The sequence below is a fragment of the Jiella sonneratiae genome (genome assembly GCF_017353515.1).
GTDB lineage: Bacteria > Pseudomonadota > Alphaproteobacteria > Rhizobiales > Rhizobiaceae > Jiella > Jiella sonneratiae.
Window position 1 is genome coordinate 55,912 of the sequence record NZ_JAFMPY010000010.1, and the last position, 114,501, is coordinate 170,412.

Genomic DNA, 114,501 nt, shown 5'->3' on the forward strand with positions numbered 1-114,501 from the left:
CGTGGTGGTTTTTTCGGAGCTCGTCCTCCACGGACCGTCCACGAGTATTATGGTCTCCCAGGGTTTCGGGGAGCAGCGAGTGGCTTGGTTGTTGGTCGGGGTTGTCACTGACGGCGTCTTTCACATCTGGGACGAGTTTCGACCAGCAGACTGACAGCCTCTCACGTCGCTATCCCTCGCCAATCGTCTGATATCCGGCACCCCCGACCGGCAGGAACGCCCCGGCGAGGTCGGCGGCGGCTCGCACCAGCCGTTCCGACAGGGCTGTGCCATCGACCTTCAGCGGCAGCGGCGCCTCGGGCCAGTGGCGGCCATGGGCGGCGATGTGGTCCATCGCCCGGTTGGCGTTGGAAAAGGCGTTCGCGCCGCCCTCGTCCTTCGCCGCGGCGAAGATCGCGGCGACGGCCTGCGAGAGGTCCGCGGAGAGCGCGTCGGCTTCCTCCCCGCGCCCTTCGGCCTTGAGGGCGAGCAGCCGGCGCAGCGGGTCGGCGAGCGCGTTGCCGGTCGAAAGCAGCCAGCCGTCATAGGGCCCCGCCGGCTTCAGCGCCTCGACATAGCCGCCCTCGGCGCCGCGCACGAGGGCCACCTCGGCGAAGCCGAGCCCACTCTTTGCCACCAAGTCCTCGCCGGAGGAATCCTTGAACAGCGGCACCCGCGGCGACTGCGAAAGACGCGCCATCGTCTCCGGCTCGATGCGGCAGAGCGTGACCTGGGGCAGCTGGTAGACGGCGATCGGCAGGCGGCAGGCCGCGAATACCGCGTCGTAATGGGAGAGGATCGCCGCCTGGCTCGCCTCCCTGTCGACCGGCGGGCAGACCACGGCGCCGGCGACGCGCCGCGCCAGCGCCGGATCCTGCCCGAGCCGCTGCTCCAGCCGTTCGAGCCTTGCGATCACCGCGTCGGTGGTCGGCCGCAGCGCGCCGAAGAGCAGCGAGAGATCCAGCGCCGCGATTTCGGGCGAGGCCGCGAGGTCGATGAGCGCGTCGAAGGCCGCGTCGTCGAGCTCCCAGCCGTCGCCGGTCGAGCCGGCGAGCATCACCTGCCGCACCTGCGGCCGGATGTGGCGGATATGGGCGAGCATCCGCGCGAGATCGACGGTGCCCGCCGCGCCGGGCGCGTAATGGGTGAGCACCGGAACGAAGAGGGCGTCGGCGAGGCGGCTTGTCGATGGCTCGGGGTTCATCCTGGGTCGGCTCCTTCCGGCGTGAGCGCAAACGGGGCGCGGGCCAGCGGAGAACTGGCACGCGGGACGCCCCGATCCAGAGGCACCGTCCGGCGCACCGCGGCAATCGGCAAAAACCCAGGCGCTCGGTCGCGGCAGGGCGCGCACCGCGCGACGATGGCCGGCCGTCTGCCGCTCCGTGAAGAAGGAGGGAAGACGCCCCCAAAACCGGCCCCGAGGCCCGTTGGCGCGGGATGAAACGAGCGTCGCTCATCCTCCCGCTCCATCTTCCTGTCTCCGCATGATCTCTTCCGAAAACCGGTTCCCACCGTTCGGGATCATGCTTCAGCGAAATCGCCCGACGAAAAAAGCCGGACCTCGCGGGCCCGGCTCGTCTCGGTTCGGCGATCTTGCCGCGGCGGTCAGTTGAGCCGCTTGCGGACCTCGGCGATCGAATTGTCGACGAAGATGCCGTTCCGGCCGCCGGCATTGCGGTCGGCGATGATCTTGGCGGAGGCCTCGACGGCGAGGTTCACCGCCGATGTTCGAACTTCGGCGACGGCGTCCTTTTCGGCCTGGGCGATCTTCGCCTCGGCCATCGCGGTGCGCCGCTCGACATATTCCTCGTTGCGGCGCTTGGCGTCCTTCAGCATCGCTTCGGCCTCGCGCTTGGCGGCGGCGACGATGTCCTTCGCCTCCTGCTCGGCCTCGCGCCGGCGGCGCTGGAATTCGGCCAGCTGCTGCTTGGCCTCCTCCTTCAGTTCGCGCGCCTCCTCGATCTCCTTGCGGATGCGGGCCGCCCGGTCATCGAGGTTCTTGGTCATCATCGTCGGGGCCTTCACGTAGAAGACCACGACGAAGAAGAGGATCAGGCCGATCAGGGCCCAGAACGTATTGTCCATCGTCGTTCCTCCCTCAGCGGCCGGCTTCGGCGACGGCGCCGGCGATCTCGTCCTGGCTGGCCTCGATGCTCGCGACCTCGCGCAGGATGGTGTCGGTGACGTCGCGGGCGATGCCGTCGACCTCGGAAAGCGCCGAGCGCTTCACCTCGGCGATGCGCGCCTGCGCGGCGTCGAGCTTCTCGTCGAGCTCGCCGTCGAGGCGCTTGCGCTCCGCCTCGGCGTCCTCCCGGGCCGATTCCTTCGCCTCGTGGGCGATGGAATGGGCGCGGCTGCGGGCCTCGGCGAGCTCCTGCTCGTAGGCGGCCTTGGCCTCGTCGGCGTCGGAGCGCATGCGCTCGGCCGCCTCGAGATCGAGGGCGATCCGGTCCCGCCGGTTTTCGAGGATGCCGCCGATGCGCGGCATGATCACCGTCTTCAGCAGCCAGTAGAAGACGCCGAAGGTGATCGCCAGCCACAACAGCTGCGAGGGGTAGAATTCGGGATTGAAGGGGGGAAAGCCGGGCTCGTGGGCACGATCGGCGTGGATCGTCTCACCATGGGCCGAGGCGGCGGCGTCGGCGGGCTGGTGAGCCGTCGTTTCCCCGTCCTGGGCAAAGGCTTCGGTGACGAACATCGCGGGTCTCCGGCAGGAACGACCGGCAGCCCTCGGGGCCGCCGGTCTTCAATGGTCGCTTCGGCTTCTGCGGAAAGTCTCAGACCGCGAAGAGCAGAAGCAGCGCGATGAGCAGCGAGAAGATGCCGAGCGCTTCCGTCACGGCGAAGCCGAAGATCAGGCGGCCGAACTGGCCGTCGGCGGCCGAGGGGTTGCGCAGCGCGCCGGCCAGATACTGGCCGAAGATCGTGCCGAGGCCGATTCCGGCGCCGCCCATGCCGAGGCAGGCGATACCGGCACCGATGAACTTTGCTGCATCCGCTTCCATGTCGATACTCCTTTGAATGGGTTTGATGAGCGGCGGTTGACGGGCGCTGGCGCGCCCTGCGGAGGGTGTTCCGGACCCCGTCCCCGAAGACCGGGGATCAGTGGCCCGGATGGATGGCGTCGTTGAGATACATGCAGGTCAGCACGGCGAAGACGTAGGCCTGCAGCGCCGCCACCAGGAATTCCAGCGCCGTCAGGGCGACGACCATCAGGAGCGGCAGGATGGCGCCGAGGATCCCGAGCGCGCCAAGCGTACCGAGCGAGAAGACGAAACCCGCGAAGACCTTCAGCGTGATGTGCCCCGCCAGCATGTTGGCGAAGAGACGAACCGAGAGCGACACCGGCCGGGAAATGAAGGAGACGATCTCGATCAGGACGACGAGCGGCAACAGCATGGCCGGAACGTCCGGCGGCACGAACAGCTTGAACCAGTGCAGGCCGTGCTTCATCAGCCCGTAGACGATGACGACGCCGATCACCAGCATGGCCAGGGCGAAGGTGACGATCAGGTGGCTGGTCACCGTGAAGAAATACGGGAACATGCCGAGCAGGTTCGCGACGAGCACGAACATGAAGATCGAGAACACGAAGGGGAAGAACCGCATTCCCGCCGGGCCCGCCGCATCGCGCAGCATGTTGGCGGTGAACTCGTAGGTCAGCTCGGTGACCGACTGGCCGCGCGAGGGAACGAGCCCCCGGCCCCTTGTCGTGTAGTAGAGAAAGGCGGCGGTGATGGCGACCGTCAGCACCATGAAGAGGGCGGAATTCGTAAAGGAGAAGTCCCAGTCACCGATGCGGATCGGCACGATACGGTTGATCTGGAACTGGTGTATCGGATCTGTCGGGTCGTGTTCCAAACGGCCTGGTCCTTCGTCGAATAAAGACGCCCAAAGAGAGACGGATTGCCCATAGCGTTCCCGCGGGCTCGAAGCAACACCCCCGAAGACGCAATCGCTCCGTTTCGTTCAGCTTTCCCGATCTTCGCGGGGTCGGGGCGGCGGCGCATCTGCGGAAGGTGCCGGCTTCGGGGCGACGGATCTCAGGACGTTCCGCACGCCCGCGGCAAAGCCGATCATCAGGAAGAAGACCAGAAACAGCGGCATCGTGCCGGCCAGCCTGTCGATGCCGTAGCCGATCGCCGCGCCGACGACGATGCCCGCGACGAATTCGCTCGCAAGCTTCAGCCCCTCGGCCATGCCCTGCGCATTGGCCGAGCGGTGCCTGGTGCCTTCCTCGGCGGCGCGCCGCGCCTGGTGGGCGGCGAGCCGGCGGTCGAGCTCGCCGCGCCGCGCGTCCCAGGCCGCCGTGTCGCCGGCGCCCTGGGGACCGGCGCCGTGGGGACTGGCGCCCTGGGGGTCGGCGCTCGTGCGGCGGCCCGTCTCGCCGCTGCCGCTCTGGTCATCGCCCGTCGTCATCGCCCGTCGCCATCAACTGCCGCCGTCTGATCCCGTTGCTTTGCGGCCTTCCGGCTCGCCTGCCGCCGGTGTGCCGGTTCGAGGGCCGCCGCGCAAGCGGTATCCGGTGCAGGCGGAGCGCGCGGCCGAGGGCGACCTCGGGGAAGCCGCCGCAGCGGGCGCGTTCAGCCGCCGAAGGCGACGTAGAGCAGGCAGGCGATGGCGAAGCCGACGAAGCCGATCAGCGTCTCCATCACCGTCCAGGTCTTCAGCGTCGTCTTGACGTCCATGTCCATGAAGCGCCCGACCAGCCAGAAGCCGGAATCGTTGACATGGCTGAGCGCCAGCGAGCCGGACGCCAGCGCGACGACGATCGCCGCCAGCGGAAAGCCGCTGATTCCCTCGCTCTGGATCGCCGGCTGGATCAGCCCCGCGGCGGTGATCAGCGCGACGGTGGCGGAGCCTTGTGCGATTCGCAGCGCCAGCGCGATGACGAAGCCGGAAACGATCAGCGGCAGGCCGATCCCCGTCAGCGTCTCGGCCAGCGCGTCGCCGATCCCGGTCGCCTTCAGGACGCCGCCGAACATGCCGCCGGCGCCGGTGATGAGGATGATGGCGCAGACCGGGGCGAGGGCCGAATCGAGCAGCGTCTCGACCCGCAGCTTGTCGAGGCCGCGGCGGATGCCGAGGACCCAGCTCGCGACGAGGACGGCGACGAGGAGGGCGATCGGCGTCGCGCAGACGGCCCGCAGGAAGCCGAACCAGCCGGCATTCCCGTCGACCCATCCCGCCGCGCGGGCCGCGTCGAGCCCGGTGTTGACGAAGATGATCGCCAAAGGCAGCAACAGGAGGAGGATCACCGTCGCGGGCCGCGGCGGATCGGCCATGTCCTCCTCGCGCTCGCCGCCGGAGAGGAAGTCCGGCACCTTCAGGACGAAGCGGCTGCCGGCGAAGACCCCGTAGAGATAGCCGGCGACGAACCAGGTCGGGATCGCGACGATCAGCCCGACGATGGTCAGGATGCCGATGTCGGCGCCGAGCAGTTCGGCGCTTGCGACGGGGCCGGGATGCGGCGGCACGAAGGCGTGCATGCAGGAAAAGGCGGCCGCGACCGGCAGGCCGTAGCGCAGCACCCCGCCGCCGAGGCGCCGGGCGACGGAGAAGACGATCGGCAGCATGACGACGAGGCCGGCATCGAAGAAGATCGGGAAGCCGAAGATCAGCGAGGCGACGCCGAGGGCGAGGGGCGCGCGCTTTTCGCCGAAGCGGGCGATCAGCGCGTCGGAAAGCGTCTGCGCGCCACCCGAAACTTCGACCAGCCGGCCCAGCATCGCCCCGAAGCCGACGAGCAGCGCCACCGAGGCGAGCGTCGAGCCGAAACCCTTGGTCAGGACGTCGAGCACGGCGCTGGACGGCAGGCCCGCGGCGAAGGCGGTGACCAGGCTGACCATCACCAGCGCGATGAAGGCGTGGATCCGGAACTGGATGATGAGGACGAGGAGGAGCGCGATGGCCCCGGCGGCGATGGCGAGGAGCGTTCCGGCTCCGAGCGTCTGGTGAAATCCCTCCGGCACGCGGCTGGCTCCGTCTGGTTGGATGATGCGATCGAAGGCGTCGGCGTCCAGGGTGGCCGGCGGGCGGCCCGGAGCGTCAGGCGATCGACGGTTCGAGCCCGAGCTTCGTCAGGATCTCGTGGACGACCTCCTCGGGCGGCACCGCGACGGAGACGGTGATTCCGTCCTCGTCGGCGGTGAGCGGCTGCAGGTCGGCAAATTGCGAGGCGAGCAGCGAGGGCGGCATGAAATGGCCCTTGCGGTGGGACATGCGAGCCGCGACGAGCTCGACGTCGGCCTCGAGCGCGACGAAGCAGACCCTGGCGTCCGCCTCGCGCAAGAGGTCGCGGTAGCTGTGCTTCAGGGCCGAACAGGTGAGCACCGTCGAGACGCCGCGCGCCGCCTCGCGGCTGATCCAGTCGCGGATGGCGGCGAGCCAGGGGGCGCGGTCGGCGTCGTCGAGGGCGATGCCGCTGGTCATCTTGTCGATGTTGGCCCGGGGGTGGAATTCGTCGGCCTCGGCGAAGGGCCAGCCGAGCCGTGCTGCGATCAGTTCGGCCGTCGTCGACTTGCCGACACCGGATGGCCCCATGATCACGAGGGCCGTCGGTCCCGCGGCTTCGCCCATCACCATACTCCGTCACCAGGGTCGCCGGCCTTCGGCCGGTCGAATCATCGGGTGACTATAAGAGCGTCGTGGCGAATGGAAATGCCGACGGGCGCCGCAATGCGTGGAAGCCGCCGGCTGCCGGACCGGCCGAGCCGGCCGTGGCGGGACGAGCGGAAGGCGGCGTGCGCGGAGCGACGCCGCCTTCACGGGACCGGACGGTCAAGGACGTCGGCCCGGTCCCGGTGCTTCTCAGCCGTGGCGCAGGCCGGGGATCATCCGCTTGAGGGCCGGCGAGCGGAACCAGAAATGCTGGGCGAGGGCGCCGAGGACGTGCAGCCCGACGAGCGCGAGCAGCGGGTTCCACAGGAAGGCGTGATAGCCGGCGAGGGCGTCGTTGCCGGTGAACCAGGCGGCGAGGCCGAGGAGCGGCATCGCCAGGAGGACCGCATAGAGGAGGAAATGCGTGACCTTCGCCAAGCCAAGCGCCCAGGTCGGATCCGCGGCATCGTGCGGCGGACGGCCGGAGACGAAGCGGTCGACCAGCCTGAGGGCCGCCGCGACGAGAACGAGGGTGCCGATGACGATGTGGCCGTAGCCGAGGACCGTCGTCGTCTGGTCGACCCCCCGGCCCTCGAGCGTCGCGTCCCAGAAGTCGCTCATGAACTCGCCCTCGATCCACTGGCAGACGAGGAGGACGACGATCGTCCAGTGCAGGAAGACGTTGAGGCTGCTCCAGTGCGAGGGTCGTGGCGTTGCCGGCATGGCGGGCTCCTGAAGGGTGGGGTGAATGGTTCCGGCCCTTCATGCCGTGCCGCCGATGCCGGCGGATTTCCGCAACTATACGCTTCGGTAATCGGCGCAATCTCCGGCGGAGCGCGAACGCCCGCCCGCCCCGCGCCGCCCCCCTTTCCGCCGGTCTCGATCGCTTCCGGACGCGAAGGCGCCCCTGCCGCGGAGGGCAGGGGCGCCAGTATTTCGGATCGGTGCGGCGGCGATCGTCAGTCGCCGTCTTCCATCTCGTCCCCGTCCTGCGACTTGGCGGCCGTCTCGCCCTCCGCTTCGTCCGAGGCGTTGCGGGCGATGTTGCCGGTGGAGGCGTCGACCATCACGGTCTCGCGCGAGCCGTCGGCCTTGGCGAGCTCGATCTCCCAGGCATTGTCGCCGGCCTCGTCGGAGATCGCGGCGTCGAGCGCTTTGGCTCCGGTCGCCTGTTCGGCCTTGGCGAGGGCCTGCGACAGCGGGATCGTCGCGGTGAGCGCCTTCCGGACTTCCGCCCCGTCGGCCTGGCCCTCGCCCTTTTCGGCGGCGAGGCTCGCGCCGCAGGCGGCAAAAAGAAGCACTCCGCCGGCGGCTGCGGTCGCGATGCGGGTCGTGATCGTTCGGGTCTTCATCGTTCGTGCCTTTCGTTGGCGAGCCATCGTGCTGGCCCGGCCGAACCATGGCGGCACGAGATGACGCGGACGATTCCGGGCCTATACGGATGATTATAGACGGGGCGCGCCTGCCGGGCGATCAGCCCAGCGTGACGAGCCAGGCGCCGAGGGCGATGAGCGCGACGCCGGCCCAGTTGGCGGGTGCGAGCCGCTCGCCGAGGAAGACGGCGCCGAACACCGCGACGAGGACCACCGACAGCTTGTCGACGGGGGCGACGCGGGCCGCGTCGCCGAGCTTCAGCGCCCGGAAATAGCACAGCCACGAGGCGCCGGTGGCAAGGCCGGACAGCGCCAGGAAGACAAGCGCGCGCGATGGCAGCGACGCCGGCGAACGCCACTGTCCGGTGGCGCTGACGATGAGGAAGAGCAGCGCCGCGACGACGAGCGTGCGGATGAAGGTCGCGAGGTCGGAGGGGATCTCGGCGACGCCGACCTTGGCGAGAACCGCCGTCAGCGCGGCGAAGACCGCGGCAAGAAGCGCCCAGAATTGCCAGGCGCCCGTCAGGCTGGTCATGGCGATCTCCATGGTTCGACAGGGTGCGGTCCGGCCCTGATACATCAAAGGGTGGCCGCCGGGGCCACCCCTTAATCACGGCGGGTTCGAGCCCTCGGGCTGCCGCGCTCAGCCTTCGGCCGGGGCCTCCCGAAGCGGCCGGTCGGTCGCCGGGGTCAGCCGCGGTCGGCGGCGAGCGGCAGGGTGACGCGCACCCTCAGCCCCGGCGCCGCGTCGAGGGCCTCGGCGCTTCCGCCATGCAGTTCGGCGATCGCCGCGACGAGGGCGAGCCCGAGGCCGCTGCCGGGAGTCGTGCGGCTCTGGTCGAGCCGGTAGAGGCGCTGGAAGATCTTCGCGCGCTCGCCATCCGGCACGCCCGGCCCGTCGTCGGCGACGTCGAGCCGCGCGACCCCGTCAGAGGCATGCAGCGAGATCGCGATGCGGCCGGGCGGCGGGACGTGGTTGATGGCGTTTTCGATGAGATTGGCGAGAAGCTGGGTCAGAAGTTCCTCGTCGCCCTCGACATGCGCCGCGCCGAGCTCGGCGATGTCGAGGCGGTGGCCCGCATCCGCCGCCACCTCCTCGTAGACCTCGGCGGTGCGCCGCACGACGGCCCGAAGATCGAGGGGGCGAAAGCGCGAGCGCCGCGTGCCGGCCTCGATCTGGGCGATCCTCAGAAGCGCGTGGAAGGTCTCGATCGCCGCGTCGCTCTCCTCGATCGCCGCGTCGATCGCCACCTCGTATTCCTCCGGCGTGCGGGCCCGGCGCCGGACCGAATCGAGCCGCTGGCGCAGCCGCGCAAGCGGCGTCCTCAGATCGTGGGCGATGTCGGTCGAGACCTGCTTCAGGCTGGCGAGCAGCGTCTCGATCCGCGCCAGCATGGCGTTGATGTCGGCGGCAAGACGGTCGAGCTCGTCGCCGCGCCCGGAGACCGGCAGGCGCAGATCGAGCCGGCCGTCGACGATCTGCCGGGTGGTGAGGGCGATCTCGTCGACGCGGCGGGTCGGCCCGCGCGAGACGAGAAAGCCGCCGAGCAGCGCCAGCACCGAGCTGACGACGCCGCCGATCAGCATCGCCGAGAGGATGATCTCCTGGGTCTCGTCGACGATGTGGGAGTTGCGGCCGACCAAAACGTCATAGGGGCCGATGCGTTCGCCGAGCGCGAGGAACAGCATCTCGTGGTCGTGATTGTGCCCGGCGGCGGCGACGAGCGACGGCGAGGAGGCGACGATATCCGGCGCGACGCTTCCCGACTGCCAGCCGGCCCGCCACAGCTCCTTCGGCACGTTGCCGGCGATGCGCCGGCCGCCGGCGTCAAGGACCAGGAAGAAGCGGTCCTCCGAGGCGGCTTCGCCGAGATCGTCGAAATCGTCCTTGAGCGCAGCTTCGCCGCCTGAGGCGAAGCCGGCGCGCAGCCGCGCGACGTCGTCGCCGATCTCGGCCCTGAGGGTCTCGGAGAGTTCCGACGAGGCGACGACGTAGGTGGTGCCGAGAATCGCCAGCACCGAGGCGACGAAGAAGCCGGTGTAGATCAGCGCGACGCGGAAGGAGATCGACCGGAATTCGTCAGGCCGGAACATTCAGGACGTATCCCGAGCCGCGGATGGTCCGGATCATCTCGCCGGCGAATGGCCGGTCGACCTTCGAGCGCAGCCGGCTGACATGGGTCTCGACGACGTTGGTCTTCGGATCGAAGTGGAAGTCCCATACCCGCTCGAGCAGCATGGTGCGGGTCAGCACCCGGCCGCGGTTGCGCATCATGTATTCGAGCAGCCGGAACTCGCGGGGCTGCAGGTCGATCTCGCGGCCTTCGCGCTTCACCGTGCGGGCGATCAGGTTCATCTCGAGCTCGCCGACCCGCAGCACGGTCTCCTCGCGCCTGAGCGGCGAGCGGCGGGCGAGGGCGTTCAGCCGCGCCATCAGCTCGGAAAAGGCGAAGGGCTTGACGAGATAGTCGTCGGCTCCGGCCTCGAGGCCTTCCACCCGGTCGTCGAGGCCGGAGACGGAGGTGAGGAAGATCACCGGCGCGTCGCGGCCGGAGGAGCGCAGCGCCCGGACGATCGACAGCCCGTCGAGCCCGGGCAGCATGCGGTCGACGACGAGGGCGTCGTATTCGCGGGTGCAGGCGAGTTCGAGCCCGATCGGCCCCGATGCGGCGTGGTCGGGATCGTGGCCCTCCTCCTTCAGCCCGCCGACGACGTAGTCGGCGGTGGAGCGGTCATCCTCGATGACGAGCACCTTCATGGCTGACTGTCTCCCGCGGCGAAGGCGCGCGATGCCTCGCGCCGCTGCACGAAATCGACGAAGGCCTCGTCCATAGCCCCGGTGCGGCTGATCAGCCAGGGAAAATGCCCGTAGAAGAACGAAAGCTGGCCGTCCGCCACCGCGGCCGGGCGACCGGCGACGGCATATTCGTAGATGGCGCTGGCGAGGCCGCTGCGGTCGGCGCCGGACTTGCAGTGGATGAGGAGCGGCTTCGGGGCGTCGCGGACGGCCGCCTCGATCCGGGCGAGGGTCTCGGGCGAGGGTTCCTCGTCGGCCGAGATCCCGATGGCGATCTCCTCGACCCCGGACCCTGCGGCGACGAGCGTCTCGTCGCGGTACCATGCGGCGTCGCGATGGGTGCCCCGGAGATTGAGGATCGAGCGGATGTGGTGCGCGTCGATCAGCTTCTGCAGCGCGGCTGGACCGAGTTGGGCGGAGCGGTAGACGAGGTCGGGCTCGACGGTGTGGACGTTGCCGACGATTTGCAGACAGCCGGCATAGGCCGCCGGCAAGGCGCAGAGGAGGAGGACGGCGACGATGCCGTTGCGGACGGATTTCGGCAGCTTGGTCATGGGCGAGGCTCGGGACGTGCCTCTCCCGCCTAGCCCGCCTCGCCTTCCATCAGATGGCCGGCGCTATACGGATCGGTATAGTCCGGCGATCCCGGCGATCCCGGCGATCCCGGCGGTCCCGGCACCGGTCCGCGATCGTGCCCGACCGCGCAAACCGCCGGCCGCTCCCCGCCGGCCTGCAGCCTGCCGGCGAAATATCCGGCGTCTTCGTCGTCCTGTCACATTAGCATTGTCGATTCCGTGGAGAAGGACCTGGCCCACGCCGGTGAGCGGGGCGGATGCGACAACGCAGAGGGTTTCGACATGGAAAAGTTCGCCGCGACGGGCCTTGCGGCCCTTTTGACGACATCGATGCTGGCGGGGCTGGGCGGCCTGGCGCAGGCCCAGGAGGCGAAGACGCCCGAGACGCTGCTTGTGCGCGGCGCGGCCGGCGACCTGACGCAGGCGGCCGGCGCGCGCCGGATGGGCGGCGACGCCACCGCCGACCTGCGCAAGGCGATCATCGACGGCCCGGCCAGAAACGTCATTCTCCTGATCGGCGACGGCATGGGCGATTCGGAGATCACCATCGCCCGCAACTACGCCGAGGGCGCCGGCGGTTACTTCAAGGGCATCGACGCGCTGCCGCTGACCGGGCAGTACACCCACTATTCGCTCGACGAGAAGACCGGCAAGCCGGACTACGTCACCGATTCCGCCGCGTCCGGCACCGGCTGGGCGTCGGGCGTCAAGACCTATAACGGCGCCATCGGCGTCGACATCAAGGGCGAGCCGCACGCGACGCTGCTCGAGCTCGCCAAGGCCGCGGGCCTTGCCACCGGCGACGTCTCGACCGCCGAGCTGCAGGACGCGACGCCGGCGGTGCTCGTCGCGCATGTCACCGGCCGCAAGTGCTACGGCCCGAAGGCGACGAGCGAGAAGTGCCCGTCGAACGCGCTGGAGAACGGCGGCAAGGGCTCGATCACCGAGCAGATGCTTCAGACCCGGCCGGACGTCCTGCTCGGCGGCGGCGCCGAGAGCTTCGAGGAGACGGCGAAGGCCGGCGAGTGGAAGGACAAGACGCTGCGCCAGCAGGCCGAGGCCCGCGGCTTCACCGTCGTCGGCGACGCCGAGGCGCTCCAGAAGGTCGATGCGGCAAACCAGGACAAGCCGCTCATCGGTCTCTTCGCGCCGGGCAACATGCCGGTGCGCTGGAGCGGGCCGAAGGCCTCCTATCACGGCAATGTCGACAAGGAGCCGGTGACCTGCCAGCCGAACGCCGAGCGCGCCGAGAGCGTGCCGACGCTCGCCGCGATGACGCAGAAGGCGATCGACCTTCTGAAGACCAACGACAAGGGCTTCTTCCTGCAGGTCGAGGGCGCCTCGATCGACAAGCAGGACCATGCCGCCAATCCCTGCGCCCAGATCGGCGAGACCGTCGATCTCGACGAGGCGGTGCAGAAGGCGCTGGACTTCGCCAGGAAGGATGGCAACACGCTGGTGATCGTCACCGCAGACCACGCCCATTCCAGCCAGATCATCCCGGTCGACGACAAGGCGCCCGGCCTCACCGAGGCGCTGACGACCAAGGACGGCGCGGTGATGGCGGTCAGCTACGGCAATTCGGAGGGCGACTCGCAGGAGCATACCGGCGCGCAGCTGCGCATCGCGGCCTACGGCCCGGGCGCTGCCAACGTCGTCGGCCTCACCGACCAGACGGATCTCTTCTACACGATCCGCGACGCCCTACAGCTCAAGCAGGCGAACGACGCCGCCTCGGCGGCAAAGCCCGCCGGCACCTCCGGCTGAGGTTTCGGAGCGCGGCCAGTCGCGGAAGCGCGGCGGCACCGCCTGAACGACGAAGGGCCGCCCGGTTCCGCCGGACGGCCCTTCCTGCATCGGATGCGGCGACGAAAAGTCAGTCGACCTGCCGCACGGCGCCCCTCGCGGCGCTGGTGGTCAGCGCGGCATAGGCCTTGAGCGCCTGGGTCACCTTGCGCCTGCGCGGCTCGGCCGGCTTCCAGCCCTTCTCCGCCTGCGCCTCGCGGCGGCGGGCGATTTCGGCGTCGTCGACGCAGAGGTGGATCTTCCGGTTCGGGATGTCGATCTCGATCCTGTCGCCCTCGCGCACGAGGCCGATCGTGCCGCCTTCGGCCGCTTCCGGCGAGACGTGGCCGATGGAAAGGCCCGAGGAGCCGCCGGAAAAGCGCCCGTCGGTGACGAGCGCGCAGGCCTTGCCGAGGCCCTTCGACTTCAGATAGCTCGTCGGATAGAGCATCTCCTGCATGCCGGGGCCGCCGCGCGGCCCCTCGTAGCGGATCAGCACGATGTCGCCGGGCTTGACCTCGTTCGACAGGATCGCCTTCACCGAGGCGTCCTGGCTCTCGAAGATGCGCGCCGGGCCGGAGAAGGTGAGGATCGAGGCGTCGACGCCGGCGGTCTTCACGATGCAGCCTTCCTCGGCGAGGTTGCCGTAGAGCACGGCAAGTCCGCCGTCCCTGGAGAAGGCGTGCTCCGCGTCGCGGATCGCGCCGGTCTCCCGGTCGGTGTCGAGATCGTCCCAGCGCCGCTCCTGACTGAAGGCGACCTGCGTCGGCACGCCGCCGGGCGCTGCACGGTAGAAGTCGTGGACGGTGGTGCTCGAGGTGCGGATCACGTCCCAGCGGTCGAGGGCGTCGGCGAGGGATTCCGCGTGCACCGAGCCGACCGAGGTGTCGATCAGCCCGGCGCGGTCGAGTTCGCCGAGGATCGCCATGATGCCGCCGGCCCGGTGGACGTCCTCCATATGGACGTTGCCGACGGCCGGCGCGACCTTGCAGAGCACCGGAACCCGCCGGGAAAGCCGGTCGATGTCGCTCATCGTGAAGGCCACCTCGCCCTCGTGGGCGGCGGCAAGGAGATGCAGCACCGTGTTGGTCGAGCCGCCCATGGCGATGTCGAGCGTCATGGCGTTCTCGAAGGCGGCAAAGCTCGCGATCGAACGCGGCAGCACGCTTTCGTCGTCCTGTTCGTAATAGCGGCGGGCGAGATCGACGATGAGATGGCCCGCCTCGACGAAGAGGCGGCGCCGGTCGGCATGGGTCGCGAGCGTCGAGCCGTTGCCGGGGAGCGACAGGCCGAGCGCCTCGGTGAGGCAGTTCATCGAATTCGCCGTGAACATGCCGGAGCACGACCCGCAGGTCGGGCAGGCCGAGCGCTCGATCACCTGGACGTCCTCGTCCGACACCCGGTCGTCGGCGGCCGCGACCATGGCGTCGACGAGGTCCAGCGCCTTCTTCTCGCCGGTGGACAGGATCACCTTGCCGGCCTCCATCGGGCCGCCGGAGACGAAGACCACGGGAATGTTGAGCCGCAGCGCCGCCATCAGCATGCCGGGCGTGATCTTGTCGCAGTTGGAGATGCAGACCATGGCGTCGGCGCAGTGCGCGTTGACCATGTATTCGACCGAGTCGGCGATGAGTTCGCGGGACGGCAGCGAATAGAGCATGCCGTCGTGGCCCATGGCGATGCCGTCGTCGACGGCAATGGTGTTGAACTCCTTGGCGACCCCGCCGGCCTGTTCGATCTCGCGGGCGACCAGCTGGCCGAGATCCTTCAGATGGACGTGGCCCGGCACGAACTGGGTGAAGGAGTTGACGACGGCGATGATCGGCTTGCCGAAGTCGCCGTCCTTCATGCCGGTGGCGCGCCAGAGGCCACGCGCGCCGGCCATGTTGCGGCCATGGGTGGTGGTGCGTGAGCGATAGGCGGGCATGGCGGGTCTCTCCGGTCTTCTCAAGGTCTTCGGTCGGTCGGCGCCCGGCATCAGGGGATCGCGGCCCCATCAGAGCCCGCGACGTCAGAGCGCCGTCACGGATGGCCGGGCTCACCCCGAGGCGGCGCCGCGGCGGGCGGCCCCGCGGTAAAACGGCGGGGGACGCTGCGGCGCGGCCGGTCGGGCCGCCGCGGCATCTCATCGCCTGAGCGTCAGACGAAGGCGCCGTGGCAGTGCTTGAACTTCTTGCCCGAGCCGCAGGGGCAGGGCTCGTTTCGACCGACCCGGCCCCAGGTCTCCGGTGCGTTCGGGTCGAGCGTCGAGCGGTCGGCCGGCTCGCCGAGGGCGCTGGTCGGGTAATAGCCGCCGGCCATCTCGTCATAGCCGGTATCCGGGTCGAGATGGTGCCCTTCGACCGGCGGCGGTTCCGGCATGTCCTGGGCGTCCGGCTGCACCAGCTCGACGCGCATCAGCTGGCGGGTGGTGCGTTCGCGCAGGTTTCCGAGCATCGCCTGGAAGAGCTCGAAGGCTTCCGACTTGTACTCGTTCAGCGGGTCGCGCTGGGCATAGCCGCGGAAGCCGATGACCGAGCGCAGATGGTCGAGATTGACGAGATGCTCGCGCCACAGCCCGTCGAGCGTCTGCAGGACGATGGAGCGCTGGACGTAGGTGGTGACCTCCGGTCCGAAACGCTCGCCCTTTTCCTTCGCCGCCGCCTCGGCCGCGGCATTGATGCGCTCGCGCACGTCGCTCTCGTCGATGCCCTCTTCGGCCGCCCATTCGGGGATCGGCAGGTCGAGATTGAGGACCTCCGCGACGTCGGCCTTGAGTTCGCCGGTCGACCACTGCTCCGGATAGGCCTTTTCCGGGATGTGGCGGGCGACCAGCGCCTCGATCGTCTCCTCGCGCATGTCGGCGACGGTCTCGTCCAGCTCCTCGGCGTCCATCAGTTCGAGCCGCTGCTCGAAGATGACGCGGCGCTGGTCGTTCATGACGTCGTCGTATTTCAAAAGGTTCTTGCGGATGTCGAAGTTGCGCGCCTCGACCTTCTTCTGGGCCCGTTCCAGCGCCTTGTTGATCCAGGGGTGGACGATCGCCTCGTCCTCCTTGAGGCCGAGCTTGGTCAGCATGGAATCCATGCGCTCCGACCCGAAGATGCGCATCAGATCGTCCTGGAGCGACAGGTAGAACTTCGAGCGCCCCGGATCGCCCTGGCGGCCGGAGCGGCCGCGCAGCTGGTTGTCGATGCGCCGCGACTCGTGGCGCTCGGTGGCCAGCACGTAGAGGCCGCCGGCCTGAAGCGCCTCGGCCTTCAGCCGCTTGATGTCGGCGCGGATCGCGTCTTCCTTGGCCTTGCGCTCCGGGCCCTCCGGCATGTCGCCGACCTCGCGGGCGATGCGCATGTCGGCATTGCCGCCGAGCTGGATGTCGGTGCCGCGGCCGGCCATGTTGGTGGCGATGGTGACGGCGCCCGGCACGCCGGCCTGGGCGACGATGTAGGCTTCCTGCTCGTGGTAGCGGGCGTTCAGCACCTGGAAGTCCTTGACGCCGTCCTGGCGCAGCCGCTCGGCGAGGAGCTCGGACTTCTCGATCGACGTGGTGCCGACGAGGATCGGCTGGCCGCGGGTCGCCGCGTCCTTGATCTCCTTGACGATCGCCCGGAACTTCTCGTCGAAGGTGCGGTAGACCTCGTCGTCCTCGTCGAGGCGCTGGATCGGCAGGTTGGTCGGGATCTCGACGACGTCGAGGCCGTAGATGTCGCCGAACTCGGCGGCTTCCGTCTGCGCCGTGCCGGTCATGCCGGACAGCTTCTTGTACATGCGGAAGTAGTTCTGGAAGGTGATCGAGGCGAAGGTCTGGTTCTCGGGCTGGACGGTGACGTGCTCCTTGGCCTCCAGCGCCTGGTGCAGGCCCTCCGAATAGCGCCGGCCGGGCATCATGCGGCCGGTGAACTCGTCGATCAGCACGATCTCGTCGCCGCGCACGATGTAGTCCTTGTCGCGCTGGAAGAGCGTGTGGGCCTTCAGCGCGTTGTTGACGTGGTGGACGATCGCCACGTTCTCGATGTCGTAGAGCGAAGAGCCGTGCAGGTGCCCGGCGGCCTCGAGCATGCGTTCGAGCTTCTCGGTGCCGTCCTCGGTGAAGGTGACGGTGCGCTGCTTCTCGTCGAGCTCGTAGTCGCTCTCGGAAAGCTGCGGGATGAAGCCGTCGATGGTCTTGTAGAGGTCGGAGCGGTCGTCGAGCGGGCCGGAGATGATCAGCGGCGTGCGCGCCTCGTCGATGAGGATCGAATCGACCTCGTCGACGATGGCGTAGTGATGGCCGCGCTGCACCATCTGCTCGCGCTCGTACTTCATGTTGTCGCGCAGATAGTCGAAGCCGAGCTCGTTGTTGGTCGCGTAGGTGACGTCGCACCGATAGGCGGCGCGGCGCTGCTCGTCGGACAGGCCGTGGACGATGACGCCGACCGACAGGCCGAGGAAGCGGTAGACCCGGCCCATCCACTCGGCGTCGCGCGAGGCGAGGTAGTCGTTGACGGTGACGACGTGGACGCCCTTGCCCTCGAGGGCATTGAGATAGACGGCGAGGGTGGCGACCAGCGTCTTGCCCTCGCCGGTCTTCATCTCGGCGATGGAGCCCTGGTTCAAGACCATGCCGCCGATCAGCTGCACGTCGAAGTGTCGCATGCCGAGGACGCGCTTGGCGGCCTCGCGGGTGACGGCGAAGGCGGGCACCAGGAGGTCGGCGAGCTTCTTGCCGTCGGCGAGTTCGGCCCGGAAGGCGGCCGTCTTGGCGCTGAGCTCGGCGTCGCTGAGCGCCGCCATCTCGTCCTCGAGTGCGGCGATCGCCTGGATGCGGGGCTGGAACCGCTTGACCACGCGGTCGTTCGCCGAACCCAGCAACTTCCGGGCTAGCCCGCCAAAACTGACCATGAATGGGTCCTTCCGAATATTTCTTTAGAGAGGCGACGCCATCGTTCGAACGCCGGCCGCGGCCGCCGTCCCGGTCGCTCATGACGATGTCGGGAGCCTGTACAATCTCAGCGGAAGGCGGCTGGACTTTCGGTTGGCGCGAGAGATAAGAGGGGGAAAATCCGATGTCAACGTCGGCTTCGCGCCGGCGTTGCGGGCGGCGGCCGGTGCGGCGTCGAAGGGAGCGGCATGCCGGGCGTCGGGAACATCGGTGACATCGTTCGTCCCTGGAAGGAACCCATCTCGATGGTCAGACAACTCGCCGTCCTGCTTTCGGCAGGCGTGTTCATGGCGTTCGCCGCTTCGGGCGCCGCCATTGCCGCCGATGGCGACGTCATCGCCAGGATCGGCAAGGAGAAGGTGACCGAGGCGGAACTGAAGGCGGCGGAGGCCGAGCTCGGCCCGCAGTTCAAGTCGATGCCGGAGGATCGCCGCCGCTTCGCCGTGCTCTCGGCGCTGATCGACATCAAGGCGCTGGCCACCGAGGCCGAGAAGGCCAAGCTGCAGAACGATCCGAAGGTCGCCGCGCAGCTGCAGTTCGAGCACGACCGCACCCTGCACAACGCCTATTTCGCCAAGAACGGCGTCGCCGACGTCAGCGACGCCGAGCTGAAGGCCCGCTACGACAAGGAGATCGCGGCGATGCCGCCGCGCAAGGAGGTGCATGCGCGGCACATCCTCCTGAAGACCAAGGAAGAGGCCGAGGCCGTCATCAAGCAGCTCGAGGGCGGCGCCGACTTCGAGACCGTCGCCAAGGAGAAGTCGACCGGGCCGTCCGGTCCCGACGGCGGCGATCTCGGCTTCTTCGGCCCTGGCCAGATGGTTCCGCCCTTCGAAAAGGCGGCCTTCGCGCTGAAGCCCGGCGAATTCACCAAGGAGCCGGTCCAGACGCAGTTCGGCTGGCACGTGATCAAGGTCGAGGAGACCCGCGACGCGCCGCCGCCGCCCTACGACCAGGTGAAGGACCAGCTGCGCCAGCTCGTCCTGCGCGAAAAATACATGGCGATGGTCGGCAAGGCCCGGCAGCAGCTCGGCATCGAATATGTCGACCCGGCGATGAAGGCGCAGGTCGAGGCGATCGAGAAGGAAGTCGAGAGCGGCCAGCCGGACGCCGGCGGCAAGGCCTCCGGCGCCGCCAAGTGACGCGAGGGCGGGAGCCGGCCCCGCCGGCATCCCGCCGCCCCTCGCCACCACCCGGCGCAAGGGCCGGCCGGCGGCATCCGCCCGGCCGGGCCGTGAAGGCGAGTTCCTGACCGCCAGCCCCGTTCAAGATCCCTCCGGGAGTGAAATGTGATGTCCCATCCGGTCTCCCCGCTCGCGCCGGCCGCCTTCGCGACGCTTCCCGCCATCGCCGGACTGCGAATCGCGACGGCCGAGGCGGGCATCAAGTACAAGAACCGCACCGACCTCTTGGTGATGCTGTTTGACGCTGGGACGGCGGTCGCCGGCGTCTTCACCCGGTCGAAATGCCCCTCGGCCCCGGTCGACTTCTGCCGGTCGAACCTTCCCGGCGGCCGGGCGCGCGTCCTCGTCGTCAATTCCGGCAACGCCAACGCCTTCACCGGCCGGCGCGGGCGCGAGGCGACCGCGGCGACCGCCGAGGCCGCGGCGAAGGCCGCGGGCTGCGCCGCCTCCGAGGTGTTCCTCGCCTCGACCGGGGTGATCGGCGAGCCGCTCGATGCCGGCCGCTTCGCCCATCTCCTCGAGGGCCTCGCGGGGTCCGCCGGGGAGGACCGCTGGCGCGCCGCCGCCGAGGCGATCATGACCACCGACACCTATCCCAAGGTCGCGACGAAGACCGCCCGGATCGACGGTGTCGACGTCACCATCAACGGCATCGCCAAGGGCGCCGGGATGATCGCGCCGGACATGGCGACGATGCTCTCCTTCGTCGCCACCGACGCGCCGATCGAAGCGCCCGCACTGCAGGCGCTGTTGCGGCAGGCGGTCGAGCCAAGCTTCAATTCGGTCACCGTCGACAGCGACACCTCGACCTCCGACACGCTGCTGATGTTCGCGACGGGAGCTGCCGCGGCGCGCGGCTGCCCGCCGGTCGCCGAGGCGGGCGACGCCCGGCTCGCCGCGTTCCGCACCGCGCTCGGCGAACTCCTCCTCGACCTCGCGCGGCAGGTCGCGCGGGACGGAGAGGGCGCGCGCAAGGAGATCGTCGTCACCGTCGAAGGCGCGGCGAGCGACGCCGCGGCCAAGAAGATCGCGCTGTCGATCGCCAATTCGCCGCTGGTCAAGACCGCCGTCGCCGGGGAGGACGCCAATTGGGGGCGGGTGGTGATGGCCGTCGGCAAGGCCGGCGAGGAGGCCGACCGCGATCGTCTCGCCATCCATTTCGGCGAGGTGCGCGTCGCGGTGGACGGCGAGCGGGACCCGGACTATTCGGAAGCTGCCGCCTCGGCGGTGATGCGCCGGGCCGAGATCCCGATCCGGGTGGAACTCGGCCTCGGCGCCGGGCGCTGGACGGTCTATGGCTGCGACCTCACCAAGGAATACGTGGCGATCAATGGCGACTACCGAAGCTGAGAAGATGCGCCAGTTCGCGGTGGTGCGGCGGCTCGAGGCCGCCGGCTTCCGCGCCTGGCCGGCGACGCGCACCGCCTTCGACGGCACCTGGGCGGTGCGGCTGACGCGCTCGTTTCCGGCCAAGCGCCTCAATTCGATCAATCCGCTGGACCCGTCCGACACCAAGGACATCCCGGCGCGCCTCGCCAGGGCCCGCAAGACCTTCGCCGAGGCGGGACGCACGGTGATCGTGCGCCAGTCGCCGCTCGCCGCGCCCGAACTCGTCGCCCATCTCGACGGCGAAGGCTGGTCGCGCTTCGGCGAATCGATCGTCATGACCGCCGATCTCCTCGCCGTCGATCTCGACGGCTCGGTGGAGCGGATCCCGATCCGCGATCCCGGCCGCTATCTCGAGGCGAGCCTTGCCGTGCACGGCCGTCCGGCCTCGATGCGCACCGGCCTTGCCGAGGTCCTCGCCGCGATCCGCCCGCCCTCGGCGATGTTCGTGCGCGAGAGCGAGGCCGGGCGGCCGGTCGCCGTCGCCCTCGCCATCCAGGACAACGACCTCTGCGGCCTGCTCGACGTCGCCGTCGCGCCGGAGTGCCACCGCCGCGGCATCGGCAGCGATCTCGTGCGCACCGCCCTTCGCTACACCATGCACAAGGGCGCCAGGACCGGCTGGGTGCAGGTCGAGGCCGACAATGCCGCCGGGCGGGCGCTCTACGGCAGGCTCGGCTTCAGAGAGGCCTATCGCTACGTCTACCGGGCGCCGCCGGGGGAACGGCCGTGATGACGCCGGCGGGCGGCGAGCGCCGGCTGCTCCTCGTCGTCGCCTGCGCGCTGCTCGACGCCGACGGCCGCGTCCTCCTGGCGCAGCGGCCGGAAGGCAAGTCGCTCGCCGGCCTCTGGGAGTTTCCCGGCGGCAAGGTCGAGCCGGGGGAAGCGCCGGAGGAAGCGCTGATCCGCGAGCTGTCGGAGGAGCTCGGCGTCGTCACGAAGGCGGCCTGCCTCGCGCCGTTGACCTTCGCGAGCCATGCCTATGACGACTTCCACCTCCTGATGCCGCTCTTCGTCTGCCGCCGCTACGACGGAATTCCGCAGTCGCGCGAGGGTCAGGCGTTGAAATGGGTGCGGGCGCGGGCGCTGCGCGACTACCCGATGCCGCCGGCCGATGCGCCGCTGATCGCCCATCTCGTCGAGCTTCTCGGCTCAGAGTCTGACTCAAAATGAGGTGAGCGATTTTTGCGGTTGTGCCCACGACTTGTCGCTAAAGTCAATGGTTTCATCGATGGCCCGGACTGAAGTCGCTTTGCGCAAGTACGCGCCCGCAAAAACCTCAAAAAATCGATCTCAATCGCTTAGCAAGGGACTATTATGTTTCGCGGATGTTAGAGCCAGATACTCGCGAAGCGCACCGGAGTTACCGCGGTTCCTTACTCGGACGAGTCCCAAAATCCAGATTGCTTTTGGAGAATGGCATTAAGAAGCAAAGCGATAGCCACGAGCTCGTCTAGTGAGCGCCGCCGCTAAACGGAAAATGCGAATTTCAATTTTGGGTGGAGAGGGTTTAGATTAAGGTATTACGTAGGGGTGGCACTGGCGGAGGATCGACGTTGGAACCAATGTTTGTGATGCTGCTTACAGGTTTCTGTGCACTATTTGGCGCGATACTTATGTCCTTGCCTGCGCGGCGATACTATATCAATATCAGAAATACGGCATTTGGTGTCGCTTTGTTATTTTCTGGTGTAATCCTTAGTACGACGTTCAAATGGACGGACGTGGCTATGAAGATAGGTCAATGGGAGGTGAAAATTGCGCAGCAAGAGAGAGCGCTATCAACAGTAGGAGATTTAGTCAGAAGTGCAGAATTGGATTTGATAAAATACCGCTCTGAAATATCTGATCGAATTGAACTTGCAAAAATAGAATTGAGCCGATCCGGACAGATCAACGACGAGACAATTCCAGGAACATCGTTATCAAATCAAGAAAATATTAACAGAAATAGCGTTAAAGCAGGAATCAACGGTAAAAGCACTGTAAAATCGATTATTAAGGACGGACAGGTGGCTGATGGTGCGACGACTAAAATTTTCGGCGTTAAAATAGCAGGTGTGGTACCTATTGAACTCAGAACATCGAGTCCGGATATGAAATTTGACACTGCGTTAGTAGAGGAAAATATTTCTAATAAGAGAGAATTAGTTGAGCAAAATGTCTCTCATTTGATTATGATAAACAAAAAATTGGGATATATGCTCGACGAAATCCAAAGGGCTAAGCGCGTCGCGGCACAAAATATGCTACGTCGGTGACTGATTTGAGTTTCGCATCGAATGCAGGCCGGCTCATTTCGGAAGATCAAGCGGAAATTCTATCATTGAACGGTGGCGTGAACATGGGGAAGAAGCCGCGACGCTTGATTTCGCGAAATCCGAGGGCGCCCGCTCTCAAAATGCCCGCCTGAGACTGCAGCGGCGCCGCGCCGACATACGGCGGCGGGCGGAGGGCGCGTAGCGAAGTGCCGCGGCGACTTCGCGACGCCGTGCATCCGCCGGCGGTGGCTGAGCATCGCGGCGGTGTTTGCTCGGGCGGCGGCGAAGAGACTTCTGCGGCGCCGCAAGGGAATCGACGGTTTTTCCTTCCCGCGCGTTAAAAACGCCGCACCGCGTTAGGCAGTTCTTCAGGCTTTGCCGGCAAGATCCTCTCGATCGCATGGTCGGAGGTGACGAATGAGCGAGGGCGAGGACCTTCGAGCCGCAGAGGTTTACGACGGGCGCCTGCCGCGTCGCCTCGCTGCTCCCGCCGGTGCCTCGCTCCTGCGCGGCACCGCCCTCGTCGCGGCGGCGCTGGTGGCGCTGGCGCTCGTCGTCGTTCCGATGGTCGACCGCGGCACCAGCGAGCGCTTCGCCGACGGCGGCCAGGGCCTCGACATGATGGCGACCGGCTCGATCGGCAGCGGCACCACCGCCTACACGATCCGGCGCAGCGTCCTGCAGGCGCCGGGCAGCGCGCCCTGCATCACCTTTGCCGACGGCAGCCGCCGGGGGAGCTGTTGATGGGCGCGGACGTCCGCCCGGCCGGCGGGGCGCCCGCCCTGTGGCTGCGGCGCTTCGGCCGCTGCGAGAACGGCGCGACGGCGATCGAATACGCCCTGGTCGGCGTCGTCATGGCGGTGGGCATCCTTGCCGCCTATCCGCTCCTCAAGGAGCCGCTGACCTCGCTCTTCAGCTATATCGGCGACCAGATGAAGGTTTCCTGATGGCCTTCGCCCGTCAGGAAAAGTCGCCCGAGCGGTCGTTGAGCGCCGCTGCGAGGCTCGAACGCGCGCTTCCCGGCCGCAGCGGCTTCTGCTGGCTCTCGTGCGGCGCCCAGCCCGACAGATAGACGACGTCGAAGCTGGCGCGGATCCGCCCGTCGGGATCGCAGAAGCGTTCGGCATAGATCTCCGCCGCCCGCAGGAACAGGCGGCGCGTCGCCGGCCGGCGAGAGCGCTCGGCAAGGACGTTCGCCGCGCCCATCGCCCGAAGATCGGCGCAGAGCGCGAAGAGGTCGTCGTAGCGCACCGTCAGCCGTTCGACGTCGGCGACCGGAAGGGCGAAGCCCGCCCGCTGCAGCAGCGCGCCCGCCTCCCGCACTGCCGTGAAGGGCATGACCCGCGGCGAAACGCCGCCGGAGGTCTCGGCCTCGGCGTTCAGCAGCGAAGCCCGCAGCTCGCCGAGGGTCTCGCCGCCGAGGAAGGCGGCGAGGAACAGCCCGTCCGGCCGCAGCGCCCGGCGCAGCTGCGCCAGCATGCCCGGAAGGTCGTTGACGAACTGCATCGACAGGCAGGACGTGACGAGGTCGACGCTCTGAGGGGCGAGCGGCAGCAGCTCCTCGTCGCCGACCGCCGCCAGCGGGTCGCCGCCGAGCAGGAAGGCCAGCCGCTCCAGCCGCAGCACGGTGTCGCAGCGCCCGCCGGCGCGCAGCCTTTCGGCCATCTGGCCGAAATGTCCGCCGAGGTCGGCCGCGACGGTAAAGCGCCGGTCGACCACGGCGAGGCGGTCCGACAGTTCGTCCGCCGCGGCCGCGACGAGGAAATCGATGCCCGGTTTGGGGTTTCCGCCGAGCCAGCGGCGGCGCTGCCGGTCGAGCAGCGCGCGATCGAAGGGTTCCGGGCGGTCGGTGGCGGACATCGTGTCGGATCTGCTCGTCACTAAGGTCTCTTGACGCGGGTAGCTGTCTGCAGGTGGAATGTCGTCAAGGCAAGGCCGAAGGGACGCGTGGCGACAGGTGGCCACGCCGGGCGGGTCGAAAGCCGCCGTGGCGCCAGCGGATCGAAACAGCGATGCACCTCTTCAAGCGTGGAAGGGCGGCGATCACCAATTCCCTCGGGCGGCTGCTGTTTCCGGCGGTCTGCGCCGGCTGCCAGAGCGCCGTGACGCGCGCCGGCAGCGTCTGCCCCGACTGCTGGGGCAAGCTGCGCTTCATCGAGCGGCCCTATTGCGAGGTGCTCGGCCTGCCGTTTTCCTACGATCTCGGCCGCGGCTTCCTCTCGGCCGAGGCGATCGCCGAGCCGCCGCCCTTCGCAAGGCTGAGGGCGGCAGTGCTCTACCAGGACCTCGCGGCCCATCTCGTCGCCGCGCTCAAATACGGCGACCGCACCGATCTCGTGCCGCTGATGGGCGGCTGGATGCGCCGGGCGGGGGCCGAGCTCATCGCCGATGCCGACGTCGTCGTGCCGGTGCCGCTGCATGCCGGGCGGCTGTGGCGGCGGCGCTTCAACCAGTCGGCCGAGCTGGGGCGCCACATCGCGCGGCACTCCGGCGTCGCCTTCGCGCCACTCGCCCTGAAGCGGGTCAAGGCGACGCGCAGCCAGGTCGGCCTCGGCCAGAAGCAGCGCCAGGAAAACGTCCGCGGCGCGTTCCGCATCGCCGATCAGCGCCGCTTCGAGATCGAGGGGCGGCGGGTGCTTCTCGTCGACGACGTCTTTACGACGGGCGCCACGGCGGCGAGCGCGACGCGCGCGCTGAAGCGCGGCGGCGCCCGCGATGTCGACGTGCTGGTCTTCGCCCGGGTCGGAGCCGGCAGCCTCGGGACACTTGCGGGCGGCTCCGCCTGAGGCCATATCGGTCCGACGACTTTTTCATGACGGGAACGGACCGATGGCCGAGGTGACGATCTACACGCGGCAGTTCTGCGGCTATTGCGCACGGGCAAAGCAGCTGCTCGAGAAGAAGGGCGTCGCCTTCAAGGAGAAGGACGCGACCGCCTCGCCGGAGCTTCGGGCCGAGATGCGCGAACGGGCGAATGGCGGGGCGACCTTCCCGCAGATCTTCGTCGGAGAGACCCATGTCGGCGGCTGCGACGAGCTCTACGCCCTCGACCGGGCCGGCAAGCTCGACGAGCTCCTGGCCGTCTGATCCGGCCGGTGCATACGGAGACACGCTCTTGACCACCTTTCGCGCCGCCGTCCTGCAGATGCGTTCCGGCACCGAGCCGGAGGCGAACGTCGCCGCTTTCGGCGCGCTGGTCGAGGAGGCGGTCGCCGCCGGTGCGGCCTATGTCCAGTCGCCGGAGATGACCGGCATGGTGCAGCGCGACCGGGCGAGCCTCATGGCGCGGCTGAGGCCGGAGGCCGAGGATCCGCTGCTCGCCGAGGCCGCGCGGCTTTCGGCCCGCCACCGCATCTTCGTCCATGTCGGCTCGACCGCCGTGCCGCTCGCCGACGGACGCGTCGCCAACCGCGCCTTCCTGTTCGGACCGGACGGGACCCAAATTTCCAGCTACGACAAGATCCACATGTTTGACGTCGATCTCGACAACGGCGAGAGCTGGCGGGAATCGCGTACCTACCGGCCGGGCGAGCGGGCGGTGCTCGCCGACCTCGATTTCGAAAGCGGCAAGGCAAGGTTCGGCTTCGCCATCTGCTACGACATGCGCTTTCCGCATCTCTTCCGCGAAGAGGCGCTCGCCGGGGCCGAGGTGCTGACGGCGCCGGCGGCCTTCACCCGCCAGACCGGCGAGGCGCACTGGCACGTCCTCTTGCGCGCCCGGGCGATCGAGAACGGCGCCTTCGTGATTGCCGCGGCGCAGGGCGGCACGCATGAGGACGGCCGCGAGACCTTCGGCCATTCGCTGATCCTCGATCCCTGGGGCCGGGTCCTCGCCGAGGTGGAGGGGGACGAGCCCGGCATCGCCGTCGCCGAGATCGACACCGCCGCGGTGGCGGTGGCCCGCGGCAAGATCCCCAATCTGAAGAACGCCCGGCCGTTCCTCGTCGGCGCCGGTGAGGGCGAGCCGGTCACCGTCACCGGCGCTGTGGCGGCGGAGCGATGATCCACTTTTCGCTGCGTTGCCTGCCCGACGGCCACGGCTTCGACGGCTGGTTCCGGTCGAACGGCGACTTCGACCGGCAGGCCGGGGCCGGCCTCGTCGAGTGCCCGGTCTGCGGCGCGACGGCGGTGGAAAAGGCGCTGATGCACCCGGCGATCGCCAGAGGCGGGCCGGCGCGTATGAATGCCGAGCCCGAGGCTTCAGGCGCCGCGGCGCCGGAACCGGCGGGTGCTTCTGGTTCGCCGCCGGCCGCCCCCGCGGGCGCGGCTGCCGCCGGAGAGGGCGCCGTCGCGCCGGTTCCGGCGCAGACGCTGGCGAACCTTCCGGCGCCGCATCCGGAGGTGGCGCGGGCCTTCGCCGTGTTGCAGGAGATCTCCCGCAAGGTCCGGGCGGAGGCCGATTATGTCGGGGGTCGCTTCGCCGAGGAGGCGCGGCGCATCCATTACGGCGAGAGCGAGGCGCGGCAGATCTACGGCGAGGCTTCGCCGAAGGACGTCGAGGGCCTGAAAGAAGAGGGCATCACCGCCCTGCCGCTCCTGCCGCTGCCCGAAGACAAGCAGTAGCGCCGAACGCGTCGCACGGCATCGGCGCTGTCGTGGCTCCTCAAGCCGGCCGCAGCCGCGGTTCAAGGATCATCCCCCGTCCCGCGCCGGGCGGCGGGAGGAGAATTTCATCCCCGGCGCGGCAAGGCGCTCCGGCGCGCCGGTCCAGGCATAGGCGAGGAGGCACGGATCCTGCTCGCCGGTGGTGATGCGGTGCTCGACGCCCGAGCGGTTGAGGATCAGCGAGCCGGGCGCATAGACGGCGCCGTCGTTTTCCGACCAGGCGCCGGCGACCGAAACGTAGCTCTCCTCGATGTCCTGATGCGCATGCTGGGGATAGGTCGTGCCGGGGGCGAAGAGCACGAAGCCGAGGATCAGGTCGGGCGCCTCCACCGGCCCGCCCGGACCGAGGATCTCGGCATAGGCGTATTTCCGGGTCAGCGCTTTCGGCACGGTCGGATAGCCGTAGGACCATTCGAGCGAGCCGGCGACATGCGCGAGCGCCCGGGCGATGCCGCCGACGGCGGTGCGCGCGCCGAGGTCGAGCGCCCGGGGAAGATGCTCGACCACCGGCTTGAGCTGCGGCTCTCTCCCGACGATCCGGGGATTGCGCTCGACGATCGCCGACAGGGTGTCGCGCACGCGCTTGCGGTGGCTGCGGATCGCCTTGCTGCCGCCGGCCGAACCGTGCCGGTAGAGCATGTCGAACTCCTGCAGGAGGTATTTCCAGTTGGCGCTCTCGGCGAGGGACGTCGTCATCGGCAAGGATCTATCGCGGCCGACCGCAGCGGCCAGACGGTACGTGGTGATCAATCAGGCGATCGGCCGGAGGATCGGAACGTCGGCGCCGCGGCCGCGGGAGGAGGGCTTGTCTTCCCCACGGTTCCCGCTTAACACGGCGGCCCATCCATCACTTTTGCCGAGACGGTGGCGCGGCGGCTCATGCGGGGCCGACCGCAGGCGGCCGACGCTCTACATTTTTCATCCCGGTGCCGGCGATCCCGGCGCCATGCATCGAAGAGGGTTCGAATGGCCCGCTCATCATCCTCCGCGCCGTCGCAGCGCATGCTCTCGGTCGGCGAGAAGGTCCGCCACGCGCTGACCGAGATCTTCCAGCGCGGCGAGGTCCGCGACCCGCTGATCGAGAAGGCGGTGGTGTCGGTCTCGGAAGTGCGCATGTCGCCGGACCTGAAGATCGCGACGGCCTACGTCACCGTGCTCGGCCAGGACGACACCGAGCCTTTCGTCGCGGCGCTGAACCGCAACGCGAAATACATCCGCGGCCGGCTGACCCCGGCGCTCAGGCAGATGAAATACATGCCGGAGGTGCGGTTCCGCACCGACACCTCCTTCGACAACTTCGCCCGCATCGACGCCATCCTGAAGTCGCCCGAGGTCCAGCGCGACCTCGATCACGACGACGACGGGCAGGAGGCGCGCGGCCGGGACGACACCGACGGAGAGACGAACTGATGGCGCGGCGCGGCAAGAAGCCGAAGGGACGCCCGGTCAACGGCTGGGTGATCCTCGACAAGCCGAAGGGCATGGGCTCGACCGATGCGGTCGCCAAGATCAAGTGGCTCTATTTCGCCCAGAAGGCGGGACATGCCGGCACGCTCGATCCGCTCGCCTCGGGCATGCTGCCCATCGCGCTCGGCGACGCCACCAAGACGGTCCCCTTCGTCATGGACGGGAGGAAGGTCTACCGCTTCTCGGTGCGCTGGGGCGCCGAGACGACGACCGACGACACCGAGGGCCCGGTGACGCAGACCTCCGAGGAACGCCCGAGCCGTGCGGCGATCGAGGCGCTCCTGCCGGACTATACCGGCGAGATCACCCAGGTGCCGCCGGCCTTTTCGGCGATCAAGATCGACGGGGAGCGGGCCTACGACCTCGCCCGCGAGGGCGAGACGGTGGAGATTGCGGCGCGCACCGTCGAGGTGCTGCGGCTCGAGATCGTCGATCAGCCGGATGCCGAGACGACGGTCTTCGAGGCCGAATGCGGCAAGGGCACCTATGTCAGGGCGATCGCCCGGGATCTCGGCCGCGACCTCGGCTGCTACGGCCACGTGGTGGAACTGCGCCGCACATCCGTCGGCGCCTTCACCGAAGACGACCTGGTGCCGCTCGAGGCGCTCATGGAAGCGGCCGAGGAAGGCCGCGAACGGCTCGACGCCGAAGCGGTCGAGGCCGGCGCCAAGGCGCGGGTCGTCGATTTCGCGCCGCTCGACGATTATGTCGTCGCGCCGGAGACCGCGCTTGCCGAGCTTTACGAGGTGATGCTGACCGACGAGCAGGCGGCGCGGGTGCTGTCGGGCAATCCGGTGATCCTGCGCGGCCGCGACGCGCCGGTGTTCTGCGAGGAGGCCTTCGCCACCGGCCACGGGCGCATGATCGCCCTCGGCGCAATCGAGGAGGGCGCGTTCAAGCCGAAGCGGGTGTTCGGCGGCCGCGGCTGAACGCCGCCGCGGGCGCCTGCCGGGAACGTCCGCGCGCCGTCGCGCCTTAACCCGCGGGTCGAGGCGCCGCGGCGTGTTGGCGGCGACGGCGAAGGGACAGGCATGATCGATCTGACGGAGCGGAAGAAGCGGCGCAAGCAGCGCGAGGCGACCAAGCGCGGGCCGATCGGCGCGCCTCCCGGCCAGCTCGTCGCCGATCCCCGGGCGGTCGCCTCGCGGCTGACGGCGATCGGCATCGGCGGCGGCGCGACCCGGCGGCTTGCGGACTGCTCGCTGGAGGAGGCGCTCGCCCTGCGGGAAAGCTGCGGCAAGCTCTGGCTCGATTGTACGGGTCTTGCCGACGTGGAACTGGTGCGCCGGATCGGCGAGGCCTTCGGCCTGCATCCGCTGACGCTGGAGGACGTCGTCAACACCGACCAGCGGCCGAAATGCGAGGCCTATCAGGACTACGCCTTCGTCGTCCTGCGGATGCTTTCCGGCGGCGAGGAAAGCGAGCAGCTGTCGCTGTTCTTCGGGGACGGCTTCGTCGTCACCTTCCAGGAGCGGCCGGGCGACGCCTTCGGGCCGGTGCGCACGCGCATCGACAAGGGCGCGCCGCGGCTTCACGAGGGCGGCGCCGACTATCTCGCCTATGCGCTGATCGACGCCGTCGTCGATGCCTACTTCCCGCCGGTCGACGGCCAGGGCCAGCGGCTCGACGCCGTCGAGGACGAAATCCTCGCCGATGCCGGCGCCGTCGACATCGCCGATCTGCACGGCATGCGGCGGGAGATGTTCGTCATGCGCCGCTATCTGCGGCCGACCCGCGATGCGCTCGGCGTGCTGCTGCGCCTCGACCGGCCGTTCCTCGCCGACGAGACCAAGGTCTATTTCGGCGACGTCCAGGATCATTGCGACCAGCTCGTCGACCTCAACGACACCTATCGCGAGACGGCGAGCGGCCTCATCGAGCTGCAGATGACGCTATCGGCCGCCCGCACCAACGAGGTGATCAACCTCCTGACCATCGTCTCGGCGATCTTCATCCCCTTGAGCTTCCTCGCCGGAATCTGGGGTATGAACTTCAACCCCGAGATCTCGGCCTGGAACATGCCGCTGACCCAGTCGCCCTACGGCTATCCCGTCGCGCTCGCCATCATGGCAGCGGTCGCCGGCGGCCTCCTCCTGTTCTTCCGCCGCAAACGCTGGATCTGAGGGACGGACTTCGACGCCGCGCGGCATCGCCGGAACGAGCCGGCGGGCCGGCGAGTTGAGGGTGCTGGTCGCCGGCCCTGTCGGCCGCCCGGCCGGCCGCGCCGGCTGACCGGCCCTGGAACGCTCCGTTCGATGCAAAGAGGTTTCGATGCTGTCGCCGCAAGCAAGAGCCGTGCTCGACGATCTCGCCCGCAGGAAGGCAGCGCAGCTTGAGGCGCGCGACGAAGCCGAGAAGCTCGCCCAGGCGCGGGAAATGACCGCATCGCTGGCAGACTATTCCGGCGAGCCGCCGGCCGCGGTCGGCTCCGAGGACATCCGGGTAAATGGGCCGGACAGGGCGCCGGGCGGGCCGGCCGATCCCCTCACGGTGCGTCTCTACCGCCCCGATGCCGGCGTCCGGGGCCTGCTCCTGTGGTATCACGGCGGCGGGGCGATGGCGGGTTCGCTCGAGAGCCACGACGTCGCGCTGCGCCAGCTCTGCCAGGCGACCGGCCGGCTGGTCGCCTCGGTCGACTACCGCCTCGCGCCGGAACATCCCTCGCCGGCGCCGCAGCGCGACTGCATCGCCGCAACCGGGGCCCTGATGGAGCGGGCCGGGGCGCTCGGCTGCGATCCCGGCACGATCGCCATCGGCGGCGATTCGATCGGGGGGCTGTTCGCGGCCGTCACCGCGATCGCGCTGCGCGACGCCGGGGCGCCGATGCCGGCAAAGCTGGTGATGCTCTATCCGAACACCGACCTGCGGCCGGACAGGCCCTTCGCGTCGCTCAAATCGCAGTCCGGCAACGTCATGACGAAGGAGTCGCTCGCCTACGAGAACGGCCTCTTCGTCCCCGATCCGGCGGATCGCGCCAATCCTTTCGTCTCGCCGCTGCTTGCGGCGGATCTCTCGCGCCTGCCCGAAACCCTCGTCGTCACCTGCGAACACGATCCGCTGCGCGACGAGGCGGACGCCTTCGCCGCCCGGCTGGAGCAGGCCGGGGTGGCCGTCGAGCGGCGGTACTTTACGGGGATGATCCACGGCTTCCTGCAGATGGACGGCCGGATCGACGCGGCGGCCGAGCTCCGCGACGGCGTGGCGGCGTTTCTCCGTTGAAGGGCGGGGCCGGGCATCGTCAGCCCGCCGGCCCTGAACGAGCACAGCGTTCGCTCGGATCGTATGGCTCGTTCCGCCCACGAAGCAGGCATTATGACCATTCGATAAGCACATCACGGCACCGGCCGGCGCCCTCCGGCAACAAGGCAGACCGTGCGGGCCGATCAAATTCCCGTTCCGGGCGACCACTTCGGGCCGAACCCGGCGTTTGGCACATTCCTTGAATCCAGGCATGGCGTTACCCTGTGGACGTTCGTCCCGTGCGGGCAACGGTTCAACACGGCGTCAGAGGCGATGCCGCCCAAGGTTCGAGGTGAACATGAAAATCGTGATGGCGATCATCAAGCCATTCAAGCTGGACGAAGTGCGGGAGGCGCTGACCGGCGTCGGAATTCAGGGTCTGACTGTCACCGAGGTCAAGGGCTACGGCCGCCAGAAGGGCCACACCGAAATCTATCGCGGCACCGAATATGCCGTGAGTTTCCTGCCGAAGCTGAAGATCGAGGTGGCGGTGCCGGTCGACATGGTCGACCGCGCCGTGGACGCGATCCAGCAGGCCGCCAAGACCGGCCAGATCGGCGACGGCAAGATCTTCGTCTTCGGGATCGACCAGGCGGTGCGCATCCGCACCGGCGAGACCGACGCCGACGCGCTCTGAGGCGCTTCTGGACGATCCGGGCAGGGCGGCCGTCCATGGCGCCGCCGGCCTCGGGCCGTCTCTCCACAAGGCGCGGGAGCGGGACGAAATGAGCTTCGCTCGTCGTCCCGCTCTCTCTTCTCGTGTCTCGTGCGCGCCTGATCCTTGCCGACACGGGTTCTCCCTTTCGGGATCGTGCTCCAGCTTCTCGCGGACACCTTCCGCACGCCCGCCGCCCGCCCTGCGGGTTCCGCCGGTGGTGTGCCGCGGCCCGTCAGCCACCTTCCGTTGCGAAAGGCCGAGCATTGGGCAGCCCTCCGGCAATCTTTTACAGAATCTTTCGTTCGGATAGGTTTCGTTAACCATACATTGAGGTTTTGCGGTCGATAACAAGCGTGGACAGCCGGGGTGCCGGTGCGTTTCACGGGAGTTGTCGAATGAGCCTCGCGCGTGTCGCTGTGATCGGTGTGGCGACGGTTGCCGCCCTCGGCGCCGGCCTGCTGGCGATGCAGCTTTCGAAATCGAAGCCGCAGGAGCCGGTGATCATTTCCGCCGCTCCCGCGCAGCCGCCGATCCGCCTGGTGGACGTGCTCGTCACCAAGAACGAGGTGCCGATGGGCTCTCCCGTCACCGGCGACCTCGGCTGGCAGAAGTGGCCGGAAGACGGCATCGGCCCCGATCTCATCCTGAAATCCGCCAAGCCGAACGCCGCCGAGGAACTGAACGGCGCCATCGCCCGCCAGTCCTTCTTCGCCGGCGAGCCGGTGCGCGAATCCAAGCTGATCCGGCCGGACCACGGCTTCCTCTCCGCCATCCTCGACGAGGGCAAGCGCGCCGTCGCCGTGCGCATCTCGGCCGAAACCGCCGCCGGCGGCTTCATCCTGCCCAACGACCACGTCGACGTCATCATGACCCGGCGCACCGACAGCGACGACGGCAAGGGCCAGCGGGTTTCCACCGAGACGGTGCTGCGCAACCTGCGCGTCCTCGCCATCGACCAGGCGGTCCAGGAAAAGGACGGCCAGAAGGTCGTCGTCGGCCAGACCGCGACGCTCGAGGTCGACGCCTCGCAGGCCGAGGCGCTGACCGCCGCCCAGCAGATCGCCGACCGGCTGGTCCTGTCGCTGCGCTCGCTCGCCGACTCGGTTCCCGGCTCCCCCGGCTATGCCCGCTTCCTGCTCGAGCAGGAGAAGGCCCAACGCAACAAGATCCGCGTCGTGCGCTACGGCCGCATCGACGACGTCACCACGACGCAGTGAGGGTGTGTGAGATGCCGACCCGTTTCAGATCGCCTGCCATCGGGAGTGCCCTGCGCCGCGCCGTCGTCGCGCTCGCCGCGGCTTCCACCGCCCTCGCGCCGGTCCTTTCCGTCACCCCCGCCGCCGCCGAGGACGCCGTCGTCCATGTCCGGCAGGCCCAGCAGATCGTCAAGCTCGGCCTCAACAAGTCTAAGGTCATCGTGCTTTCGGCCGACGCCCACGACATCCTGGTCGCCAATCCGGCGGTGGCCGACGCCGTGACCCGGGACGCCCGGCGGATCTACATCTTCGGCAAGCAGATCGGCCAGACCAACGTCGTCGTCTTCGACGCCGCCGGCCGCCAGATCGCCGCGATCGACCTCGAGATCGAGCGCGACATCACCGGCCTCGAGGCTTCGATCCGCAAATACGTGCCGGACTCCAACGTCAGCGTCGAGATGCTCAACGACAACGTCGTCCTGACCGGCTCCGTGCAGACGCCGCAGGACGCCGCCAAGGTCGAGCGCCTCGCCAACCTCTTCGTCACCGGCGGCGAGGGAACGACGGGCAAGTACATCCAGTCGGCCTCGGCGACGGGGTCGGGCGAGGGCAGCGGCGCAGACGTCGCCTTCGCCCAGGAGAACCGCCGCTCGAGCCAGATCGTCAACCTCCTGCAGATCGCCGGCGAGGACCAGGTGACGCTGAAGGTCACGGTCGCCGAGGTGCAGCGTTCCGTCGTCAAGCAACTCGGCCTCAACGGCGCGGTCTCCGACGGCATCAGCTATGCCAGCATCGACAATCCCTTCGGCCTCGGCAAGGCGATCGCCGACAGCTATCTCGGCGTCACCAAGGCGATCGGCGACTACACCGTCAATGCCGAGATCGACGCCATGCAGCAGGCCGGCGTCATGCGCACCCTCGCCGAGCCGAGCCTGACCGCGATTTCCGGCGAGAAGGCGAGCTTCAAGGTGGGCGGCGAATTCACCGTGCCGAGCGGCCGCACCTTCACGCCGCCGACGCTGGACGCCAACGGCAACGTCACCAGCGAAGGCTACGCGACGATCGACACCAAGCAGATCGACTACGGCATCGGCCTCGACTTCACCCCCGTCGTGCTGTCGGCCGGCCGCATCAACCTGAAGATCCGCACCAGCGTCTCCGAGCCGACCTTCGAGCAGCCCTTCAACGTCTCGGGCGACAAATACGGGCCCGGCGTCGGCCTCATCGGCCTCAGGAAGCGCCTCGCCGACACCACCGTCGAACTGCCCTCCGGCGGCTCGCTGGTGATCGCCGGCCTGATGCGCGACGAGGCGCGGCAGGTGATCTCGGGCTTCCCGGGCCTGTCGAAGATCCCGGTGCTCGGCTCGCTGTTCCGCAGCCGCGACTTCCAGCGCTACGAGACCGAACTCGTGGTGATCGTCACGCCCTATCTGGTGCGGCCCGTGGCGCGGCAGGCGCTCGCCCGCCCCGACGACAATCTCGCCCTTTCCAGCGACGGCTCCGCGACCTTCCTCGGCCGGCTGAACCGTGTCTACGGGCACATGGACACCAAGCTTCCGCCCGGCCGCTATTACGGCGTCGTCGGCTTCATCTACAAGTGATCGCTCGAGGGATCGTACGACCGTGACCAGGCATTCTCTCGCTCTCAGCCACCGGCCGGTGCCGCGACGCCCGGCCTCCGCCCCCGGCCGCCGCCTCGGCCTGGCGCTCGCGACCCTGACGCTCCTCGCCGGCTGCGCCAACGTCCACAACGTCGAGGTCGGTGCCGTTCCCGACGACTACCGCACCCGCCATCCGATCGTCGTCGCCGAAAACGAGACCGCGATCGACGTGCCGGTGAGCGCCTCCGAATCCCGGCTGACGCTCTCCAGCCGCGGCCGCGTCGAGGAATTCGCCGACCGCTTCCGAGCCGACCGGGTCGACACCATCCGCGTCCTTGTTCCCTACGGCTCGGCCAACGAACACGCTGCCGAGCAGGTCTCGCGGGACGTCGTGAGGACGCTGAAGCGCCACCACGTGGAAAGCCGCCAGATCCTCGTCAGCCCCTATTCGGCCGTCGGCGACACCGGCCCGACACCGATCCGCATCGCCTATTCGACGCTCGTCGCCAAGGCCGGACCCTGCGGGCTGTGGCCGGAGGACCTGTCGGAGACGACCGAGAACAAGAACTACTACAATTTCGGCTGCGCCACCCAGAACAACCTCGCCGCCCAGATTGCCGATCCGCGCGACCTGCTCGGCCCGCGCGGCATGGATCCGTCCGATGCCCAGCGCCGGACGATCGTGATCGACAACTACCGCAACGGCAAGTCCACCGCCGCCGAAGCGATGGATGCCGAATCCGACTACGATTGGTGAGGGGACCGACGTCGATGGACAACACGCTCACCGCCGAGACCGGCGCGCTCGGGCCGGAGGATCGCCAGCAGATCGACAAGGTCCGCCCGATCCCGCGGATCTCGATCCAGGCCTTCTGCGAGACCGAAGCCGTCGCCAGCCCGATCCGCCGGGCCGGCTCCGACCGCCGCATGGCCAAGGCCCATCTGAAGGTCCAGATGGGCGGGATCAAGGCCGCCACCGAGCATTTCCAGACGGCGCCGACGCCCAATCTGGTGATCCTCGAATCGAAGCTTTCGCCGCTCGACCTCATCGCCGAGCTCGACGTCCTCGCCGATTTCTGCGACCCCGGCTCGAAGGTCGTGATCATCGGCCATCACAACGACGTCGCGCTCTATCGCGACCTGATCAATCGCGGCATCTCCGAATATCTCGTGGCGCCGGTCTCGGTCGGCGACGTGATGACGGTGATCGGCGGGCTGTTCGTCGCCGAGGGCGCCGAGCCGCTCGGCCGTTCGATCGCCTTCGTCGGCGCCAAGGGCGGCGTCGGCTCCTCGACCATCGCCCACAACGTCGCCTGGTCGATCTCGAAGCTGTTTTCGACCGACGTCGTCCTCGCCGATCTCGATCTCGCCTTCGGCACCGCCAACATCAATTTCGACCAGGATCCGACCCAGGGGATCGCCGAGGCGCTGCAGTCGGCCGACCGCATCGACGACGTCTATCTCGACCGCCTGCTCGCCCAGTGCGCCGAGCATCTGTCGCTGCTCGCCGCCCCCTCGGTGCTCGACCGCACCTACGACTTCGAGGGCGACGCCTTCAACGCCCTGATCGAGACGGCGCAGCGCGGCGCCCCCGCCGTCCTCCTCGACGTGCCGCATGTCTGGAACGAGTGGACGCGCACCGTGCTTTCGCGCGCCGACCACGTGGTGATCACCGCCGTCCCGGATCTCGCCAATCTGCGCAACGCCAAGAACCTCGTCGACACGCTGACGAAGATCCGGCCGAACGACGTCCGGCCCTTCCTGATCCTCAATCAGCTGACGATGCCGAAGCGTCCGGAGATCTCGGCCGCCGAATTCACCGAACCGCTCGGCCTCGAGCCGCTCGGCGAGATTCCCTTCGATCCGGCCGTCTTCGGCAACGCCGCCAACAGCGGCCGGATGATCGCCGAGACCGACGTGAAGCACGCCTCCGTCGCGGTGTTCCACCACGTCGCCCACGTCCTGACCGGGCGCGGCGAGGCCAAGAAGGCGAAGAAGCCGGGGCTGCTCGAGCGATTCCGGATCAAGTCGTAACGCGCTCGAGAATCGGGAGCTCGCATCATGTTCGGCAAGCGCGGAAACGAGAAGTCGCCCGCACGCGACGTGGCGACGATGCCGCGGCCTTCGGCCCAGGCTCAGACGGCCGGCGCCGCGCCGCGGCAGGTGACGCCGGCCCCCATGCCGGCGCCGACGCCGGTCCCTGTGGCGGCGCCGGCGAGTGCGCGGGTGACCGACCGCTCGCCGGAATATTACGACCGCAAGAGCCAGGTCTTCGCCGCGCTGATCGACACGATCGACCTGTCGCAGCTCGCCGGCATGGACCAGGAATCGGCGCGCGAGGAAATCCGCGACATCGTCAACGACATCATCGCGATCAAGAACTTCGCGATGTCGATCGCCGAGCAGGAGGAACTGCTCTCCGACATCTGCAACGACGTGCTCGGCTACGGGCCGCTGGAGCCGCTGCTCGCCCGCGACGACATCGCCGACATCATGGTCAACGGCGCCCGCCAGACCTTCATCGAAGTCGCCGGCAAGGTGCAGGAGACCTCGATCCGTTTCCGCGACAACCAGCAGCTCCTCAACATCTGCCAGCGCATCGTCAGCCAGGTCGGCCGCCGCGTCGACGAGACCTCGCCGATCTGCGACGCGCGGCTTCCCGACGGCTCGCGCGTCAATGTCATCGCGCCGCCGCTGGCGATCGACGGCACCGCGCTGACCATCCGAAAGTTCAAGAAGGACAAGCTCACCCTCGACCAGCTCGTCCATTTCGGCTCAATCACCCCTGCTGGCGCCGAGATCCTGCAGATCATCGGCCGGGTGCGCTGCAACGTGGTCATCTCGGGCGGCACCGGTTCGGGCAAGACGACGCTCCTCAACTGTCTCACCCGCTACATCGACATGGACGAGCGGATCATCACCTGCGAGGACTCCGCCGAGCTGCAGTTGCAGCAGCCGCACGTCGTCCGGCTGGAGACGCGGCCGCCCAACATCGAGGGCGAGGGCGAGATCACCATGCGCGACCTCGTCAAGAACTGCCTGCGCATGCGTCCCGAGCGGATCATCGTCGGCGAGGTGCGCGGACCGGAGGTGTTCGACCTCCTGCAGGCGATGAACACCGGCCACGACGGCTCGATGGGCACGATCCACTCCAACTCGCCGCGCGAATGCCTGAACCGCATGGAATCGATGATCGCCATGGGCGGTTACTCGCTGCCCTCGCGCACGGTGAAGGAGATCATCACCGGCTCCGTCGACATCATCGTCCAGGCGGCGCGCCTGCGCGACGGCTCGCGTCGCATCACCCACATCACCGAGGTGATCGGCATGGAGGGCGACGTCATCACCACGCAGGACCTCTTCGTCTACGAGATCCTCGGCGAGGACGCCAACGGCCGGCTGGTCGGCCGCCACCGCTCGACCGGCATCGGCCGCCCGGCCTTCTGGGACAGGGCCCGCTACTTCAACGAGGAACAGCGGCTCGCCCGGGCGCTCGATGCGAGCTCGGTCGACAACTTGGACCAGGAAAGCTGAGCCAGATGGCGACCGGAGCCCTCATCCTCTTCGTCCTGCTCTCGACCATCGCCGCCGGCGGCATCGCCTTCGCGGTGCTGCAGCCGACGCTCGCCCGCGAGAAGAAGATCGAGCAGCGGCGCAGCGTCGTCGCGCGCAGCGAGACCGACCGGCTGGCCCACAAGGCGAGCCGCGACCGGCTGCAGGAACAGGTCAAGCGGCGCAAGACCATCCAGAGCTCGCTGAAGGATCTCGAGACGCGGCAGCGGGAGCGCGACAAGCACGTCTCCAAGGTGCCGCTGAAGCGCCGGCTGGAACAGGCCGGCTGGTCGATCGGCGTCCCGCAGTTCTGGATGATGGGCGCCGGGCTCGGCTTCGTCGCGGCGCTGGTCTGCCTGGTGCTGGGAACCGGGCTGCTGATCACCGTCGGCGTCGCGCTGATCGCCGGCCTCGGCCTGCCGCGCTTCCTCCTCGCCCGGGCCCGCAAGAAGCGCTTCGCCGCCTTCACCCAGGAATTTCCCAACGCCATCGACCTGATCGTGCGCGGCGTGAAATCCGGCCTGCCGCTGAACGACACTTTGAAGATGGTCGCCGCCGAGATCTCCGAGCCGGTCCGCTCGGAGTTCCGCCGGATCGTCGAGAGCCAGCAGATGGGCATGTCGATCGGCGACGCCGTCGAGCGGCTCTACCGCAACATCCCCACTTCGGAGGCGAATTTCTTCGCCATCGTCATCGGCATCCAGGCGCAGGCCGGCGGCAACCTCTCCGAAGCGCTCGGCAACCTCTCCAAGGTGCTGCGCGAACGCAAGAAGATGCGCGACAAGATTCAGGCGGTCTCGATGGAGGCCAAGGCCTCGGCCGCGATCATCGGCGCCCTGCCGGTCGTCGTCTTCATCCTCGTGACGCTGACCAACCCGGAATATATCAGCCTGCTCTACACCAACGTCTACGGCAAGATCCTGATGGCGGCGAGCGGCGTCTGGATGCTCATCGGCGTTTTCGTCATGCGCAAGATGATCAATTTCGACTTCTGAGGCGCGGTCCGGGAAGACCGGACCCGCCCCTGGTCGAGACCTGCAGCATCGGCCCGCGGATCGGCAGCGACCGCCCCGGGGCCCGATGCGGAGAACCAAAGTGCCGGAGCGTGTCGCGAGACACCTCGCGGCCGCCCGATCCGAACGCCGGTTGTGAAGGCCGCCCGCCATGGAAGACATCCTCGAGACCTTCGGCCTTTCCAGCCAGATCGTGCTTTCCGCGATCGTCGCGATCGGCGTGTTCACGACGCTGCTCGCCGTCGCGCTGCCGGCGCTCGGCGGCAACAAGCTGAAGACCCGCATGAAGGCGGTGGCGCTGGAGCGCGACCAGATCCGGGCCCGCGAGCGCGCGCGCCTCGCCTCCGAGAAGGAGCGCAGCCGCGGCCTGCGTCAGGCCGACAACCGCGGCATCGCCGGCCTCGTCGTCGAGCAGCTCAACCTGCGCAAGGCGCTCGTCGACGACAAGACGGTGGCCAACCTGCGGGCTGCCGGCTATCGCGGCCAGCGGCCGCTGACGATGTTCCTGTTCGCGCGGGTGACGATCCCGCTGGTGCTTCTCGCCGTCGCCTCGTTCTACATCTTCGGCTTCGGCCTGCTCGCCACCTGGCCGGCGGCAGCGCGCATCCTCGTCCTCCTGCTCGTCGCCTATTTCGGCTTCTACGTCCCGGTGATCCTCGTCAACAACACCGCCTCGAAGCGGCGGCAGTCGATCATGCGGGCCTGGCCGGACGCCCTCGACCTTCTTCTGATCTGCGTCGAATCCGGCAGTTCCATCGAGGCGGCATTCCGCCGGGTGGCCGAGGAGATCGGCATCCAGTCGATCCCGCTCGCCGAGGAACTCATCCTCCTGACGGCCGAGCTGTCGTTCCTGCCGGACCGCAAGACCGCATACGAGAACCTCGTGGCGCGCACCGGCCTCGACGGCGTCAAGTCGGTCGCGACCGCGCTGATCCAGGCCGAGCGCTACGGTACGCCGCTCGGCCAGGCGCTGCGCGTCATGGCCCAGGAAAACCGCGACATGCGCATGAATGCGGCGGAAAAGAAGGCCGCCGGCCTGCCGCCGAAGCTCACCGTGCCGATGATCATGTTCTTCCTGCCGGTGCTCTTCGCCGTCATCCTCGGCCCGGCGGTGATCCGCGTCCTCGGCCTCGCCTGAGGGGCGCCCCGGCTGCGATCCGTCGGGATCGGCGCCGCGAAGCGTCCGGCGATGCCGGGATTACGCCTCCTTCGCTCCCTCGCCGCCTTTCCGGCGTCAGTCGGCAAGGTCCACCGCCGAGAAGTCGTGGAAGCCGAGCGGGCTCGCGACGTAGTTCTCGACCGTTCCGCGCATCGCCGTCAGCTGTTCGGGGCTGGCGATCGGGACGAAGGGCGCCTGTTGCCGGAAGATCTGCTGCGCCTCGCGATAGAGCGCCGCGCGCACGCTCCGGTCGGTCTCCTGCCGGGCCTTTTCGATCAGGCGGTCGTAGCCCGCGTCGCACCAGCGGGCGATGTTGGTGCCGCCGGGCTTTGCCGCCGAACAGCTGAGGAGCGTCGCCGCAAAATCGTCCGGGTCGCCGGTGTCGCCCATCCAGCCGGCGAAGGCGAGGGTGGTCTCGCCGTCCATGAGCCTGCGCCAGTATTCCTCCCAGGGCGCCGATTTCTGCTCGACCTTGATGCCGAGCGGTTCGAGGTCGGCGGCGACCATCAGCGCCATGCGCTTGGCGTCGGGATTGTAGGCCCGGTTCTCGGCCGGATACCACAGGTCGACCTTGAGGCCGGAGGTGACCCCCGCCTCGAGCAGCAGGCGCCGCGCCTCCGCCGGGTCGTAGCCATCCTCCGCCGCCGCGCCGTCGCTCGCCCAGGAGGCCTGCGGCAGCGGGCCGGTGGCGAGGGTGCCGGTTCCCGGATAGATCGCCGCGAGGATCGATTCGCGATCGATCGCCATCGTCAGGGCGCGGCGGACGCGCACGTCGTCGAAGGGCTTGCGGGTGGTATTGACGGCGAGATAGCCGAGGGTCAGCCCCGGCGTCGACAAGAGCCGCAGCGCGCCGTCGGCGGCGATCGCCTCGGCGTCCGCCGGGGCCGGTGCGGCCGCGACGTGGCACTCGCCGCTCCTCAGCTTCTGGAGCCGCGCGGCGGCGGACGGGGTGATCGAGAAGACCAGCGTGTCGAGGGGCGGGCGGCCGTCCCAATGGCCTTCGAAGGCCTGGTAGCGGATGGCGATGCCGGGACGATAGTCGGCGAGGCGGAACGGCCCGGTGCCGATCGGCCGGTCCACGAAGCGCTCCGGCGTTCCCTGCTGGCGCATGCTGTGGGCGTATTCGGCCGACTGGATTGCGTTCAACGGCATGGCGAGGCTGGCGAGGAAGGGCGCCGACGGCGCCTTCAGCCGGAAGCGGACGGTGCGATCGTCCACCGCCTCGACGGATTCGACGTTCTTCCAGATCCCGTCGCCGCGGAACTCGGCGAATTCCCCGGCTTCCGCCGTCCTGTCCGGACGCTGCAGGTCGAAGCTGAAGACGACGTCTGCGGCGTTCATCGGCCGCGTCGGCTTGAACGCCTCGCTCGACTGGAAGCTGACGTCGCCTTGCAGGCGGAACGTGTAGGTCCTGCGGTCGTCGGAGATCGACCAGCTCTCGGCGAGCGAGGGGACGATCTCGGTCGATCCCGGCGCCACCGCGACGAGCGTGTCGAACATCTGCCGGATTGCGTCCATGGCGACGCTCGATGCCGCACGGGACGGCGACAGGGTCTCGGGGCTCGCCTCCGAACAGAAGACCAGCGTCTTCGCGTCCGCCCCCTGTGCCAGGAACGACACGGCGGCGAGAAGGGCGGCGGCGAGACAGCTCTTGCCGGACGTCACGACGACAATGCCTCCTCGCTCGGGCGTGCTTCCCGGGTGGGCCCGGCGGGCTTCGGCCCGCCCTCCGTCGCCTCTGCCGCCTCCGCCGCGGCAGGCGCCTGACGCACCCGCGGAACGTCGATGACGAAGCGCGTGCCGCCGCCGAGCTCGCTCGAGGCGACGATGACGCCGCCGAGGGTCACGGTGACGAGGTTGTAGACGATGTGCAGGCCGAGGCCGGTGGAGCCGGAGCCCCGGCCGGTGGTGAAGAACGGGTCGAAGATGCGGGCGAGATTCTCGCCGGCGATGCCGCGGCCGTCGTCGGCGAAGGTGATGCGCACCCGGTCGTCTCCGTGGCGCCGGATGCCGACGTCGATCCGGCCGCTTTCGCCCGGCCCGAAGGCATGGGCATAGCTGTTGGTCAACAGGTTTGTGAGGACCTGGGAGAGCGCGCCGGGATAGGTCGACATCGCGATGTCCTCCTCGCAGTCGACCGCGACCTCGTGGGGATAGCGCTTGCGCAGCGGGCCGAGGCTGCGGAACAGGTCGGTGACGAACTCGTCCATGCGGAACGACCGCCGCTCGCCGCTCGCCTGGTCGGCGGCGACCTTCTTGAAGCTGCTGACCAGCCCGGCCGCCCGCTCCAGATTGGCGTCGACGAGATCGGCGCCCTCGCCGGTGCGCCGGATGAAGTCGTCGAAGGCCTGTCGGGTCACCTTGCCTTCGGCGGTCGCCTTGCGGAACCGCTCGGTCTCCTCGCGCATCACGGTCGCGGTGGTCACCGCGACGCCGAGCGGGGTGTTGATCTCGTGGGCGATGCCGGCGACGAGCTGGCCGAGCGAGGCGAGCTTCTCGCTCTGGATGAGGTTGCTCTGGGTGCGCTTGAGTTCGGCGAGCGCCCGCTCCGTCTCGTCCTTGGCGACGCGCAGCGCCGCCTCGCGCTTTCCGAGTTCGGCGAGGAAATGGTTGGTGGCGCGGGTCATGCGGCCGATCTCGTCGCCGCGGTCGGCCTCCGGCAACGGGCCGCCGGCAGGGTCGGCGGCGCGCGCCAGCATGCCCTCCTGGAGCCGCTTCAGGGGCTGGGTGATCGACCGCGCCACGGCGAGGCCGAATGCCAAGGCGATGATCAGGCAGATCGCGGCGCTCACGGCGAGGATCTGGCGCGCCGCGCGGCCCGTCGCGTCGGCGTTCTTCGACAGGGTCGCGTTGAGGTTCGAGACCTCGAAGACGATGCCGCTCGAGGCGAAGGCCATGCGCCTCAGGATCGCGTCCTGCGCGGCGAGACCGTCTCGGGCGGCCGACAGCGCCCGGCGCCAGGCGTCGAGGGCGTCGAGCATCTCCGACTGGACGAGCGGCGAGATCGGCAGGCCGGCGATCGCCTCGCGCAGGCTGTCGTTGCCGGCGATCGTCGCCTGGATCGCGCCGCCGTCGCGGCGGCGCATCGCCTCGCGGGTGCGTTCGGACAGCCGGATGGTCTCGACCGCGATGTTCTGGGCCGCCTGTTCCGCGGTCTGCGCCGCCACCACGCTGTCGAGAAGCCCCGCGAAGGACTGCTGCGAGGCCTGGACGGCGCTGCCGTCGACCTTCAGGCAGCGGTCGAGGAAAGCGACCAGCGCATCCGGCTCGTTGCCGGCGCGAAACTGCGCGAGCTTCTCGTCGAAGCCGGCGAGCTTTTCGCCGCGGCCCGCGGCACGGAAGGCGGCGCGGAACGTCTCGGCCGCATTGGCGAGCCGGGCGTCGGCGAGATGGTCGTCCTGTGCCGGCACGATCGCGGCGGCCGGCTGTCCGGCCGTCCCGGCGGCGGGGGCGGCCCCGGCGAGCGTCGGCGGCGCGTCGGCCCTTAGCCGGCGCACCCAGCGGTCGAGAACGGCCTGGCGCATGGCCACGGCCGCCGCCGCGAGGTCGAGCGCGTTGCCCAGCGTCGAATCGCTCTTGCGCAACTGCTCGACGACGCCGGAATTGGCGGACTGCTGGCGGCCGCGCGCCTCCTCGGCGAGGGTGATCAGCCGGTCGAGCCGCGCTTCCATCGAACGGGCCCGCTGGTCGTTCGCGTCGACGGCGATCTCGAGTTCGCCCATCGCCCGGCGGAAGCGTTCGAGAGCCCCGATCGTCGCCGAGATCGCGTCGGCATTGTCCGGGTCGTCGGTCTCGGCGCCGATCTCCGCAAGGCCGGTCGTCGCGGCGCCGATATTGGCCATGAAGGCGCCGAGATGGGTGCTGCGCGAGGCCGGAGCGGCGTCGAGATAGTCGTCGCGCGCGCCCATCGCCAGGACGACGTTGCGAAATGCGGTGGAGACGATCAGCGCGTCGCGCCGCGCGCCGTCGGCGCGGTCGAACAACAGCATCGAGACGACGCCGAGGATCACGGCGAAGACGATCGGGATCGCGCCGACGAGGAACACCCTGCGCGTAATCGTGAGCCGGAAGATGCCGCCAGCCTTTCCCGAAAGCGCGATGTCGATCGCGGCGGGAAGGGGTGCGACGCGAGCGGTCAGGGCGTCCATCGCCACCCGCCCGCTGCCGGCCCCGCCTCAACGCCAGGCGTCGCCAGTGCTTGGAAACGAAACCGCCTCATCCTATCGAAAACGCCGTGCCCGTAAACCCACCCGCCCTCGCGTCGCGGGTCCCGCCGCAGCCGCCCGCAAGGCCTCCGGCTCATATGTCACGACTGTTTCGCGCGCATTTCGTCGATGGGGCGCAGTGTGGCCGAACCGCGGCGTTCCTGCGTCACGCACGGCCGCCCGCTTCGAGACGGCACGACGGGTCCGGGCCCGGCCCCGCCGCAGCGGCGCCGGCGGCGGGGCTCAGTCGGGCGAGAACATGTAGCCGGCGCCGCGCACCGTGCGGATCACCGTCGGCTTGCCGGGGTCCGGCTCGATCTTGCGGCGGATGCGGGTGATCCTGACGTCCACCGCCCGGTCGAACGGCTCGCTGTCGCGGGCGCTGGCGAGATCGAGCAGGCGCTCGCGCGACAGCACCCGCCGGGGATTTTCGGCGAACGCCTTGAGGAGCGAGAATTCGCTGTGGACCAGCGGCTGCTCGTCGCCGTCCTCGCCGCGCAGCGACTGGGCGTCGAGATCGAGCCACTTGGTGCCGAAGCGGATCTCGCGGCGCGGCGTCGCCGGCTCCGCCTCGCGCGGCACGGCTGGGCCGCCGGCGCGGCGCAGCACCGAGCGGATCCGCGCGAGCAGCTCGCGCAGCTCGCACGGCTTGGCGAGGTAGTCGTCGGCGCCGAGCTCCAGCCCGACGACGCGGTCGACGAGGCTCGCCGTCGCCGTCAACATGATCACCGGGACGTCGGTCTCGGCCTTCAGCCGGCGGACGATCGACAGACCGTCCTCTCCGGGCATGTTGAGGTCGAGGACGATGAGGTCGGGCCGCTCGAGCGCCATCTGGTCGCGCATCGCCGCGCCGCCTTCGAGCAGCCGCGTGCAGTAGCCGTTCATGGCGAGATAGTCGCCGATGAGTTCCCGCGTCTCCGGCTCGTCGTCGACGACGAAAATCCTTGGTTCCACCATCGCTTCAGCCTGCCTCCCGGAGCGGCACCAGGATCGAAAAGGTGGCGCCGCCGAGCGAACCCTTTTCCGCGACGACGATCTCGCCCTGATGCAGCTCGACGATCTTCGCGACGATCGACAGGCCGAGCCCGGTCGAGCTCTCGCCCCCCGTCGGCTGCGCCGACAGCCGCTGGAACCGGCCGAACAGCCGGACCATGTCCTGGCTTTCGAGGCCGGGCCCGGAATCGGAGACCGTCACCTTCGCCTGGTTGCCCGCACGCGCGGCCTCCACCTTGATGGTGCCGCCGACGGGCGCGTACTTCATTGCGTTGCTGACGAGATTGTCAATCGCCTCGGCCAGCCGGTCCGGATCGCCGGTGACGCGCAGCGGGCCCTCCACCGTCACGTCGAGGCGCTGCTGCTTCTTCTCGGCGAGCGCCCGGCTGAGTTCGGCGGTGGCGCGGGTGATCGCGGAAAGATCGACGCGCCGCCTGTCGACGGTGATGTCGAGAGCGTCGGCGAGCGCGTCGGCGATCGACATCTCGACGATGCGGGTCATCCGTTCGGCGGAGGCGCGGATGTGGTCGACCTGTCTGGCGAAGCGCTCGCGCAGCGTTCCCTCCAGCGATTCGGTGAGGCTCGTCAGCATCTCGCCCCTGCCGAGGATCACCGCGATCGGGTTCTTCAGGTCGTGGGCGATGGTGCCGAGGATCTCGTTCTTGAAGGCGTTGACGCGCTTCAGCAGCGCCCCCTGCGCCATCAGCCTCTCATTGGCGGAGGCAAGCTCGCGGGTGCGCTTGGCGACGCGTTCCTCCAATTCCTCGTTGGCCTTGCGCAGCTCGTCGTAGAGACGGGCATTGTCGAAGGCGATGGCGAGCTTTGCCGAGAACACCGAGACGAGCGAGACCTGGGTCTCGGAGAGCTCGCTCTCCGTCGCCAGCGCGACGAGGATCTCGGCGCCGCTGCCGGTCTTGACGAACAGGCAGACGAGGCCGTCCTGGCGGATCGGCCGGCCGGCGGCGGCGGCCGCGGCCGCGAATAGCTCGCTGCGGTCGACGCCGCTCTCCTCGAAGGTCTCGAACTTGCCGAGGCCGGCGAGCACCAGCGGCGAGGTGCCGGCGGTCTCGCGCATGATCAGGATGCCGTCGGTCTCGATCTCGAGCAGCGCGCTGATCTGGATGAGGACGCCGTGCGCCAGGGTCTTCAGCGACCGGTCGTCGAACAGCGAGGCGGAGGCGCCGACGATCATCTCCAGGCCGACCCGCGTGTCGTCGAGGCGCTTCAGCTGGTCGTAGCCGCGCAGCGCCGCCGTCAGCGTCGTGAACAGCCGGTCGGCGGTCAGCTCGGTCTTGGCCTTGTAGTCGTTGATGTCGTAGTCGACGACGACCTGGCGTTCCGGCGCCTGGCCCGGCTGGCCGGTGCGCAGGACGATGCGCACGAGTTCGTTCTTCAAATCCTCGCGGATCGCCTTGGCGAGCCTCAGGCCGGCGTCCTCGGTCTCCATCACCACGTCGAGCAGCACAACAGCGGTGTCGGGATGTGCTTTCAGGAGTTCCAGCCCCTCGCGCGCCGAATGGGCGCCGATGATCTCCAGCCCGTAGCCGTGCAGGGCGAAGTGCTGCAGCGCGAACCGCGTGCCCTGATGCACCGCCTCGTCGTCGTCGATGACGGCGAGCTTCCAGCCGGCCTTGACCGGCGTCTGGGCCACCGCGTCCTCGGACTCGGCAAATTCGAGGAAATCTGTCGTCATGGCTCCGTCGTTCGTCGTCCGGTCGATCACGACCCCGGCGTGGAAATTCGTTCTTCGGCTAACGGTCTACGACGGATCATAACCGAGCGTAAGCTCTTGGACCAGCAGATGTCGCGGCGAAACGGTCGGCGCGCGCCCCGGCCGCCCCCAGGGCCGATGCGAGGCGGCCGGCCGGTGTCGCAAATCGATGGTGCCGGTCGCCCGGAAGAAGGCGCGGCCGGGCACCGGCGCCGGCGGGCGGTCTCGCGTCAGCCGGCGCGCCGCTGCGAGTAGCCGGCGGCAAATTCCGCCGCGCGGATCGCCTGCAGACGCTCGTGCCCGGAGACCCGCATGCGCCGGTCGGCGAAGGTGCTCGCCGGCGAGAAGCCGAGGTCGTCGCAGATGCCGGGATCGGCCGCGTCCAGGCTTTCCAGGCGCAGCCGCGCGGGCGCGCGCAGCCGGCGCAGGAGGAAGAGCGCCGCGTCCTTCATCCGCGGGGCGCCGATGCGCGCCGCCGGCGGAACGCTGCGGCGCGCCGAGAGGGGTTCGCAAAGCGTGCTCATGGAGGTATCCAGACCTGTGAAAGGCCCGAGCGGGAAGACCGGTCGGGAGGATGGCAAAATAAACGCCGCGGATTTCACTTCTCTTTCGCGAGCGGTCGATCTGGTTTCACTTCGGTTTCGCTTTGGCGGGAAACATCCGGATCGCGTCACTGCGGCAACCGGGCAATGGAACGGGCAGAGCCGATCGCGCGAGCGGCAGCGATCGATGGACGAGGGAGAGGGCGGCCGGATACGCTCGGTGCGGGCGGCGGTGGCGGAAGAGCGATGCAGTCATTCGACGGACTCGACCAGGAACTGGACCAGTGGTCGGCGGCGGGCCGGACGGTGTCCCTGTGGTGGCGCGACGACGACGCGGTCGCCGCGACGCCGCAGCTGACGCGGCTCGTCGCGATGGCGAGGCGGCACCGCCTGCCCCTGGCGATCGCCGCGGTGCCGGCGCGGATGCAGCCGGATCTCGTCGGGGCGCTTTCGGCGCCGGGGCTGACGGTGCTGCAGCACGGCTATGCCCACATCAACCAGGCGGCGCCCGGCGGACGGGCCGTCGAATGCGGCGGCGACCGCGCCGCCAAGGACGTCTTTTCCGAACTGCGCGACGGGATGCGCGGCCTGATGCGCACCTTCGGGGCGAGCTTCCTGCCGGTGCTCGTGCCGCCGTGGAACCGCATCGACCCGGGCGTCGCCGCGAGCCTTGCCCAGGAGGGCTATCTCGGCCTGTCGAGTTTCGGCCCGCGGCACCACGCCGGCCGCGGCGGCGCCGGTTCGAGCGACGGCGCGCCGCTGATCCTGCCGCCGCGCTGCGCCGCGATCAACGCCCATCTCGATCTTCTCACCTGGAAGGGCGGGCCGGCCTTCGCCGGCGCCGAGAAGCTGATCCGGCTGTTCGCCGAACGGCTGGAGGACCGCCGGCTCGCCCGCACCGATCCGGACGAGCCCTTCGGCATCCTGACCCACCATCTCGACCACGACGAGGCGAGCTGGTCGTTCCTCGAGCGCCTGCTCGGCCGGCTCGGATCGCATCCGGCGATCCGCTTCCAGCCGATCACCACGCTCGTCGCCGAAGCGCCGGTGCGCTGAAGATGGCGGCGCGCGTGCGGCCGGCCGCAGATGGCGACGTCGAGGCGGTCGCCGCCCTGCTGCACGAGCGGATGAACCGGAAGATCCCGGCCGAGACCTGGCGGCTCCTCCTCGACTATCCGTGGCGGCCGCCGGAGGCCGAGCGCGGCTGGCTGGTCGAGGACGGCGCCGCCGTCGTCGGATTCATGGGCACGATCTATTCCGACCGCCCGACGGCGGGCGGCATGCGCCGCTTCTGCGATCTCTCCTCCTGGTACCTGACGGCCGAGCATCGCGGCACCGGGGTCGGGGACGAGCTGCTGCGCGCCGGAATGGCGCGAGCGGGCGTCACCTACCAGACGATGACCGCGCGGCGCGCGACCGGCCGCAAGATCCGGGCGCTGGGCTTTTCGATCCTCGACGAGCGCCGCAGCCTGTTCCGGCCGGGGCAGGGCGACGGCGGGCTCCGGCTGGTCCGCGACCCGGCCGAGATCCGCGAGCGGCTGTCGGAGGCCGAGCGCAGGATCCTCGACGACCATCACGGCCTCGACATCCACCACGGCGTCGTCGAAGCGCCATGCGCGGCCGCGCCGGACGGGGCGGCAAGGCAGGCGGGGCGGGCGACGTGGCTGGTCTGGCAGCGCAAGCTGAAGGGCGCGGCCGTCGCCTATCACGAGGTGCTCCACGCCTCCGACCGCGGCTTCCTCTCCGCCCATGCGGCGGCGATCGCCGACCTCGTCACCGTCGGCGAGAACGCCGTCCTGTCGATCGACCGGCGGATGATGGATCCGGGCGACGATCCCGGCACGATCGAGACGATCCCGCTGCCGCGGTGGTACCGCTCCGAGGACGTTTCGCCCGGCGACGTCTCGCATCTTTATTCCGAAGTGCTGCTGCTCGATCAGAAGCTGCCCTGACGCATTGATCCCGAAAGGTGGGGACCGGCTTTCCAAAAAAGATCATGCGCAGGCGAGGAGAGCGGCCCGGCTGATGAGAGCGAAGCGCAGCGCCTCCCGCTTTGACGCGGCGGATGCATGCCCGGCCTCACGCCACGGCGACCAGGCCCAGCGGTTCGGCGACGCCGGCCACCCGGCAGTCCGGCAGATGACGGAACAGGCGCGGCGGGCGATAGCCTTCCAGGATCGCCGCCTCGAGCGTCGCCGCCGTCGTCAGCGCCGCCGTCGCCTCGACCTTGTTGTGCTTCTCCATCTTGGCGGCGAGGTTCACGGCCTCGCCGATCACCGTGTATTCCAGCCGCGCCTCGTCGCCGAGCGCCGCGAAAATGACCCGCCCGGCCGTCGCCGCCCCGTTGACCGCAAGGCGCGAGCCCGTCGCCATCTGCAGCTCCTCGGTCCATTCCGCTGCCGCCTCGACGATCTCGACGAGGGCCGAGAGCGCGTCGGCGGCCGGCGTCTTGCTCTCGCGCCCCGCGCCGAAGGTCGCCAGCATGCCGTCGCCGAGATATTTGTCGACGATGCCGCCATGCTTCTCGACGACCGGGACGACGATCGCGTGCAGGGAGACCAGCGCGGCGACGACCTCCTTCGGGTCGCGGCCGGCGGCAAAGGCCGAGAAGCCGCGGATGTCGAGGACGACGATGGCGGCGTTGCGCTCGACGCCCTCGCCGGCGACGATCGCCTCCTTCGAGGCGGTGATCGCCGCCTCGACAGGAGCCGGCAGGAAGCGCCGGATCTCGGCCCGCTCGGCCTGTTCGCGGGCGGTCTTCGTCACCAAAGTCCGGGCTCGTGCGACGGCGATGGCGAGGATCGCGGAGACCGCGACCATGACGACGATCTTGTCGATCTCGGCGCCGATGAGGATGCGGGTGCCGTCGACATAGTCGACGAAGCTGCGGGTGATCGCGCCGCTGCCGTCTCTGGCGATCGCCAGAAGAACGAGGCCGAGCCAGCCGAAGGCGGCGACGAGGCCGGTGAGAAGGACCCAGATCGGATCGAATCTGAGGGCCCGCAGCGCGATGAACACGAAGACGTAGAGGACCGTCGGCGCCTTCAGGGAAAAGGCGTGGGGCTGGCCGTATTGCAGGTGGAACGACCAGATCAGCGCATAGAGGAGCGCGACGTCGACGAGCAGCGAGGCGAAGAGGAAGAGCCGCGGCAGGGCGGCGCGGTGCGACAGATAGAGCCTGAGCAGCGTCAGGCCGAGATAGGTGCCGAGACCGACCGGCACGAGGCTCTGCGACATCGAATCGACCGGCTTCGGCGCCACGAAGTAGAGCCCGAGCAGGAACAGAGCGAGGGCGAACTGCACCCAGCCGGTCAGACGTTCGCTGGCGGCGTCGAAGCGCAGGATGTCGGCGGCAACGCGCGAGGGCAGGGCGCCCGACCCGCGCGCAAAGACGAGCCCCTTCAACATTCCGCCCTCCCGGTGTCGCCGCATTTTCTTGCGGCCTTCAGGGCAGCGTTCGCCGGAATTGCCGGCCGTGCAACCATCTCCCTGCGTCAACTCTGTGTGACGAAGGCCGGTGTCGGAATCCGGGAACGGGCGGCGAAAACCGGCCTCGCCGACGCGCTTCGCTTGATCGGGGCGTTGCGACGCAATAGTTAGGGCGATCGTTGCGGGCTGGGCCGAACTGCCGGAAACGGCCGGTCGCGCTCCGACGGGGAAGAATGTGCGTCCGGCAGACGCGGGCAAGGGAGCACGACGCCCGCGGCCGCCCGGAAGGCGTCAATCAGGGCTGCGCCAGGAGTTGCCATGCAGTCTCGCTCTCCACGCATCCTGATCTACAGCCACGATACCTTCGGTCTCGGGCATCTGCGGCGCAGCCGGGTCATCGCCCAGGCGCTCGTCGACCACCGGCCGGAGACCTCGATCCTGATCGTCGCCGGCTCGCCGGTCGTCGGCTCCTTCAGCTTCCCGCCGCAGGTCGACTTCATCCGCGTGCCCGGCGTCGTGAAGCTCGGGGCCGACAGCTACGCGCCGTCCAATCCCGGCCTTTCGATCGAGGATCTCACCGAGATCCGCTCGGCGATCATCACCAAGACCGCCGAGATCTTCGATCCCGACATCTTTCTCGTCGACAAGGAGCCGCTCGGCATGCGCGGCGAGGTGGCCGAGAGCCTCGCCTTCCTGAAGACCACCGGCTGCCGCCTGGTCCTCGGCCTGCGCGACATCATGGACGAGCCCTCCCGGCTCACCGAGGAATGGCAGCGCAAGGGCGCCTTCGCGGCGGTCGAGGAGCTCTACGACGACGTCTGGGTCTACGGCCTGCCGGAAATCTGCGATCCGCTCGACGGAATCGGCGTCTCCGAGCGGGTGCGCCGGCGGGCGGTGTTCACCGGCTACCTGCCGCGGGCGGACGAGCCCTCCGGCGCGCTGCCCGACCACATCCGCATCGGCGAGCGGCCCTTCGTGCTGGTCACCACCGGCGGCGGCGGCGACGGCGCCCGCCTCGTCGACTGGGTGCTGCGGGCCTATGAGAGCGATCCGTCGATCGGCGTTAGGGCGAAGATCGTGCTCGGCCCGTTCATGGAGACCGGCTATGCCAGCGACTTCCAGGCCCGCGCGCGGAAGCTCGACAGCGTCGACCTGATCACCTTCGCCGCGTCGATCGAGCCGCTGTTCGAGCGCGCCGAGGGCGTCGTCGCGATGGGCGGCTACAACACATTCTGCGAGATCCTCTCCTTCGACAAGCCGGCGGTGATCGTGCCGCGCCGCCACCCGCGGCTGGAGCAGTTCATCCGCGCCTCGCGGGCCGAGGACCTCGGCCTCGCCCGCATGCTCCTCGACGACGAGGCCGAGAACGCGGCGATCATGGCGGAGGCGATCCGAATGCTGCCGCGCCAGCAGAAGCCGCAGTCGGCCGAGATCGAGAAGCTGCTCGGCGGGGTCGAGACGATCCGACGGCTCGTCGACGACATCATCGCCGAGCGGCGGCGGGCCCCGGCCGTCCTGCGCGGCACCGGCCCGGCCGAGGCGCAGCGGCAGGTCACTCGCTTCGCGCGGCCATGAGGATCGCATTTCACGCGCCGATGAAGGCGCCGGACGACCCCGTCCCCTCGGGCGACAGGCTCGTCGCCCGGAACCTCGTCGCGGCGCTCGAACGGGGCGGCCACGAGGCGACGCTGGCCGCGCGCTTCAGGAGCTACGACCGCGGCGATCCGGAACGCCAGGCGAGGCTGGAGCTGGTCGGCCGCCGGCTCGCCGGGCGCCTCGTTTGCCGGCTAACTGATCCGGCGCTGCGTCCCGACCTCTGGTTCACCTACCACCTCTATCACAAGGCGCCCGACCATCTCGGCCCGGCGGTCTCTGCGGCGCTCGACATTCCCTATGTGGTCGCCGAAGCCTCGGTGGCGGGAAAGCAGCGCGGCGGACCCTTCGACCGGGGCTTTCGCGCCAGCCTCGCCGCCCTTGCGCGGGCCGACCTCGTGGTCACGCTCAACCCGGGCGACGCGGCGGGCGTCGCGCCGCATCTGCGCCCGGGGGTTGCGATGCTGTCGCTGCCGCCGTTCATCGACGGTGCGCCTTTCGCCGCGGCCCGCCGCGACCGCGAGGCGGCCCGCGCGGAGCTGGCGCGGCGGTTCACCCTCGACACGGGGCGGATCTGGCTGGTCGCGGCGGCGATGATGCGGGCCGACCAGAAGCTCGCCTCCTACCGCCTCCTCGCAGACGCCCTCGGGGGGCTTGGCGGCGCGCCGTTCGAACTCCTCGTCGCCGGCGCCGGTCCCGCCGAGGCGGCGGTGCGCTCCGCCTTTGCCGATGCCGGGATCAAGGCGCATTTCCTCGGCGAGGTTCCGGCCGGCGCGATGCCGGCGCTCCTTGCCGCGTCGGACCTCTATGTCTGGCCGGCGGTCAAGGAAGCCTTCGGCATGGCGCTGATCGAGGCGCAGGCCGCCGGGCTCCCTGTGGTCGCTGGCGCGAGCCCCGGCGTTGCGAGCGTCGTTGAGCATGACGCGACGGGCCTCCTCGTTCCCCCCGGCGACGCCGCGGCCTTCGGCGCCGGCGTCGCGTCGCTCCTTAATCCGCGGCGGCGGGCGGAATTTTCCGCGGCGGCAAGGCGGCGGGCGCTCGCGACCCACGACATCGCCGGGGCCGCCGCACGGCTCGGCGCCGCGCTTTCCGAGACATGCGAAAGTTTCCGGGCCGCCCGGTCCCTGCCCCGATTTCTGCCCCGGTCGCTGCATTGAAAGCTTGACCCCGAACCGTGGGAACGAATTTCCGGAACGGATCATGCGCAAACAAAAAGGTGAGCAGGATGACCGGCGGAGCTCGCCCCATCCTTCTCCGGAACTCTCGAAAGGCCGTCCGCATGCGGGTCCTGTTTCACGTGCAGCATCTTCTCGGCGTCGGGCACCTGCGCCGCGGCGAACTGATCACCCGGGCGCTCGCCGCCCGCGGCATCGAGGTCACCGTCGCGCTCGGCGGCCATCCGATGCCGCAGATGCCGTTCCGCGAGGCGACGGTCGTCCAACTGCCGCCGGTGTCGATCCGCGGCGCCGACTTCAAGGTCCTCTACGACGATGACGGCGCGCCGATCACCGAGGCGTGGAAGACGGCACGCAGCCGGGCGCTGATCGAGGTCTACGAGGCGGCGCGGCCGGACGTCGTCCTGATGGAGATGTTCCCCTTCGGCCGCTGGCGCTTCCAGTTCGAACTCGTGCCCCTGATGCAGCGGGCGGGCCGCGACGCGCCGCGGGTGAAGTGCGTCACCTCGGTGCGCGACATCCTGGTGAAGACCAAGCATCCGGAGCGGGCCGAACACGCCGCGAAGCTCGCCCGGGCGCATCTCGCCGCCGTGCTCGTCCATTCCGATCCGGCACTGTTCACCTTCGGCGAGACCTATCCCCATGCCGAAGAGATCGAAGACCTCGTCACCTATACCGGCTACGTCACCGAGGCGGCCGAGCGCGGGCCGGTCGAGCCGAACGGCGAGGTGGTGGTCTCGGCCGGCGGCGGCGCGGCGGCCGGTACGCTGCTGCGGACCGCGCTTCAGGCCCGCGAACTCTGCCCGCCGAAAATCCGCGACCGTGTCTGGCACGTCCTGGCCGGCGCGCGGGCGAGCGAGGCGGACTTCGAGGCGCTGACGGCCCTTGCCGACGAACGCACCGTCGTCGAGCGCTTCTCGCCGCGCTTCCAGGCGCTGCTCGACGGCGCGGCGCTGTCGGTCTCCCAGGCGGGCTACAACACGGTGATGAACCTGATGCGGGCGAAGATCCCGGCGGTCGTCGTGCCCTATGACGACGGCGAGGAGACCGAGCAGGCGTTCCGCTCGGCAAGGATGCAGGAACTCGGCCTCCTCGAAGTGGTGGAGGGGGCGGCTCTCTCGCCCCAGAGCCTCGCCGCGGCGCTCGTGCGGGCGGATGCGGCGCGCGGCCGCCCGGCGCCGGCCATCGACCTCGAAGGCGCCGATGCGACGGCAGGGGCGATCGAGCGGCTGATCCGGGGGTGACGGGGCCTGCCCCGCAAAGGCCGTCGGCGATGCCCTCCGGCGCCGGCCATGCGACAAGGAACGCAGGAGATTCCTCTGGCGAAGCGGCGGCACTGTCGTGATAATGCGGCCCGCGGCCTCCGCAGGGGGAGGCCTGCTCCGCCTTGCGGCGGCAACGTCTGGGGAAACGGCTTCATGAGTGACGCAGCGGTGCTTTCGGCCTCGGCATCGCCGTCGGTTCCGGCCGACACGCCTCGTGCGGCAGCCGCGCTCCTGGCGATCGACGATCTGTCGGTCGAGTTCCGCTCCATGGCCGGCGTCACCAAGGCGGTCTCCGGCCTGTCGATGGCGATCATGCCGGGCCGCACCGTCGCGCTCGTCGGCGAGTCCGGCTCCGGCAAGTCGGTGACCTCCCAGGCGATCCTCGGCCTCCTGCCGAAGAACGGCGTCGTCACCTCCGGCCGCATCCTGTTCCGCGACGCCGAGCTCGGCACCGTCGACCTCGCCGCGATCCCCCGTGCCTCGCCGCAGTTCCGCTCGATCCGCGGCCGCTCGATCGCCATGGTCTTCCAGGAGCCGATGACGGCATTCTCGCCGCTCCACACCCTCGGCGACCAGATCGGCGAGATGGCCGCCGCCCATCGCGGCGCCTCGAAGGCCGAGATCCGCGCGCTGACGGCCGAGACGCTGCGGCTCGTCCGCTTTCCCGAGCCGGAGCGGGCGATGCGGATGTATCCGTTCGAACTGTCGGGCGGGCTGCGCCAGCGCGCGATGATCGCCATGGCGCTGATGTGCCGGCCGCCACTGCTGATCGCCGACGAGCCGACGACCGCCCTCGACGTCACCCTGCAGGCCCAGATCCTCAAGCTCGTCAAGGATCTGCAGGGCGAGCTCGACATGGCGGTGCTGCTGATCACCCACGATCTCGGCGTCGTCGCCAACCTCGCCGAGGAGGTCGTGGTGATGCATCACGGCCGGATCGTCGAATCCGGCCCGGTCGAGACGATCTTCACCCGGCCGACCCATCCCTATCTCGTCTCGCTGATGAAGGCGGTGCCGGACTTTTCCGACGCCGAGCAGCGCCGGCTGAAGCCGATCCGCGAGATCCGCATCGACGCCGACGCGCTGGTCAGGCCGAAGGCGAGCGGGCCGGTGGGCGAGCCGATCCTCGAGGCGCGGGGGCTGCAGAAGAGCTTCTCGCTGCGCGGCGACCGCCGGCTCGTCGGCCGCGCCCCGGCCCGGGTGATCCGCGCGCTCGCCGACGTGTCTTTGACGGTGCGCCGCGGCGAATGCCTCGGCCTCGTCGGCGAATCGGGCTCCGGCAAGACGACGCTGGCGCGGGCGCTGATGCGGGCGGTGCCGGTCGATGCCGGCGAGATCGTGCTTCACGGCGACGAGGGGCCTGTCGACCTCGTCTCGGCCGACCGCGAGGCGATGTTCAAGGTCAGGAAGCGCATGCAGTACGTCTTCCAGGACCCGTTCTCCTCGCTCGATCCGCGCATGACCGTCGGGGCGATCCTCGCCGAGCCGCTGGAGATCCACGAGGTCTGCGCGCCGGGCGAGCGCCGCGAGCGCGTCGAGCGTCTGCTGTCGGCGGTCGGTCTCGAGCCGAGCTTTTCCGCCCGCTACCCGCACAGCTTTTCGGGCGGCCAGCGCCAGCGGATCGGCATCGCGAGGGCGCTGGCGCTCGAGCCGGAACTCCTGATCTGCGACGAGCCGGTGGCCGCGCTCGACGTCTCGGTTCAGGCCCAGATCCTCAACCTCCTGAAGGATCTGCAGAAACTGTCGGGCCTCACCTACATCTTCATCACCCACAATCTCGCGGTGGTGAACCACATCGCCGACCGCATCGTGGTGATGTGCGACGGCGCGATCGTCGAACTCGCGCCGCGGGCCGAGCTGTTCCGCCGGCCGCTGCACCCCTACACCAAGCTGCTGATCGACGCGGTGCCGCATGCCGATCTCGCCCGACCGCTCGACTTCTCCAACCTGCCGGAGGCCGGGCTGATCGGCCGCCGCAACTGGCCGGAACCCTTCACCGTGCGGCCGGACCGGCCGCTGCCGCCGCTCCGCGAGGTGCGGCCGGGGCATTTCGTCAGGGCCTCGAGCCTCGACGGTATCGAGGGTATCGACCAGCCGGCGGACCCGGCGGGCGTCGCGAGCCAGGTCGCCCGGGCGGTGGCCTCGCTGGAGACGCCGGCATGAAGCCTGCGGACCATCTCGACGAGAGCGTGTTTCGCTATGTCTGGCGCTATACCAGGCGCCAGCAGCTCTGGCTGTTCGGCGTCCTCGCGGTGTCCCTGCCGCTCTACTACCTGACGCTCGACCTGCCGAAGCGCATCGTCAACGGTCCGATCCAGGGCGACTGGCAGGCCGGCCAGACCCAGACGCTGTTCGCCTTCTCGATTCCGCTGCCGGGCTTTCTCGGCGGCGGGTCGCTGCCGCTCTCACCCGGCTTCGAGCTCGACCGGCTCGGCGTCCTCTTCGCCCTGTCGATGACCTTCCTGTTCTTCGTCGTCGTCAACGGGCTCTTCAAGTTCTACATCTCGACCTACAAGGGCAAGCTCGGCGAGCGGCTGCTGCGGCGGCTGCGCTACCAGCTCGTCGACCGGGTCATGCGGTTTCCCACCGGCCGCTTCAGGCATGTGCGCGGCTCCGAGATCGCCTCGATGATCAAGGACGAGACCGAGCCGGTCGGCGGTTTCGGCGGCAGCGCCTTCGCCGACCCGGCGCTGCTCCTCAGCCAGGCGCTGACGGCGCTGTTCTTCATCGTGCTGCAGAACTTCTGGCTCGGGCTGGTCGCCGGCGTCGTGGTGCTGATCCAGATCCTGCTCATCCCGCGGCTGCGGCGCCGCCTCGTCGTCCTCGCCCGCTCGCGCCAGCTCACCGCCCGTATCCTCTCGGGGCGGATCGGCGAAGTGGTCGAGGGCATCGCCTCGATCCGCACCAACGACACCTCCAATTTCGAGCGTGCCGAGCTCGGCGAGCGGCTCGGCAAGATCCTCAAGATCCGCTACGATTTCTACCAGTGGAAGTTCTTCGTGAACTTCCTCAACAACCTCATCTCGCAGATGACGCCGTTCATCTTTTATCTCGGCGGCGGCTATCTGGTGATCACCGGGCGACTCGACATCGGCCAGCTCGTCGCCGTCATCGCCGCCTACAAGGACCTGCCGTCGCCGCTCAGGGACCTGATCGCCTGGGACCAGTACCGGGTCGACGTGCAGTCGAAATACGCCCAGATCCGCGAGCAGTTCGTCGTCCCCGACCTGATTTCGGCCGATGTGCAGAAGGTCTCCTTCGACACGCCGCCGAAGCTCGACGGCGAGGTGACGGTCACCGGCCTCAGGATCAGCGACGATTCCGGCAACGACCTGCTCTATTCGACGACGCTGAAGATCGCGCCGGGCGAGGTGGTGGCGGTGAACGGGCCGCCGGGCGGCGGCGGCGAGTATCTCGCCGAGGCGCTGGTGCGGCTGGTGCAGCCGGCAGGCGGGCGCATCGCCTTCGCGGGGACCGCCCTCGATTCCATGCCCGACGCCATTCCCGGCCGCCGCCTGGGCTATTCGGCCTCCGGGCTCTACCTGCCGCAGATGACCATCCGCGACGCGCTGACCTACGGGCTGAAGCACGTGCCGGTCCGGCGGACCGAGCGCAGCGGCCGCTCCGAGGCGGACCGCCTCGCCGAGGCGCGGCTGTCGGGCAACATCGACCTCGACATCCGCGACGACTGGATCGACTACGAGGCGGCCGGCGTCGAGGGGCCGGAGGCGCTGCCGCGGCGGCTCGCCGAAGTGCTCGACGTCGTCGAGCTGAAATCCGAGATCGCCCGCTTCGGCCTGCGCGGCAAGCTGCCCGAGAGCCTCTCCGAAACCACCGCCGACCAGATCCTGAACGCCAGGGCGAAGTTCCGGCAGCTGTTGATCGAGGGCGGCGACGAGGACTATTTCGAAGGCTTCGACCGCAACCGCTATTCCGAATATGCCAGCGTCTTCGAGAACCTCGTCTTCGGCACGGCCGATCCCGAGGCCGACGCCGAGCGGCCGCTGGCCGAACGCAGTTCGGTGAAGGCAGCGCTCGAGGCGAGCGGCCTCGACGAGCGGCTGTCGACCATGGGGCGGCAGATCGCCGAGACGCTGATCGAGATCTTCGGCGACCTTGCGGCCGACAACCCGCTGCTCGACGACATCGACCTGATGGCGCCGGACGACGTCGAGACCTATCGCGCCGCCCTGCGGCGCATCGACGGCGGCAAGCGCGACGAGCGGGACGTGCGCGCCTTCCAGCGCCTTGCCTTCGGCTATGTCGAGCCGCGGCACCGGCTCGGCCTTCTCGACGAGCCGCTGAAGCAGGCGATCGTTGCGGCGCGCGACCAGTTCAGCGAAGGCCCCGCCGCCGACCTCGCCGGGGCGGTCTCGCTGCACGACCCGGCCGGCGTCAACCGGGCGGCGAGTCTGCAGGACAACATCCTGTTCGGGCGCATCGTGACCCGCTACGCCGAGGCGCCGGGGCGGATCAACGCCGTCCTGACCGAGACGCTGCGCGAGACCGGCCTGTTCGAGGTGGTCTTCGACATCGGCCTTGCCTTCGACATCGGCAGCGGCGCCAAACGGCTTTCCGCCGGCCAGCAGCAGAAGCTGACCCTGGCGCGGGCGCTTCTGAAGCGCCCCGATCTCCTGGTGCTCAACCGGCCGCTCTCGGCGCTCGACGGCGACAGCCAGCGCCGCATCGCGCGGGCCGTCATCGACAGCCGCGAGAGGCTCGCCGTCCCCACCCAGACGATCGTCTGGGTGCTCGCCCATGCCGATCATGCCGACCTCTTCGAGCGCACCATCGAATTCAGCGAAGGGCGGATGCGGGAAGCTGCCGGCGCGGAGGAAACGCCGATGGAGGTGATGTGACCGGAACTTGCGAGACCGTCTCCGGGGTCGGCCAGCCGGCCACGCAGCCCGCTCTTGCTGCGGCGCGCCCGGCCGTGCGAAGCTGCCGCGACGTCTGCGCCGGCGCGTGCGACGCGCCGCCGGTCGATGGCCGCCGCAGGCGGCCGACCGGCCCATGCGCGACCGGCTTCGCCGGGACGGCGCAGTCGCGACGCGAAAACGGATTGTTGGTTCTGCTCGCCCGGTCAAGTCGAGGTCGAAGACGATGCTTCTGAAGTCCGAAATCGACCTTTTGAGGGCGGTGCCGCTGTTCGCCGGCATCGAGCCGAGCCGGCTGAAGCTGATCGCCTATACGGCCGAGACGGTGATGTACCGGGAGGGGCAGGTGGTCTGCCGGCAGGGCGAGCGCGGCGACGCGGCCTTCGTCCTGATGGAGGGGGAGGCGGACGTGTCGATCGCCTCGGACGGCGGGGATTTCGTCGTCGCGCATCTGAAGACCGGCGACGTCGTCGGCGAGATTGCCATCCTGTGCGACGTGCCGCGCACCGCGACGGTGACGGCGAAGACCAGGCTGTCGGCCCTCAGGGTGCGCAAGGACGCGTTTCTGCAGCTGCTCCGGCAGTTTCCCGAGGTCGCGGCCGAGGTGATGCGCGGTCTCGCCGAAAGGCTGAGCCACACCAATGCCGAGCTGGTCCGGGCCCGCAACCTCGCGGCCGGACAGGGCGGCCCGCGATGAGCCGTTTTTCGGCGACGGTCTGGGGAGCGCGCGGCTCGATCCCGGCGCCGGCCGCCGCCAACACCCGCTTCGGCAGCGACACCAGCTGCATCGAGCTGCGCTGCGGCGAACGGGTGATCTTCCTCGACGCCGGCACCGGCATCGTGCCGGCCGGGCGCAGGCTCTACGAGGCGAAGCGGTTCTGCTTCGACATCCTGCTCACCCACTGCCACTTCGACCACATCATGGGCCTGCCCTTCCTGCTGCCGCTCTACAAGGACCACGTGACGGCGCGGATCTTCGCCGGCCACCTCCTCGACGGCACGACCTGCCGGGAGATGGTGGAGGGCTTCATGTGCCCGCCCTACTTTCCGGTGAAGCCGAAACAGTTCGCCGCGCGGATCGACTATTGCGATTTCCGGCCGCCCGACACCGTCGACCTCGGCGACGGCATCCTCGCCCGGACCTTCCGGCTCGACCATCCGAACGGGGCGGTGGGCTACCGCATCGACCACGACGGGCGCTCCTTCTGCTACATCACCGACACCGAGCATCAGCCGGGGGTGATCGACGAGGCGCTGGTCGCCTTCGTCGCCGGCGCCGACGTGATGGTCTACGACTGCACCTATACCGACGACGACTTCGCGCGCTTCAGGGGCTTCGGCCATTCGACCTGGCAGCACGGCGTCCGGCTGTGCCGGGCTGGAAAGGTCGAGCGGCTCGTCATATTTCACCACGACGTCTCGCGCACCGACGACTGGCTGGAAGCGCTGGCCGAAGAGGCACGGGCGGAATTTGCCGGCGCCGTCGTCGCGCGCACCGGGCTGACGCTCTCGCTCTGAGCCGTCGCCCGAGGCGGCCCGGGCAGCCGGGGCCAGACTCGCAGCGATGCCCGCCGGCGTCCCGTCCGGTCCCGGACCGCCCTGCTTCAGCGGGCTTCGGGGGGTGGGCGGACGAGATTGAGATCGCTCTCGACATCAGATGAAAGGGCAGGCGCATGGGGCTCGCCGATCAGGTCAACGAATGGCTCCTGAGCGAGGCGCTCGGCGAGCCGAAGCTCGAAGACATCTTCTATCGCCTGTGCATCAAGCTGCTCGGCATCGGCGTGCCGATCTCGCGGGCGCGGCTCAACTGGCCGACGCTGCATCCCCTGTTCAGGGCCGAGATGATCTCGTGGAACCGCCACGACACGCGGGCGACGCTCGACCATTTCAACCATCAGGACTCCAACACCGAGGCCTGGCAGGCGAGCCCGCTGCGCCACATGCTGGAAAACGACCTGAGGATCCTGCGCCGGCGGCTCACCGGCCCCGGCAGGCTGGTCGACTTCCGGCTGCTCGAAGAGCTCGCGGCCAGCGGCTTCACCGACTATCTGGCGCTGAGAACGGCGTTCAGGCAGCCGGGGAAGGGCGTCGACGACACCGGCACCGGCGTCATCGTCATCTGGGCCTGCGACCGGGAGAACGGCTTCACCGAGGAGGACCTCGCGACGCTGCAGGCGATCCAGCGAAGCCTTGCCCTCGTCTGCAAGTCGATCATCCAGCAGCAGATCACCACCAACATCGTCGAGACCTATCTCGGGCGTCAGGCCGGGCGCAGCGTGCTTGAAGGCAACATCCGGCTCGGCGACGGGGCGACCACCAAGGCCCTCGTCTGGTATTCCGACCTGCGCGGTTCGACCCACCTGACGGCGAAGCTCGCCAGCGAGGATTTCCTGGCGCTGCTCAACGACTATTTCGAATGCGCCGCGCGCCCGGCGATCCGTGCCGGCGGCGAGGTGCTCGCCTTCATCGGCGACGCCGTGCTCGTGGTCTTCCCGATCGAGAACCGGGCGGAGGGCGAGGCGCTCTCGGCGAAGATCCTGCAGGCGGTGACGGAATCCTTCGCGATGCGCGACAGCGTCAACGCCGCGCGCCGCGCCGCCGGGCGCGACGAGATCGGCTTCGGCATCGGCCTCAACGTCGGCAAGGTGGTGTTCGGCAACATCGGCGTGCCGGAGCGCCTCGCCTTCACCGTCATCGGCTCGACGGTGACCGAGGTCGAGAGGATCGAGAAGCTGACGAAGGCCATGGACACCAACGTCCTCGCCACCCGGCGCGTCGCCGATCTGGTGCCCGGCCGCTGGCAGTCGGTCGGCGCGCACGCCCTCGACGGGGTCGAGGGCCCGATGGAGCTGTTCATCCCGCTCGACTGCGGCATGGCGGCGATCCGCGCCGCGGCGGAGTAGCGACCGATCCCGAAGCCCGGAACCGGCATTCGGCGAAGATCATGCGCATGCGTCAAACCGATGAGGCGCGTCTCGTCACGCCAAAAGCCTCGACGGTGGCTTTTTGGGGGCCGCCCGCCTCAGAGCGTCAGCGGCAGGACGAAGGGCGTGCCGGCGAAGGCGGTCTCGCCGCGGCCGATCGCCTCGATCGCCGCGACCATGCGTCCGCCGCGGCCGAGCCTCTCGTCCGCCAGCGCGACGAGGCGGACGTTCGGCGTCGCCGAGGGCGAACGGCGCCTCAGTTCGTGCGCCAGCGCCGCCTCGTCGAGCTCCGGATTGATGGCGAGGGCGAGGATGTAGGCCGCGGCCGTCGAGCGGCTGATCCCGGCAAAGCAATGCACCGCGAGCGGCTTTTCGCGGCTCCAGCGGCTACCGAAGTCGATCAGCGTCTCGACATGCGTGCTCGACGGGGCGACGAAGCCGTCGATCGGCGCGGCGATGTCATTGAAGCCGAGGAAGAGATGGCGCGGCGCCGCGATGCCGGCGGGCCGCTCGACGCGGGTTTCGGCGTTGATCAGGGTGACGAGGTCGAGGGCGCCGTGTTCGGCGACCGTCTTCGGCATGTCGGCGAGCGAGGAGACGACGAGATAGCTCATGGCGAGGCTATAGGGCGAAGCGGCCGCGAAGGCCAGCGCCCGCCCACGTCGCCGGCCCACGTCGCCGGCCCTCGTCACGGGCCGCGATGCCCGGCGCAGCGATCCGCCTCAGCCGGTCTTCCGGCCGGACGGTCCGGCACCGTCCGCCAGCGTTTCCGCCTTGCCGCTGGCCTTGCCGGGCGCCTCGCCCGCCGGCCGCCGCGGTGCATTTGCGGGGGTCAGTTCCGCGTCGAGCGCGGCGAAGCGGGCGAGGAACGCCGCCTCCATCGCCTTGGCCGGCTGCGGCGCGAATTCGGCCGGATCGCAGGTCGCGCGGCCCGGCTCGCCGAAGAAGCGCGCCGCCTCCCGCGCCTCGAAACCGGCGAGCAGCGTCGCCTCGAAATAGGCCGAGACGCGGTCGGCCGCCTTGATCGCCCGGGCGATCTCGGCGGGCAGGTCCCCCGGCAGGCCGAAGCGCATGTGGATCGCCGCCTGCAGCCGCTTCTCGACCGCCTTGTAGTCGCCGCCCATCACCGCCTTGAAGGGCGAGATCATGTCGCCGACGACATATTCCGGCCCGTCGTGCAGGAGGGCTGCGAGCCGCCAGCGGGGATCGGGCTCCCGGGCCGCGACGAGGCGCTCGACGATCAGCGAATGCTGGGCGACGGAAAAGGCGAAGTCGCCGGTCGTCTGGCCGTTCCAGCGGGCGACGCGGGCAAGGCCATGGGCGATGTCGGCGATCTCGACGTCGAGCGGCGAGGGGTCGAGGAGGTCGAGCCGGCGGCCGGAGAGCATCCGCTGCCAGACCCGCGGGGCCGGCCGATCCCGCGCGGCGGCCCGGCGCGAGCCCCCGGCGCCGGCATTGCTGTTGCGGGTTTCTCTCATGCGGCGTCGCCGGCTTCGTCCTCGCCTGCCGCGGGGATGCGGTAGCCGGCATAGGAGGGGATCGCCAGCGCCGCCGGCACGCCCTCGACCGTCACCGCCGCGCCGCGGGCGGCGGCCTTCGCCAGCCGGTCGAGCCGGACCATCGCGAGACCTGCCGCATCCTCGACCGCCAGCAGCGTGCCGACCGGCTTGTCCGCGGCCATGATCTCGGCGGCTCCGGCGAGCGGCGTCTCGGCCCGCACCAGCATCAGCCGCCGGCGCGCCGTGCCGCGATGCTGCATGCGCGACACCACCTCCTGGCCGACGAAGCAGCCCTTCTTGAAGGAGACGCCGCCGGTGAAGTCCATCAGGACGTCGTGGGGAAACATCTCGGACTGCGGGTAGTCCGCGCCGAGTTCGGCGACGCCCCGGCCGATCCTGAGGACCCGGAACGCCTCGGCCGGCACGGCCTCGGGGCCGGGCGGAACGGCGCCATAGGCTCGCTGGACGTCGCCACCCGGAAAGCGGCGGTCGACCAAGCCGTCGGCCGCCTTCGCCCCGTCCCACAGCGCGAGGACCGCCTCGTCGCTCTCCTCGATGGCGATCTTGCGCCGCAGCCGGTAGAGCGCGAGGCGCTTCTTCAGCTCGGCCCGCAAGCCCGCCGGGCCGTCGAGGCGAACGCCCCCCTCGATGCGGCTGATCAGGAACTCGAACAGGATCTTGCCCTGCGGCGTCAGAAGCGCCGCCGGAGCGGCCGCGTCGGGCCCGACCGCCGCAAGGTCGGCGGTGACGATCCCTTGCAGGAACTCTTCGGTCTCGGGGCCGGTCAGATGCAGCGTCGCGCGGTCACAAAGGGCGGCAATGGGCATGGGCTGGCTCGTCACGCTTAAGGACTTGATCCGACATTCGCGTCCCGGCCGGGTCGGGCATCGCATCAGGAGTCGACTTCGGACCAGTAGCTATGCCGCCGATCCGGCAGCGGCAACCCGTCGGACCGCCGATGACCGGAAGCCTCCGCCGCATGCCGCTGCGGCAGATAAAGTTCATCGCTATCAGATTTACAGGGTTTCACCGTTGAGATAGTATTGATCTTGAATAAAACCTCTCGTGGCACGTCGTGGCGATGAATGCGATGTCTCTCCTGCAATTGCTGTTCATCACGGTTGTCGCCGGCGGTCTCGGCGGTCTCGCCGCCAGCCTGATGCTCGGTGACGCCGACGATCTCGGGATCTGGGACAAGACCGCAACCGCCCGCAGGATCTCCCCGCCCAAGGTCGTCAGGAACGTCTTTCTCGGCGCTGTGGCGGCGCTGCTCGTGCCCTTGTTCCTGAGCCTTGCGAAGAGCGAGATCGTCAAGAACGTTACCAGTACCACGGACAAGGCCGGCAACGAGAACATCCTGATCTATGTCGGCTTCTGCCTCGTCGCGGCGATCAGCTTCAAGCGCTTCCTGACCAGCGTTCCCGACCAGGTGCTGAGTTCGCTGAAGAGCGAGGTGAACGTCCTGAAGCAGAAGAACGAGAACGTCCAGACCGACCTCGAGGAGGTCAAGGAGAACGTCGACGCGACGTCGGCCCCCCTGAATGCCGACGCTCAGGAAGCGGTTCACGACGAGGCCGCGACCCGGGCTCAGGCAGATCAGCTGCCGAAGGCCGAAGCCGAAGCGCTGAAGGCGATGCGGGACAGCCGGCTTATGAAGCGAACGGTCGCGGGCGTCGCCAAGCATGCCCGAATGTCGCACGCCGATGCGGACGTCGCGTTGCAGTCGCTCGCGGAGAAGGGGCTGTTGGAGGAGGTCGTCTCGGACACGACGGGGCGCACCCTTTATGTGCTGAACGACGGTGGGCGAGCCGTCGCCCGGCTCCTCCCCTGACACGTGACGGCCGGCTTTTGCTGCAGACCGGCTGGCCGCCGAGGGCTGGTCGGCCCGCGGCACGTCTTTAGGTTCCGCTCTGGCCCGACCGGCCGGGACAGAGACATGAGGAGCCTCGATGAGCGAACTCACCCCCGAGGAATTCGCCGCCTTTCAGGAGATCGCGACGCGGGTGTTCAACGCCGCCCGGGCCGGCGAGGCGGCGGAACTTGCCGCCTTCCTCGACGCCGGCATCCCGGTCAACCTGACCAACGAGAAGGGCGACAGCCTGTTGATGCTGGCGAGCTATCACGGCCATCTCGACGCGACGCGCATCCTCCTCGAAAAGGGCGCCGACCCGGAACGGCGCAACGACCGCGGCCAGGCGCCGCTCGCCGGCGCGGCCTTCAAGGGCGAGATGGATATCGCCCGGCTGCTGCTCGATCACGGCGCCGCGGTGGACGGCAGCGGCGACGACGGGCGGACGGCGCTGATGACGGCGGCGATGTTCGATCGCATCGCGATGGTCGAACTGTTCGTGGAGCGTGGCGCAGACATCGAGGCCAGGGCTGCGGACGGCGTGACCGCCGAGGGGGCGGCGCGGGCGATGGGCGCGGCAAAGGCCGCCGAGCGCCTCGGGGCCCTGCGGCAGGACAAGACGGCGTCACCGAAAGAACGCCCCGCGGCCGGCGAAGCCTGAGATCCGGCGGCGGGGCGAAGACGAAGCCCCGGTGCCACGAGCATGTTGGTGGATTTCTGCCTGCATGCGACGCGACCCCGCCGGGCGTTCAAGCGTCGAATTCCGTCCACACGGCATCGATCCGCTTTTCGATCTCCGCCACCGCATCGTCGGGGCGGCGGCCGGCCGTATCGATCACCAGTCGGGCGGTCGCCCATGGCGCGTAATCACGCGTCTTGACCATTTCCCATGTCGGGAGCTCGAGACCCGCGACATCGGCGGACCGCGTTTCGATGCGCCGTCGATGTTCGTCCTCGTCGCTGCAGACGAGCTCGACCTCGAGAAACGGAGCGCCGCTCGCTTCGGCCGCGTTTCGCCAGCCCCGCCGGCTTTCCGGAACCGGATTGACGCTGTCGGCGACGACGAGATTGCCGCAGGCGAGATTCGAGCGCGCAATGGCGAAGGCGACGACGTAGCCGGCGGCTCCGACATCGCTTCCGAGAAAGGTCTCGCGGCGGAGAACCGTCTCTATTTCATCGACCCGGACGTATGTCGCCGAACGTCTGGCCGCCAAGATCCTGGCAATGGTCGACTTGCCTGCGCCCGGCAGGCCGCTGAGCACGACGAGCATGTGTCCTCCGTCTGTCCGGCTCCCGCGGATGTTCAAAGAACATAGCACCCCGAATGGCCGTGTCGGCTCGAAGGGTGCAGGGCAGCTCCGTTGCCGCCCGGGCCGGCCTCCTGCCGTTTCGCCTGCGCCCCCCATCCGGGCATCGAGCGACGCGCCCCGGCACCCCGTCAGCCGAACAGCGCCTTTTCCGCCTCGACCGCCGCGCGGATGAAGGCCGCGACGGCGGCGACGCGGCGGATGTCGCGGGCGCTCTCGTGATAGACGAGGAAATAGCTGCGGCCGATCGTCTTGTCCGCGAGGATCGGGACGAGGTCACCGCGGTTCGCGGCGACGAAGCGGTGCAGGATGCCGATGCCGGCGCCGGCGGCGACCGCCTCGGTCTGGCCGAGTGCGCTCGACACCTCGAAGCGCGAGGGCCAGCGCTCCATCAGGTCGGCATGATAGGCGAGTTCCCGCGAATAGAGGAGATCCTCCACCGCGCCGACGAGGCGGTGGGCGGCAAGCTCGGCGAGGGTCTGCGGCGTTCCGGCGGCGCGAAGATAGGCGGGGCTCGCGAAGAAGCCGAGGCGGTAGTCGCAGAGCTTGGCGGCGACCAGCCGCCCCGCCGCCGGCCGCTCGACGGTGATCGCGATGTCGGCCTCGCGCCGCGACAGCGAAAAGGCCCGCGGCACTGGGACGAGCTGCACCGTCAGCCCGGCATGGCGCTCGGTCAGCCGCCACAGCCGCGGGGCGAGGAAGGCGGTGCCGAAGCCGTCCGGCGCGCCGACCCGCACCGTCCCCGACAGCGCGACGTCGCTGCCGCCGACCTCCGCCCGGCCGGCGGTCATCGCCGCCTCCATCGCCTCGGCGTGGGAGCGGAAGCTGCGGCCCGCCTCGGTCAGGGCGCAGCCGCCGGGCGAACGGTCGAAGAGCTTCGTGCCGACGGCTTCCTCCAGCGCCGACAGCCGTCGCCCGACCGTCGCGTGGTTGAGCTCGAGCCTGCGGGCGGCGGAAAGGATCTGGCCGGCCCGCGCCACGGATAGAAAGATGCGGACGTCGTCCCAGTTCATTGGCTAAACCCGTGGTGACCGGCGAGAGGCTATAAAATCCGCACAATGGATGGGCGCGCCGCGGGCTTTATGCCCGGGCCATTGTGCGCGAAACTCCATCCAATCCACAAGGGCCGGGGCCCCGCGCGCCGCACCCGCAACGATCGTCCGCGCACGGGCCGGCTGAAGCGCCGCCGTGGCGCTTTTCGAGGGAGGAGAGATCCATGTACGAGATCGGGCATTTCATCGGCGGCAAGCGCGTCGCCGGCAAGAGCGGCCGCAGCGCCGAGATCTTCAATCCGGCGACCGGCGAGGTTCAGGGGCAGGTGGCGCTCGCCTCGCCCGAGGAACTGCGCGCCGCCGTCGAGACCGCCAAGGCGGCCCAGCCTGAATGGGCGGCGACCAACCCGCAGCGCCGCGCGCGGGTGATGATGAAGTTCGTCGACCTCCTCAACCGCGACATGGACAAGCTCGCCGAGGCCCTGTCGAAGGAGCACGGCAAGACCTTTCCGGACGCCAAGGGCGACGTGCAGCGCGGGCTCGAGGTGGCGGAATTCTGCATCGCCGCGCCGCAGATGATGAAGGGCGAGTTCTCCGAGGGCGCCGGACCCGGCATCGACATCTATTCGATCCGCCAGCCCTTGGGAGTGGTCGCCGGCATCACGCCGTTCAACTTTCCGGCGATGATCCCGATGTGGAAGTTCTGCCCGGCGATCGCCGCCGGCAACGCTTTCATCCTGAAGCCGTCCGAGCGCGACCCGGCGGTGCCGATGATGCTTGCCGAACTGATGATCGAGGCGGGTCTGCCGGCCGGCATCCTCAACGTCGTCAACGGCGACAAGGGCGCCGTCGACGCCATCCTCGACGATCCGGACATCCAGGCGATCGGCTTCGTCGGCTCGACGGCGATCGCGAAATACATCTATGGCCGCGGCTGCTCGAACGGCAAGCGCGTCCAGTGCTTCGGCGGCGCCAAGAACCACATGATCGTCATGCCCGACGCTGACATGGACAAGGCGGTCGACGCGCTGATCGGGGCAGGCTACGGCGCGGCGGGCGAGCGCTGCATGGCGGTGTCGGTGGCGGTTCCCGTCGGCGAGGAGACCGCCGAGCGGCTGGTCGAGAAGCTGATCCCCAAGGTCGAGGCGCTGAAGATCGGGCCCTATACGGCGGGCGACGACGTCGACTTCGGCCCGCTCGTCACCCGCGAGGCGCAAAAGCGCGTGCTCGGCCTCGTCGATCGCGGCGTCGAGGAGGGCGCGAAGCTCGTCGTCGACGGGCGGAACTTCAAGATGCAGGGATACGAGGACGGCTTCTTCGTCGGCGCCTGCCTGTTCGACAACGTGACCAAGGACATGGACATCTACAAGACCGAGATCTTCGGTCCGGTCCTCTCCGTCGCACGGGCCAAGGACTACGAGGAAGCGCTCGACCTGCCGATGAGCCACGAATACGGCAACGGCGTCGCGATCTTCACCCGCGACGGCGACGCGGCGCGGGACTTCGCCAGCCGCATCAACATCGGCATGGTCGGCGTCAACGTGCCGATTCCGGTGCCGCTCAGCTACTACACCTTCGGCGGCTGGAAGGCCTCGGGCTTCGGCGACCTCAACCAGCACGGCGCCGACGGCTTCCGCTTCTACACGCGGACGAAGACCGTCACGAGCCGCTGGCCGTCGGGCATCAAGGACGGGGCGGAGTTCTCGATCCCGACGATGAAGTGATTTAAAAATAACTTCAAGGTAACGAGGCGCCCAAATATTTTAAGGGGCGCCCCGTCTACTGGTCTTTTGCTGGATTGGTATTTTGCTTCCGCTTGCGCAACGGAAAAATTTTCTCGGCAGAGTGTCCAATTGATTCGAGAGGATGCTTGGGCGGTCTCCACGAGTCCGGCGGCGTTTTGCTCATTAGATCGACGGTGCTTTTTGAAACTTCAAAATCTATATTGGAAATCATGATTATTTTTATGATGGAAGTGTAATGAGTTATAAGTCTTAAATTGTGATGAAACAAATTTAGAAGAATTTGAACAAGATAAACTGCTACAGCTATCACGCCAATGCGTGTTATAGCAGTAACAAGAATAAATCTATCATCACTATAGCCTTTTTCGACCGCAATTTCTTTAGTCCACGCGTCTTTGTATAAATTCTTGATATCGCTAAAAAGCTGTCTATTCATGTCCAATGCAAGCCGGTTGGAATCCTCCAGTTCGTTAATATTCTCTTGAGACAAATTATCTTGATTTAGTGTTGGATCTAATTTCTTCGAACTGAGCGGAAAAATTCTACTGCTATTTGAATCAAAAATGTCACGCCGGTAATTCTCGAACTTAAGCTGTATCTCCGACAATTTTGCGTCAAGTCGGTCAACATTGCTACTTGCTGATACGTCAATACTCGTCAATTTGCCCGCGAAAACGACAACAGCGGCCGATCCGATTAAGGATACAGCAATGAGTGATAGTAAAATTGTAGAATTCCTATTCAAAGAACGTATCTTTTTTGATAATTCAGATATTAGCAAGTTTTTATAAAGTGAATCTTGATTATCACGGCTGTGAGAATCGGCAATAAGGCGGTGGATGATGCGCAAATTATCACTGTTGTCACAAATAGAGTTATCACCTACGTGGAACTGTTCTTGTTTTATATCATTCGTGGAGAAAAGTGTCGGGCGCTTCAATGCTTTTTTTCTTATAAAATACATAATAATATGGTAAATTGAATAAGGAACAATAGAAGCCCCAAGAAAAACAGGGACAACTTGTATTATTCTTGCTGTAAGTGAGTCGCGATTATATGGATTATTAACGTATTCAACAGATATGAGAGGGATGACAAAAATTAGAATTGCTGCTAACCAAGCGAATGTTGGTATAACAACTAATTGCAGTGTTCTTAAAATCTTGTGCATTTCCGCATCCAATCGATACGACAACATCGTATCGATTGAAGCTGAAATATTACCCTAAGTCAACTTAAGGCTGTGCCTATATTTTTCGCTTGAACGGCAACCGTCCTCATAACGGTCGCTTCGGCCCTGACCTTGCCGTTTCGGAATATTTGTACGGCCAGCAAAGCTTCGCGATTGCGTTGGCTCCGAATACGGCCGCACGATCCGCAACGAGCACTTCACGCCCGCGTCCGCTGATGACGCTGGATCGCCGGGACAGTGAGACCCAACACCTCGGACATGCTAAAGGGCGGCCGCGGTGAACGAAGCCACCCTTTTTTGCTTGTCGAATGCCGGCAAAGGGCCGCCGCTTTGGCGCCAGCCGGTCGCCTCTACTGGAACAGAGCGAGCGCGTTGATCAGCGTCATCACGATCCCCCAGGCGAGGGGGATGCCGACGAAGGCCCAGGCCAGGTAGAGCTTGGCGTTGCTGGTGCCGGATGCGTTGTTCGCCATGTCGATTTTCCTCCCTCAGGCCCGGCTCGGTGCCGCCTCGGCTTCCATGTGATGACGCTCGTCGACCGGCGACATCAGGAAGTTCAGGACGAAGCCGACCGCCAGGAGACCCGCCATGATGTACATGGTGACGGTATAGGCGTCGGCCTTCGGCACGCCGGCGTTGATCTGGTAGTCGCGGATGTAGTTGACGAGCGACGGGCCGACGATGCCGGCGGCCGACCAGGCCGTCAGCAGCCGCCCGTGGATCGCCCCGACATACTGGTTGCCGAAGACATCCTTCAGATAGGCCGGAATGGTGGCGAAGCCGCCGCCATACATCGACAGGATGATGCCGTAGAACAGGACGAAGAGGACGATCGATCCCATCTGGCCGGTGGTCGGCACCAGGGCGTAGAGGACGATGCCGAGCAGGAAGAAGACCGTGTAGGTGTTCTTGCGGCCGATATAGTCCGAGGTCGAGGCCCAGAAGAACCGGCCGCCCATGTTGAACAGCGACAGCAGGCCGACGAAGCCGGAGGCCGCCGCCGCGGTGATCAGGCCCGGGAACATTTCCTGGCTCATCAGCGAGGCCTGGCCCAGCACGCCGATTCCGGCGGTCACGTTGAGGAACAGGACGCCCCAGAGCAGCCAGAACTGCCTGGTCTTCAGCGCCTGGTCGACATGGACGTTGGCGGTGGTGATCAGGCCCTTCGACTGCTTCGGCGGGACGTAGCCGGCCGGCAGCCAGCCCTTCGGCGGGGTCCGCACGATGGTCGCGCCGACCATCATGTAGACGAAGTAGACGATGCCGAGCACGACGAAGGCGAAGGCGACGCCGCCGATCCCCATCAGCCACACCGAGAGCGGCGAGGCGATGAAGGCGCCGCCGCCGAAACCCATGATCGCCATGCCGGTCGCCATGCCGGGGCGATCCGGGAACCAGCTCATCAGCGTCTTCACCGGCGAGATGTAGCCGAGGCCGAGGCCGCAGCCGCCGAGGACGCCGTAGCCGAGATAGACCAGCCAGAGCTGGTGCCACGAGACGCCGAGAGCCGCGACGAGGAAGCCGCCGCCGAACAGCGCCGCCGCCGCCGCCATGGTCTTGCGCGGGCCGACCTTCTCGACCCAGGCGCCGCCGAAGGCGGCCGCGAGGCCGAGGAACAGGATGGCGATGGAGAAGATCCACCCGAGCGACGGGATCGACCAGTCGTCGGCGCCGGGAACCTTGACGCCGTCGGCGCCCACCGTCGAATGCAGGAGGCTCAGCGGCTTGTTGAAGACCGAGAATGCATAGACTTCGCCGATGCACAGATGAACGCACAGTGCCGCGGGCGGCACCATCCAGCGATTGAATCCAGGCTCCGCGATTGTTCGCTCGCGCGTAAGCCAGCCGCCTTTCGATGCCATGGCAGCATCTGCCGTCATATCGTTTCCTCCCCACTCAAGAGCTACAGCCGCGCGACTTTAGCGGGATTTCGTAAGATCACAATATGGCCGCGATTGATTCAAAGGTCTGATACCGCCCTCGGCGTCGGCGGCCGGCGCAGGGAAAATTCGGCAATGTCCCGGCGGTGTTAGGCGAATGGGAGGGGCGGGCGGCGCAGCGTCACGTCGCCGGTTTCAGCCCCGCGCCCGCGCGGGTTCCCCCAGCGCGGCGCCCGCTCGCCGGCTCCCGCCGGCTGCCTCGGCGCCGGCCGGGCGATTCGCCCTGGTCGGGTCGATCGCACGCCCCGCTACGGGCCCGAGCGCGGCCTTCTGGGCCGAGGCCCACCATTCCAGGTAGCGGGCGAAAACGAACATGATCGCGATGCCGCCGCATATCATCAGCGTGTCGGCGAGAAGATGCGGCGTCTGGCCGTATTTCACCACCTGGCCGAACAGCGACATCACCGTTCCGGCGGCGAAGATCGGCAGCGAGTGCCGCCCGAGCATCGCGAAGGGATTGTCGCGGCCGATTCTCGAAAACACCGACGTCGGTGCGGCATTGGCGAAGAGGTAGATCGCGGCGAGGACGTGCAGCAGCCGCGGCAGGCTGACATAGGTCTTGTCGAAGCCGGTGAGGAGCACCGGGAAGGGCAGGCTCCCCCACCAGGACCACAGATCCAGCCGGACCGTCAGGAAGGCGACGATGCAGTAGGCCGCGGCAAGCCCGACCAGCCAGGGCCGGCAGGCGACGGCAAAGCCGCGCTCCATGCGCCGGAAGCCGCAATAAAGGCCGATGGCGAAGACCAGCTGCCAGGAGATCGGATTGAAGAACCAACCGCCGGGAAGCGGATAGTTCGGCAGGTCGATCGCGAAGACATAGGCGAGAAGCCACACCGTCGCGGAGACGGCCAGCATCACGTTGAGGCTGATGCGCGCGAGGGCGAGCAGGACCGGCAGCATGAAGAGCAGCACGGCGTACATCGGCAGGATGTTCACATAGCCGAACTGGTGGGTCATGGTCGCGATGCCGACCATCGTCTCGATGGGGGCGGAGATGAACTGCTGGAAGCCGATGCGGGTGAGAATCTCTCCGCGGCCGAGCGCCAGCGCGCCCCAGCAGTAGATGCCGACCGCGACCGTCACCAGCATGAACTGGACGAGCACGAGGACGCCGGCACGCCGCCAGGCCTTCAGCGTCGCGACCAGCCGATGCCCGCCGAAGAACAGGCGGCCATAGGCGAAGGCCGAGGCGAATCCGGCGAGGAAGACGAAGAGTTCGGCCGCGTCCGAGAAGCCGAAGTTCCGCGAGGTGAAGTTTTCGTAGAGATTGCCCGGGATGTGATTGATGAAGATCATCACCAGGGCGATGCCCCGCCAGAAGTCGACGCGATGATCGCGACCCGACTGGCTGCGCTGCGATACTGCGATGTTCATTGTCTTTTTTTCTTATCGTTCACGCGGGATCGGGCAGTCCCTCGGAGCGCTCGATGGCGGCGCTCCGCGGGCGGCTGGCAGGTTCGAAACTGACGAGGCGGTCGCGCCATCTGGCGCTCGACCGGATGACCGCTTCGGGCTCGGCCTCGAAGGGCGTGGTGAACAGGCCGGTTCTGCGCAGGAAGTCTCCGAGCCGCGGATTGCCGGTCAGGCTGATCATCAGCGGGGCGGCGACGAGCGGAATGGCGATCGGCAGCGTCCAGAGGATCAGGTCCGGCGCGAAGGTGTAGGTCGCGTAGAGGACGATGGCACCGCTGAGGACCATCCACCAGGATGCGCGGAAGGCGACGGCGACCGGCATGTAGTCGTCGTCGCGGTCGGTCGAGGGCCATCCGGCGTCGGCGCCGATGAGAATCTCGTAGACCGCCTTCGACTGGAACATCATCATGATCGGCGCGAGGATGCTGGTCAGCACGAGCTCCACGGCCGCGCCTGCGAGCACCAGCCCGGTGCCGCCGAACTCCCGGCGCCTCGCGGTGAAGGCCGAGCCGAAGGCGATCAGCGTCTTCGGCAAAAGCAGCAGCACGAAGATGCCGAAGAGGAGAAGCAGCGCCTTGGTGGTCTCCGGCTGCGGAAACACCGGGAACAGCGAGCCGGCCGGGAAGTAGTTCGGCTCCGGCGCCAGCACCGGATCGAGCAGGCTGACGATCAAAAACATCAGCCAGATCGGCGAGGCGAGATAGGCCATGATGCCGGCGACGAGCGAAATCCGGCTCCAGGTCTTGAGGCCCGGCGCCGCCAGGAGCCGCGCATGCTGCAGGTTGCCCTGGCACCAGCGCCGGTCGCGCTTGGCATATTCGATGATGTTCGAGGGCGCCTCCTCGAACGAGCCTTCGAGATCCGGATCGACCCGGACCTTGTGGCCGGCCCGGGCGAGCAGCGCCGCCTCGACATAGTCGTGGCTGAGGATGTGGCCGCCGAAGGGCGGCCTTCCCGGCAGCGAAGGCAGGCCGCAGCTCGAGGCGAAGGCACGGACGCGGATGACGGCGTTGTGGCCCCAGAACGGACCTTCGCGGCCCTGCAGCGCGGCGATGCCGCGCGAGAAGATCGGCGAGAACAGTGCCGCGGAGAATTGCAGCGCCCGGCCGAAGGGCGTGCGGCGACCGATGATCAGCGGCTGGCTCTGGAGCAGCGCGAGTTCCGGATCGTCGTCCATCCGGCCGACCATCTCGACGATCGTCTCGGCCCGCATCAGGCTGTCGGCGTCGAGAATCAGCATGTATTCGTAGGCGCCGCCGTTATTGGTCACGAAGTCGGCGATGTTGCCGGCCTTGCGGCCGACATTCTGGTCGCGGTGGCGGTAGTAGAGCCGCCCGGCCGCCGACAGTTCGGCGACGAGGATGTCGTAGACCCGCCGCTCCTCGGCGACGTTGGCCTGACGGGTCGAGTCGGATAGGATGTAGAAGTCGTAGCGGGAAAATTCCGCCGTCCTGCGAAGCTCTTCATACATCGCCGCGACGCGGGCGAAGACCGCCGTGACGTCCTCGTTGTAGACCGGCATCAGCACGGCGGTGCGCCGTGCCGGAAAGGAAGGGCGGCGCTCGGTTGAGGGGGGGCGGTCGCGCCGCAGCATGCCGGCGACGGCGGTGTTGAACCCCCAGGACAGCCACATGCAGCAGATCAGCAGCAGGCCGATCTGGACGAAGTGCAGATTGGTGATGCCGTTTACGGTGACGACGACGAAGAACAGCCACGCCGCGACGATCGCGAGCGCGACGGCAGCCAGCACGAAGAACAGTCGTCGAAACGCCATCATCAGCATCACTCACCGGCGACAGGCCAACGGCGCCGATCGGGCCGTGCGGCAACGATCGGAACGGCCGGGCGAACGGATCACCCGGCCAAGGTCGATCGGAAGGACATAGTGCCCGGTCGCGCCGCGGCCAGAAGCCGGCGGCGGAGCAGCGAAGACGACGGCGGGGCCGCCGGCCTCAGCTGCGATTCCAGGAAAAGCGGATTGCAGGCAGCGCGAAGCCGCGACGCTGCGAGGAGCGGGTGAGTTCCTGCGTCGGCATCGCCAAGCGCATGATCGGTGCCGGCACCGGCACCGTGCGCAGGAAGGCAACGGCTTCCGCCTCGCCCGCAATCGCCGCGGCGAGAAGCGCGTCGGCCTCTTCGCACGAGCGGTCACGGGAGGCGAGGCGCCCCTTTACGGCATCGACCACGACCTCGTCGGAAAGGTCAGCCCTGCCGATGATGGCACCGAAGTTGATGTCGTCGCGTACGGTATGATCGTTTGGGAGCGTCGTCATGACGTACTGGTCCACTGATAAAGCCACGTTTCGCTTACAATGCGCTGCAGCATAGAAAGTTTCACGCGAAGTTCGACCGGCTGGGAATCTTCGCGTTCGATCTCGAGCGACAGCCGCCATCCGCCGTCGGGCAGGCGCGACAGGCTGCTGTCGAGGAGGCGGGCATTCGAGGGCACGTCGACCTGCGGTTCGAGCTTCGCGTCGGCCGGCAGATTCTGGATCGTCCCACCGGAAAAGTTGATCGCAAAGCGCCGGCTCGTCGGGTTGTCCTTGGCCTCGGCGGCGTTGCCGCCGACCCCGACATAGGTACCCGCCACCCGTGCCATCAAGGTCGGGTCCTGCGTCGCCAGGCCCCAGCGCATGTTGTAGCGGAATTCGAGCGGCGTGCCCGCCGTCACCTTGGCTTCGGGCACCCAGAAGGCGACGATGTTGTCGTTGACCTCCGAATCCGTCGGGATCTCGACGAGTTCGATCGTGCCGTTGCCCCAGTTCCCGATAGTCTCGATCAACAGCGAAGGCCGCACGTCGTAGCGCGCCTCGGCGTCCTCGTAGTGGCTGAAATCGCGGTCGCGCTGCAGAAGGCCGAAGGCGCGCGGGCTGCTCTCCTGCAGGTAGGAGAGCGCCAGGGTCTGCGGGTTCTTCAGCGGGCGCCAGAGTTCCTCGCCGTTCGCCCGCACGACGTAGAGACCGTCGCTGTCGTGCACCTCCGGCCTGAAATCGTCGTGGTCGGAATGGTCGTTCTCGCCGAAGAAGTACATCGAGGTCAGCGGCGCGATGCCGAGGCGCGTGATGTCGGTGCGCGGATAGAGCCGGCAGGTCGTGTCGATCGTCGTGGTGTGGCCGGGGGTGATGACGAAGAGGTAGGCGCCCGTCAGGCTCTGGCTGTGCAGCTCGGCCATGATGCGGATCGAGCCGTCCGCCGGCTGCGGCTGGTCGATGTAGAAGGCCGTAAAGCGCGGGAACTCCTCGGTCTCCGACGTCGCGGTGTTGATCGCGAGGCCGCGGGCCGAGAGCCCGTAGCGCGTGCCGGTGCCGAGCGCCCGGAAGTAGCTGGCGCCGAGGAAGGTCACCAGCTCGTCGAAATAATCGGGCCGCTGCAGCGGGGCGTGGATGCGGAAACCCGCGACGCCGTCGAGCTTCAGGGACTGGAAGGCCGACGGATCGAGCGGCGGCCGGTATTCGAAGTCCGACGCGTCGAAGACGTGCTGGCGATAGACGCCGCCCGTGCCGATGAAGATCTTCGTCGTGTCCTTGAACACCCAGCCGGGATAGAACGCCTGCAGGTGGAATTCACCGGGCTCGGCGCGCCAGAGCGCCTGTTCCGGGCGGAAGCGGATGGCCCGATGCTGGTCGTAGCTGAGATTGGCGACGACGTCCGGCAGTGTCGATTCCGGCGCCTTGTAGTCTTCCTTCGCACGCTCCTGCATGGCGGCGGAGAGCGCATCGAAGTCGAACGGCTTCGCCTCGGTCCCGATGCTTGGTGCACCGCCGTCCTGTGCCGGTTGCGCCTCCTGTGCGAAAGCCGAGCCATGGCCGCGGTATCGCAGCGGAAGGGCCGCGCCACAGGCGGCGACCAGGCCGAGCTTCAGGGCGGAGCGGCGCGACTCGAGACGCGGACGTTTCACGGCAAACTTCTGATTTTGGAGTTTGTTTCAGGACGAAGATCGGCGGTTAGCCTAGCCACAAACGAGGCGGTTGAACAGCGGTGTTGCGTCGCAACATAAAAAATATTCCCGCCGGCCTTCCACCTCGCTTGGTGAGCGGCGCGGACCATGCACCGCGGATCATGAACGGTCGATGAACCGGTAGCGCGAGACGGCGCAATAGGTCTCGCCGGGAAGAAGGAGGGCGGAGGGAAAGCCCGGCCGGTTCGGGGCGTCGGGCCAGATCTGCGGTTCGAGGGCGAGGCCCGCGAGGGTCTCGAGCGGCCGCCCGGTTGCGTCACGCTGCGAGCCGTCGAACTTGTGTCCGTCATAGACCTGGAGCCCCGGTTCCGTGGTGGTGAGTTCGACCGCCCAGCCGCTCCTGTCGGCTTCCAGCCGGGCCGCCGGCCGGAGGTCCGTGCTGCGGTGCGAGGCAAGGCAGAAGTTGTGGTCGAGGCCCGGCGGGCGGGCGGCAAGCCGCCGGCCGTTGCGGAAGTCGAACGGCCGGCCGCCGACCGCCGCGATCTCGCCCGTCGGCAGCGTCGTCGGCCCGACGGGCAGATAGTGGCCGGCCGCAACGCTCAGCACATGGTCGAGAATGTCGCCGCCGCCGCTCAGGTTGAAATAAAGGTGCGAGGTGAGGTTCGCGACGGTCGGCCGGTCGGTGACCGCCTGATAGGCGATTTCCAGCGTGTCGCCGTCGAAGACGGTGAAGGTCGCCGTGGCGCGCAGCGTGCCGGGATAGCCCTCGTCGCCGTCTTCGGAGGTGAGCGCCAGCACCAGGCGGGAGGCCGTCGCCTCGACGGTCGACCAGTTCCGGGACGAAAAGCCGCCGGGGCCGCCGTGAAGATGGTTGGGCCCGTCATTGACCGGCAGAGAGAAGGACCGGCCACCCAGATCGAACCGCCCGGCGGCGATGCGGTTGGCGTAGCGGCCGACGCTGGCGCCGAGATAGGAGCGGTTGGCGGCCCCGTAGCCTTCGTCCGGCAGGCCGAGCACCATCGAATGGCCGGCGCCACGCGGCGTGATCGAGGTGATCGACGCTCCGAGGGAGAGGATGGCGACGGTCATGCCGTCGCTTTCGATCGTGTGTTTTGCCGCCTCGTCCAATGGTCCGCCCACAGATCCGGTGTCCGTTCCGGCGGAAGATAGGGAGCGCCTGGCGGAATCGAAGTCGGCCGCGGGGATTTCGCGACCGGTCGCCGGCAGCGTTCAGCGCAGCCGGCGCAGCCGCTGGCTGAGGATGTCGTCGGCGCGATGCAGCGAGTTGTCGAGGATCGCGATCTCCTCCTCGCCGAGCGCCGAGGTGAGATCGGCCTCGAGCTTCAGCCAGATCTCCCGCACCTTGCCTTGCGCTTCGAGCCCGGCAGGGGTCAGGTGGACCATGGTGCGGCGGGCGTCGCGGGCGTTGGCCGAACGCGAGACGAGGCCCCGTTCGATCAGCCGGTCGAGCATCTTGGAGACCGTCGAAGGCCGAACCGCGAGCAGATCGGCAAGGGTCGAGACGTTGACGGGGCTTTCGACTTCCAGCCGGTCGAGCAACTGGTCCTGACCCGGGTGAAGCTCGATCTCGGCGAGCAGAATCGTCAGGAACGCCCGTGTCGATTTGGCGATCGACAGTAGCGAGGGCACGAGTCCTGGCGGCGACTTGTTCAGCATGCTGGTGTTTTTCACGGTCGTCTCGGTGAGAATCTGTTCCCGGCTTATGTAGCCAAGTACGAGCCTCGATCATTTAACTGCTTTACGAATCGTTCCCCATTTACCCCAGTTGTGACGTCTTCGGGCGCGGGTTTTTCCCCGGCTGTGCCCCTCTGCCGTTGACCAGCAGGGGCGTTGCCGCGATAGCCGAGCACGGATAGGGGCCGGCCGGCACGCGGCCGATGAACGCATGTCCAGCCGTTATGGTGAAAATGAAACGACAGCGCGTGTCGTTCCATCAAATGGAACCGCGCCTCTGTCATTCTCGCAAGCGAAGGAGTGGAAGCGTGGCGGATGTCAGGGTGATCTGCGCGATCGGGCGCAGCGGCCAGCTCGGCCTGAACGGCGGCATGCCGTGGGAGGACCGCGACGAGCGGGCCTTCCTCGAGGATGTCGAGCGGTTCTTCGACCTCACCCGCGGCCATGTCCTGATCGCCGGCCCGAAGACCGTCGCCTCCTTCCCGGACTTCGCGCGGCGCGACCGGACGATCGTCACCATCCGCTCGAAGGACGACCCGAAAGAGGTGCTGGCGCGGTTCGGCGACCGGGTGGTCTATGTCGGCGGCGGCCCGGCTGTCTGGACGGCCTATGCGCCCTTCGTCCGGCACTGGGACATCAACACGCTGCCCTATGACGGCGAGGCGGACACCTGGTTCGATCCGGCCTGGCTGGTCGCCGGGGGCTCGGCGAAGGCGTCGGCCTGACGATCGCACGCACTCGCCGGCCGGCACGATGCGCGGGCTTGATACGAGCCTCGCTCTGATCGAGCGGATCTCGTATCAGTTGTCCGTCCCACGGAACGCGGTGCGCACCGAAACCGCCCGATCAGCCAATCGGAGTGAGGCCGGAAAGGCTCGCTCCGAAATCGCGCGGATCCCGGCCGCATTCCGCCGCGATCGCCTCGCAGAGGGCGCGGGCGAGCCTTGCGGCGGCGGCGGAGCCGGGCAGCGGCGCCCCGTCGAGGCGCGTGACGGGCGCGAGGAGCCGCAGGCTGTTGGTGGCGAACAGAGCGCAGCCCGGCGGAAGATCCGGAGCGATCTCGGTCTCCTCGACCGAAATTTTGCAGCCGGCGGCGTTGTCGATCAGCCATTTGCGCATGATGCCGGGAAGGACGCCTTCGGAAAGCCTCGGGGTCAGCAGGCGGTCGCCGTCCGCGACGAAGAGATTGGCGAGCGCCGTCGAGGCGAGCCGCCCGCTCGTGTTGAGGAACAGCGCGTCGTCGCTGCCGCGGGCCTTGGCTTCCCGCAGCGCGAGGACGGCGTCGAGATAGGCGAGGGACTTGCAGCGGGCGGTCGGCGAGGTCTCGTTGCGCCGGATCGCCGTCGTCGCGAGCGAGACCGGACGAAACATCATCTGCGGGGCGAGCGGCGCGACGCTGCCGAGGATGGTCGGGCGCGGCGACTCTGGAAGCGCAAGGCCGCGCGGGCCGGGGCCGCGGGTGACGGTGAGCCGGATCGAGCCGTCGCCGCAGCGGCCGGCAAGCGCCGCCATGGCAGGCGCGAGTTCGGCGCGCCCGACGGGGATCGCGAGATCCGCGCAGGCCGCGGTGAGCCGCGAAAGATGGTCCTCGCCGCGGAAGACGACGCCACCGAGGACGAGCGCGGTGTCGAAGACGCCGTCGGCGAGCAGCAGGCCGCGGTCGGCCGCATGGATCGCGCCTTCGGCGGGCCGGAACGCGCCGGCGACGAAGACCGCCTCGGCGTCAGTCGCGGCGGTCATGGAAGGCCCGGGCGAGAGCGAGGAAATTGCCGATCATCCGATCGCCTTCCTCGGTGAGGATCGATTCGGGATGGAACTGCACGCCGTATGTCGGATGCGCCCGGTGCGAGAGGGCCATGATCTCGCCCTCGGGAGAGCGGGCGTCGACAGACAGCGCCTCGAGCATCGCCGGCGTTTCCTCGACGATCAGCGAATGGTAGCGCCCGACGCTCAGCCCGTCGGGCAGCCCTTCGAAGACCTGCCGCCCGGCGTGGCGGAGCGGCGAGGCCCGGCCGTGCATCGGCCGGATCGCCCGCCGGACGGTTCCGCCGAAGGCTTCGCCGATCACCTGGTGGCCGAGGCAGACGCCGAGGATCGGCACGCGGCCGGAAAGCTGGCGCACCAGATCGAGCGAGATGCCGGCGTCGCGCGGCGCGCAGGGGCCGGGCGAGACGACGATGGCATCGGGCGGCGAGGCGGTGACGGAAGTAACGCTCACCGCGTCGTTGCGCAGAACCTTCGCCGTCGCGCCGTGCCGGACGAAGTAGCGCGCGACGTTGAAGACGAAGCTGTCGTAGTTGTCGACGACGAGGACCTTCACGCGCCGTCCTCCGCAAAGGCGGCGAAGACCCGCGTCGCCTTGGTGAAGGTCTCCTCGTATTCGGCTGCGGGATCGGAGAGGACGGTGATGCCGCCCCCGGCGGCAAGCCGCGCCGCGCCGTTCTCGAAGCTGACGGTCCTGATGGCGATGTTGAGGTCCATCGCACCGTCGAAGCCGATATAGCCGAGCGAGCCGCAATAGGCGCCGCGCGCCGTCCGCTCGATCTCGGCGATGATCTCCATCGCCCGGATCTTCGGGGCGCCGGTGATCGATCCGCCGGGAAAGGCGGCGGCGACGAGATCCGCCGCGCCGTGGCCGGCGGCGAGCCGGCCGGTGACGACCGAGACGAGGTGGTGCACGGCGGCGTAGGATTCGAGGCCGCAGAGCACCGGGACTTCGACGGAATCCGGTTCGCAGACCCGCGCGAGGTCGTTGCGCAGGAGATCGACGATCATGACGTTCTCTGCCCGGTCCTTCTCCGAGGCGAGGAGGCCCTCAGCGAGCCGGGCGTCCTCGGCCGGGTCCTTCGAGCGCTTCGCCGTGCCCTTGATCGGCCGCGCCTCGACCAGGTCGCCGGAAAGGCTGAGGAAGCGCTCGGGCGAGGACGAGGCGATCTGAAGGTCGCCGAAGTCGAAGAAGCAGCCGAACGGCGCGGCGTTGGTGCGCCGCAGGCGGAGATAGAGCGCGAAGGGGTCGAAGCCGTCCGGCAGGCGGGTGCGGAAGGTCTGGGCGATGTTGGCCTGGAAGATGTCGCCGTCGAGGATGTATTCGCGCACGCGCTCGATGCCGGCCGCGTAGGCGGGGGCGAAGAAGTTCGACCGCCAGTCGACCCCGCGCGGCAGCGGCACGTCCGCCAGCGAGGCTTCGAGCGGGGCGGCGAGCCGTTCGGTCAAGGCGTCGAGCCGGGCCTCGGCGCGCGCCTCCCTGGCGCTCCCGTCCGCTGCCGGATGGCCGGACGACATGACGACCGCCCGTTCCGCGACGCGGTCGAAGGCGACGACGGCATCGTAGAGGCCGAGGCGGAGCGTCGGCTTCGCCGGGTCGAAGTCGGTCGGCATCGCCAGCCGTTCGAGATGATGCGCGAAGTCGTAGGCGATCATCCCCATCGCGCCGCCCTGGAACGGCGGCAGGCCGGGCACCGTCTCGCAGGCGAACCGGCCGAGCACCTGTTTCAGCGCTTCCAAGGGCGGGCCGGGCAGGCGCTCGCCGTCGAGTATCGCCCCGCCGGCGTCGACGGAAAAGACGGCGAAGGGATCTGCCGCGACATAGGAGTAGCGGCCGAGCGAAGGGTGCGCCATGGCGCTGTCGAGGAAGGCGAGCATGCCCGACGGCCGCAGCTTTTCGGCAGCGACTTCGGGCGGCTGGAAGAAGATTTCGCGTGTCCGCATGGTTCGAGATGCACCGGAAAGTTTCGCGCCGTCAAACCATTCCGGCGCCCCTTGCCTTTCGGCCGCAAAAGGCGCCGGCGCAGCCGCGGGACCGCCAAAGGATGTGGGAACCTGCGGGGCGAAGCGGAAGGGAGCGCCGGGCGAGGAAAGCCTTCCGCAGCGGCCACCGGCGGGCGGGCCGGAGCGCGGTCCGATCCGGGGCGCGGGACACATCCGGTTGATCGCGCTTTGTTTTTCGTGCCGCCACCGCAGATTCGGCGGCAACCGACACGCGCGACGACGCGCCCTCCCGAAGGATCTTTCGATGCGACATCCGACCCTCGCTCTTGCCGCCCTCCTCACCGCGGGACTTTCCGCCTGCAACGCCGGCACGCCCTATCCCAACGGTTCGCCTTTCGTCGGTGCGCGGGTCTCGGCCAATCCCTACCGGCCGGGCACGCCGGAATTCTGCCGCCGCTATGCCCGCCAGACCGCCGCGAATTCCTACGAGAACAATGTCGACCGAGGCGAGGACGGCTTCGGGGTGAGGGCGCTGACCCGCCAGAGCGCCGAGCGCGACGGCGCGCGGGCCTATCGCCGCTGTCTCGAACGGCGGGGCTGAGCCCTGTCGACGCATACCCGGCCGCTACGAAGAGAATTGCCCTTAGGGCAGGTCGGGGATAATGACGAATGGCACCGTTCGAACGCCCTCCGCGAGGTCGCCATGCGTCTGCCGCTCGTCCTGTCGATCTGCCTCGGCGTCCTTCTCCCGTCGTTGCCGGCTGCTGCCCAGCAGCACGTCCAGGCCTGGCAGGGCGACATCGAGCGCTGGCTCTACGGGCTCGAAAGCCGCACCGCCACGGCCGCCTGCATCGACCGGCTGAAGAACCGGGCGATCACCTTCATCGGCATCGCCGAGGACGAGCCGCGGATCGGCAGCGGCCGGCGCCGCGACCTCAACAGCCTGATCGTCGACGCGATCCCCGGCAAGTACACGCCGCGGCTCGGCCGCGCCTACCGCCAGATGGTCGAGGGCATCCTGCCGCAGCGGGCGAGCTCGGCCGGCAGCGCCGAGGCGCTGCGCGACTTCTTCGGCTCAGACATGTTTCTCACCGTCGAGCCGGAGCGCCGGCTGCCGGAGATCCTGCGGCTCTATCTCGGCCTGACCATCCTCGACCCCGAGACCGGCCAGATCTGCGCCACCGAGACCGGGCCGACGCTCACCCTCGACCTCAACCGTCTCGGCACGGCCGAACTCTCCGACACCTTTTCGAGCCGCGAGTTCTACGACGTCGACGGCGCGCTGCGCGAGGCCTCGCTGAAGGCGATCACCCGCCTGCAGCAGCACCAGCTACTGAAGGACCCGTCGCTGCCGCTCGCCTACCGCATCACTGCCGACGCGGACGCGCCGGGATGCCGGCTGGCCGACACCATCGACGACACCTTCAACAGCGCCTACACCGAACTCTCGGGCGACCGGCAGAGCCGTATCAACGCCACCATCGGCGCGACCACCTGGCCGCTGCTGCGCCGTCTCTCCGATCCCGGCGCGGCGGCCGGCAGCCCCGCTTTCGAGGGCGTGTTCCTCGAAATCGACGTCGCCCCGGCGCCAGACGAACAGGCCGCCGCGCCGGACGGCGCCACCGCCAATCTCGCCGTCCTGAAGCTCGACGTTTCGGCGCGGCATTCCAACGGGGCGAATATCGGCCGCTACAGCTACCGCGTCGTCGTGCCGCGAGCCGAGGTCGACGCCTGCCTGCCCAAGCCCGTCGAGACCGCCGCCGCGGGTGGAAAATCCGAGGCAGCGGACGAGGCGGCCGCGACCGACGCCGCCCCGGCGCCCGATCCGGCCGCAGCCTGCCCGGGCGGCTTCGAGGCGGCGCGGGTGGCCGGCTCCGTCGCTGCGCTGCGGGAATTCGTCGCCGCCAACCCCGTCTGCGCCGAGGAGCGGCGCCAGGCCGATCTTCTGCTCGATTCGATCGCCGCCGCCTGCGGCGCGGAGGCCGACGCGCTGCAGCCTCCGGCCGCGACGGCGCGGCTGGACGTGTGTCTGGCGGAATTTGCCGGCAGCCTGCGCCACGAGATCGGCCTGAAGGCGGCGCGCGACCGGGCGGTGCTGCGCCAGAAGAGCGCCGAGGCCGAGGCCGAGCTGGCCCAGCGCGAAGCCGCACTGCGCGACCAGCTGGAGGCGGACTACCGGGCGCGGCTGGAGGAGGTCGAGAAGCGCCTTGCGAACGAGCGCCGCGACCGCGAGGAGGCCGAAGGCCGCGCCGCCGAGGCGCGGGCGGCGGCCGAAGCCAGGGCCGCAGCCGCCCGCCGGCCGGCCCCCACCGCCGGCAGGCCGCGCTGCGTCGTCGCCGATCCCTCCGACACGCCGCTCAACGTCCGGGCCTCGCCCGGCAATTCCGGCAAGATCATCGGCAGCCTCGTCGACGGCCACGTCGTTTACGTCCTGCGGGACTATCCGGGCGGCCGCCCCTGGGCCTATGTCGCCGACGCCGCGGGAGGCGGGCTGCGGGAACTCGGCTGGGTGTACCGTCCCTACATCCGCTGCTGAATCCTCGTTCCCGAGGCCGCCCGCAGGACGCTCCATGCCGTCGAGCCGAGACGTCCCGCGTTTCCAAAATTCCGATTCTTCGGTCGATGCTGTAGGCATGGCCTCCGACAGTCGGGATTCGGACGTTTCGGAGCGACCTTCTTGCAGAATGAACCAGCGCATCGTCTCGTCGCCATCGGCGAGTGCATGGTGGAACTCGCCAATGCCGGGGAGGGGCTCTACCGCCAGGGCTTTGCCGGCGACACCTTCAACACCCTGTGGCATTTCGTCAGGCAGGCGCCGGCAGGCTGGCGCGGCGCCTATCTGACGGCGCTCGGCGCCGACGACACGATGTCCGAAAGAATGCTCGCCTTCTTCGCCTCGGCCGGCATCGACACCGATACCGTGCGGCGCATTCCCGGTGCTGCGCCCGGCCTCTACATGATCCACCTGAAGGACGGCGAACGATCCTTCTCCTACTGGCGCGACATGGCCGCGGCAAAGCAGCTCGCGGCCGATGCCGGCCATCTTGCGGCGGTGCTCGAGACCGGCGAGGCGTTCTATTTCTCCGGCATCACCCTGGCGATCCTCGCCGATCCCGACCGTCGGCGGCTGCTCGATCACCTTTCGGCGGCGAAGAGGCGCGGCAAGACGGTCGCCTTCGATCCGAACGTCCGCCCGCGGCTGTGGCCGGCGGGGATGGACACCGCCCGGCACTGGGTCGAGGCGGCGGCGCGGGTCTCGACGCATCTCCTGCCGAGTTTCGACGACGAGCGCGCGACCTTCGGCGATGTCTCGCCCGAGCACACGGCGGCGCGCTATCACGCGCTCGGCGCAAGCGAGGTGGTGGTCAAGGACGGTGGCGGCGAGGCGCTGGTCTCGTCCGGCGGCGGCGCGGAGCTTGCGGCCGTGCCCTGCATCGCGCCGGCCGCGGTCGTCGACACGACGGGGGCAGGCGACAGCTTCAACGCCGCCTATCTCGCCGCAAGGCTCGGCGGCGCCGGCCCCGCAGATGCGGCGCTGGCGGGGCATCGGCTGGCCTCGCGGGTGGTCGCCGGGCACGGGGCGCTGGTGGGGTAGGGCCCTCTCTGATGGAGAGCTTAGGCTCGCTCGGCCGCCGCCCATGTCAGGGCTTCGACGAAATGCCTGAAGCTCGTCGACCGGCCTCGCTTCTCGTCGAGATGAGGGCCGATCGACTGCGCGGCGGCGATCTTGCCTTTCGCGCCGACCCATCTTGCGAATTCTTGTTTGGCGTTTGTGAGCCGGTCAGGCTCCGCATATTTGCGTTTTCGCCCGTGACTTTCGGCCATCCTCGGATCCAGATAGCCGGCGGCGACCAGAGCTGACGGATCGCCGAGATACCAGGACTCCAGTTCTTGCATGACCAACCGCACCTTGGTGCGATCATGGAACGGCCGGGGAATTTGCGCGAGCAGTTTCAATTTGAGGTCGGCGCAGTCGCTGCCGTCGTTGTCTCGCGCAATCACGAACCGGACGTCGGCGGGATGCCGCCAAGCCTCAATCTTCCGCGGTGCGCTACGCATGAGGTCTGCCTTGCCGTCATGCGGAATGAAAAGAAGCTGATCGGCGAGACCGAGCCTCGCCGCGACCGCTTCGGCGAGATGGAAAGCCGATCGCTCCTCCAGAAAGACGATGCCGCGCGTCACTTGGCAAAGACCTGCGTCAACCAGTTCTGGCGCCAAAGTTCGCCGGGCTTGTCGCCGGCTTCGACGAACGCCCGAAGGTTGACGTCGTCGGAGGCACGGCGCACCTGGGTGAGGCCGCCGATCTTTTGAAGGACATAGATGCTTTTCAGATCGACAGCGTTGAGGAAATCCGGCGAGTGCGTTGAGACGAAGACCTGACCTCCGCGCCGAGAGTAGCCTTCGAACTCTTCCGAAAGCTCTTGGAGGAGCTCGGGATAAAGCTGATTCTCAGGCTCCTCGACGCAGAGCAGCGGGTGGGGAGTCGGATCATGCAGGAGCACGAGGTAGGCGAACATCTTGATCGTGCCGTCGGAGACGAAACGGGCGACGAAAGGATCTTTGAAAGAGCCGTCCTGGAAGCGCAGGACGACACGTCCGTCGTCCATCTGCCGTGATTCCACTTGCGCGACGCCCGGTACCCGATCGCGCATGATGCCAAGGATTTTGTTGAGGACCGGCTTGTTCTGTTCGTACAGATACTGCGTCACGAGGGCGAGGTTGTCTCCCTCTGGCGAAAGGTGCTCGGCATAGCCGGCGTCGCGCGTCGCGCGTGCGGCCTGGACATGAAAATCCGACACGTGCCAATTTTCGATCAGGCTGCGAAATGCGCTCGCCGCCTCGAAGCGCTGGAATTGGCCTAGGCCTTTGATGGCAAGGATGTCCGGGGAATCGAGCTTCTGATCCTCTCGCCTCTCCCCTTGGCCTGAGACGATTTCGACTTCGTTCGTGATCGCCGAGCCGGCACCGTTCTCGAAGTGAATGAATTCGAACGGCTTGCCGCCTTGGTACTGGGTGTATTTCAGTACCTCCTTCGCGACGATCGGCATTCCCTTGTCTTCGGCGATCGCGAGAAGATAGGTGACGATTCTCTCGCCAATACCTTCAAGTTCCATCCGCAATCCCAGTTCGATCACGATCGGCTCATCGCGATGTCCCCGGCTCACCACCTCGCGAAATCCGCCCCTCTTCTGCAGGGCCGGGCGGACGTTTTCCTTAAGACAGTCGCGAAGAAAACCGAACACGTCGAACAGCGTCGATTTACCGACGCCGTTTTTTCCGACAAAGACCGCGTAAGGCTCGACATCTTTCAACGTGACGTCTTGGAAGACCTTGAAATTCTTCAGCCTTATCCGGACGATGCGCATGCCTACTCCGCCGGCTCCAGCGCCTTCGCCCTGCCGAACTCCCGCACGTCGACGAAGCGGCCGGCGATCGCTGCCGCCGCCGCCATGGTCGGCGAGACGAGGTGGGTGCGGCCCTTCGAGCCCTGGCGGCCCTCGAAATTGCGGTTCGAGGTCGAGGCGCAGCGCTCATAGGGGGCGAGGCGATCCTCGTTCATGCCGAGGCACATGGAGCAGCCGGCCTCGCGCCATTCGAAGCCGGCGTCCTTGAAGATCTGGTCGAGGCCCTCGGCCTCGGCCTGCAGCTTGACGAGGCCCGAGCCGGGCACGACCATCGCCGAGACGGTTTCGGCCACCTTGCGGCCCTCGACGATCTTCGCGGCGGCCCGCAGATCCTCGATCCGGCTGTTGGTGCAGGAGCCGAGGAACACCTTGTCGATGGTGATGTCGGTCATCCTGGTGCCGGGGGTGAGGCCCATATATTCAAGCGCCCGCTCCTTCGACCTGCGCTTGTTCTCGTCGGCGATGGCGGCCGGATCCGGCACCACGCCGTCGATGGTCGTGACGTCCTCGGGGGACGAGCCCCAGGTGACGATCGGCGGCAGGGCGCGGGCGTCGAGCCGCACCACCTTGTCGTAATGGGCGCCGGGATCCGAGACGAGCGTCCTCCAGTAGGCGACGGCCCGCTCGAACTCTTCCCCCTTCGGCGCGCGCGGCTTGTCCTTCACATAGGCGAAGGTCGTCTCGTCCGGGGCGATCAGCCCGGCCCGCGCCCCGGCCTCGATCGACATGTTGCAGACGGTCATCCGGCCTTCCATCGACAACTGCCGAATCGCCTCGCCGGCATATTCGATGACGAAGCCGGTGCCCCCGGCGGTGCCGATCTCGCCGATGATGGCGAGGATGATGTCCTTGGCCGTGACGCCCTCGGGGATCGGCCCGTCGACCTCGACCAGCATGTTCTTGCCCTTCGCCTGGATCAGCGTCTGGGTGGCGAGGACGTGCTCGACCTCCGACGTGCCGATGCCGTGGGCGAGCGCCCCGAAGGCGCCGTGGGTCGAGGTGTGGCTGTCGCCGCAGACGATGGTCATGCCGGGCAGGGTGAAGCCCTGCTCGGGGCCGATCACGTGGACGATGCCCTGCCGGTTGTCGGCGGCGTCGAAATATTCGATGCCGAAGTCGCTCGCGTTCTTCGCCAGCGCCTCGACCTGGATGCGGCTTTCCTCGTTCTTGATGCCGTTCACCCGGTCCGCCGTGGTCGGCACGTTGTGGTCGACGACGGCGAGGGTGCGGGACGGCTGATGAACCTTGCGGCCGGCGAGGCGCAGGCCCTCGAAGGCCTGCGGGCTCGTGACCTCGTGGACGAGGTGGCGGTCGATGTAGATCAGCGAGGAGCCGCCCTCCTGGTTCTCGACGAGATGGGCGTCCCAGATCTTGTCGTAGATGGTGCGCGGTTTCTGGCTGGCATCGGTCATTGGTTGTCTCCCGAAGGCGGCGGCTCCGACGCGTCGCCTGGACGCCGGCCGCAAGAATTGTCGCAGAAATGAGGAAAGCGGACGGGCGGGGCGGCCTCTGCCGCGCCACGGCGGCGGCCGCCTATCTGCCCCCGGCCACCGTCATCCGGTAGAAGAATCGGCCGGGCAGGCGCGCATGGTCGGAGAGCTTGGCGAAGCCCTCGCTGGTCGGCAGCCTGACGCGCCCCCGCGCCCGCGGCCATGCTGTGTGACATCCGGTCATGGCGGGAAAATAACAATTCGCTCCGCGGCTGACAATCGATGCTTTGCCGGCGGCTTGCCCGGCGGCCGCGACAAGGCCGCCTGCCGGTCGCTCCGGGGCGGCGGGGAGCGCGCGGGCGGGACGAGTGCGCCCGGATGGCTGTTGACAACCACTGATTTGCATATAACCAATGGTCTGCTACCATTTAGTGCAATTCGGGGGCGGCGCACGCGCAGATGTCCTGGTACAGCAAGGTCGCCTGGACGGAGGGGCTCTTCCTGCGGCAGCATCACCTGCAGCAGAGCGACCGCTATCTGGAAAAGCTGATCGACTGCCGCGTCCGGCACCTCACGCCCTATCCATGGGGCTTTGCCGAGCTGGAGATTGATCCAGACCTCGCCCAGCAGTCGAAGTTCGGTCTGCGCCGCGCCTCGGGAATCATGCCGGACGGAACGCCCTTCGACATGCCGGGCGTCAGCCCGCTGCCCGGCCCGGTCGACGTCAAGGAGGACGCCGGCAACCTCTTTGCCTGGCTGTCGCTGCCGGCCGCCCTCGTCGACGGCCGCGAACTCGACATGGCCGAGGCGGGAAGCGCCAGCCGCTACGTCCGCGAACTCCAGACGGTGGTCGATTCGGCCGCAGCCTCCCCCGCGGAAGAGGCGATCGAGGTCGCCCATCCGCGGCTTTCCTTCGACATCCGCGAGACGCCGAAACCGGGCTTCTTCTCGCTGAAGGTCGCCCGGATCCTCGAGGTGCGCGACCGGACGATCGTCTTCGACCAGGGATTTGCGCCGCCGGTGCTGACGCTGCATGCGAGCCGCGTCGCCGCCGGCTTCGCCGAACGGGCCATCGGCTGGATCGACACCCATCTGGCGCTGCTCGCCCGCATCGCCGCCGATCCCTCGTCGCGCGGCGGCATGCTGAACATCGACTATCTCAGGCTGCAGATGCTGAACCGCGCGATCGGCGGGCTGCGGCATCTCGCCGGCTCGCGCTACACCCATCCGGTCGAACTCTACCGCGAACTCGTCGCGCTCGCCGGCGAACTCGCCACCTTTTCCACCGAGCGCTGCGCCAGGCCCTACCGCCCCTACGACCAGGACGATCTCAAGGCGACCTTCGAGCCGGTGCTCGACGACATCCAGCGGCTTCTCGCCATCGACGTCGGCCGGCCCGTCCGCCTCGACCTCGAGGCGCGGGGGAGCAACCAGTTCGTCCACCACATCCGGGACCGCAACGTGTTCCGCGACGCGACGCTGGTGCTCGAAGTCGCCGCCGCCAGGCCGCCGGCGGCGATCCGCGAGAAGTTTCCCCATCTCTGCAAGATCGGTCCCAACACCCGGATGAACGAGATCGTGCAGACGCATCTGCCCGGCGTGCAGCTCGTCCACATGCCGACGCCGCCCAGGCAGATCCGCACCTATTCCGACCGGGTGTATTTCTACTTCGACAAGCAGACGCCCCTCTGGCGGGAATTCTCGGTCGCCAGCGGCATCGGCATCCAGGTCTCGGCCGACTGGCCCGAGCTTTCGATGGAACTCTGGGCGATCCGGGAGGGCTATTGATGAGCGGCTCCGGGGACGGATGGGGAGGCCGGACGGTCATCCGGCCGGGGCCGGGCGGGATCCCCCGGCAGGGGCGCGGAGAGCCACCGCGGCCCGCGCCGCTCCAGGACGACTGGGCGCGGCCGGTGCGCGGCGATCCCGGCGGCCGGGACGGCGAGGCCGGCGCCGGCAATCCGCCTGCCTGGGCAAGGACCGGCGAGCCGCTCGGCGGCTGGCAGGCGCCGCGGGCCGGCGCCGACGCCCGCGACTTCTTTCCCGAGAACCCGGCGAGACAGCCTCCCCAGCCGCCGCCCGTCCAGAAGATCCCGCTCGCCGCAGTGATCGGCGCGCGCGAGGGCGAGCGCATGGCGAGCGCCAATCCGCTGCTCGACGCCGCCGCGCCGCTGCTCATCCTGATCGGCCGGCTGCGGCTCGGCGTCGTCGAGATGGAGGCCTCGCCGCTGATGAACCACGTCATCGGCGAGATCGACGGCTTCGCCAGGAAGGCGGCCGCCGGCGGCTATTCCGCCGACGACGCCAAGCGCGGCCAGTACGCCCTGTGCGCCACCGCCGACGACATCGTCCAGAACCTGCCGAGCCGGGAGCGGGAGGAGTGGCTGAAATACCCGATGCTCGCACGCTTCTTCGGGGCGCGCGATTCCGGCGTCGAGTTCTTCGAGGTGCTGCGCGACATTCTCGCCAATCCAGCTGCGGAATACGACCTCCTCGAACTCTACCACGCCTGCCTGTCGCTCGGCTTCGTCGGCAAGTACCGCACCGGCCATGGCGGCGACGCCGGCCTTTCCAACGAGCGGCGGCAGGTCTACGAGGCGCTGCGCCGCGTCAGGGCGCGGCCCGACGACGACATCTCGCCGCGCTGGCAGGGCCAGGCGATCGCGGCCCGGGCGCTGAAGGGCGCCGTGCCGGTCTGGGTGGTGGCGAGCCTTGCCGCCGTCGCCCTCGTCGGCCTGTTCTTCACCCTGCGCATCCTCCTTGCCGGCGATGCCGAGGCGGTGGCGGAGGAGCTCACGGCGCTGAACGCCGTGCCGCCCCCCGCGCTCGCCCGGCCGCCGACGGCCGAGGTGGTGGCGCCGCGGCCGCCGGAGACCTCGCAGCTCGAGCGCATCCGCGCCGCGCTGGCGGGAAAGGCCGACGGCGGCGGCGTCGACGTCGTTGCGGTCGGCGACAGCATCACCGTGCGCGTCGATTCCTCGCTGCTCTTCGACAGCGGCAGCGCCGACGTGACGGCGCCGTTCCGAAAGCTCGGCGGCGAGATCGCCGCCGCGCTCGACCGCGAGCCCGGCCAGATCTTCGTCACCGGCCACACCGACAACGTCCGGATGAGCGGCTTCGGCCGGTTCAAGTCGAACCAGGACCTGTCGCTCGCCCGGGCGAAATCCGTCGAGGCGGTGCTCGCCGCGGGCCTTGCCGACCCGGCGCGCATCGTCGTCGCCGGGCGCGGCGCCGACGAGCCGATCGCCGACAATGCGACGAAGGAGGGCAGGGCCCGCAACCGGCGGGTCGAGATCGCCATCCCGCGGGAGGAAAGCCTCGCCGGGGCGGGCCAGGAGGCACGGCCGTGACCCGCTTTCTGCGCCCCGCCCTCGTCGGCTTCGGCCTTCTCGCCTTCGCCGCGGTTGTCTGGCTCGCCGGGCCGTTCCTCGCCGTCGCCGAGGTGAGGCCGCTCGGGCCCGCCTCCGCCCGGCTGGCGCTGATCGGTCTCGCCGCACTCGCTGCCGGCCTCTTCTACGGCATCCGCCACTATCGCCGCCGCCGCCGCGAGCGGGCGCTCGAGGCGGCGCTGACCGAAGAGGGGGGCGAGGCGATCACCGGCGACGGCGCGGTGCTCTCCGATCGCATGGCCGAGGCGATCGCCGTGCTGCGGAAGTCGAGCGGCAGGAGCACCTTCCTCTACGAGCTTCCCTGGTATCTGGTGATCGGCCCGCCCGGTTCCGGCAAGACCACGGCGCTGGTCAATTCCGGCCTCGAATTCCCGCTGGCCGGGCCCGGCGGGCCGGCGGCCGTCGCCGGGGTGGGCGGCACGCGCTACTGCGATTTCTGGTTCACCGAAGATGCGGTGCTGATCGATACCGCCGGCCGCTACACCACCCAGGATTCCGATGCGAAGGCCGATGCGCGGAGCTGGCTCGACTTTCTCGCGCTGTTGAAGGCGACGCGCCCCCGCCAGCCGATCAACGGCGTCGTCGTCGCCATCAGCCTCGAGGATCTCATCACCCTTTCGGCGGAAACGAAGGAGGCGTTCGCCGCCGCCATCCGCGAGCGGCTGACCGAGCTGCACCGCGAGCTGAAGGTCGACTTTCCCGTCTACGTCCTGTTCACCAAGGCCGACCTCGTCGCCGGCTTTTCCGACTATTTCGGCAGTTTCACCCGCGCCCGGCGGCAGAAGGTGTGGGGCGCGACGGTGCAGAGCGGCCGGCGCGACGCTTCGCTGCTCGACAAGGTGCCGGAAGAGTTCGATGCCCTGGTGCGGCGGCTGACGGAGGAGCTGACGGACCGGCTGCACGAGGAACCGGACGGCCAGTCGCGGATCGCCGTCTACGGCTTTCCGGCCCAGTTCGCGATGCTGCGGGAAAGGGTCCTCGGCATGCTCGGCCGCATCTTCGAGCTGACCCGCTACAGGGCGCGGGCGAGCCTTCGGGGCTTCTACTTCACCTCCGGCACGCAGGAGGGCACGCCGATCGACCAGCTCCTCGGTGCGATGGCGGCCTCGCCCGCCGACCGCCGCGCCGCGGGCCGCATGATGTCCGGCACCGGCCGGAGCTTCTTCCTGCACGACCTCCTGAAGAAGGTGATCTTCGCCGAGGCCGGCCTCGTCTCCCACGACCGTGCCGCGGTCGCGCGCGGCATCGCCGTGCGCTACGGCGCCTATTCGGCGATCGCCCTCGCGGCCCTCGTTCTCGCGGGGCTCTGGGGCTTCAGCTATCTGAGCAACGAGGCGCTCGTTGCCGAGACCCGCGCCGACGTGCGGCGCTTCAACGAGGCCGCCGGCGGCGATCTCGCCGCGGACCGGATCGCCGACACCGACGTCGCGCAGCCGGCGAGCGCGCTCGACATCCTGAGGACGATGCAGGTCGGCTACGAGAACCGCGACCGGCCGGCGCCGATCGGCGAAGGCTTCGGCCTCAGCGTGCGGCCGGAACTCGTCTCGGCCGCGGAGGCGGGCTACCGGGCCGGGCTCGACCGGATGCTGCGCTCGCGCATGCTGATCGACGTCGAACAGCGGCTCGCCTCGCTCGTCGCCGCCAACGACGCCATGTCGCTCTTCGACGCGCTGAAGGTCTATCTGATGCTGGGCGGCCAGGCGACGAAGACCGACGAGCGCTTCGTGCGCGACTGGCTGCGGCGCACGCTCTGGCAGGACGTCTTCATCGGCCGCGAGGGCCAGCGGCTGATCGACGTCCTCGACCGCCACGTCGCGGCGATGCTCGACCTGTCGGCGCGGCGGCCTCCGCCCTTCGGCGTCAATGCCGATCTCATCGAGAACGCCCGCAAGATCCTGGCGCGCATGACCATCGCCGACCAGGTCTATGCCGCGATCCAGTCCGGCGAGGGCGCGCGCACCGCGGCCTATCCGGACTTCGTGCTCGTCGAGCGCATCCCCCAGGACGCCGAGACGGTGTTCCGCACGAGGGATGGCACGCCCCTCGAAGGTGTGCGCATCCCGATGCTCTATACCTATGCGGGCTTCCACCAGGTGTTTCTCGACCGCCTCTCGCAGGCCGCGCGGCGCTTCGAGGAAAACCGCTGGGTGCTCGGCGACTATGGCGACCAGACGGCGATCGAGGCGCAGTTCGCCGGCCTCGGGCCGGAACTCCTCGAACGCTATGCCCGCGACTTCGTCGCTGCCTGGGAGGGAATGCTCGGCAATCTCGAGCTCCAGCCGATGGGAGCCGACAAGCCCTATTACGCGGCCCTCGGGGCGCTCGGCGCCCCGACCTCGCCGCTGGTCGTCCTCGTCGAGGAGGCCGCCCGCGAAACTAGGCTGACGAAGGAGGAGGAAGGCGGCGACCGGCCGCCGGTCGCCGCGCGCTCCGAGCCCTCGGTCGCCGGCGAACTCGTCGCCGCCGTCACGTCGCGGGTGAGCGACCGGCTGCCGGGCCTTGCCCGCATCGGCCTAGACATCGCGGTGCGCAAGTCGCAGAGCCGGGTGGGTGGCTTCCTCGGCAGCGCGGCCGCCCCCGACCCGGCGGAACTCCTTTCCGGCCGCAGCATCGAGAGCCGGTTCCGCGCCTATCAGCAGCTCGTCGACGGAGAGCGCGGCAGCCGGCCGATCGACGCCTTGCGCAAGAACTTCGAGGAGGTGCACCGTACCCTCGTCACCATGGAGCAGAACCCGGCCTTCGTCGGCCAGGGCGAGACCGCCATGCAGGGCTATGTCGGCGCGCTCCGCTCGACCGTCTCGCGGCTGCCCGAGCCGGTGGCGCGCATGGTGCAGTCCGCCGTCAACGACATCGAGGGCGGGGCGGTCGACGCCTCCAAGGCCGAGCTCGTGCAGGACCTGCAGGGCCGCGTCACCCGCGACTGCCGGCGCATCGTCCAAGGCCGCTATCCCTTCGATCGCGGCAGCGCCAGCGACGTTTCGATCGACGAGTTCGCCCGGCTGTTCTCGCCGGACGGGATCATCGACCGCTTCTTCCAGCAGAAGCTCGCGCCCTATGCCGACCTCAGCGGCAAGACCTGGCGCTGGCGCGACGACACGCCGCTCGGCCGCACCCTGTCGCCCGCGGCGCTGGCGAATTTCCAGCGCGCGGCGACGATCCGCGACGCGTTCTTCCCGCAGGGCGGCACGGCGCCGAAGGTGGCGCTGCGCGTCGAGCAGACGGCCCTCGACGGCGACGCCCAGTATGCCCTCCTCACCGTCAACGACGAGATCCTTCAGACCTATAGGCAGGGCTTTTCCAGCAGCCAGTCGCGGACCTTCGAATGGCCGGGCAACGGCGGCGGCGAGGTGATGGTGCACATCATGCCGCCGCTCGAGGGCCGGCAGTACTTCGTCAAGAAGGTCGGACCCTGGGCGCTGATGCGCATGATCGCCGCCGGATCGCCCCAGAAGCGCGGCGACGTCATCGACCTGCGCTATCCGATCGGCGGGCGCTCCGTCGGTTACCAGCTGAAGATCGACACAGCACTGAACCCCTTCTACCTGCCGGCCCTGACGGAGTTCCAATGTCCGGCGGAGCTGTGACCGCCGCCGGACCGCCCGCTGCGGGCGGCCGCATTGCAGGGCGGGGCATGCCGCCCGCAGCGGACGCTCCAATCCTGGCCGAGGTTCCGGTCGCGCAGATCGGGGAGGGGACGGCGCCGCCCGCCGTCGGCTTCGGCCTGTTCGGCAAGCTGCCGCTTTGCCGCGACTTCGTGGCGGGCGGCCTGCCGCGGCCGCTTCTCGGTCCGCTCGAGAGCTTCCTCGCCGCGGGCATGGGCATGGCGAGAAACGCTCTCGGGCCGGATTTTGCGGCCGCCTACCGCGCCATGCCGGCCTGGCGGTTCCGGCTCGATGCGGCGTGTTTCGGCACCGGCGCCCTCGGCGTCATCCTGCCTTCCTTCGACGCCATGGGGCGGCCCTTTCCGCTGACGCTCTCGGCGCTCGCCCCGCCGGGCCGACGCTTCGCGGCACAGGCCGGCGGCTCGGCGCCCGGCCACGACGCGCTCGAGGCGCGCCTCCTCGCGCTCCTTGCGGCGCCCAACGCCATTCTCCGGAGGCCGCCGAGAGTTGCTTCTGGACCGCCGGCGATCCCGAGACCGGACCGCGCTGCTTCGTCCGGCCCGGCCTGCCCGCCGCCGCCGAATTCGTGGCGATGCTTCTCGGCAGGAGCCCCGACGCCCTGGATGCCTCGCCACCATGCGCGGGGCCGCCGCGATGACCCGGCAGGTCTTCCGCCTCGACGTCTTCGGCAAGAGCCACGTCGGCCGCGTGCGCAGCCTCAACGAGGACCGTTGCTTCGCCGACGCGGCGGCCGGCGTCTTCGCCGTCGCCGACGGCATGGGCGGGCACCGGGGCGGCGACCTCGCCAGCGCCGCGATCGTCGAACGCCTCGCCACCGTCGGCATCGCCACGACGGCTGCCGACCTCAGGGCGCGCGTCGAGGCGCGGCTCGATGCCGCCAACGACGCCATCCTCGACCTTGCGACGGCCGCCGGCGCGACGATCGGCTCGACCGTGGTCGTGCTGCTTCTCTTCGCGGAACACTTCGCCTGCCTGTGGGCCGGCGACAGCCGCGCCTACCGCCTGTCCCGAGGCCTCTTCGCCCGCATCACCCGCGATCATTCGAAGCTGCAGGAGCTTCTCGACGCCGGGCTGATCGCCCAGCACGAGGCGGCCACCTATCCCGGCCGCAACGTCATCACCCGCGCCGTCGGCGTTTCGGCGGCGTTCGCCGTCGAGCGGACGTCGGACGTCGTCCGGCCGGGCGACGTGTTTCTCCTGTGCAGCGACGGGCTGACCAACCATGTCGGCGACGCCGAAATCGCTGCGATCCTGGCAAGGCCCGGCGCGCGCGAGGCGGCCGAGGCGCTGGTCGCCGCGGCGCTGTCGCGCGGCGGCAGCGACAACGTCACCGCCCTCGTCCTGCGCTGCCTCCCGCCGCCGCGCGGCACGGGAGCCGGCAATGGATGAGCGCGCCCCGCCACCTGCTGCAGCGTCCGGCCGGACGCAGATCGACCGCCGGCCGGCGCGGCTCGAGGGCGGCACCGAACTCAACGACACCTATGTCGTCGAGGAGCTGCTCGCCGCCGGCGGCATGGGCGAGGTCTATCGCGGCCACAATCTCGTGACGGGAGAAACCGTCGCGATCAAGGTGATCCTGCCGGAATTCGCCGACGATCCGACCTTCATGCGGCTGTTCAGACGCGAGGCCGAGATGCTGGCGCGGCTGACCCACGATGCCATCGTCCGCTCCCATGTCATGGCGATCGACCGGCGCCTCGGCCGCCCCTACCTTGCCATGGAGTTCGTCACCGGACGCTCGCTGAAGCAGATCCTCGCCGAGCGCCGACTGACGCCCGAGCACGTGCGGCGGCTCCTGCTTCGCCTCGCCTCGGGCCTCGAGATCGCCCATCGGGCCGGCATCGTGCATCGCGACCTTTCTCCGGACAACGTCATCCTGCCGGCGGACGACGTCGACCGCGCCAAGCTGATCGATTTCGGCATCGCCAAGTCCGCGCGGCCCGGCGACAAGACGATCCTCGGCGACAGTTTCGCCGGCAAGTACAATTTCGTCTCGCCCGAACAGCTCGGCCGTTTCGGCGGCGTGGTGACCGGAAAGTCGGACGTCTACAGCCTCGCCCTCGTCGCGGTGGCGGCCCTGCGGGGGCGGCCGCTGCCGATGGACGGCAGCGACTACGAGCGGCTGGAAAAACGCAGCCGCGTGCCGGACGTCGCCGACCTGCCGGAGCCGCTGCGCGGCCTCGTCGCGTCGATGCTGCAGCCCGACCCCGCCGACCGGCCAGCCGACATGGCGGATGTCTGCCTGGCGCTGCACGACATGGAGGGCCGGCTCTTCGGCGAGCCCCCCGCCGATCGCGGCTGGCATCCGCGCCGTCTGCGCGCCGTCGAGGCGCGCGGCGCCGCGCCGGGGTCCGGGGCGGGCGCCGCGTCCCGCCTGCCGCAGCAGGACCCGGAGCCATTTTCACCCGGGCAGGCGGCGCCCGCCGCTGGCGCGAAGCGAAGTGCGGCCGTCGCGAAACCCGGCAAGAAGCCGGCGGGCCGGCGCTGGCCGGCCGCCGCCTTCGGCCTGTCGACGGTCTTCGCCGCAGCCGCCGCGGCGCTCCTGTGGCTCTGGCCGGACATCCTGCCGTTCGAGAGCGGCCCCACCGGGAACCCCACGGCCGCCGTCGTCGCCGGGGGCGGGACCGCGTCAGACGATGCCGCCTCGGAAGGGACCGCCGGGATCGGGGCGGGCCAAGCGCCGCCGGGGAACGAGGAGGCGCCGGCGAGGGCCGCCGTCCCTGCGCCGCAGCCTCTCGTGACGCAAGGCGGCGACGCGCAGCGCGCCGCGCCCGACCGGGCGGCGCCCGACGCGACCGGGGCCGACGACGACCGGCAGGCGATGCTGCGCGAGCCGCCGGCGTCGCCGGGGCAGGGCCGGCAGAGGCCCGACGCGCCGCCGACGCGCGATCGCCCCGGCGATCCGCTGCGCTTGCCCGATCCGTCGCTTCCCGACAGGATCGAGCCGCCGAAGGACACCGGCGAGGCCGTCGACGATACCGCGCGGTTCGTCGACTTCATCCAGCGCTTCGACGGCGGCGACTGCTTCTACGCCGTGCCGGCGGACGTGTCCGACACGACGGTGAGGATCGAGGCCTATGCGACGGGCCCGGATGTCGCCGCCCGGCTGATGCGGATGTTCAAGGCGCGGTTCGGGATCGAGCCGGACATCGGCATCCGACCGGTGGCGCCGCCGCAATGCGCGGCCGTGGACTTCGCCTCCGCCCGCCGCCGGGAGCGTCAAGTCCGCCCGGCGGTCGAACTCGCCGCCGACGTCATATCGAGCGGCGAGACCATCGAGGCGAATATCGCCGATATCGGCAGCCGCGCCGTCGTCGTCCTCTTCGTCGACAGTCTCGGCTTCGTCCAGGATGCAAGTTCCGCCGTCAAGCGTCGGGGCGACGATGCCCGGCTGAAGCTCTACTTCCGTCTGAAGCGCCAGGCCCCGGAGCGACAGCTGATGGTGGTCCTCACCGCGGAGGCGCCCTTCGCCGCGCTCTTGCCGGAACTTCCGGCGCCGGCACGCGCGGTGTTTCCGCGGCTGGACGAGCGGCTGAAGCGGGAGGGGCGGTCGGTCGCCGTCGGTCTGAGGCCCTTCCGCATCGACGAATAGCCGGACCCGGCGCCCTCGCCGCGGCGACGGCAGAAGCCCGCGGCCGGAGCGCTCCCGCCGCCCCTCGCCCGTTCGCCTTGCGTTCTTTTTCGATACAAAACGGCGGCCGGCGCCCTATCTCGGGAAGGACGAAAAACCGAAGCTGTCTGGCCCCCTCGACGCCGATGAAACGACCTCCTGCCATCGACCCGAAGACCCACGCCCTGTTCCTCGACTTCGACGGCACGCTGGTCGAACTCGTCGACGACCCGGAAAAGGTGGGGCTGGAAGCGCCGCGGATCGATCGCCTGACGGAGATCGCGGCGAGCCTCGACGGTGCGCTCGCCATCGTCAGCGGCCGCCGCATCGCCGATCTCGACCGTTTTCTTTCCCCGCTGGCCTTCGCGGCCGCGGGGGTGCACGGGCTGGAGCGGCGCCGCGCACCGGGCGGCGCGGTGGAATTTCTGATGCAGCCGGAAGCCCTCGATCCGATCCGCGACGCCCTCGCACCGACGCTCGAGGAGAACCGCCGGCTGTCGCTCGAGGACAAGGGCACCGCCCTCGTCCTCCACTATCGCACCGCGCCGGACCTCGCCGAGGTGGCGAAGGCGGTGATGCGCAAGGCGGCGGGAGGGCGCGACGACCTCGTGGTGATGGAGGGCGACAACATCGTCGAGGTGCATCCGTCCGGCATGGACAAGGGCCGGGCGCTCGAAGAGTTCATGACGGCGGCGCCCTTTGCCGGGCGCGTCCCGGTCTATCTCGGCGACGACACCACGGACGAGTTCGCGCTGAAGACCGTCGCCGCGATGGGCGGCCTCGCCGTCAAGGTGGGAACCAAGCCGAGTGTCGCCGATCATCGCCTCGCCGACGTCGCCGACGTCCATCACTGGCTCGACGTCTGCGGCGTCTGAAGAAGGACCGGCCGGCATCGGTCCGGCCGGCCAGAACCGAGAGGAAGGGAGACAATGGCTGAGGGGCATCGCCGTCTGGTCGCCGTATCGAACCGCGTCGGACCGCTGAACGACGAGGGCAAGGCGGGCGGTCTCGCCGTCGGCCTGTCCGACGCGCTGAAGCGCCGCGGCGGCCTGTGGTTCGGCTGGAGCGGCAACACCACCGCCAACGGCACCTTCGGCGAGGCGGTGACCGAGGTCGAGGGCGACGTCGCGATGACGACGATCGACATGAGCGAGGAGGAACTCGACGGCTTCTACTTCGGCTATGCCAACCGCTCGCTCTGGCCGCTGCTCCACTACCGGCTCGACCTCGCCGAATTCGACCGCCAGTCGGACCGCATCTACCGAAGCGTCAACCAGCGCTTCGCGGCGCGGCTGGCGCCGCTGCTCGAAGACGACGACCTCGTCTGGATCCACGACTACCATTTCTTCTATCTCGGCTCGGAACTGCGCCAGTGCGGCTTTACCGGCAAGATCGGCTATTTCCTGCACATCCCCTTCTGCGCGCCGGAGATCTTCACCGCCCTGCCGGCCAGCCACGACATCGTGCGCTCGATGCTCGCCTACGACGTGATCGGCTTCCAGACCGACACCGACCGGCGCAACTTCGCGAATTTCTGCGTGCGCGAGCTCGGCGGCGAGAAGCTGCCCGGCCATCGCGTCAGGGTCGGCCAGCGGACGGTCGTCGCCGACAGCTTTCCGATCGGCATCGACGCCCCGGGCTATGCGCGCTTCGCCGTCTCGCCGGAGGCCGGCGAGCACGAGGAGATGGTGCGCGAGATCGCCGGCGACCGGCTGCAGATCATCGGCGTCGACCGCATGGACTATTCGAAGGGCCTCGTCGAGCGCTTCCGCGGCTTCGAGCGGCTGCTCGAGGAATATCCGGAAAACCGCGGCACGGTGCAGTTCCTGCAGGTGGCGCCGCTGTCACGCTCCGAGCTCGACGCCTATGTCGAGCTGAGGCGCGAGCTCGAGGAACTCGCCGGCCACATCAACGGCCGCTTCGCGACGCTCGACTGGACGCCGCTGCAGATCATGACCCGCGGCTTCACCCGCCGGGCGCTGGCCGGGATCTACCGGGCGGCGCGCGTCTGCCTGGTGACGCCGCTGCGCGACGGGATGAATCTCGTCGCTAAGGAATATGTCGCGGCGCAGGATCCGGAAGATCCAGGGGTGCTCGTCCTGTCGCGCTTTGCCGGGGCGCGCTCGGAGCTCAAGGATGCGCTGGTGGTCAATCCCTATTCGACCGACGACGTCGCGCGGGCCCTGCAGCGGGCGCTGACCATGCCGCTCGACGAACGCAGGCGTCGCTGGGAGCAGATGCGCGAGGCCGTCTTCCACGGCACCGCGGCGCATTGGTGCGACAGTTTCCTCGACCGGCTGGCAGGTGTCGAGAGCGAGGAAGACGGACCCGCCGCCGAGGCAGCTGTCGAGGCGCATCCTTCATAGAGCGGGATGAAACGAGCGTCGCTCATCCTCCCGCTCCATCTTCCTGTCTGAGCATGCTCTCTTCCGAAAACCTTTTCGGGATCATGCTTGACGGCCTCGTCCGGCGCACCGCGGACCGATGCAGGCGGCGCTTCACGCCTGCGGCGACGCGCCTTCGCGCCGGCCGCCGATGGCGACCAGCAATGCCGCCAGCGCCAGCACGAGAACGGCGGCCGAGGCGGCGAGCGGCAAGGTGTAGTCGCCGGCGCCGGAGACGAGATATCCCGCCGCCAGCGGCCCGAGCATCTGGCCGAGGCCGAAGCCGGCGGTGAGCACGGCGAAGCCGCGCCCGCCGAGGCCGTGGCGGCCGAGCGGCATGGTCAGCGTCGTGATCGCGATGAAGGTGCCGCCGAACAGGATCGCCGCGAGGATCGCAGCGGCCGGGGCGCCGCTCACCACCGGCAGCATGACGCCGACGATCTGCGCGACGTAAGCGAGAGCGAGGGCGCTCGCAAAGCCGATGCGCTCGGCGACCCGGCCCCACAGGAGACAGCTCGGCAGGACGGCGATGCCGGTGACGATCCACACCCAGTCGCCGAGGGCCTCGATGCCGGGACGCGACTTGATCAGCGCGACGATGAAGGTCGCAAAGACCGAATAGCCGAGACCCTCGCAGGTGTAGTTCACGAAGAGCGGCCAGAAGGGCAGCGGGCGCGGCACGCGCCGGCGCGGATCGGCCGGCCGCCGCGAGACCGGCAGTTCGCGCTCGCGCAGGAACAGGAAGGCGACCGGGACCAGCAGCGCCGCCAGCGTGCCGACCAGCACCCACAGCGTCGAGGAGCGGAAAGCGTCGACGAGGACGTGGACGATCAGTCCGGACAGGGCGATGCCGGCGCCGACGCCGCCGAACATCCAGGCGAGGCGGCTTTCCTCGCCGATCCGGGCCAGCTTCTCCGCGACGATGCCGGCCGCCGAGATCATCGCGAAGGCGCTGGCGAGACCCGACACGGTGCGCAAGGCGAGCCAGAGCGAAAGATCGTCGGTGACGCCCATCAGGATCGTCGTCAGGACGCTGGCGAGGAGGCCGCCCTGGAAGGCGAGGCGGCGCGCTCTGCCCCGAGCGGCGAAGGCCGCCAGCATCGACCCGGCGAAATAGCCGGCAAAGTTGGCGCTGGCGATCAGCCCGGCGACGTCGGCTCCGAAGCCGTATTGGCGCTGCATCAGCGGCAGCAGCGGCGTGTAGAGAAACCGCCCGACGCCCATCACGATGGCGAGGGTCAGGCTTCCTCCGAGGAGAAGCTTGGTCGTGGCGTGCATTGGGTCTGACAGACTTTCGCCGGGCGGCGATTCGAAAAGGGGGTGGTTGCGCCCCTGCTTCGCACGTGGCCGCGGGCGGCGCCAGAACCATATCCCCTTGCATCGTGGATGGACGCATCGGCGACGGCCGAAGCGTTTTGCCGGAAAACGGTCCTGCCCGGCCGGCGGAAAGGCTCAAGGGGGTGCAGGTGAAGCTGAAGCAGCTCGACATGACGGCGAAGATCGACGACGCCGACTACGACCACCGCATGGAAGAGCTGCTGAAGCGCTTCCAGGCGATCCACCAGGCCTATCTCGTCCAGCGCCAGAAGGCGGTGGTGGTCTTCGAAGGCTGGGATGCGGCGGGCAAGGGCGGGACGATCCGTCGGATGTCGTCGGTGATGGATCCGCGCGGGCTGAAGGTCTGGCCGATCGGCGCGCCGAACGAGAGCGAGCGCACCCGCCACTATCTCGCGCGCTTCTTCGAGCGGCTGCCGCAGGCCAAGGAGATCGCCGTCTTCGACCGCTCCTGGTACGGCCGCGTCCTCGTCGAGCGGGTGGAGGAACTCACCGACGAAAAGTCCTGGCGCCGGGCCTATGGCGAGATCAACGCCTTCGAAAAGATGCTCGCCGAAAACGGCACCCGGATCGCCAAGGTGTTTCTCTACATCGATCCGGACGAGCAGCTGAAGCGCTTCGAGAAGCGCCTCTCCGACCCGCTGAAGCGCTGGAAGCTCACCTATGAGGACTTCCGCAACCGCGACAAGTGGGGCCTTTATGTCGATGCGGTGGACGACATGCTGGCACGCACCGACACCGCCGATGCGCCGTGGCACGTGGTTGCCGCCAACCAGAAGAAATACGCCCGGATCTCGGCCCTGACCCACATCGCCGAGCGCCTCTCCGAGGGCGTCGATCTGACGCCGCCGCAGCCCGATGCCGGGCTGGAGGAGCGGTTCAAGCGCGAGAAGAAGGCCGCGTGACGTCGCAACGAGGCCGGAGCGGCCGCCCGGACGGGGCGGCCGCGTGCGCGGTGCCGACCCTGCCTTACGCGGTGGCCGGCCGCCGCCTCACCGCAGCCGGCTCTGGGCGGCGCCGGGATCGGCGACCTTCGGGTCGATGACCGAGATCCGCTGCATCATGCCGTTGTCCTCGTGTTCGAGGATGTGGCAGTGCAACACGAAGGTCGCGGGGTCGAGCCGCGCCGGATCCGCCGGATCCGGGAAGGACGCGAACTGGCCGCCGGAAAACGCCATGTCGAGCTGGATCATGCCGCTCTCGTCGCCGGCCGCACCGTCGCCGCGGCAGGACTTGCCCTTCGGATCGAGACTGAAGCGATGCACCGCCCCCTCCTCGTGCGACACCGGCTCGACCTCGGTGAAGATGTCGCTGCACGTGTCGGTGCCGCGCGGCACGATGATCGTGTCGTGCTGCAAATCGACGGTCTGGGTGTTGATGGCGAGGCTCGCCGGGATTTCCACGGCGTCGAGCGGCGAGGGCGCGCGGTAGAATAGCGCGCCCGACTTCGGATCGCGGCGAACCCGGTACTTCAGCTGGTGGATGTGGAAGTTGTGGACCTCCGGCGAGAGGTTGACGAGCTCCCAGGTCTCGGCCGCGTCCGGACTGTCGACCTTGTAGGCGCAGGGGCCGGCCGCCGGATCGAAGGTCGAGAGCGTGACCGGCACGACCGGCCTGCCGCCGGAATAGTCGATGGTCTGGCCCTTGCCGTTCCACTCCTGGCCTGTCGCCTGGTTGAGGAAGGTCTCCCCGAGCAGGAAGAACTCGCCGTCGGGGGTCTCCTGGATGCCGAAATAGATGCGGCGGACGATCTCCTGGTCGGGATGGGCCTTCTGTTCCAGCGACCAGCGTTCGAGGCCGGCGAGGTCGGAGCAGAAATTTGCCGGCGAGGCTTCATATGTCGGCGCGTAGCGGCTGGCTCCCGGCTGCCGTGCCGTTTCCTGGGCCTTTTCCTGCAAGGTCGCGATGCGGCTCTGGTTGCGGCGCAGCGTCTCGCGCTGGGGCATCGCCTGCGGCTGGATGCGGAAGACGCCGGCGAGCCGATCGTCGAGTGACGCCTCCCGGGCGGGCGCCGCCCGGCCCGGGGCGCTCTCGTTGCGGGCGACGAGGGCGGTTCCGGCCGGCGCGGCCTGCGCCGGCGCCGCAGCGGGCGCGTTGGCGAGGAAATGCACCCTGGCGAGGGCGATCCGCGGCCAGGTGTCGGCGCTGTCCCTGGTGAAGCCCGCCTGGAACGGCCCGGCGACGAGCTGATAGGTGAGATCCGCCTCCGGCTGCGGGCTGACGATGCCGAGTTCGGCGCGGCTGCCGGGCATCAGCAGGATCTCCTCGGTCTGCGGCGCCGCGAGCGCGTCGCTGCCGCCGGTTCCGGCATTCGCGTCGAGATGCACCGGCGTCGCGCCGTCCATCTGCAGGACGGCGAACTTCAGATTGCCGAGATTGGTCCGGCCGGACGGTGAAATCTCGCTCAGGCGCAGCCGGTAGGTGATGTTCGCCGAGGCGTTCTGGATCCGCCAGACCTCGCTTGCCCCCGGCGCGACGGTGATGTCCGGATAGTCCTGGCCGTTGACGGTGAACACCCAGGCGCCCTCGGAAACGTCGAGCGGCGTCTCCTCACCGCTCGCCTTCAGCTTGACGGTCAGCCGCATGTCCTCGGCGCCCGCGGCCGGGGCGCTCTTGCGCGCGTCCGGCAGTTCGCAGCGCCCGATATTGTCGAGACTGGTCTTGTTGTCGCCGCAGAAATCCGGGGCCTGATCGGCGAAATGGACGAAATGCCCGCCCGAATTCGGCGTCCTGACGATCTGCATGTCCTTCAAGAGCAGGTTGCGCGCCGGCAGCGAGGCGCCGCCCGGCAGCTCTGCCGTCTTCAGGTCGTCGGCCGCGTCGATCACCGCCATCTGGGCCATGCCGGCCGAGACCTGCGCCTTGGCGATGCCGTGGATGTGCGGGTGGATCCAGTTGACGCCCTGCGGATGAGGCCCGCCGGACCCGTCCATGGCGATGTCGTAGTCGGTCAGCTTCTTGCCGCAGACGAAGATGTCGTCGCCATAGACGAGATTGCCGCCCGCGTCCTTGCGGACGTCCGGCTGCACCAGGAAGCCGTGCATGTGGAGATTGGCGAGCTCGAGCGTCGATACCCAGCCGCTGTCCGGATTCCAGCGGCTGAAGGCCATGCAGTGCCCGGCCGGCGCCGCGCCGCCGTCCGCCGTCCGCTCGAAGGTTCCGCGGTCGGCGGGGGAGGGCTCCGGCACCGGCACCGGCCTGCCCCTTTCGGATGCTCGGCCCGACCGCGCGGCGGCCGGTGAGGGCGCGCCCATGATCTCGGAGTTGACGTCCGCCGCGGCGTTCGCCGCGGTGTCGGCCTCGCGCCGCAAGGCGTCGTGGTTCTCCGGCGCGGCCGGGACGACGCCGATCGTGCCGGTCCCGCCGGCCTCGGCGGTCCCGGCCGTCTCGCCCGGCCGATCGCCAGCCGCATGGGCGTGGTTCATGCCGGACATGCCGCCCGGCCCGGACATCGCCGCCGGCGCGGGATCGCTCTCGTCGAAGCGCAGATGCACCTTGAACCTGCCGTCAGGCTTCAAACCGATGAGCGCTCCGGCATAGGGATCGGCGCAGCCCGCCGCGGCGACGTCGTCGACCGGGCAGACGGTGAGGGTCTGGACGCCGTGGACCTCCCGCGGATTGGACGGATCGGCCGTCGGCATCTCGATCGTCTGGCCGTTGCGGACGAACATCCAGAGTTCGGTGTCGGCGCCGCGCGCCGTGAAGGTCGTCAATTCCTTCAGTTCCGCACCGAAGCTCGAGGCTACCGACATCGAAATGACGCAAAGTTCTGCAGCAACAAATATTGTTGTTGACTTCAAAAGTCCAGTTTTCATTTCGGATCCTCTTCCGAAATCACACGCCCGGCGGATATCTATTGCGCCCCGTCAATAAAAATCAATGCGCGACATGCCGCAGCGTCAGGCCGAGGCGGGCAGGCGCGCAGCGGGGCGACGTGGCGTGGGGAAGGGGCGGGTGCGAGGCGCGGCGGAGCGTCGCCGGCCGCATGTGTCGGGCGTCAGACGTCGTGCGTCAGACGTCGGACGTCAGGCGCTGCGCGCGTCACACGGCGAGCGGCAGGCGCACGGTCTGGACGAGGCCGCCCTGCGGCCGGTTGGCGATGCGGATCGTCCCGCCGGTCTGGTCGACGATCTCCTTGGCGATCGCCATGCCGAGGCCGGCGCCGGGCTTGAGTTTGCGGCGCGCCGGATCGACGCGGAAGAACGGCTCGAAGGCCCTCTCCAGCAGCTCTTCGGGAATGCCGGGGCCCTCGTCCTCGATCAGGAGCTCGGCAAAGGCGCCGTCGCGCCGCAGCGACATGCGGGCGTTGCCGCCGTGGACGATGGCGTTTTCGACGAGGTTGCGCAGCGCCCGCTTCAGCGCCAGCGGCCGGGCCAGCACGGCGAGGTCGGCAAGGCTCGCCTCCGGCATCGCGATGTCGTGGCCGATCTCGCCGAGTTCGCCGACGATTTCGGCAAGCAGCGGCTTCAGCCGGACGGCCTCGCCCGGCTGCGGATCGACCTCCTCGCGCACCAGGCGGATGGCGCTGTCGGCGATCCTGTCGAGCTCGTCGAGGTCCTTCAGCCAGGTCTCGCGCTCCTCTTCCGGCAGGAACTCGGCGCGCAGCCGCATCCGCGTCATCGGCGTCCTGAGGTCGTGGCCGGCGGCGGCGACGAGGCGCATGCGGCTTTCGACGGCCGTCCGCACCCGCGTGGTCAGTCGGTTCACCGCCGCGGCGGTGGCGCGCACCTCCGGCGGGCCGTCCTCGGGCATGTGGGCGGGAAGCCCGTCGGCCCCGACGGTGGAGACCGCCTCGTCGAGGATCAGGAGCGGCCGCGTCATCTTCGTCGCGGCGAAGATCGAGACGCCGGCGACGCCGCCGGCGAGCACCGCGAGATAGGCGGCGAAGCCGAGGAAGTTGCGCGGCGGAAAACCCGGATAGGGCAGATAGACCCAGCGCCCGGGCGTCAGCTCGAAGGCGAGCTGGCGCGTGCGCGACTGCGGATCGCCGACGATCCTCACGTCCTGGTCGATGCCCTTGTCGCGCAGCGCGTCGCGGATGCCGCGGCTGTCGCGCACGAAGACGCCGGGTTCGTTGCGCGGCCGCTCACCGACGGTGATGCCGAGCCGCCCGGCGGCGGCCGGATCGTCGCGCAGATAGGTGGCGATGATCCGGACCTCCTCGGCGAAGGCCATGCGGAAGGTGTCCCGGTCCGGCCGGTCGAGCATCACCAGCGACACCAGCGCTGCGAGTGCCACGACGCCGAGCACCGATCCGAGAAGCAGCATGGCGAGTCGGAAGCGCAGCGATCTCACGCGCCGGGTTCCTCCTCGCGCTCGACCCGCGCGGCGAACTGGTAGCCGCCGTTGCGCACGGTCTTGAACAGGCGGAAGACGCCGTTGTCGCTCAGCTTGCGCCGCAGCCGGCTCATCGTCACGTCGATCGACCGGTCGAACGGGTCGACGGAGCGGCCGTGCAGGAGATCCATCAGGATGTCGCGCGACAGGACGCGCCCGGGACGTTCGAGGAAGATCATCAGAAGGTCGAACTCGGCGCCGGTCAGGGCGATCTCCGAGCCGTCCGGGGCGGTGATGCTGCGCCGGTCGGGCAGGACGGTGAAGCCCTCGAAGCGGTAGCCGGCCGCCGACGCGCCTTCCTTGGCCGCGGCGGGGACGCCGCGTCGCAGCACGGCGCGGATGCGCGCGGCGAGCTCGCGCGGGTTGAACGGCTTGCCGAGATAGTCGTCGGCGCCGAGTTCGAGGCCGATGATCCGGTCGACGTCCTCCTTGAGGGCTGTCAGAAGGATCACCGCGAGCTCGGGCCGCTCGTCCTTGATCTCCCGGCAGATGTCGAGGCCCGAGGCATCGGGCAGCATGACGTCGAGAACCACGAGGTCGACCCGCGAATCGGCGAGCCGCTGCTTGCACTGCCGCCGGTTCGCGGCGAGCTGGCAGCGAAATCCCTGGCCGTCCAGATATTTTCCGAGCAGCCGGCAGATCTCCGGATCGTCGTCGACCACGAGTATGTTGGGCTGTGACATCTGCCTCGTTCCGAAAGCTTCGCGCGCTTGCTCAAACCGGCGTCGGCCGGTGCATCCTGCTGTTTTGCCCCGGCCGCGGGCGCGCGCGAGCAGCGATTTGTAACCGCGTGTTGCGCCCGACCGGATCGATACAAGCCGTAACAAATCGGGACGGCCCGGGCGACTTTCGGCAATCTTTGGCCGCACGCTCGCAACATCCCGTCCCTATCTTCCGTCCCATCACTCGAATCAAGGGAGATCAGTGATGAGATCAATTCGAGACAAGAACCCCGGCAACGGCCGGAACCGGTTCGGCCGCGGCGGCAGGATCGCCACCGGGGCGGCGCTTGCCGCCGCGCTGTTCGGCACCAGCGCCTTCGCCGAGCAGAACATGCCGCAGGCAGGGCACCAGCCGGCGGCGAAGATGCGTTCCGACGACGGAGCGGGCGCCAAGGGCCACCGCCACTTCGCCGAGAACTTCGACCGTGGCCACGGCGGCCATGGCGGCCGGCATCACGGCCGGCGCGGCGGCATGATGTCGCCGGCACGGCTCGCCACCGCCCTCGCGGCGCTGGAGACCGGCATCGGCATCCAGCCCGACCAGATGGGCGCATGGCGCAACTTCACCGGTGCGCTGATCGCCTTCGCCGAAGCGGTGCAGCCGCCGATGGGGCGCCCCGGCATGGGGCCCGGTCGAATGGGTCCCGGCCCGCATGGTCCGGGCGGCCCGGGCACGCCGCAGGCCGGCGGCCAGCCGGGGGCCGGCGCCGACCAGACGCCGCCGCCTCCGCCGGCGGGCGATGCTGCTCAGACCGACCAGGCCGGCAAGCCGGGCGGCAATAACGAGCTCTTCGCCTTCCGCATGCTCGACCACTTCGCCGACCGCGCCATCGAGGCGGGGGAAAAGGCGAAGGCCGTGAAGTCGGCGCTGGCCGATCTGGAATCGACGCTGACGCCGGAACAGACCGACCGCGCCCGCACGCTGATCCGCTCGATGATGCAGGAGATGCGCGGCGAGCGTTGGGGCGGCCGCGGCCACCGCGGACCGGGCGATCATCGCGGCTTCCGCTTCGGCGGTCAGCGGCACGGGCACGGGCCGCGCGGCCCGATGCCTCAGGACGACGGCATGGGCTTCGGCGGCCCCGGCGGGCCCGGCGACGACGGTCCGGACGGCCAGGGACCGGCCGACCAGGGGCCGGAGACGCCGCCGACGGACGAGGCGCCGCAGCAGGGCTGAGGCGCGAGGCTGTCGAAGAATCCTGTGGCGGGGGCTCCCCCCTCTGTTCTCTGCCGCAGGCCGCGTGGCCGGTAACCGTCCAGCCGGCCACGACACGCAAGCCGCCGAGGCCCCGCGCCTCGGCGGTTTTTTGCGCTTCAGGCCGTCTCGAAGCGATGCACCGAATGGACCCGGAACGGCGCGCCGGGCTCCGGCTCGACGAACAGCGCCAATTGGTCGATCGCCAGCGGCGCCCCGTCGAAGGGCGCGAAAGCCTCGGCGAGAAGCGGGGCGAGCCGTGCGGCCTCGTCGTCGGAGAGCGGGCCCGACAACGTCATGTGGAAGCGGAACTCTTCGAAGACATAAGGATAGCCCCATGCGAGAAGATGGTCGCGCTGGCGCTCGCTGAGGTCTTCGGGCCGGCGCCTGGCGATCTCCGCCTCGCTGAGCGGCGCGCGGAATTTCGCGAAGGCCCGCACCGCGCTGTCCGCCAGCATCTGCAACGGCTCCGAAGGAGCCGCCGGCACCAGGGCGAAGAATCTGCCGAGCCGCGCCGGCACGCTGGCGGTGATGGAAAACGGCGCCTGCGCCGCCGCGAATTCGGCGAGGCGTGCGTCGATGCGTTCGAGGTCGGCGGCTCCGGCAAGGCGGAAGGGCGCGACGATGGTGGCGTGGAAGCCGTAGCGGGCGGGGTCCGCGACGAGCCGGTCGCGGGCGGCATCCGGTGCGCGGGTCGGCTCGCCGTCGAAGGGATTGCGCCCGAGCCAGCGATTGGCGGTGATCGCCAGGGCCGATCCGGCCGGCGGAGTGAAGTAGATCGCCGCGCG

99 protein-coding genes and 1 pseudogene (1 of these 100 only partly in view) are annotated in these 114,501 nt (G+C 68.8%); 51 read left to right on the forward strand and 49 right to left on the reverse strand.

The genetic code is table 11. The annotated features are described in order from the left end of the window. Positions 1-169 precede the first annotated feature (169 nt). From J1C47_RS11545 to J1C47_RS11610, 14 genes are all read right to left on the reverse strand, one after another. Complete coding sequence (locus tag J1C47_RS11545) at positions 170-1,183, reverse strand: dihydrodipicolinate synthase family protein (protein ID WP_207350918.1); 1,014 nt, start codon at positions 1,181-1,183, stop codon at positions 170-172. Between the two features lie 401 nt (positions 1,184-1,584). Next, positions 1,585-2,064: a F0F1 ATP synthase subunit B gene (locus tag J1C47_RS11550; protein WP_207350919.1), complete on the reverse strand. Its 480-nt coding sequence runs from the start codon at positions 2,062-2,064 to the stop codon at positions 1,585-1,587. Positions 2,065-2,077: 13 nt separating this feature from the next. After that, a complete protein-coding gene (locus J1C47_RS11555) occupies positions 2,078-2,677 on the reverse strand; it encodes a F0F1 ATP synthase subunit B (protein ID WP_207350920.1) in 600 nt (199 codons plus the stop codon). Positions 2,678-2,756: 79 nt separating this feature from the next. After that, positions 2,757-2,984, reverse strand: a complete 228-nt coding sequence (locus J1C47_RS11560) for a F0F1 ATP synthase subunit C (protein ID WP_134764362.1) — start codon at positions 2,982-2,984, stop codon at positions 2,757-2,759. Positions 2,985-3,081: 97 nt separating this feature from the next. Next, the gene (locus tag J1C47_RS11565; RefSeq protein WP_207350921.1) at positions 3,082-3,840 is read right to left on the reverse strand and encodes a F0F1 ATP synthase subunit A; all 759 of its coding nucleotides are present in this window, start codon (positions 3,838-3,840) and stop codon (positions 3,082-3,084) included. Between the two features lie 108 nt (positions 3,841-3,948). Beyond that, positions 3,949-4,398, reverse strand: coding sequence for an AtpZ/AtpI family protein (locus tag J1C47_RS11570; protein WP_207350922.1), 450 nt, complete (start codon positions 4,396-4,398; stop codon positions 3,949-3,951). A 164-nt stretch (positions 4,399-4,562) separates the two neighbouring features. Next, positions 4,563-5,951: a GntT/GntP/DsdX family permease gene (locus J1C47_RS11575; protein ID WP_207350923.1), complete on the reverse strand. Its 1,389-nt coding sequence runs from the start codon at positions 5,949-5,951 to the stop codon at positions 4,563-4,565. 76 nt (positions 5,952-6,027) lie between these two features. After that, positions 6,028-6,558 carry a gluconokinase gene (locus tag J1C47_RS11580; RefSeq protein WP_245396508.1) on the reverse strand — a complete coding sequence of 177 codons (531 nt, stop codon included), beginning with the start codon at positions 6,556-6,558 and terminating at the stop codon, positions 6,028-6,030. 231 nt (positions 6,559-6,789) lie between these two features. Then, on the reverse strand, positions 6,790-7,302 hold the full coding sequence (locus J1C47_RS11585) for a cytochrome b (protein WP_207350924.1): 513 nt from the start codon (positions 7,300-7,302) through the stop codon (positions 6,790-6,792). Positions 7,303-7,538: 236 nt separating this feature from the next. Beyond that, positions 7,539-7,931, reverse strand: coding sequence for a PepSY domain-containing protein (locus J1C47_RS11590; protein ID WP_207350925.1), 393 nt, complete (start codon positions 7,929-7,931; stop codon positions 7,539-7,541). A 121-nt stretch (positions 7,932-8,052) separates the two neighbouring features. Then, positions 8,053-8,487: an EamA family transporter gene (locus tag J1C47_RS11595; RefSeq protein WP_207350926.1), complete on the reverse strand. Its 435-nt coding sequence runs from the start codon at positions 8,485-8,487 to the stop codon at positions 8,053-8,055. 155 nt (positions 8,488-8,642) lie between these two features. Beyond that, entirely contained in the window at positions 8,643-10,046 is a 1,404-nt protein-coding gene (locus J1C47_RS11600) for a HAMP domain-containing sensor histidine kinase (RefSeq protein WP_207350927.1), read from the reverse strand. Next, positions 10,033-10,710 (reverse strand): response regulator transcription factor, encoded by a 678-nt coding sequence (locus J1C47_RS11605; RefSeq protein WP_207350928.1) that lies wholly within the window; start codon positions 10,708-10,710, stop codon positions 10,033-10,035. The genes J1C47_RS11600 and J1C47_RS11605 overlap by 14 nt, the downstream gene beginning before the upstream one ends. Continuing rightward, entirely contained in the window at positions 10,707-11,303 is a 597-nt protein-coding gene (locus tag J1C47_RS11610) for a fused DSP-PTPase phosphatase/NAD kinase-like protein (protein ID WP_207350929.1), read from the reverse strand. Before J1C47_RS11610 ends, J1C47_RS11605 begins: the two co-directional genes overlap by 4 nt. Before the next feature lie 351 nt (positions 11,304-11,654). Here J1C47_RS11610 and phoA point away from each other — a divergent pair, with 351 nt between their 5' ends. After that, entirely contained in the window at positions 11,655-13,091 is a 1,437-nt protein-coding gene (gene phoA / locus J1C47_RS11615; protein ID WP_245396519.1) for an alkaline phosphatase, read from the forward strand. Positions 13,092-13,200: 109 nt separating this feature from the next. Here the strand turns inward: phoA and ilvD are convergent, their stop codons facing one another. Both ilvD and secA read right to left on the reverse strand, forming a co-directional pair. Next, positions 13,201-15,036, reverse strand: coding sequence for a dihydroxy-acid dehydratase (gene ilvD / locus J1C47_RS11620; RefSeq protein WP_207350931.1), 1,836 nt, complete (start codon positions 15,034-15,036; stop codon positions 13,201-13,203). A 212-nt stretch (positions 15,037-15,248) separates the two neighbouring features. Continuing rightward, the gene (gene secA / locus J1C47_RS11625; RefSeq protein WP_207350932.1) at positions 15,249-17,969 is read right to left on the reverse strand and encodes a preprotein translocase subunit SecA; all 2,721 of its coding nucleotides are present in this window, start codon (positions 17,967-17,969) and stop codon (positions 15,249-15,251) included. 285 nt (positions 17,970-18,254) lie between these two features. Between secA and J1C47_RS11630 the strand changes: the two genes are divergently transcribed. From J1C47_RS11630 to J1C47_RS11660, 7 genes are all read left to right on the forward strand, one after another. Next, complete coding sequence (locus J1C47_RS11630; RefSeq protein ID WP_207350933.1) at positions 18,255-19,151, forward strand: peptidylprolyl isomerase; 897 nt, start codon at positions 18,255-18,257, stop codon at positions 19,149-19,151. A gap of 150 nt (positions 19,152-19,301) precedes the next feature. Beyond that, on the forward strand, positions 19,302-20,543 hold the full coding sequence (gene argJ / locus J1C47_RS11635; protein WP_207350934.1) for a bifunctional glutamate N-acetyltransferase/amino-acid acetyltransferase ArgJ: 1,242 nt from the start codon (positions 19,302-19,304) through the stop codon (positions 20,541-20,543). After that, the gene (locus tag J1C47_RS11640) at positions 20,524-21,312 is read left to right on the forward strand and encodes a GNAT family N-acetyltransferase (RefSeq protein ID WP_207350935.1); all 789 of its coding nucleotides are present in this window, start codon (positions 20,524-20,526) and stop codon (positions 21,310-21,312) included. Before argJ ends, J1C47_RS11640 begins: the two co-directional genes overlap by 20 nt. After that, complete coding sequence (locus tag J1C47_RS11645) at positions 21,312-21,752, forward strand: (deoxy)nucleoside triphosphate pyrophosphohydrolase (RefSeq protein WP_207350936.1); 441 nt, start codon at positions 21,312-21,314, stop codon at positions 21,750-21,752. Before J1C47_RS11640 ends, J1C47_RS11645 begins: the two co-directional genes overlap by 1 nt. Positions 21,753-22,135: 383 nt before the next feature. Continuing rightward, the gene (locus J1C47_RS11650) at positions 22,136-22,840 is read left to right on the forward strand and encodes a hypothetical protein (protein WP_207350937.1); all 705 of its coding nucleotides are present in this window, start codon (positions 22,136-22,138) and stop codon (positions 22,838-22,840) included. A gap of 417 nt (positions 22,841-23,257) precedes the next feature. Next, on the forward strand, positions 23,258-23,584 hold the full coding sequence (locus J1C47_RS11655) for a hypothetical protein (protein WP_245396509.1): 327 nt from the start codon (positions 23,258-23,260) through the stop codon (positions 23,582-23,584). After that, the gene (locus J1C47_RS11660) at positions 23,584-23,787 is read left to right on the forward strand and encodes a Flp family type IVb pilin (RefSeq protein ID WP_207350938.1); all 204 of its coding nucleotides are present in this window, start codon (positions 23,584-23,586) and stop codon (positions 23,785-23,787) included. Before J1C47_RS11655 ends, J1C47_RS11660 begins: the two co-directional genes overlap by 1 nt. A gap of 13 nt (positions 23,788-23,800) precedes the next feature. On the opposite strand, the gene J1C47_RS11665 is transcribed toward J1C47_RS11660, so the two are convergent. Next, the gene (locus J1C47_RS11665; protein WP_207351029.1) at positions 23,801-24,700 is read right to left on the reverse strand and encodes a class I SAM-dependent methyltransferase; all 900 of its coding nucleotides are present in this window, start codon (positions 24,698-24,700) and stop codon (positions 23,801-23,803) included. 152 nt (positions 24,701-24,852) lie between these two features. Between J1C47_RS11665 and J1C47_RS11670 the strand changes: the two genes are divergently transcribed. Genes J1C47_RS11670 through J1C47_RS11685 form a run of 4 tightly spaced genes read left to right on the forward strand, consistent with a single transcriptional unit; the run spans position 24,853 to position 27,403 of the window. Then, positions 24,853-25,626, forward strand: coding sequence for a ComF family protein (locus J1C47_RS11670; protein WP_207350939.1), 774 nt, complete (start codon positions 24,853-24,855; stop codon positions 25,624-25,626). Positions 25,627-25,669: 43 nt separating this feature from the next. Continuing rightward, a complete protein-coding gene (gene grxC, locus J1C47_RS11675) occupies positions 25,670-25,927 on the forward strand; it encodes a glutaredoxin 3 (RefSeq protein ID WP_207350940.1) in 258 nt (85 codons plus the stop codon). A 28-nt stretch (positions 25,928-25,955) separates the two neighbouring features. Then, positions 25,956-26,843: a carbon-nitrogen hydrolase family protein gene (locus J1C47_RS11680; protein ID WP_207350941.1), complete on the forward strand. Its 888-nt coding sequence runs from the start codon at positions 25,956-25,958 to the stop codon at positions 26,841-26,843. Continuing rightward, a complete protein-coding gene (locus J1C47_RS11685) occupies positions 26,840-27,403 on the forward strand; it encodes a DUF1178 family protein (RefSeq protein ID WP_207350942.1) in 564 nt (187 codons plus the stop codon). The genes J1C47_RS11680 and J1C47_RS11685 overlap by 4 nt, the downstream gene beginning before the upstream one ends. 69 nt (positions 27,404-27,472) lie before the next feature. Here the strand turns inward: J1C47_RS11685 and J1C47_RS11690 are convergent, their stop codons facing one another. Next, positions 27,473-28,141 carry a dimethylsulfonioproprionate lyase family protein gene (locus tag J1C47_RS11690; protein ID WP_207350943.1) on the reverse strand — a complete coding sequence of 223 codons (669 nt, stop codon included), beginning with the start codon at positions 28,139-28,141 and terminating at the stop codon, positions 27,473-27,475. A 270-nt stretch (positions 28,142-28,411) separates the two neighbouring features. On the opposite strand from J1C47_RS11690, the gene rbfA reads away from it, so the two are divergent. The 12 genes from rbfA (at position 28,412) to J1C47_RS11750 (ending at position 41,310) form a co-directional block, all read left to right on the forward strand. Then, positions 28,412-28,855 (forward strand): 30S ribosome-binding factor RbfA, encoded by a 444-nt coding sequence (rbfA, locus tag J1C47_RS11695; protein WP_207350944.1) that lies wholly within the window; start codon positions 28,412-28,414, stop codon positions 28,853-28,855. After that, positions 28,855-29,841 (forward strand): tRNA pseudouridine(55) synthase TruB, encoded by a 987-nt coding sequence (gene truB / locus J1C47_RS11700; RefSeq protein WP_207350945.1) that lies wholly within the window; start codon positions 28,855-28,857, stop codon positions 29,839-29,841. The genes rbfA and truB overlap by 1 nt, the downstream gene beginning before the upstream one ends. A 102-nt stretch (positions 29,842-29,943) precedes the next feature. Continuing rightward, on the forward strand, positions 29,944-31,035 hold the full coding sequence (gene corA, locus J1C47_RS11705; RefSeq protein ID WP_207350946.1) for a magnesium/cobalt transporter CorA: 1,092 nt from the start codon (positions 29,944-29,946) through the stop codon (positions 31,033-31,035). Positions 31,036-31,183: 148 nt separating this feature from the next. Beyond that, on the forward strand, positions 31,184-32,131 hold the full coding sequence (locus tag J1C47_RS11710) for an alpha/beta hydrolase (protein ID WP_207350947.1): 948 nt from the start codon (positions 31,184-31,186) through the stop codon (positions 32,129-32,131). 319 nt (positions 32,132-32,450) lie between these two features. Then, positions 32,451-32,789: a P-II family nitrogen regulator gene (locus J1C47_RS11715; protein WP_207350948.1), complete on the forward strand. Its 339-nt coding sequence runs from the start codon at positions 32,451-32,453 to the stop codon at positions 32,787-32,789. A 416-nt stretch (positions 32,790-33,205) separates the two neighbouring features. Beyond that, positions 33,206-34,027 carry a Flp pilus assembly protein CpaB gene (cpaB, locus tag J1C47_RS11720; protein ID WP_207350949.1) on the forward strand — a complete coding sequence of 274 codons (822 nt, stop codon included), beginning with the start codon at positions 33,206-33,208 and terminating at the stop codon, positions 34,025-34,027. A gap of 11 nt (positions 34,028-34,038) precedes the next feature. Beyond that, entirely contained in the window at positions 34,039-35,607 is a 1,569-nt protein-coding gene (locus J1C47_RS11725) for a type II and III secretion system protein family protein (RefSeq protein WP_207350950.1), read from the forward strand. A gap of 22 nt (positions 35,608-35,629) precedes the next feature. Then, entirely contained in the window at positions 35,630-36,364 is a 735-nt protein-coding gene (locus J1C47_RS11730; RefSeq protein ID WP_342591969.1) for a CpaD family pilus assembly protein, read from the forward strand. A 14-nt stretch (positions 36,365-36,378) separates the two neighbouring features. Beyond that, the gene (locus J1C47_RS11735) at positions 36,379-37,641 is read left to right on the forward strand and encodes a CpaE/TadZ family protein (protein ID WP_207350951.1); all 1,263 of its coding nucleotides are present in this window, start codon (positions 36,379-36,381) and stop codon (positions 37,639-37,641) included. A gap of 27 nt (positions 37,642-37,668) precedes the next feature. Then, positions 37,669-39,141, forward strand: a complete 1,473-nt coding sequence (locus J1C47_RS11740; RefSeq protein ID WP_207350952.1) for a TadA family conjugal transfer-associated ATPase — start codon at positions 37,669-37,671, stop codon at positions 39,139-39,141. A 5-nt stretch (positions 39,142-39,146) separates the two neighbouring features. After that, a complete protein-coding gene (locus tag J1C47_RS11745) occupies positions 39,147-40,154 on the forward strand; it encodes a type II secretion system F family protein (RefSeq protein ID WP_207350953.1) in 1,008 nt (335 codons plus the stop codon). 169 nt (positions 40,155-40,323) lie between these two features. Then, on the forward strand, positions 40,324-41,310 hold the full coding sequence (locus J1C47_RS11750; protein ID WP_207350954.1) for a type II secretion system F family protein: 987 nt from the start codon (positions 40,324-40,326) through the stop codon (positions 41,308-41,310). A 96-nt stretch (positions 41,311-41,406) separates the two neighbouring features. Here J1C47_RS11750 and J1C47_RS11755 read toward each other — a convergent pair whose 3' ends face one another. From J1C47_RS11755 to J1C47_RS11775, 5 genes are all read right to left on the reverse strand, one after another. Beyond that, the gene (locus J1C47_RS11755; RefSeq protein ID WP_207350955.1) at positions 41,407-42,996 is read right to left on the reverse strand and encodes an ABC transporter substrate-binding protein; all 1,590 of its coding nucleotides are present in this window, start codon (positions 42,994-42,996) and stop codon (positions 41,407-41,409) included. Continuing rightward, complete coding sequence (locus J1C47_RS11760) at positions 42,993-45,479, reverse strand: sensor histidine kinase (protein WP_207350956.1); 2,487 nt, start codon at positions 45,477-45,479, stop codon at positions 42,993-42,995. The genes J1C47_RS11755 and J1C47_RS11760 overlap by 4 nt, the downstream gene beginning before the upstream one ends. 300 nt (positions 45,480-45,779) lie before the next feature. Next, a complete protein-coding gene (locus tag J1C47_RS11765; RefSeq protein WP_207350957.1) occupies positions 45,780-46,493 on the reverse strand; it encodes a response regulator in 714 nt (237 codons plus the stop codon). A 4-nt stretch (positions 46,494-46,497) separates the two neighbouring features. Further along, complete coding sequence (locus J1C47_RS11770) at positions 46,498-48,222, reverse strand: hybrid sensor histidine kinase/response regulator (protein WP_207350958.1); 1,725 nt, start codon at positions 48,220-48,222, stop codon at positions 46,498-46,500. A gap of 248 nt (positions 48,223-48,470) precedes the next feature. After that, on the reverse strand, positions 48,471-48,764 hold the full coding sequence (locus J1C47_RS11775) for a hypothetical protein (protein WP_207350959.1): 294 nt from the start codon (positions 48,762-48,764) through the stop codon (positions 48,471-48,473). A gap of 264 nt (positions 48,765-49,028) precedes the next feature. On the opposite strand from J1C47_RS11775, the gene J1C47_RS11780 reads away from it, so the two are divergent. Then, complete coding sequence (locus J1C47_RS11780) at positions 49,029-49,838, forward strand: polysaccharide deacetylase family protein (protein WP_207350960.1); 810 nt, start codon at positions 49,029-49,031, stop codon at positions 49,836-49,838. A 2-nt stretch (positions 49,839-49,840) separates the two neighbouring features. After that, positions 49,841-50,734, forward strand: coding sequence for a GNAT family N-acetyltransferase (locus J1C47_RS11785; protein WP_207350961.1), 894 nt, complete (start codon positions 49,841-49,843; stop codon positions 50,732-50,734). Positions 50,735-50,861: 127 nt separating this feature from the next. Here the strand turns inward: J1C47_RS11785 and J1C47_RS11790 are convergent, their stop codons facing one another. After that, a complete protein-coding gene (locus J1C47_RS11790) occupies positions 50,862-52,190 on the reverse strand; it encodes an adenylate/guanylate cyclase domain-containing protein (protein ID WP_207350962.1) in 1,329 nt (442 codons plus the stop codon). A 339-nt stretch (positions 52,191-52,529) separates the two neighbouring features. Between J1C47_RS11790 and J1C47_RS11795 the strand changes: the two genes are divergently transcribed. From J1C47_RS11795 to J1C47_RS11830, 8 genes are all read left to right on the forward strand, one after another. Then, positions 52,530-53,786, forward strand: coding sequence for a glycosyltransferase family protein (locus tag J1C47_RS11795; protein ID WP_207350963.1), 1,257 nt, complete (start codon positions 52,530-52,532; stop codon positions 53,784-53,786). Beyond that, the gene (locus J1C47_RS11800; RefSeq protein WP_207350964.1) at positions 53,783-54,961 is read left to right on the forward strand and encodes a glycosyltransferase family 4 protein; all 1,179 of its coding nucleotides are present in this window, start codon (positions 53,783-53,785) and stop codon (positions 54,959-54,961) included. Before J1C47_RS11795 ends, J1C47_RS11800 begins: the two co-directional genes overlap by 4 nt. A 122-nt stretch (positions 54,962-55,083) precedes the next feature. Then, positions 55,084-56,223 carry a glycosyltransferase family protein gene (locus J1C47_RS11805; RefSeq protein ID WP_207350965.1) on the forward strand — a complete coding sequence of 380 codons (1,140 nt, stop codon included), beginning with the start codon at positions 55,084-55,086 and terminating at the stop codon, positions 56,221-56,223. 174 nt (positions 56,224-56,397) lie between these two features. Then, positions 56,398-58,407: an ABC transporter ATP-binding protein gene (locus J1C47_RS11810; RefSeq protein ID WP_207350966.1), complete on the forward strand. Its 2,010-nt coding sequence runs from the start codon at positions 56,398-56,400 to the stop codon at positions 58,405-58,407. Next, on the forward strand, positions 58,404-61,103 hold the full coding sequence (locus J1C47_RS11815) for an ABC transporter transmembrane domain-containing protein (protein ID WP_207350967.1): 2,700 nt from the start codon (positions 58,404-58,406) through the stop codon (positions 61,101-61,103). Before J1C47_RS11810 ends, J1C47_RS11815 begins: the two co-directional genes overlap by 4 nt. A gap of 244 nt (positions 61,104-61,347) precedes the next feature. Next, positions 61,348-61,818: a cyclic nucleotide-binding domain-containing protein gene (locus J1C47_RS11820; RefSeq protein WP_207350968.1), complete on the forward strand. Its 471-nt coding sequence runs from the start codon at positions 61,348-61,350 to the stop codon at positions 61,816-61,818. Continuing rightward, entirely contained in the window at positions 61,815-62,639 is an 825-nt protein-coding gene (locus J1C47_RS11825; RefSeq protein WP_207350969.1) for an MBL fold metallo-hydrolase, read from the forward strand. The genes J1C47_RS11820 and J1C47_RS11825 overlap by 4 nt, the downstream gene beginning before the upstream one ends. Positions 62,640-62,794: 155 nt before the next feature. Next, positions 62,795-64,024 carry an adenylate/guanylate cyclase domain-containing protein gene (locus J1C47_RS11830; RefSeq protein ID WP_207350970.1) on the forward strand — a complete coding sequence of 410 codons (1,230 nt, stop codon included), beginning with the start codon at positions 62,795-62,797 and terminating at the stop codon, positions 64,022-64,024. Between the two features lie 119 nt (positions 64,025-64,143). On the opposite strand, the gene J1C47_RS11835 is transcribed toward J1C47_RS11830, so the two are convergent. The 3 genes from J1C47_RS11835 to ygfZ form a co-directional block, all read right to left on the reverse strand. After that, positions 64,144-64,659, reverse strand: coding sequence for a tyrosine phosphatase family protein (locus tag J1C47_RS11835; RefSeq protein WP_207351031.1), 516 nt, complete (start codon positions 64,657-64,659; stop codon positions 64,144-64,146). Positions 64,660-64,767: 108 nt separating this feature from the next. Next, positions 64,768-65,433 (reverse strand): HD domain-containing protein, encoded by a 666-nt coding sequence (locus tag J1C47_RS11840; protein ID WP_207351032.1) that lies wholly within the window; start codon positions 65,431-65,433, stop codon positions 64,768-64,770. Positions 65,434-65,519: 86 nt separating this feature from the next. Next, the gene (gene ygfZ, locus J1C47_RS11845) at positions 65,520-66,371 is read right to left on the reverse strand and encodes a CAF17-like 4Fe-4S cluster assembly/insertion protein YgfZ (protein WP_207350971.1); all 852 of its coding nucleotides are present in this window, start codon (positions 66,369-66,371) and stop codon (positions 65,520-65,522) included. A 263-nt stretch (positions 66,372-66,634) separates the two neighbouring features. On the opposite strand from ygfZ, the gene J1C47_RS11850 reads away from it, so the two are divergent. Both J1C47_RS11850 and J1C47_RS11855 read left to right on the forward strand, forming a co-directional pair. Continuing rightward, positions 66,635-67,375: a YEATS-associated helix-containing protein gene (locus tag J1C47_RS11850; protein WP_207350972.1), complete on the forward strand. Its 741-nt coding sequence runs from the start codon at positions 66,635-66,637 to the stop codon at positions 67,373-67,375. Between the two features lie 118 nt (positions 67,376-67,493). Next, positions 67,494-68,054 carry an ankyrin repeat domain-containing protein gene (locus tag J1C47_RS11855; protein WP_207350973.1) on the forward strand — a complete coding sequence of 187 codons (561 nt, stop codon included), beginning with the start codon at positions 67,494-67,496 and terminating at the stop codon, positions 68,052-68,054. A gap of 88 nt (positions 68,055-68,142) precedes the next feature. Here J1C47_RS11855 and J1C47_RS11860 read toward each other — a convergent pair whose 3' ends face one another. Together J1C47_RS11860 and J1C47_RS11865 are read right to left on the reverse strand one after the other, a co-directional pair. Beyond that, the gene (locus tag J1C47_RS11860; RefSeq protein WP_207350974.1) at positions 68,143-68,664 is read right to left on the reverse strand and encodes a P-loop nucleotide/nucleoside kinase family protein; all 522 of its coding nucleotides are present in this window, start codon (positions 68,662-68,664) and stop codon (positions 68,143-68,145) included. A gap of 167 nt (positions 68,665-68,831) precedes the next feature. Beyond that, on the reverse strand, positions 68,832-69,713 hold the full coding sequence (locus J1C47_RS11865; RefSeq protein ID WP_207350975.1) for a LysR family transcriptional regulator: 882 nt from the start codon (positions 69,711-69,713) through the stop codon (positions 68,832-68,834). A gap of 203 nt (positions 69,714-69,916) precedes the next feature. Here J1C47_RS11865 and J1C47_RS11870 point away from each other — a divergent pair, with 203 nt between their 5' ends. Next, the gene (locus tag J1C47_RS11870) at positions 69,917-71,416 is read left to right on the forward strand and encodes a CoA-acylating methylmalonate-semialdehyde dehydrogenase (protein ID WP_207350976.1); all 1,500 of its coding nucleotides are present in this window, start codon (positions 69,917-69,919) and stop codon (positions 71,414-71,416) included. A gap of 55 nt (positions 71,417-71,471) precedes the next feature. On the opposite strand, the gene J1C47_RS11875 is transcribed toward J1C47_RS11870, so the two are convergent. The 9 genes from J1C47_RS11875 to J1C47_RS11910 form a co-directional block, all read right to left on the reverse strand. Then, complete coding sequence (locus J1C47_RS11875) at positions 71,472-72,608, reverse strand: hypothetical protein (protein WP_207350977.1); 1,137 nt, start codon at positions 72,606-72,608, stop codon at positions 71,472-71,474. A 371-nt stretch (positions 72,609-72,979) separates the two neighbouring features. Further along, on the reverse strand, positions 72,980-73,102 hold the full coding sequence (locus J1C47_RS24005) for an MFS transporter small subunit (protein ID WP_281065511.1): 123 nt from the start codon (positions 73,100-73,102) through the stop codon (positions 72,980-72,982). Between the two features lie 15 nt (positions 73,103-73,117). Further along, positions 73,118-74,425 carry an L-lactate MFS transporter gene (locus tag J1C47_RS11880; protein ID WP_425354557.1) on the reverse strand — a complete coding sequence of 436 codons (1,308 nt, stop codon included), beginning with the start codon at positions 74,423-74,425 and terminating at the stop codon, positions 73,118-73,120. 279 nt (positions 74,426-74,704) lie between these two features. After that, the gene (locus tag J1C47_RS11885) at positions 74,705-75,943 is read right to left on the reverse strand and encodes an OpgC family protein (protein WP_207350979.1); all 1,239 of its coding nucleotides are present in this window, start codon (positions 75,941-75,943) and stop codon (positions 74,705-74,707) included. A 19-nt stretch (positions 75,944-75,962) separates the two neighbouring features. Then, positions 75,963-77,759, reverse strand: coding sequence for a glucans biosynthesis glucosyltransferase MdoH (mdoH, locus tag J1C47_RS11890; protein WP_207350980.1), 1,797 nt, complete (start codon positions 77,757-77,759; stop codon positions 75,963-75,965). A gap of 175 nt (positions 77,760-77,934) precedes the next feature. Then, complete coding sequence (locus tag J1C47_RS11895; RefSeq protein ID WP_207350981.1) at positions 77,935-78,255, reverse strand: hypothetical protein; 321 nt, start codon at positions 78,253-78,255, stop codon at positions 77,935-77,937. Next, positions 78,252-79,880, reverse strand: coding sequence for an OpgD/OpgG family glucan biosynthesis protein (locus tag J1C47_RS11900; RefSeq protein ID WP_342591970.1), 1,629 nt, complete (start codon positions 79,878-79,880; stop codon positions 78,252-78,254). The genes J1C47_RS11895 and J1C47_RS11900 overlap by 4 nt, the downstream gene beginning before the upstream one ends. Positions 79,881-80,039: 159 nt before the next feature. Beyond that, positions 80,040-81,020, reverse strand: a complete 981-nt coding sequence (locus tag J1C47_RS11905) for a galactose-1-epimerase (RefSeq protein ID WP_207350982.1) — start codon at positions 81,018-81,020, stop codon at positions 80,040-80,042. Positions 81,021-81,110: 90 nt separating this feature from the next. Beyond that, on the reverse strand, positions 81,111-81,572 hold the full coding sequence (locus J1C47_RS11910; protein ID WP_342591971.1) for a MarR family winged helix-turn-helix transcriptional regulator: 462 nt from the start codon (positions 81,570-81,572) through the stop codon (positions 81,111-81,113). 311 nt (positions 81,573-81,883) lie between these two features. Between J1C47_RS11910 and J1C47_RS11915 the strand changes: the two genes are divergently transcribed. Continuing rightward, complete coding sequence (locus J1C47_RS11915; RefSeq protein ID WP_207350983.1) at positions 81,884-82,300, forward strand: dihydrofolate reductase; 417 nt, start codon at positions 81,884-81,886, stop codon at positions 82,298-82,300. Positions 82,301-82,421: 121 nt separating this feature from the next. Here J1C47_RS11915 and J1C47_RS11920 read toward each other — a convergent pair whose 3' ends face one another. The 3 genes from J1C47_RS11920 to pabB are packed head-to-tail and all read right to left on the reverse strand — an operon-like array spanning position 82,422 to position 85,283. After that, positions 82,422-83,315 (reverse strand): aminotransferase class IV, encoded by an 894-nt coding sequence (locus J1C47_RS11920; RefSeq protein ID WP_207350984.1) that lies wholly within the window; start codon positions 83,313-83,315, stop codon positions 82,422-82,424. After that, complete coding sequence (locus J1C47_RS11925) at positions 83,299-83,895, reverse strand: glutamine amidotransferase-related protein (protein WP_207350985.1); 597 nt, start codon at positions 83,893-83,895, stop codon at positions 83,299-83,301. Before J1C47_RS11925 ends, J1C47_RS11920 begins: the two co-directional genes overlap by 17 nt. Then, the gene (gene pabB / locus J1C47_RS23725) at positions 83,892-85,283 is read right to left on the reverse strand and encodes an aminodeoxychorismate synthase component I (RefSeq protein ID WP_207350986.1); all 1,392 of its coding nucleotides are present in this window, start codon (positions 85,281-85,283) and stop codon (positions 83,892-83,894) included. The genes J1C47_RS11925 and pabB overlap by 4 nt, the downstream gene beginning before the upstream one ends. A 304-nt stretch (positions 85,284-85,587) precedes the next feature. Between pabB and J1C47_RS11935 the strand changes: the two genes are divergently transcribed. The 3 genes from J1C47_RS11935 to J1C47_RS11945 all read left to right on the forward strand — a co-directional run bounded on the left by J1C47_RS11935 (position 85,588) and on the right by J1C47_RS11945 (position 88,878). Further along, the gene (locus J1C47_RS11935; RefSeq protein WP_207350987.1) at positions 85,588-85,884 is read left to right on the forward strand and encodes a hypothetical protein; all 297 of its coding nucleotides are present in this window, start codon (positions 85,588-85,590) and stop codon (positions 85,882-85,884) included. A gap of 102 nt (positions 85,885-85,986) precedes the next feature. Continuing rightward, positions 85,987-87,819 carry an SH3 domain-containing protein gene (locus J1C47_RS11940; RefSeq protein WP_207350988.1) on the forward strand — a complete coding sequence of 611 codons (1,833 nt, stop codon included), beginning with the start codon at positions 85,987-85,989 and terminating at the stop codon, positions 87,817-87,819. Between the two features lie 141 nt (positions 87,820-87,960). Further along, entirely contained in the window at positions 87,961-88,878 is a 918-nt protein-coding gene (locus tag J1C47_RS11945; protein ID WP_281065512.1) for a sugar kinase, read from the forward strand. A 20-nt stretch (positions 88,879-88,898) separates the two neighbouring features. Here J1C47_RS11945 and J1C47_RS11950 read toward each other — a convergent pair whose 3' ends face one another. Genes J1C47_RS11950 through leuC form a run of 3 tightly spaced genes read right to left on the reverse strand, consistent with a single transcriptional unit; the run spans position 88,899 to position 92,100 of the window. Next, positions 88,899-89,465: a DUF4276 family protein gene (locus J1C47_RS11950; RefSeq protein ID WP_207350989.1), complete on the reverse strand. Its 567-nt coding sequence runs from the start codon at positions 89,463-89,465 to the stop codon at positions 88,899-88,901. Then, a complete protein-coding gene (locus J1C47_RS11955; RefSeq protein ID WP_207350990.1) occupies positions 89,462-90,649 on the reverse strand; it encodes an AAA family ATPase in 1,188 nt (395 codons plus the stop codon). The genes J1C47_RS11950 and J1C47_RS11955 overlap by 4 nt, the downstream gene beginning before the upstream one ends. Positions 90,650-90,651: 2 nt before the next feature. Next, the gene (gene leuC / locus J1C47_RS11960; protein WP_207350991.1) at positions 90,652-92,100 is read right to left on the reverse strand and encodes a 3-isopropylmalate dehydratase large subunit; all 1,449 of its coding nucleotides are present in this window, start codon (positions 92,098-92,100) and stop codon (positions 90,652-90,654) included. Positions 92,101-92,577: 477 nt separating this feature from the next. Here leuC and tssK point away from each other — a divergent pair, with 477 nt between their 5' ends. The 8 genes and pseudogenes from tssK (at position 92,578) to J1C47_RS12000 (ending at position 105,106) form a co-directional block, all read left to right on the forward strand. Then, positions 92,578-93,906: a type VI secretion system baseplate subunit TssK gene (tssK, locus tag J1C47_RS11965; RefSeq protein WP_207350992.1), complete on the forward strand. Its 1,329-nt coding sequence runs from the start codon at positions 92,578-92,580 to the stop codon at positions 93,904-93,906. Continuing rightward, the gene (icmH, locus tag J1C47_RS11970) at positions 93,906-95,468 is read left to right on the forward strand and encodes a type IVB secretion system protein IcmH/DotU (RefSeq protein ID WP_207350993.1); all 1,563 of its coding nucleotides are present in this window, start codon (positions 93,906-93,908) and stop codon (positions 95,466-95,468) included. Before tssK ends, icmH begins: the two co-directional genes overlap by 1 nt. Further along, the gene (gene tssM / locus J1C47_RS11975) at positions 95,465-99,091 is read left to right on the forward strand and encodes a type VI secretion system membrane subunit TssM (RefSeq protein WP_207350994.1); all 3,627 of its coding nucleotides are present in this window, start codon (positions 95,465-95,467) and stop codon (positions 99,089-99,091) included. The genes icmH and tssM overlap by 4 nt, the downstream gene beginning before the upstream one ends. A gap of 47 nt (positions 99,092-99,138) precedes the next feature. After that, positions 99,139-99,522 (forward strand): annotated as a pseudogene (tagF, locus tag J1C47_RS24225) (type VI secretion system-associated protein TagF); the annotation flags it as partial. 223 nt (positions 99,523-99,745) lie between these two features. Next, complete coding sequence (locus J1C47_RS11985; protein WP_245396510.1) at positions 99,746-100,519, forward strand: PP2C family protein-serine/threonine phosphatase; 774 nt, start codon at positions 99,746-99,748, stop codon at positions 100,517-100,519. Beyond that, a complete protein-coding gene (locus J1C47_RS11990; RefSeq protein ID WP_207350995.1) occupies positions 100,512-102,722 on the forward strand; it encodes a serine/threonine-protein kinase in 2,211 nt (736 codons plus the stop codon). Before J1C47_RS11985 ends, J1C47_RS11990 begins: the two co-directional genes overlap by 8 nt. A gap of 164 nt (positions 102,723-102,886) precedes the next feature. Further along, positions 102,887-103,615 (forward strand): trehalose-phosphatase, encoded by a 729-nt coding sequence (gene otsB, locus J1C47_RS11995; protein WP_207350996.1) that lies wholly within the window; start codon positions 102,887-102,889, stop codon positions 103,613-103,615. A 54-nt stretch (positions 103,616-103,669) separates the two neighbouring features. Continuing rightward, positions 103,670-105,106 (forward strand): alpha,alpha-trehalose-phosphate synthase (UDP-forming), encoded by a 1,437-nt coding sequence (locus J1C47_RS12000; RefSeq protein WP_207350997.1) that lies wholly within the window; start codon positions 103,670-103,672, stop codon positions 105,104-105,106. 132 nt (positions 105,107-105,238) lie between these two features. Here the strand turns inward: J1C47_RS12000 and J1C47_RS12005 are convergent, their stop codons facing one another. Beyond that, positions 105,239-106,402, reverse strand: coding sequence for a YbfB/YjiJ family MFS transporter (locus J1C47_RS12005; RefSeq protein WP_207350998.1), 1,164 nt, complete (start codon positions 106,400-106,402; stop codon positions 105,239-105,241). 188 nt (positions 106,403-106,590) lie between these two features. Between J1C47_RS12005 and J1C47_RS12010 the strand changes: the two genes are divergently transcribed. Next, positions 106,591-107,364: a polyphosphate kinase 2 family protein gene (locus J1C47_RS12010; RefSeq protein WP_342591972.1), complete on the forward strand. Its 774-nt coding sequence runs from the start codon at positions 106,591-106,593 to the stop codon at positions 107,362-107,364. An 87-nt stretch (positions 107,365-107,451) separates the two neighbouring features. On the opposite strand, the gene J1C47_RS23730 is transcribed toward J1C47_RS12010, so the two are convergent. From J1C47_RS23730 to J1C47_RS12025, 3 genes are all read right to left on the reverse strand, one after another. Continuing rightward, the gene (locus J1C47_RS23730) at positions 107,452-110,211 is read right to left on the reverse strand and encodes a multicopper oxidase domain-containing protein (RefSeq protein WP_245396511.1); all 2,760 of its coding nucleotides are present in this window, start codon (positions 110,209-110,211) and stop codon (positions 107,452-107,454) included. 289 nt (positions 110,212-110,500) lie between these two features. Then, positions 110,501-111,754 carry an ATP-binding protein gene (locus tag J1C47_RS12020; RefSeq protein WP_207350999.1) on the reverse strand — a complete coding sequence of 418 codons (1,254 nt, stop codon included), beginning with the start codon at positions 111,752-111,754 and terminating at the stop codon, positions 110,501-110,503. Next, positions 111,751-112,479, reverse strand: coding sequence for a response regulator (locus J1C47_RS12025; protein WP_207351000.1), 729 nt, complete (start codon positions 112,477-112,479; stop codon positions 111,751-111,753). Before J1C47_RS12025 ends, J1C47_RS12020 begins: the two co-directional genes overlap by 4 nt. A 244-nt stretch (positions 112,480-112,723) precedes the next feature. On the opposite strand from J1C47_RS12025, the gene J1C47_RS12030 reads away from it, so the two are divergent. Further along, a complete protein-coding gene (locus J1C47_RS12030; protein WP_207351001.1) occupies positions 112,724-113,695 on the forward strand; it encodes a hypothetical protein in 972 nt (323 codons plus the stop codon). Between the two features lie 137 nt (positions 113,696-113,832). Here J1C47_RS12030 and J1C47_RS12035 read toward each other — a convergent pair whose 3' ends face one another. After that, positions 113,833-114,501, reverse strand: partial view of a DUF1045 domain-containing protein gene (locus J1C47_RS12035; RefSeq protein WP_207351002.1) — the 3' portion only. 3 nt of this gene lie beyond the right edge of the window; 669 of the gene's 672 nt are visible here — the last part of the coding sequence; its start codon lies off the right edge, out of view — the gene reads right to left on this strand; its stop codon occupies positions 113,833-113,835.

Coding starts and splice junctions, on each gene's coding strand:
- J1C47_RS11545 (WP_207350918.1), bottom strand. CDS start 1,183: ATGAACCCCGAGCCATCGACAAGCCGCCTCGCCGACGCCCTCTTCGTT.
- J1C47_RS11550 (WP_207350919.1), bottom strand. CDS start 2,064: ATGGACAATACGTTCTGGGCCCTGATCGGCCTGATCCTCTTCTTCGTC.
- J1C47_RS11555 (WP_207350920.1), bottom strand. CDS start 2,677: ATGTTCGTCACCGAAGCCTTTGCCCAGGACGGGGAAACGACGGCTCAC.
- J1C47_RS11560 (WP_134764362.1), bottom strand. CDS start 2,984: ATGGAAGCGGATGCAGCAAAGTTCATCGGTGCCGGTATCGCCTGCCTC.
- J1C47_RS11570 (WP_207350922.1), bottom strand. CDS start 4,398: ATGACGACGGGCGATGACCAGAGCGGCAGCGGCGAGACGGGCCGCCGC.
- J1C47_RS11580 (WP_245396508.1), bottom strand. CDS start 6,558: ATGGGCGAAGCCGCGGGACCGACGGCCCTCGTGATCATGGGGCCATCC.
- J1C47_RS11585 (WP_207350924.1), bottom strand. CDS start 7,302: ATGCCGGCAACGCCACGACCCTCGCACTGGAGCAGCCTCAACGTCTTC.
- J1C47_RS11590 (WP_207350925.1), bottom strand. CDS start 7,931: ATGAAGACCCGAACGATCACGACCCGCATCGCGACCGCAGCCGCCGGC.
- J1C47_RS11595 (WP_207350926.1), bottom strand. CDS start 8,487: ATGACCAGCCTGACGGGCGCCTGGCAATTCTGGGCGCTTCTTGCCGCG.
- J1C47_RS11600 (WP_207350927.1), bottom strand. CDS start 10,046: ATGTTCCGGCCTGACGAATTCCGGTCGATCTCCTTCCGCGTCGCGCTG.
- J1C47_RS11605 (WP_207350928.1), bottom strand. CDS start 10,710: ATGAAGGTGCTCGTCATCGAGGATGACCGCTCCACCGCCGACTACGTC.
- J1C47_RS11610 (WP_207350929.1), bottom strand. CDS start 11,303: ATGACCAAGCTGCCGAAATCCGTCCGCAACGGCATCGTCGCCGTCCTC.
- phoA (WP_245396519.1), top strand. CDS start 11,655: ATGCTGGCGGGGCTGGGCGGCCTGGCGCAGGCCCAGGAGGCGAAGACG.
- ilvD (WP_207350931.1), bottom strand. CDS start 15,036: ATGCCCGCCTATCGCTCACGCACCACCACCCATGGCCGCAACATGGCC.
- secA (WP_207350932.1), bottom strand. CDS start 17,969: ATGGTCAGTTTTGGCGGGCTAGCCCGGAAGTTGCTGGGTTCGGCGAAC.
- J1C47_RS11630 (WP_207350933.1), top strand. CDS start 18,255: ATGGTCAGACAACTCGCCGTCCTGCTTTCGGCAGGCGTGTTCATGGCG.
- argJ (WP_207350934.1), top strand. CDS start 19,302: ATGTCCCATCCGGTCTCCCCGCTCGCGCCGGCCGCCTTCGCGACGCTT.
- J1C47_RS11640 (WP_207350935.1), top strand. CDS start 20,524: ATGGCGACTACCGAAGCTGAGAAGATGCGCCAGTTCGCGGTGGTGCGG.
- J1C47_RS11645 (WP_207350936.1), top strand. CDS start 21,312: ATGACGCCGGCGGGCGGCGAGCGCCGGCTGCTCCTCGTCGTCGCCTGC.
- J1C47_RS11655 (WP_245396509.1), top strand. CDS start 23,258: ATGAGCGAGGGCGAGGACCTTCGAGCCGCAGAGGTTTACGACGGGCGC.
- J1C47_RS11660 (WP_207350938.1), top strand. CDS start 23,584: ATGGGCGCGGACGTCCGCCCGGCCGGCGGGGCGCCCGCCCTGTGGCTG.
- J1C47_RS11665 (WP_207351029.1), bottom strand. CDS start 24,700: ATGTCCGCCACCGACCGCCCGGAACCCTTCGATCGCGCGCTGCTCGAC.
- J1C47_RS11670 (WP_207350939.1), top strand. CDS start 24,853: ATGCACCTCTTCAAGCGTGGAAGGGCGGCGATCACCAATTCCCTCGGG.
- grxC (WP_207350940.1), top strand. CDS start 25,670: ATGGCCGAGGTGACGATCTACACGCGGCAGTTCTGCGGCTATTGCGCA.
- J1C47_RS11685 (WP_207350942.1), top strand. CDS start 26,840: ATGATCCACTTTTCGCTGCGTTGCCTGCCCGACGGCCACGGCTTCGAC.
- J1C47_RS11690 (WP_207350943.1), bottom strand. CDS start 28,141: ATGACGACGTCCCTCGCCGAGAGCGCCAACTGGAAATACCTCCTGCAG.
- rbfA (WP_207350944.1), top strand. CDS start 28,412: ATGGCCCGCTCATCATCCTCCGCGCCGTCGCAGCGCATGCTCTCGGTC.
- truB (WP_207350945.1), top strand. CDS start 28,855: ATGGCGCGGCGCGGCAAGAAGCCGAAGGGACGCCCGGTCAACGGCTGG.
- corA (WP_207350946.1), top strand. CDS start 29,944: ATGATCGATCTGACGGAGCGGAAGAAGCGGCGCAAGCAGCGCGAGGCG.
- J1C47_RS11710 (WP_207350947.1), top strand. CDS start 31,184: ATGCTGTCGCCGCAAGCAAGAGCCGTGCTCGACGATCTCGCCCGCAGG.
- J1C47_RS11715 (WP_207350948.1), top strand. CDS start 32,451: ATGAAAATCGTGATGGCGATCATCAAGCCATTCAAGCTGGACGAAGTG.
- cpaB (WP_207350949.1), top strand. CDS start 33,206: ATGAGCCTCGCGCGTGTCGCTGTGATCGGTGTGGCGACGGTTGCCGCC.
- J1C47_RS11725 (WP_207350950.1), top strand. CDS start 34,039: ATGCCGACCCGTTTCAGATCGCCTGCCATCGGGAGTGCCCTGCGCCGC.
- J1C47_RS11735 (WP_207350951.1), top strand. CDS start 36,379: ATGGACAACACGCTCACCGCCGAGACCGGCGCGCTCGGGCCGGAGGAT.
- J1C47_RS11740 (WP_207350952.1), top strand. CDS start 37,669: ATGTTCGGCAAGCGCGGAAACGAGAAGTCGCCCGCACGCGACGTGGCG.
- J1C47_RS11745 (WP_207350953.1), top strand. CDS start 39,147: ATGGCGACCGGAGCCCTCATCCTCTTCGTCCTGCTCTCGACCATCGCC.
- J1C47_RS11750 (WP_207350954.1), top strand. CDS start 40,324: ATGGAAGACATCCTCGAGACCTTCGGCCTTTCCAGCCAGATCGTGCTT.
- J1C47_RS11760 (WP_207350956.1), bottom strand. CDS start 45,479: ATGGACGCCCTGACCGCTCGCGTCGCACCCCTTCCCGCCGCGATCGAC.
- J1C47_RS11765 (WP_207350957.1), bottom strand. CDS start 46,493: ATGGTGGAACCAAGGATTTTCGTCGTCGACGACGAGCCGGAGACGCGG.
- J1C47_RS11770 (WP_207350958.1), bottom strand. CDS start 48,222: ATGACGACAGATTTCCTCGAATTTGCCGAGTCCGAGGACGCGGTGGCC.
- J1C47_RS11775 (WP_207350959.1), bottom strand. CDS start 48,764: ATGAGCACGCTTTGCGAACCCCTCTCGGCGCGCCGCAGCGTTCCGCCG.
- J1C47_RS11780 (WP_207350960.1), top strand. CDS start 49,029: ATGCAGTCATTCGACGGACTCGACCAGGAACTGGACCAGTGGTCGGCG.
- J1C47_RS11785 (WP_207350961.1), top strand. CDS start 49,841: ATGGCGGCGCGCGTGCGGCCGGCCGCAGATGGCGACGTCGAGGCGGTC.
- J1C47_RS11790 (WP_207350962.1), bottom strand. CDS start 52,190: ATGTTGAAGGGGCTCGTCTTTGCGCGCGGGTCGGGCGCCCTGCCCTCG.
- J1C47_RS11795 (WP_207350963.1), top strand. CDS start 52,530: ATGCAGTCTCGCTCTCCACGCATCCTGATCTACAGCCACGATACCTTC.
- J1C47_RS11800 (WP_207350964.1), top strand. CDS start 53,783: ATGAGGATCGCATTTCACGCGCCGATGAAGGCGCCGGACGACCCCGTC.
- J1C47_RS11805 (WP_207350965.1), top strand. CDS start 55,084: ATGCGGGTCCTGTTTCACGTGCAGCATCTTCTCGGCGTCGGGCACCTG.
- J1C47_RS11810 (WP_207350966.1), top strand. CDS start 56,398: ATGAGTGACGCAGCGGTGCTTTCGGCCTCGGCATCGCCGTCGGTTCCG.
- J1C47_RS11815 (WP_207350967.1), top strand. CDS start 58,404: ATGAAGCCTGCGGACCATCTCGACGAGAGCGTGTTTCGCTATGTCTGG.
- J1C47_RS11820 (WP_207350968.1), top strand. CDS start 61,348: ATGCTTCTGAAGTCCGAAATCGACCTTTTGAGGGCGGTGCCGCTGTTC.
- J1C47_RS11825 (WP_207350969.1), top strand. CDS start 61,815: ATGAGCCGTTTTTCGGCGACGGTCTGGGGAGCGCGCGGCTCGATCCCG.
- J1C47_RS11830 (WP_207350970.1), top strand. CDS start 62,795: ATGGGGCTCGCCGATCAGGTCAACGAATGGCTCCTGAGCGAGGCGCTC.
- J1C47_RS11835 (WP_207351031.1), bottom strand. CDS start 64,659: ATGAGCTATCTCGTCGTCTCCTCGCTCGCCGACATGCCGAAGACGGTC.
- J1C47_RS11840 (WP_207351032.1), bottom strand. CDS start 65,433: ATGCTCTCCGGCCGCCGGCTCGACCTCCTCGACCCCTCGCCGCTCGAC.
- ygfZ (WP_207350971.1), bottom strand. CDS start 66,371: ATGCCCATTGCCGCCCTTTGTGACCGCGCGACGCTGCATCTGACCGGC.
- J1C47_RS11850 (WP_207350972.1), top strand. CDS start 66,635: ATGTCTCTCCTGCAATTGCTGTTCATCACGGTTGTCGCCGGCGGTCTC.
- J1C47_RS11855 (WP_207350973.1), top strand. CDS start 67,494: ATGAGCGAACTCACCCCCGAGGAATTCGCCGCCTTTCAGGAGATCGCG.
- J1C47_RS11860 (WP_207350974.1), bottom strand. CDS start 68,664: ATGCTCGTCGTGCTCAGCGGCCTGCCGGGCGCAGGCAAGTCGACCATT.
- J1C47_RS11865 (WP_207350975.1), bottom strand. CDS start 69,713: ATGAACTGGGACGACGTCCGCATCTTTCTATCCGTGGCGCGGGCCGGC.
- J1C47_RS11870 (WP_207350976.1), top strand. CDS start 69,917: ATGTACGAGATCGGGCATTTCATCGGCGGCAAGCGCGTCGCCGGCAAG.
- J1C47_RS11875 (WP_207350977.1), bottom strand. CDS start 72,608: ATGCACAAGATTTTAAGAACACTGCAATTAGTTGTTATACCAACATTC.
- J1C47_RS24005 (WP_281065511.1), bottom strand. CDS start 73,102: ATGGCGAACAACGCATCCGGCACCAGCAACGCCAAGCTCTACCTGGCC.
- J1C47_RS11880 (WP_425354557.1), bottom strand. CDS start 74,425: ATGGTGCCGCCCGCGGCACTGTGCGTTCATCTGTGCATCGGCGAAGTC.
- J1C47_RS11885 (WP_207350979.1), bottom strand. CDS start 75,943: ATGAACATCGCAGTATCGCAGCGCAGCCAGTCGGGTCGCGATCATCGC.
- mdoH (WP_207350980.1), bottom strand. CDS start 77,759: ATGATGGCGTTTCGACGACTGTTCTTCGTGCTGGCTGCCGTCGCGCTC.
- J1C47_RS11895 (WP_207350981.1), bottom strand. CDS start 78,255: ATGACGACGCTCCCAAACGATCATACCGTACGCGACGACATCAACTTC.
- J1C47_RS11920 (WP_207350984.1), bottom strand. CDS start 83,315: ATGACCGCCGCGACTGACGCCGAGGCGGTCTTCGTCGCCGGCGCGTTC.
- pabB (WP_207350986.1), bottom strand. CDS start 85,283: ATGCGGACACGCGAAATCTTCTTCCAGCCGCCCGAAGTCGCTGCCGAA.
- J1C47_RS11935 (WP_207350987.1), top strand. CDS start 85,588: ATGCGACATCCGACCCTCGCTCTTGCCGCCCTCCTCACCGCGGGACTT.
- J1C47_RS11940 (WP_207350988.1), top strand. CDS start 85,987: ATGCGTCTGCCGCTCGTCCTGTCGATCTGCCTCGGCGTCCTTCTCCCG.
- J1C47_RS11955 (WP_207350990.1), bottom strand. CDS start 90,649: ATGCGCATCGTCCGGATAAGGCTGAAGAATTTCAAGGTCTTCCAAGAC.
- leuC (WP_207350991.1), bottom strand. CDS start 92,100: ATGACCGATGCCAGCCAGAAACCGCGCACCATCTACGACAAGATCTGG.
- tssK (WP_207350992.1), top strand. CDS start 92,578: ATGTCCTGGTACAGCAAGGTCGCCTGGACGGAGGGGCTCTTCCTGCGG.
- icmH (WP_207350993.1), top strand. CDS start 93,906: ATGAGCGGCTCCGGGGACGGATGGGGAGGCCGGACGGTCATCCGGCCG.
- J1C47_RS11985 (WP_245396510.1), top strand. CDS start 99,746: ATGCGCGGGGCCGCCGCGATGACCCGGCAGGTCTTCCGCCTCGACGTC.
- J1C47_RS11990 (WP_207350995.1), top strand. CDS start 100,512: ATGGATGAGCGCGCCCCGCCACCTGCTGCAGCGTCCGGCCGGACGCAG.
- otsB (WP_207350996.1), top strand. CDS start 102,887: ATGAAACGACCTCCTGCCATCGACCCGAAGACCCACGCCCTGTTCCTC.
- J1C47_RS12000 (WP_207350997.1), top strand. CDS start 103,670: ATGGCTGAGGGGCATCGCCGTCTGGTCGCCGTATCGAACCGCGTCGGA.
- J1C47_RS12005 (WP_207350998.1), bottom strand. CDS start 106,402: ATGCACGCCACGACCAAGCTTCTCCTCGGAGGAAGCCTGACCCTCGCC.
- J1C47_RS23730 (WP_245396511.1), bottom strand. CDS start 110,211: ATGTCGGTAGCCTCGAGCTTCGGTGCGGAACTGAAGGAATTGACGACC.
- J1C47_RS12025 (WP_207351000.1), bottom strand. CDS start 112,479: ATGTCACAGCCCAACATACTCGTGGTCGACGACGATCCGGAGATCTGC.
- J1C47_RS12030 (WP_207351001.1), top strand. CDS start 112,724: ATGAGATCAATTCGAGACAAGAACCCCGGCAACGGCCGGAACCGGTTC.